Below are 114078 nucleotides of genomic sequence, written 5' to 3'. Positions count from 1 at the left end.
ATCTGACGGGTCGCCATCGCTATTCCGAGGTGAAGGTCCGTGGCCAGTCGAGCGATGGCGTCGGCAAGCAACAACTCCGCGCAGAGGCGAGGGTGAAGGACAAAGGTGTCTCACGGCGCCGCGTCCTGATCCTGCGCCACGAAGGTGAAACAACCACGGATCGCATGAAGAAGCGCGCAGGGTGGCATTCGAAGCGTGGTGCCGGGAACGGAACGACTGCTTCGATTACAGTAACCGGGTGGCGCGATGCGGCAGGAAAGATCTGGTCGCCGAACTGGCTGGTACAGGTTTCTGATCCATGGATAGGAATTGACGGGTTAATGCTCATCAAGGGTGTGACCCTGCATCAGGGCGACGACGGCACAACGTCAGTTCTCGAACTTTGCGACCCTCGAGCGCTGGGTGGCGAGAACCCTCGCGGAAAGTCGGCGAAAGTCTATTCGGCGCCGCTCGCCAACGATGTGGACTTCGAAGAACAATGACAATTGATCGTATCCAGCTGGATGGCTCTCTAACCGAGCGTCGTGGGCAGCAGTTTCTGAGTGGCCGCTCGCTGTATAACGATGCCTACACCAAGATCGCCCGCATCGAGCCGCACGGCTTCATGTCTAACCCGCCGGCCGGATCGATAGGCCTGTTGTTTTCAGCCAATGGCTCCGCAGACCAGGCATATATTCTGGGTGGAGAACACCCTCAACATCGGCCGACCGGCCTCCCGGTCGGCGCTTCCGCCATCTACGATATGTGGGGCGGTATCGTGAAGCTGATAACGCCTGGACTTGTCATCGATGTCGGCAGCCGGACGGCGACGCTGACAGCGAACGGTGGTTGGACCATCAACGGGCCAGTGACCATCAATGGTGATGTCACCCTCAACGGCAATCTCAGCGCGACCGGGTCGATCACCGACGGTGATGGCGACGGTGGAGCGTGATCGAGACATTTGAATGCGCGGGCGACTGCGCGGCGATCGTGTGCGGACGCGTGCAAGGATACCGCGTGACAGAGGCAGACTCGCCGAAGGGGAAACCGGGCGCTTCGACGGTCGCGCAACGGTCCCCAGAGTTTCGATGAATTGGGCGATCGCTCGCGCCCGATCACGGTAACGAATGAGCGACATCAAGGAGAAGACGCATGAGCGCACCCGTTGTAAGAGCCAAGTTCACTTGCACTGGAAAACAGGACAATACCGTTTTCCTCCACACGGTTTATTCCGAGGATATTCAGTCCGAGGATGGCCGCTTCACCAAGGCGACGCCATGGGGCGAATTGCGGATGCTGGTCGATAATCCCGACGCAGCAATCGTGTTTGTGCCGGGTCGGTCATACAATCTCGATTTCACGCCGGCTGACTGATCATGCTCAAAATCATCCCGGTCGAGGATGTCGACGATCCATATCGCGCGCCGGATCTCGGCTGGGATGGTGAAGTTGGCGACCTCATCATCAATTCCACAACGCATCCCGACGCGCCCGGAGATTTCCGGTCGGAGCAGGGGCTTGCGACGGCGGTCCTGATCTATCTGATGACGGATCGCCGGGTCGATGCGAGCGAGCTGCGCGATGGCGATGAAAATCGCGGCTGGATCGGCGACAGTTTCGACATGGGGCCGGGTGAGCAGCCGCTCGGCTCCCGGCTCTGGCTGCTTCGGCGATCGGCAATTTATGACGGGATCGAAGTCAAGTTAGAGGCTTACGTTCGCGAAGCCTTGCAGCCACTGCTCACGGTCCAGGTTGTCGCACATATCGATGTCGCCGTGACTGTCGACCGGCCCGGCAACCGGGTCTCCTATCAAGTTTCGCTCTATGGGCGGGACGGCGCGAAAATCTACGACAATAAATTCGAACTTCTCTGGGATCAGATCAATGGCGTGGAATATCCGCTCTCTGACTGAGGTTTCCGCGCGCATTCGCGGCGCATTCCGGCAATATCTGCCCGGGACCGACACCGCGCTTCCGAACAATTTCGTGACGATCATCGGCAAGGTGCTTGCCGGCCTGATGCACGAAGCCGAGCTGCGCATTGCTTATCTCGTCAGGCAGATGTTCATCACGTCGGCGACGGGCAAGTGGCTGGAGCTGCTGTGTTCTGATGTCGGTATCTTTCGAAAGCCGGCAGCTGCCGCCTCCGGGATTATTGGCGGCGCTGGAGCGGCGCTCGTCACTTATCCGGCTGGTGTGAGGTTCATCTCCGGCAATGTAACATACTTGTCGACCGCTCCTGCAACTGCTGCGGCTGATGGCACCCTGGTGCTCTCGATCACATCGGAGACGAAGGGATCAAACGCAAACCGCGAAGGCGACGGTCTGCTGTCGCTTGCCGATCCGGTGCTTTACCCTGATCTCGGTACGAGCTGGACGATCACATCAGCCGGGATCGGTGGGGGTGCGGATATCGAGCTGGATGATAGTCTTCGTGCACGAGGCCTGCAGAGAAAGCGCAATCCGCCAGGCGGCGGCACCTTGACGGACTATGAGCGTATCGTGCTTGCCGTTCCGGGTGTCAAGGCGGCCTGGGCTTTTCGAGGCACGCTGTCGCCGGGAACGCTGTTCGTCTTTTTCCTTTTCGAGGGGCGCCCGAACTACATTCCTCTGTCAGCAGACGTAGCTGCGGTACAGGACGAGGTCGATGCCAAGCGATTGATCCGTGTTGATGATAGCGTTGTTGTCGCTCCCACGGCAGCGCCGATCGACATCACCATCGATGGCCTGTCCGCTGACACGCCGGAGATCCGTGCCGGGATTGCCGCAGCGATTTCGGCCATGTTCCTCGCCAGGTGCCGCCCTGGCATTGTCGGCAACACGTTTACTGTTTCGCGGTCGTGGATCGATGAAGCGATTTCCGGGGTTTCGGGCGAAGATCGTCATGTATTGGCGGAGCCTTCAAGCGACCCTATCATGACCAACGGACAGTTTCCTACCTTGGGGACGATCACCTATGGCGCGTGATCCGGCTCTCAATACGGTCACGTCGCTCCCGTCAAATGCCGATGACGTGGTCGCTGTTACGGCACCCTTTGATGCGCTGGCTAACCCGACCAATGACGACCTGATCGGCGCGGCGTTAGCGATGCTACCGCAAGGGCCTGCATGGGGATCGCCGGACGGTCAGGCCGTATCGCTCGTCAGTAACACAGCCAGCCTGATGCGTGTGCTGCTCGACAGCTTTCAGTGGTTCTATCAGAGGATCTGGAAGCTGGCGCGTAACGCGAGCGTTCAGGGTGTCGACGAGCTTCTGCCAGAATGGGAGGCAGAATACGGCCTGCCCGACAATTGCGTGACGGGCGAGACCAGCGTGGCGGAGCGGCTTCGTGCGCTGGCGGCCAAGGTCAACAGCCAGGCCGTCATCACACCTGGCGACTTTATTCGTGTCGCAGCCGCTTATGGTTTTGAGATCACGATAGAAGAGCCCGCTATCTTTGAATGTGGTTTCTCGGAGTGCGGTGGCGAACACACAGTCGGCGACGCCAGACAGGAATGTTACTGGATCGTCCAGGTCAGCAATCTGGCGGTCGATTACTTTACTTGCGGAGAATCGGAATGCGGCCTCGATCCGCTCTTCGACCTCGGCGACGGCGAGCGCTTGCTCTGCATTCTGCGCCGCCTAGCGCCTGCCTGGACAGAGCCGGTTCTCGTTCTCATCGAGCATCTCACCGATAGCGCTGGAAACCGGCTCACGGACAGCGCTGGCAATCATCTCATTGTTAAAACCTATTGAGGGTGTCCCATGCTTTACTACCAGCCTTACGGGTCTGAAGATCCGGATGCCTCTTATGTCGACCGCAATTCACCAGGCGCTGTCAGCGGCTCGCGCGTGCCAGCCAAAGCCATCGAAATGCCGCAACGCGAGCTGGTCGATGTCATTCAGAAATCTGGCCTGGACCCGGCCGACCAAAGGCAGCTAGCGCAGGCAATCCAATCTCAGGGGATGAATGCTGCGATTGCTGGTGGTAGCGCCAATCAATTGAATGCTACCCTGACCCCGGCTCCCGCCGCGCTTTCGTTTGGGCTTCCGATCGTGCTGCTGATCGCCACTCCCAACGATGGGCCAGCGACACTCAACCTGAATGGCCTTGGAGCCAAGCCGATCGTCAACATTTACGGTTTTGCGTTAAGCGGCGGAGAGCTGAATGGCCTCGTTCGGTTTGTGTACGACGGGGCGGCGTGGTGGGCCGGTGTTGCCGAAGCGCGGTTGGCGGCAAATACGACTTACTATGTGAACGCCGCAGGCGGCAACGATGCCAACTCTGGTCTGAGCCCGGCCGCAGCGTTTGCAACGATCCAGCGTGCGATCGATGTTGTCAGCAGGATCAATTTGAACGGTTTCGCGGTCACAATCAGTGTCGCTGATGGCACTTATCCGGGTATCGTTTCGAAACCGCTGACAGGCTCTGGCACGGTTAGGATTACCGGCAACCTCGCTAGTCCTCAAAATGTCCAGGTAAATGGAATAGCCGGGAAGAATGGTATTTTTATTACCGACGCAGGCTACATGGTCGAAGGCATGTCGCCGCTTGGCAGCGGCGCAGGTGTTCACAATATTGCTGTCGGCAGTGCGACTTGTACAGTCGGAACGATGTATCATCGGGCGTCACCGACGGGAGCCGCGCACATGTTCTCTGGCGTTCGTGGTGGCATTAGCCTGACTGGCACTCATTATATTGCCGGAATTGCGCCAGCTGGCCACCTGTTTGCATCTGGTGGTGGATCGATTCAGAGCGCAGTCGCATCGCCGCCGACCATGAATTTCGTTGCTGTGGTCAATATGCCGGTTGGTCTCGTCATCGCAGGCGATTGCTCCTCAATTGCTGCGGTCTATTCCTCGTTTGTCAATCCCGGCAACGCGACGGGCGTGAAGTTTGCAGCCAAGGCCAACGGCGTCATCAACGTGAATGGCGCAGGCGACAATTATTATCCTGGCGCCATCGCCGGGACCAAGTCTGATGGCGGCGTCGTCGTCTGATCGCGGGCTTTCTGTCGGAGGAAAATCATCCACCCTAGCCCAGCAACCATCTTCTCAGAGAGTTTTCAATGGATCGCATCCTTGCTGAGTATCTGGGCGAGCCTGGCCCGGATAAGCCGCCGCTGAAAGCTGCCATCATCTCATTGGGCCTAGCATCATCAGATCAGGGTGAGCTTGCCGAAACGGCGATCCAGCCGGGAGATACCGTTGACGGCCTTGCGGATGGTGTCATCAAAAAACTGCTGACCGCCAGCGAGCGCTCCAAGCTTGCGGGCATTCAGGATGGGGCAACCGCCAATGCTACGGATGCGCAGTTGCGCGACCGATCGACGCATACCGGCTCGCAGGCGATATCCACGGTTACGGGCCTGCAAGGTGCGCTAGATGCCAAGGTGAACACAAGCCTGATTGGCGCGGCAAACGGTGTTGTTCCATTGGATGCGACGTCGAAGATCTCAGCGATCTTCCTGCCGTCCTATGTCGACGATGTTATCGAGGTGGCCAATTTTGCAGCCCTTCCGGCGACGGGCGAAACCGGCAAGATCTATGTCACTCTTGATGCCAATCTCGAATATCGATGGTCCGGCAGCACCTATGTGCAACTCGTAGCATCGCCAGGCTCTACGGATGCTGTCCCGGAGGGGTCTGTCAATCAGTATTTTACCGCGTCGCGTGTTCGAGCGGTAGTTTTGGCTGGTCTCAGCGTGGTCACGAATGCAGCGATCACGGCTGCGGATTCTATCCTGAGTGCTTTCGGAAAATTGCAGGCGCAGATTACCGCATTGTCTACCGGCAAGCTCGATGTCGGCGCGAATGCGGTATCCGCCACGAAACTTGCTACGGCGCGAACTATCAATGGCGTATCTTTCGACGGTACCGGCAACATCACGGTCGTCGATAGTACGAAAGAGCCGGCAATCGCAGCCGGAACGTCATCGCAATACTGGAATGGCGCAAAAGCCTTCACCGACTTTGGCGCATCGGTTCGCGCGGCTGTTCTGTCGGGCCTAGATCTCACGACTAGCACGGCAATCGTTGCTGCCGATAGCGTGTTGGTCGCGCTAGGCAAGCTGCAGGCGCAGATCAGTTTACGTGCGCCGTTAGCCTCGCCCCCTTTCACCGGGTCACCGACGGCGCCAACCGCTACCGCCGGCACAAGCAGCACGCAGATTGCCACCACCGAATTTGTCGCCACCGCCCTTGGGGGCTTTGGCATCATAGTCGCTGATAGGGCCGCTCTGAAGGCGTTGAGCACCGCGATCTATAAGGTCGCCCTCATCCGCGAGAACGGCCGGGAAGGTGTGTTTACGTGGGAGACCGGCAATTATACAGCTCTAGCCGCGGCTGATACGCTTGAGGGTGTTTGTGTCAAAGCAACGGGAGTGGCGATCACGGTCGGCGCGTGGGTACGTGTATTTGACGGTGATGTCGAGGTTCGGTGGTTCGGTGCCCTTGCAACGGGTGCGACAGGTGATGCCGCAGCCATCCAGTGTGCGATGCGCGTATCCGCCGCCTTGGGCGGCGGCGTGGTGCGCCTTATGCGTGGTGTCCACGGGCTGGAGGCTACCCTTACCCATATCGATGGCGTCTTCCTTATTGGGCAAGGCATGGGTGTTTCGGAGCTGCGTGGGCTCGGGAACTATGCCATTTACACCGCAAACGGTACGAGTTCATCGGTGTTCACGAAGGGTGGCCTTTCTCACGCTACGATCCGCGCCAATGGTCTTGGAAACAGCCTGAATGTCGGGTTGCAGATTGCATGGTGTAACCGCTTGCAGTTCCATCATCTCCGATATTTTGGCTGTTACATTTGCTTCGACTTCTCGAATGTTTGGCAGGTAGAAGCCTATTATCTCAATGGCGATGGAGCTGGCGCTGATCAGAACGCAATCGGCTTCTACGGTCGTGAAGTCGATCCCACCAACCAGAACAATGCAGTCATTGCGCATGGCTGCATGTTCCAGAATGTGTCGACGACCGGGTATCGGTTGATCAATTTCAATGGATCGAAATTTACGTCCTGCGAGGTTGCAGGCTCGGGCGGCAAGGGTTGGCATCTCGGCAATCCGACCAGCGGCACAGAAATGATCCGCTGGGGCCATTTCGCAAACTGCTTGGCTGATACCTGCTCCGATAGTTTGCTGGTCATAGAAAGAGCCACAGCTACCGCCGCGAAGCAGATCCAATTCAACGGCTTCTGGTGCGGTACCTCGACAGCCCAAAACGGCGTTCACATCAAGAACTCAAGTCTTGTGCAGATGGGCGGTCTCTTGATCACCTCGGTCAACAAGACTGCGATACTGCTCGAAGGCTGTTCGCGCGTCAGCATAAATAACGGATGCATCGATACCTACGATGCCGACAATTCAGGAGATGTCGGGATTATTCTTACCGACAGCACGCATTGCATCATCAATGGAATGCAGGTCTTTGGAAATGGCACATCAGCCAGGTCGATCGGGGAGGGTGGAACGTCGAACTACAACGTCATCACCAACAACGACATGGAGGGCGGCGGCACGTTCGTCGGCGCCAACACGGTCGTGAAGGGTAATTCCGGCATTATCACCCGCAACGCCGGGCTCGCCACGGTTCCGACGAGTGGGTCATCCGTAACCGTAACCCATAATCTGGCAAGAGCGCCGGTCAGCGGAGAGATCCAGGTGACGCCCGCCTTCAACAATACCCCGCAAGGCATTTCCGACTTTTGGGTCGACACGCTGACCGCGACGACATTCACCCTGCGGGTCAATACCAACCCGGCGAATGCGCTCGGCTTTCATTGGTCAGGCGACGTCTCCCGCGGATGACGATCATTATGGGCATGGCTTGCTGTTGAACTGCTGGCCATCGGATCGCCAGACGAGGCAGCGGAACCCGGTCCCGTCAGACCATTCTGTCAAAAGATCGGTCTTTCCATCTTCATCGCCATCAAAGGCAAAGAGCTTCTCAACGCCTCCAAAGCCGTTGATCCATGGCGTCGGGGCCGCAAGGCCATCCTTGCTACCAAGGGAAACCATGTACTGAAGGGTCTTCTTGTTGATCTGCATGCGATCCGGCCAGCCGTCGCCATTGAAGTCGCCCCATATTTCTGTTCCAGAGATATCGCCGATCTCTTGGTTGCAGTAGCCAGGAACAAAGCTCATCGTGCTAAGTCTCGTCTTCAGATGAAGGCATAAGCCATCGGGATTTCTGGCGATAAGGCCGATGGTCTTGCCTCCATCGTTCCATGGTTCTAACGTCTCAATCTTCCCGAGCCCGTTTATCCATGGCTGTTGGGTATCCTGAAGTCCAAGAGCAACGCGAAGGGAAACCCAAATCGTTCCCTTCGCATCCATGTCAATGATGTCTTTATAGCCGTCCCCGTTGAGATCGGTCGACACTGCATCGAGCAGTTCCCCATATGGCTCAAGTCCAGGATCGCCGATGATGAATGCCGCAAAATCAAAGACGATGGCTTTCGGTGTCGATAGTTTCGCGCGAACACTCAAGCGATCGTTGGGCTTTAAGGTAATGTCGTAAGGTACGATGAGCGGGATAGCCGGCGATGTCTTGCCAGGAGTGTGATCTGGCGTTTCGATCGTCTTTACAATTTTATCGTTGACGCTGACCTCGACCTGATGAGCAGATTTTTCCACGCTGGTCAGATTGCTCAGGAAAATTCCAGATCCGTAGATCTTCACATCCCCTCCAGATGTGTTGATGAATTCAGTGAACGGAGCATAGCGACGGTTCCCGTCGGCAACATAGGAGCGATCGCGATAGGGAGAGCGGTAGCTGACCGCCGCCGGAAGCTTTATTTGATCGGCCCGAACAAGCTCAACACGGTAGCGCAATGACATGAGCTTTCCATCGGCCAGTCTAGCATTATCAAGTTCCTTGACACCTCGCCCAGGCATAAAGAAACCGGACGTGGAGCCGACGTTCAAAACGTGACCTGCTTGCAACGCCAAGCCGCCTGCTGGGATATCGAGGCTCTTTTCTATGATCTGGCTTGGGCCGGCATCATACTGGTGTGTGATTAGGAGTTCTTCACCGCTCGTGAGTGAGTTTTTTGCGCCGATAGGGAAAACGGAAAAACCAATGTCTGTTTCAACGGTCTCGCCATTCTTAATTCCGGAAGTGTCAAGCGAATAATCGAACTTGACGATGCGATAGTCGGCCTTCGTGCTGTTGTTTAGAAACGAAGAAACCCCGAGAACCCGCGGATCTTGTGTTTTCTGTTTGCTTAGAACGCCCTCGAAAATCACACGCTCCGCTCCCTCTGGGATAGGGCAACCCGCATTGCGGCAATCTTGAGAGATCGTCACCCCGGCGGCTGAGGCATGCGCGGCGCCCCACCATAAAAGAAGGGTGACGGCGGCTATGAGTTTTGATCGCATCAGCTCAACGTTTACCATCAGTTTCAGACTTCAACCGGATGACGCTTCCGACTGACGGTTGTCAATAGCCACCTTCTTTCCTCAGGACACTTTTATGAAACCGAAACTCGTCCCAAACGCGGGCCGGGTGTTTCGCCGCGCGTGGAGCATCCGCCTGATCATCTTGGCCGGTATCCTATCCGGTTGCGAAGTCGCCCTTCCGATCATCGATCAGTTCATCACCATCCCGCGCGGCACCTTTGCTGCCCTCACGGGTCTCGTCACCTGTGGCGCGCTGATCTCTCGCCTTGTCGCCCAAGAAAATCTGAAAGGTAATTCTGATGCCGATCAATAAGATCGTCGCCACCAAGCGCGGCAAGGCGGCGATCGCCGCTGCCCTTGTCGCCGCCGCTGCTGCTGGCTGGCAGTCCACCAAAGACACCAATCCGGCAAAGCATGTTTATCCGCCGGCCGTCATCCTGGCGACGGACAATCTCATCAAGCCTTGGGAAGGGCTCGTGCTCAAGGCGCATTGGGATCCATATGCCAAGATCTATGACATCTGCTACGGCAAGACCAGGATCAACGGTAAACCCGTCACCGCGGGCATGAGCTTCACCAAGGCTCAATGCGATGACTTCCTCGAGCAGGAAGTCTACGAGGAATACTATCTGCCTCTCACGAGGCGGGTGCCTAATTTCACGAGCTTTCCAGTCAGCCTGCAAGCCTCACAGATCTCCGGCGGCTATAACTTCGGGATTGGCGCTCTAGTCGGTTCCAGCGCTATGCGGGAAGCCGGCAAGCGCAATTATCGTCTGGCCTGCGAAATGCAGGCCCGTTTCAACCGCGCGGGCGGTCAGGTCGTCAACGGTCTGGTGAAGCGCAGAGAGATGGGCGATGCCCAAAGGCTCGGCGAGGCTGAAACCTGTGTGAGTGGCCTCTGATGTTCGGGCTCCTCGATTATATCAAGCTCGCCGCCGGCGCCGTCGTTGGCGGCTTCCTCGTCTATGCCTTCGTGAGCCTGATCAGCATCCCGGCCGCAGAGCATCGCGCTCGGGCCGGATATGTCGAGCTCGCCGAGAAGACGACGGCAGAAGCCAAGGCCGCCGAGATGGAGCGCCAGCGCAACGCCGCTTCCCAAGCCCTCACCGAAGCCGCCAAGCGCCAGGCCGCGGACGAACTAGCACAGCAGGCAAAGGATGCCGAAACCGATGTTGCAATTTCCGACTATGAAAAGAAGCTCGCTGCTGCAAATCGTCAGTGCCTTGCTGATCCCGCTGACGTTCAGTTCCTGCAGTCTCACTGACCGGCTGGGAAAGGCATCATCGGCAAAGGGCGTTATCGCCGCCGGCACAAATCTGCCGCTGCTGCCCGATGACTGCCGAAAGAAAGAACCTCACGCCGCCGTCAGGGTCGGCGACGAGCTGCGTTCTGTTCTTGTGCGGGAGCGAGGCGCCCTTGATCGAGCAAACGCGCGCAATGGGCGTTGCGCGTCTTTCTATGACGACACGAAGGCCAGGTTCAGCGTTAGCCCCAAATGAGGGCAGCAGCAACATTCTCGGCTTCTTCATTATAGCTACCACGCTGGCGGCACTTTTGCTGCTGGCGTGGCATTCCATTAGCATTTCATAGGGCAGGGCGCGGAATAAATGGGCAACGGCAAAGAGGATACGGCTATGAACAGGCCTCGCATAATCTTTGACTTCAATCTTGGCACACTCATTCCGCTCCTCGCCTTGGCGCTGGCGGGATGGGATCGATACGCGGCCCTGGAGGCGAAAGTTCAGGTCATCGATACTCGTGGCCTCGCACGCATGCAGATTTCAGACACCTTTCAGGCTGAGACGAAGAAGGCACTTGCCGACGTCGCCAGTGCTCCGAAGGATATTGTCGAACTGAAGAAGGGGCAGGAGGTCGCCAATGCCCGAATGGACCGGCTGGCCGATCTGATGATCAGTGGGCAAGACGCGATGCGGCAGACGATGCAAACCGGCTTCGATCTTCTGCGCAAGGATATGTCTGCGATCTCGACAAAGGTGGAAGTCGTCGGGTCCAAGGTTGACATGATGACGGGAAAGCCGTCGCCCGGAGTTTATCGCCCGAGGTGATCGGTGAAGTGCTGTCAAGACAGATGACCGGTTCCGCTTCGAGGTTTTGGGCGCGACCGAACATGCGGCTCGCGACATCGCAGGGGAAACACATTCGCACCCCTGCCGTTCCATTCGCCGGACTTCGCGAAATCGCTGGGCAGCACGATACGGCCGCCCAGCAGCTGCTGTGCCTTGATCAGCGCGGCCTCAGTTCCGAAGCAAAGTACCTGATAAGAATCGCCGCGATAATGCGCGTGCTTCGTCTTATAGGTCGGCTCGATCCCGCGCGCCTTGTCGTGAAGAGGACCAAGCTGCCGGAAGGTCATATCTTCCGTCAGGATCATGAGGCGATAAGGCCAGCGCCTGTCGAGCTTAGCTCGGGTGAGCCGCATCCTCTGATCCATTTTCCATTCCTTATAATCTAATGTCTTTCCAGATCGGCTTGCGGACGACTTTGATCTCGACCAGTTTCCGCACCTTCATGCCCACCATTTCCTTGGCGGTTGGGCTAAACAGCTCGGCCGTGAGATAATCCTTCCGCTTGCAGAGCTGGCAGCGAAACTTCCCCGCAATACGCCTGACAGGAATATCGCCGCAGAGCGGTATAAGATCCGCTGGATCATAAACGTGCTTCACGGAACAGTGGGCGCAATCGATCTTGATGTAATAGGATCGCTCCGTGTAGGCCGACAGCGTCGGCGCGCCCAGGACCTGGTCGCGGCTTGGCGGTTTTTCGGGCATGTCTCATGCTTGTTGTTGGAAGTATTGAACCCATGCCGGATGCGTCTCAATGCCATCGACGATGAGCCCCAGTGTCTTCTCCAGATCGTCCCCGATAGCATACCAATTCGGCCCGAGGTTCAGCTCCGCGCCCGCGAAAGGGATGCTAATCAAGGTGCAAATCTTCCCTTCGGCTTCATCCATCGCAAATTGCAGGTCTGCGAAATAGGCCGATGGCAGCGCGGTATTCACTTGCACTCGCTTGAAACAAAGGCCCTGGCGGCCCTGTGTTTCACTGGCGAGCGCATCCTCGATTTCGTTGCCTGGTAGATCGAAGGGCCCTTCCCACCAAAAGGTATAGGGCGGCAGATCCCCGTCTTCCTCGTGGTCGAAATCATAGGCGCCGATTTGCTCCAGTGCACCGCGCGCCTCGTCGATCACTTTCAGGAATGCCGCTGACTTCGCGATCTCCCCATCATGCCGGCGTTCATCGAAAACGTCCTGGCTGACAAAGGCAACAAGATCCTTGAATGCCTTCGCGTCGCTATGCGTGATCTTATATTGGGTCTGATGCATGACGCACGTCTCCATCCCGCCGATCGATGGCGGATTTCTTCGTCAGATTCTTGGAAAACTCAGGCTTGGTCAGCCTTGTTTGTTCTCAAAATGTTCTCATTCTTCCGAAGAGTCAAGCTGCCTCAATCGAATGAGCTTTTGCTTCAGGCGCTCGATGTCCGAGAGGATATCTGAAAGCTCGATGTCGGGAGCTTCTAGCGTCGACGGCGGATTTGTAACGAATGATGTTTCAAGCCGCGCAAGGATCTCTGCCGTCATTGATCTGTCGTTGGCGCGGGATGCTGCGGCGATGCGCCGCTTCAGATCCTCCGGTATCCGGAGCTTGAAATGTAAGTCTTCTCTTGCCATGCCAGGCTATTCCCCCGGCTTATTCGTTTCTGTCACCCCCACGGCCAAAGCATAGCACGGAACAAAAGCAAAGTCTTAACCATCGGCGCAGCTCGCTGCACGCGCCGAGAAGGTGGGCCATCGGTGGGATATATCGCGAAGAGTGTATCTATGGCATTCCTTATGATCGTAAGGGCTTTATTTGGGGGCAATAACGAAATGAAATGTGATGAACAGCGTGCCGCGGTTGCCGCCGGCGCGATGGAAACTCCATGTCCGACGCGGCGGCGAATTCTGGGCGGACTTGCGACCTTCGCCGCGGCGGCCACCCTGCCGAAGATGGTCGCCGCTGCCGATCAATATGCCGCGGCACTCCGCTATCTTCATGCTGAATTTATGAGCGCGGCTTCCCGTATGGGGAAGGCGGACGGGAACCTGCAGGAAACCCTCTATCGGCGCATGATCGCGCTTGCGACGGCCCTGACAGTTATTCCCGCCTCGTCGCCTCATTCATGGGGGCTAAAGAAGGAAGTGGCTGGCTGGTCGCTGGAAGACGGCGGGAGCACGATGTTGTTGCCATACGACCTAGTGCTGGCGCTGACCAGAGATAGCCCGTTATAAGCGGGCTACTTGTCTTTCCGAAGCTTTGCGACCTTTGATTTCAGCTGTTCAAGCTCCTCGAGGATATCGATGATCTCGATGTCCTGTTGGTCAATTCCCAGCAGGCGATCAGCGTGGAATGATCCCTCCAGGCGCGCGAGGATTTCCGCATTGATTGAACGGTTATTCCTGGCGGCCGCACCCACGATGGCGGCCTTGATCTCGGGAGTCATCCTGATCCGAAACTGGAGCTTTGTCTGATCTTCTGCCATGGGACACGAATTGCACCAAAGGGGTCCTTGATGCAATTGGGCCATATTGGTACTAGTACCATTTTGGTCCATATATCGGAGCTTCGAAATGAACGGGAAAAATCTGGTCCAGGTGAAGATCAAGCTTCCTGTCGAAATCAAGAAGTGGGTAGAAGGTGAGGCGGAAAAGAACATGCGCTCCCAGAGCGCCGAGATTGCTTTCGCCTTGAAGGAAAAGATGGACCGGCAGAGAGCTAACAATGACCGTTAGATATCTTGTAGCCGCCTCGGCTGCCGTTGTTGTGACTGCCCTCTCTTGCCACAGCAGCCTGGCGCAAACCACGCCGAAGCAATTCACCATTTGCGAGGACGGCGTAGCGCGGACCGATTGCGTCGTTGACGGCGATACCTTCTGGATGGATGGCGTCAAGATTCGGATCGCCGACATCGACGCGCCGGAGACCCACCCAGCCCGATGCTCGAGCGAACAGGAGCTGGGTGATGCGGCCACGTATCGCCTTCAGGATCTGCTCAACGCAGGCCCCTTCGACCTCGTGTCCATCGATCGTGACGAAGATATATATGGCCGGAAGCTGCGGATCGTCGAACGCGATAATCAATCCATCGGTGCCGAGCTGGTGAGTGAGGGAGTGGCACGCGCATGGCGCGGCAAAAGAAGCCCATGGTGCAATTGACGCGCATCAATCTGTGAGCTTGTCGGCCACTGCATCTAGGTCGCCTTCAACGACATACCAAAACGGGGCGCTGTTGTTGCCGCCGGGCGCATCAACGACGATGCATGTGTCTTTTCCCATCAGATGGACAGCGATTACCTTTTCCGGGTTTATGAAAATTACTGGGCTGTCGGAGTACTTAGGTTCGAACGGAACGAGCTTCATGTATGTCTCCTTTGGTAGGTGTATGCCGGACCCTGAAATAGGGTCCGGCTGAGAGTATGGCGTAGCGGACTGCACAAGGCGATCAGCTTGTTCGGCTCTGCGGCCTGCTGGCGGATGGGCAGCACATTACCGAGAGATTGCGGAACATCAAGGCAACATCTGGTGGGACTTCTGTGGGACTTTCTGCACCGATCCATGCACCATCCCCCGGTCTGTTCCATTTTTATTCCCACAAGCCGATTTTTCCCCTTGCGTCCTAAAGCCCAAAAGTCTAGGGAAATCTTGCTTGTAGAGCAGGTCGGGGCGTAGCGCAGCCCGGTAGCGCACTTGACTGGGGGTCAAGGGGTCGCTGGTTCGAGTCCAGTCGCCCCGACCATTTATCTCCTTGAACTCCCAATCGAATTTCTGAAAGTCAGCTGCACCAGGACGACGCCTGGCCGGTCCAGCGGCGTGCGAGACCTTCCGACACCATCTGATCGCCGAGCGAGCGCCCCGCGCGCATGGCAATGCGCAGTTTGCCGCCATTCGGGTCGTCGCGACGGCTGCTGCCGGAAAGCACGAAGCTTCCGTCATTGAGAATGGCCTGCAGGCGCAGTTTCGCGGCTACGCCTCTCTGTCTTTCGCTCGGGCAACGCGCGGCACCGGCGTCCGGTACATCGATATCGGCCAACTGAATCCGGATGCCATCCTGCCAGAAGGTATTGCCATCGACGACGCAGTTCGTTCCAGAGCCAGCGCCGCATAGCACGAAACGACCGCCGGACTGCGCACGCAGGCTGGGTATCGGCCGTTCGACCGGTATCTTGTTAACCGGCATCGCCACAGGAATGGCGGCAGGCGGTACCGGCAGGGCGGATGTCGCGCGCGGCTCCGAAGTCACTGCTGCCGTCTTTATTTGCGGTTTTGCCGCTGGCACCGGTGCTTCCCGAGCCATATGCGGCATGCCTGCGACTGCGCCGGCATGCGCCAGCATCGACGGCATGTCCTTGCGATGCTGATAGGCGTAGATGCCGGCTATCGTTGCCAGGCCGACAACACCCCATAGCCACATCGAATTGCCCGCCTTGGATTGCGGCCTGCGCCGCGTGCGTCGTTTCGCTTTCGCCATGGTATCATCCCTCAATTGCGAGGGGGATTATCGCCGCCATTTCTTACCGATCCGTTGGCTTTGGCGGCGATCATGAACTGCGATGGGGCAGGGCTATTTCGTGGCCGCCGTCGGCGGCTTCAGTTTCACCGCCATCGTCACCTGTCCGTTGATGGAAAGTCTCGTGCCGCGATTGTCTGGATTGTTGACCGAAGTATTGCTCGACAGAGCACTGATCTCGCAGGCATCGGCAATCGTGTCGAGCAGGGTGGCGCAGCTGCTTGCGGCAATCTTATAGAAGGATTTCAACGCCTTCTCTTGCTGCTCCTCGCTGTCGCCATCTGTTATGGGATAGGAGATCGATATTCCCGATTGCACAGAAATATATCCTTCGGGCGGCTGGCGAGGGTTACGCAGCGGAAGATTCGAAAAATTCTGCGCGAGGGCGGGCAGGGCCGCCGCTGCAAGCGTCAAGCTGAGAGCAGCCCGGATCAGAAATCTGGTCATCATTATGCCTCCGTTTTTTCCGCTTATTGCAGATGCGGATAAAGGCTTGGTGATGCACTAACTTAAAATTGTACCTTCGATCGAATTTCCGTAAAATCTGCGAATCAGAAATGCGTCGGCCGAAATGCTTCCTTGCCAACCCCACGCGCAAGGCGCATAGTCTAATCCTATCGTCGGGAATAAAACGGGTGCCGGCGAAGTACTGCGTGCTTCTGCCCCACGGACAATGAGACGCGCAAATGCTGGACACACCTATCCATCCACGAGATCTGCCGCTGTTTTCAGACGATCTGGACCGACTCGAGAAGGTGCTTGATACGGTCTGCAAGGATCGTGGCATGAGCCCGCGAAGCCTCGAAGCAGAGCGCCTCGGCGCATTGATTATTCAGCTTTATCGCCAGGGCGTAAAGGACGACGCGAAGCTTCTCGCACTTGCACGGGCTTATTTCTGACGCAGCTGCGTTTTTTTGTGGCCGAAAATCTAATCGATTTAAGCTGATTTCACATAGCAGCAATGATGCTTTGTGCCTGTTCGAAGCGGGGCAGCCTCCCTATATTTGCTGCGTTGCACAAAGAGATTCGATTTCTCGATGTCACTGATTCTGGAAAGGAACAGTGCGCGTCAGCCCGCAGCGGAGGAAAAAACCGGCCGTGGCTGACGTGGATAGAAAGGTCCATGATGAATTTTAAAGTTCCGAGCCGGCTTCGCCGCTTGCTCGTCGATTCCGTCGAGCTGCCGCAGCTCAAATTTCCGATGATGCAGCCGCAATCGCAGCCGTCGCGCCGTCGCGTTTCCACGCGCCCGTCGCCGCAGCGGCTGACGGAAGTTTTGTGGTTTGGCCGCAATCCCGGCGATTTGCGCATGCTCGAATATGTACCCCCGGGGGTAAAAGGACCGATGCCGCTCGTCGTTGTCCTACACGGCTGTCATCAGAATGCCGAGGATTTCGATCGCGCGAGCGGATGGACCGCACTTGCGCGCCAGCACGGATTTGCCGTGCTTTATGCGGAGCAGAAGGCATCGAACAACCCAAATCTCTGTTTCAACTGGTTTCGCCCGAGCATGGTCACGCGCGATCGCGGTGAGCTCGGATCCATCAGAGAAATGATTGATTTCAGCCGCCGCCTGCATGCGATCGACGATAGCAGGATTTTCGTCATGGGCCTCTCGGCCGGTGGCGCTATCGCAGCTGCATTGCTCGCGACCTATCCGGAACTCTTTGCCGCAGGCGCCATCATCGGCGGCCTGCCTTTCGGCGCTGCCCGCGATGCCATATCGGCGCTTGACGTCATGAAGCGCGGCTCAAGCCGCCCGGCGGAAAAATGGGGCGAGCTCGTTCGCGAAGTTTCCCCCGAAGCTGCTCGCTATCCCGTCGTCTCCATCTGGCATGGCGATGCCGATAATGTGGTGTCTTTCGCCAATGCCGAGGCATCCGTGGCGCAATGGCTGACTGCTCGCGAGCGTCCGCGCACCAAGGGTCGGTTGCGTCTCTTCGAAGGTGGCGAGCGGCGCGAATGGCGCGACGACTATGGCCATATGATCCTGGAGCTCGTGACGCTGACCGATTTCGGGCATGGCCTGCCGGTTGGCTCCATTGTTGAAGGCTGGGAGCCGGCAAACAACACCGAGCGCTACATCCTGCCTGCAGCCCTCTCTGCGCCCGAAGAGCTTGTCAAAGGCTGGAAGCTCGCGGCCTGAGGCAGATCGCAAGACCTAAGGCCTGAAGGCGAAGCGGCGCTGGGAGATTTCAGGCACTGCGTCAGCCGTCAATCGTCATTGGTGGCATTCAGGTTCTCAGGCCGGATGCCATCATTTTCGGACCAATGCTTGAAGCGAATGCCAGGGCCACCCATACCGTCACTGCCGCCGGCGAGGAAAAGCACCCCGTGGCTCTCGAGGACGGAGCGAACTGTCGCAAGCGCCCTCATATCCGCCGGGCTTGTCCCTGTTTCCAGCGCTTCGATCGCCGAAACCGGGAGTTTGCTCTCGCTGGCAAGCGTCTCCACCGTCAGTTCGAGCATGGCGCGCGCGCCGCGCAATTGTGCTGAAGTAATCATGAGTTAAGTCTATCGCATCGGCTTGAAAAGCGGAACCGATTTCCGGCGAAAATCCTCTGCGAGTTTAAAGGGCAGCCGCGCTTTTCTCCCGGCCCTCGCGCTTATTGTCCAAACTGGAATTTGCTACCAATTCCAGCGGGGCAGGGGCGGGATAGCCGAGCAGGTCGTGATAGATCTTCTCGGTCGCATCCGCCATGCCGGCGAGCGTATATCCATCCTTGCGGCGACGGGCTTCGGCAGTAAAATTCGCCAGCAACGTCGGATCGCCAAGACGTGCCATCGCGGCCGCCAACGCTTCCGGATTATCGCTGTTCGGCACGATGTAGCCGTTCTTGCCGTGCTCCAGCACCGTGCGCGCGCCACCGACATCGGCGAGCAGCAGCGGCTTGCCCGCAGCTGCGGCCTCCAGCATCACATAGGACATCGCCTCATAGCGGCTTGGCATGACGACAACATCGAAGGCGTCGATGGCCGTCACCCCCGGTACGCTGCCATCAATGCGGGCGCGATCTTCAAGCCCGGCCGCCTTGATCATCTCCCTTGCAGTGTCGGCCAGCTCACCGATCCCGATCATCAGCAGATGGGCTTGCGGCAATTGGGCTGCTATCCGTGCAAAAGCCGCGACCAGGCGCTCAGGCGCCTTCTGTTGCGTCATTCTGCCAACGAAGCCGAAGAGCAAAGCTTCCTGAGGAATGCCGTATCGTCTGCGGATGGCTGCTCGCTGGCTGAGGGGAGGTGCGTTGACGCCGTTGACCACGACCCGCAGGCGTTTTTCCGGGATGCCGAGCGACAGGGCGTGATTATATTCATCTTGCGAAACGCAGACCAGGCGATCGGTCAGCCACGTCCCGAGAAAGCGCTCGATACCGCCATAGATCAGGCGGCCTTTCGCACCGAGCGTCGGGTCCATGGTGCGGAAGGCATGCGGCGTGTAGAGAACGGGGACATGGCGCCCCGGCAAACGCAAGCGCGTTAACGCGCCGGCTTTCGAGCTATGGCCATGGATAAGATCAAACGGCCCATGACTGGCCGCGATCTTGCGCAGTTGCCACCATGCAGTCAGATCCCAGGCGCCGGGCGCGCGCCGCATGCCAAGCGGAATGACATTGTCCAGGCCGATATTTTCCAGTTCTGTGACGAAAGCGGGCTCTGCGCGCACCGGGGAATAGACAGCGGTCACGGAATGGCCGCGATGCTGCATGGCCCGGCATAAGTCGAGAAAATGTCGCCCGGAGCCACCGCCGCTCGGCTCGAGAACCTGCAGCAACGACAGGCGTTTGACGTTGGTGCGAATGTTCACGGCGCAGCTTTCCTTTTGTTCAGGTCACGCTGATACTTTTGCTCCAGGGCGCCGCAGCCCCAGACGATGCCGATCAGCATGTAGAAATGGCGCCAGTGGTCGGTATCGATGACGTTGCCGATGCCGACATGGCCGAGAATGACGATCCAGGCGATCATCAGGTAGGGCTGCCAGGGACGCTCCCTCAGGAGGTTGCGGAAGCCGATATAGATGGTCCAGCAGATCATGCTGACCCAGGTGACGAAGCCGAGCCAGCCATAAGTGGTCAGTGTCTTTAGCCAGGTATTGTGTTCGTCCTCGCGGAAGATCTGACCGAAGACCAGCGGCCCGATGCCGAAAGGCCGTTCCATGGACATTTGGAAGCCGATGCTGTGGCGTTCGAAGCGGCCGAGATGTCCGCCGTCATAACTCTGAACCAGCTGCAAGCGCGTCGAAAACAGGTCGCTGACCTGGGGAAATTGCAGCGCAACGACGAGCAGAACGACCATGAGGATGATGGCCGCCAGCGACATCACCAGGATCCGCAGCCGGAAGGTATTGCTGCGGTGCTTCAGCAGCATGCAGAAGATCAGCATCACCGAGGCGAAGGCGAAGAGGGCCCAAGCGGCGCGGGAGAAAGACAGGAAAATACCGAAGGCGAGCACGAACAGGCATATGCCTTTGATCGGCGCTTTCTTCAGGTCACCGATGAGCAAGCCGTGCATGAGGTAAAGGCTTGGCGCCACGAGATAGGGGCCGAAGACGTTCGGATCCTGGAACGCACCCATGGCGCGATCATAGCGGGTGAAGATGTCGAAGCCCGGTACGGCGTGGAAGTAGCCGAGGATGCCGAGGCTCGCGGTGATCAGCGCCGCCACCACCCATGTATTGAAGATCAGCTTCAGCCGCTTTTCGTTGTCTTCGGTGATGGCGGCATAGAAGACGGAACTCAGCGCCAGGAAAGTGGAAACGGCGATATAGATCGGGCCGGCGAGATGATCGCTGGCGGCGAGATCATGCATCTGAGTGATCGACAGCATGCCGCCGATATTGAACAGCAGGAACAGCGCCAGCAGTGGTGCGACGCTGCGCGAGATTTTGAGCCCGAGAATGAACCAGGTACCGATCAGAAAAGCGAGCCACAGCTCATAGGGTGCCGGCTCGGCGATGACGAAGCCCGACAGAAACACGCCGACAGCAACGCTTGCCGTACCGACCAGCCGCATGGCGGCAAGCTGCGGCTGCGCGACGCGGGGCGATGGCAGGTCCAGCGTGGTCAATAGGCGTTTTCCGTATTGAGCAGACGGAACGGCGTCAAGAACAGGATCTTCAGATCGAAAAGCAGCGACCAGTTCTCGATGTAGTACAGATCGTAAGCCGTGCGGAACTTGATCTTGTCGTCGCTGTCAATCTCGCCGCGCCAGCCGTTGATCTGCGCCCAGCCAGTGACGCCGGGCTTGACGCGATGGCGCGCGAAATAGCCTTCGACGACGTCGGCATAGGTGCGGTTATGGCTGGCGGCCAGAACGGCGTGGGGGCGCGGTCCCACAAGCGAGAGGCTGCCGAGCAGCACGTTGAAGAGCTGCGGCAACTCGTCGATCGATGTCTTGCGGATGAAGCGGCCGACGGGGGTCACGCGCGGATCGTTCTTGGTCACGGCATTGCGCGCCGAGGGATCGCTCATATGGGTGTACATCGAGCGGAACTTGAACACGTTGATAATCTCGTTGTTGAAGCCGTGGCGCTTCTGCATGAAGAAGATCGGCCCTCTCGAGGTTGCCTTCACGGCAATTGCGGCGCCGAGCATGATCGGCCAGAGCAAAGCAAGTGCGACCAGGCTGAAGAAGATGTCGAAGATGCGCTTGGCAACGCCATCCCAGTCACGGATCGGCTTGTTGAAGATGTCGAGCATCGGTACGGCGCCGACATGCGAATAGGCGCGGGGGCGGAACCGCAGCTTGTTGGCATGGGCGGCAAGACGAATGTCGACGGGTAGCACCCAAAGCATTTTCAGCAATTGCAGAATGCGATCTTCGGCGCTGATCGGCAACGCGATGATCAGCATGTCTATGCGCACGAGCCGGGCGAATTCCACCAGTTCCGATACCGTGCCCAGCTTCGGGTAACCGGCGACCATGACTGGCGAGCGCTTTTCGCCGCGATCGTCGAAGATGCCGCAGATACGGATATCGTTGTCGGGCTGATGCTCGAGCGCGCGGATGAGCTCCTTTGCCGGTTCGCCGCCGCCAACGATGACGGCGCGTCTTTCCATGACGCCGTTACGGGCCCAGTGGCGGATACCGTAGGCGAAAAGCAGGCGGGCGACGAGGAGGAAGCCTGCACCCGCCGCAAACCAAAGGCTGAGAAGTGAGAGCGAATAGATATTGTTGATGTCGAAGGGGAAGAGGGCGATGACCATGACCGCGAAGGCGGCTGCCCAGGATCCCAGTATCCGGTGCAGGAAGTGATGCGGCGAGCGCAAGACCGGTATCTGATAGGCATCCGCAATCTGCAGGAAGACGATGGCAAGGCCGCAGAGGGCGATCGTCACCACGGCCTTCGACAGGAAGGGATGATTGTCCGACGTCCCGAAGAGGAGGATCGCAAGCCCGAATGCAAGCAGCGACAGAAATTCGAACAGCCGGTATTGTCCGACGATGATTGCCGGGGACTGGTTGGTTTCGCGAAGCTGTTCGGCGATTTGCCGCGCATAGGCATTCATGCTGTCTGGGCGATCGCTATGAGGCTCGCTGGCACCGCGAGTGCGGATTTCCGAAACCTGTTTGCGAAGATGGTCCAAGTTGAATTGCTCGGACTTTTCGGTAGTGTTCATGGCAACTTATCCAGTCGTTACCGGACAAGGCCTATCAGATATCAGCTAAAAAACACTTACAACACTTGCCTGTATTCTAACCGTCTTCGTTCAGGCCAAGTATATTTTGATACAAGTGCAAAGTATCCCGCGCCATGGCTGAAGCCGAAAAATTTGATCGTATCGTTCCGATATCGGGCATGTTGCGAGCGCCCCACAGCGGTTCTGTGATCGCTTCGGCCATGATGCGCGAGAGGTCATCGGCATCTTCCAGTTTGGCGAGTGCTGCGCTGTTTTCGCCAAGCGCTTCCGCAACGCCGCCGACGCGCGAGGCGATGACGGTCTTGCCGGCTGCGAGCGCTTCAAGAACGATATAGGGCATGGCCTCGGCGCGCGAGGGGACGACGATGTTCTGTGATACCGTGAAGGCTTCCTGCACGCGCATCGCGGGTAGCATGCCGATACGGTGACCGAGGCCCCGTTCGACCATCATTCGGTGATATTTGTCTCTATCCGGTCCGTCGCCGATCATCAGCGCTGACAGCGGCCTGCCGATCCGCCGCTCCGTTTTTGCAAAGGCGTCCACGAACAGATCGGGACCTTTGAGGTCCCGCAGCATGCCGATATAGACGAAATGCACGGAGTCCGATCGTGTCGGTATGGTGCGAAAATCTCTTTCGCTGATGCCGTTATAGATCATCACAGAGCGGGTGCGCGGCTTGCCGATCTTTCTTTCATAGGTGCGGCGTTCGAAGTCGCAAATGAAGATCAGGCCATCGGTGAGAAACTCGAGCATCCGTTCCAGGCTGTGCACCAGCATGCCCTGGAACGAGCCGCGCGAGAAATGCAGGCTTCCGCCATGCGCTGTATAGAGGCGGGCTACGCGACACCTGTTGACCCGCAGGATCGAGCCGAGAACGCGCGCAAGCAGGCCGCCCTTGGCGCCGTGCCCGTGCAGCACATCCGGCCGCAAACTCTTGATTTCTTTATAGCTGCTCCAAAGTGTCGCAGCATCCGAGAGGGTAATTTGCCGTCGGATCGGCAGACGGACGACGCCAAGAGCCAGGAACGGCGCGATATCGTCGAACAGACGATCCTCATGCTCGCCGCCCGTCAGGCTGTCGCAAAGGATGCCGACCTCATGGCCCGCTTTGCTTTGTTCCTCCGCCAGATCCCGGACATGGCGGAACACGCCGCCGACGGGCGATCTGAAGCAATGAAGGATTCGAAGCGGTCGGGCCATGAGCGGTCGCGGTTAGAACAACCGCTCTCTGACATAGATGGTGTCGCCTGCCAGCACCGGATCGGAGATGCCGACCCGTCCAGTCATGACATGACCGTTGATCTTGCGGGTGACATCCGCGTTGGATTGGTTGGCCCGGCTGGTGAAACCGCCTGCGACCGCGATGGCATTCTGGATGGTCATGCCCGGCACATAGGAATATTGGCCCGGCTGGCCGACTTCGCCCATAATATAGACCGAGCGATAGCGGTCGATGTCGATGGTGACGTCTGGATCGCGAATATATCCCTGGCGAAGCTTCTGCGCGATCTGGCCGGAGAGCTGTTGCAGCGTGCGGCCGCGGGCAGCAACCTGGCCGATCAGCGGGAAGGCGATATAGCCGGCCTGATCGACAGTATAGGTGTTGGTCAGCCCGGCTTGATCGAACACCGTGACGCGCAACCGGTCGCCGCTGTCGAGGGTATAGGGCTGGATCGTGGCCTCGTTGAAGGCCTTGGGTGCCGGTTGATAGGTGTTGCAGCCGGTGAGCGCGGCGCTCACGGCAGCCATGCCGAGTGCAAGGACAATCTTTGACTTTGCGAAGGGCATTTCGCGCTCATTAGAAAGGGAAGACACTGCCGTCGTTATCGATCCGTTAGGGTTAACGGTCGGTAAAGAGCAAATCAAATTCCAGGAAAAAATTAGAGATGCCAAAAATAATGCTGGCGAAATACTATTAACGCTTGGGTTACCATAGTCGTTTACGATTAATTTTGGCTTTCTATTACGGAGTTTTGCATATGTCCGGTGTCAACAACACCCAGCAGGATGTGGACATCGATCTCGCTCAGCTCTTTCGCGCTGTGTGGCAGCGGCGGGTGCGCGTCGTTGCCATCACGCTGGCAGGCGCCTGTGCGGCATTCGCGATCGCCAAGGTCATGTCGCCGGAATATCGCAGCGAAGCCCGCATCCTCATCGAGCAGCGTGCGCCTGCCTTTGCGGCGACGACATCGGGCAACGATGCCGGTGCCGGACCTCTATTGGACGAGCTGAACATTGCCAGCCAGGTGCAGATCCTGCAGTCGGCGGATCTGGTGAAGCAGGTCATTACCAATCTCAAGCTCTACGATCGTCCCGAATTCGCCGCCGGCAACAACGGTTCTGCTCTCTCTGATATTCTGATCAAGCTGCATCTGAAGCGGGCGGCGGCCGACAAGGCCCCGGAAGAGCGGATGCTGGACGCCTTCAACAGCCGCCTGCAGGTCTATCAAATCAACAGCTCACGCGTGATCGGCATCAGCTTCACGTCCCGCAATCCGGATCTCGCCGCCAGCGTGCCGAATGCCATGGCGCAGGTCTATCTATCCATGCAGAGCGGCGCCAAGCTCGATTCCAATAGCGAGGCGACGCGCTGGCTGGAGCCGGAGATCGCCAAGCTGCGCGATAAGGTCAGCGAGGCGGAAAAGAAGGTTGCGGATTATCGTTCCGCCAACGGTCTTCTCCAGACCAGTCAGAACAACAATTTCGCCACGCAGCAGCTCGCGGATATCTCGACGCAGCTGGCGCAGGTGCGTGGCGACAAGGCCAATGCCGAGGCGAGAGCGCAGGCGGTGCGCAGCGCATTGTCCAGCGGCCGTTCGACCGATACGCTTGCCGACGTCGCAGGCTCGCAAACTATTCAGCGGCTGAAGGCGACCCAATCTAATCTCGAGTCGCAGATATCGGATCTGTCCACGACGCTGATGGATGGGCATCCACGGCTGAAGAGCCTGCGGGCGCAGCTCGTTGATATCCGTCAGCAGATCGATCGCGAGACCCAGAGGATTCTGGCAAGCATCGAGAACGAGGCGAAGGTAGCGCAGCTGCGCGAACAGCAGCTCCTCGCCCAATCGAATACGCTGAAGGCCGATAGCGCCCGGGCAGGGGAGGACGAAGTGGGCCTCAATGCGCTGGAGCGTGAAGCTGCGGCAGAGCGACAATTGCTAGAGACCTATCTTGCCCGTTATCGCGAAGCGGCCTCTCGCGTCGACAAGAATTCCAGCCCTGCCGATGCGCGCATCGTTTCCACGGCGGTCGAACCGGTCGATCCCTCTTTCCCGAAAGTCGGCCCGATCGTCATCGTCGCTACCCTTGCCACCTTCATCCTCACGGCCATCGTTATCATGCTCGCGGAGCTGTTCAGCGGCCGTGCATTGCGGCCGGTCGGGCCTGCCCGCAGGGAAGATGCCGTCATGCTGGAGACGGCGAAGCGCACTCGACCCGTCGTCGAACCTGCTCCGGTTCGGGCAGTTGCGAGCGCGAGCGGTGCCGAGGCGCCGGCAAGCATGCTTTCGATCCCGCCAGAAGACATCGCGGTTCAGGTTGCAGACACTGCAATTGCGCCCGACGCCGCTGCCGCCCCGGGCACTGCAATCGCTCCGGACCATGAACCCAGGCAGGCTGCTCGCGCGACGGAGGAAGAGGAAGATTTCTCCATCCAATCCGTCGCGGATTATCTGATCGACAGCGGCTCGCGGCTGGCGATCGCCATATCTCCGACCGGTGATAATGGTTCGACCGCGACTGTCATGCTGGCGCGGACCATCGCCGATGCGGGGAGCCGTATCGTGCTGGTGGATATGACCGGCACCGGATGTCCCTCCAGGCTCATGGCAGAGCATGACGAACTTTCTGGCGTAACCGACCTGCTGTGCGGCGAAGCGGCCTTTGCCGATACGATCCATCCGGATCGCCTGTCGGATGCCCATCTCGTGCCGCAGGGCATGAGCGACCTTGCCCGTGCCATGCGCGGCGCCGATCGTCTGTCGCTGATCCTCGACGCACTCGGTTCGGCCTATGACATCGTTCTGGTGGAATGTGGCGCGGCTGAAGTCTCCGGCGTCGCACGGCTGACGCGCAGCAAGGAGACGGAAATCATCCTCTCCATGCCTGAGCCCGACGAAAGCCAGTTCATCGCTGCCATGACGGAATTCCAGAAGGCCGGCTACGAGCACATCATTCTGATGTCCGGCTGGCGCGAGGAGCATGATCCGGACACGCGCCGGGACGCAGCCTGATCAATCCGCGTCGCCGCCTCCATCATCCGATGCGGTGCCGGCTCCATGCCGTGCCCGCAGCCGCTGGATGAAGGAATAGAGCTTGCGATTGGATTTGATCGCGACCTTCGTACGCGTGATGACCCGGTTCGCCATCGCCGCGAGACGCCCCATGCCTGAGACGGGCAGGAAGAGATCATACTGCACCGTTTCCATCGGGCACCAGGAACGCTTGTAAATCTGGTCGCCGATACCGAAGTCGAAGAGCGCGACGCCTTCGCGATGCAGCCGCTCGATCATCAGCCAAAACAGCAATTCGCCGGGGCTCGCCTCCGCAACCAGAGCCTCATCGATAGAGGCAAACTGGCAGATGACATGATCTCCCTTGCGGGACAGGGCAGCGATGGCTGGAATATGACCCTCGTGTTCGCCTTTTAGGCGCAGCGCATGCATCTCCAGCGTCGCGCCGATGCCATCGCCTTGGCGTCGGCGCAACATGGCGTGCAGCGCAGCCTTGATCCGGCCATCCTTGAACGCATCGGGCAGGCCGGCATCCTCGAAGCGGATCGCCTTCTGCCGGAAGAACAGATCGAGCAATGCGTCCTGCTCGTCAGGACCGGCGATCACATATTCGTAGCCGCCCCTGGCATCGAGAAGCCGGCTCTGATGCTTGAACTTCTTGCGCCGGCGCTTGGCATTGACCTGCTTTAGGCTTGCTTCAAAACTGCCGAGGAAGGGCATCTGAAAGGCGTGGTTCTGATTTTCGATCGACGTCAGCAAAGCGAGCGGATTTTTGCGGCCGCGCCATTCGAGCGGGACGTTGCGCAGGATGACGACGTCCACCTTGCCGCGCAAAGCCGCCGAGATGGCGCTCGCCTGGGGAGCCGTCAAACCCCCATTCTCCAGGAACTCGGCTGAAAACAATCCGGTATTGATATTGTTGTGGTGGCCTCCGATGAACTCGGCTCGTCTTGTCCCGCGACTGCGAATGATTTCGAGCGGCAGGATGAAAGCAACCTGGTCTCCGATCGAGCCCCGGATGATGGCGAGAGGACGTTCGAGGTTCTCCACCCAAGCTGCGCACCAGTCATAGCTCTGGTGCAGCGAGTTGAGATCGTCCCGTTCCAGCGCGCGCCATTCGGCTTCGAGCGGTGCCATGCTGTCGAAGATGTCGACCCGCAACTGATCGGCGGCGGCGGGCTCCATCTCGATGGACGCAATCCGCTTATCCGCTGCTTCGGCGGCCATGCCAGCGATATCTCGCGTCTGGGTCTGCATCCGATCTTCTCCGCTCCGGCGGTATTCGGGCGCAGTCTGGCGGGCAACGGCTTATTTTTGGCTTAAGATGGACACTCGCGCCGGACAAGGTGCGGATCAGGGTTAGCCTAATGTAAATCCTGCCAGAACGCGCGTTACTGCGGGCGCGGCCCGGCCATCCACTTGATGATGCCCATTGCCGGCAGCACCCAGATGATGCCGCTGAAAAGGAAATAGAGGAAATGCACCCAGCCGGGTTGATCTGCAAGCGTTCGCACTGCAACGATCATGGCGACGATCGCATAGATTGCAACCAGCAGCACCAGCAGGATCATGCCAATGAATTTGCGCAGGCGAAGGGGCACGGGGTTTTCTCCTCATTATGGCAGCATGCCGCGACGGCATGCCGCAAACTCCCGGGACTTGTTTTGCACGCCCCTATCGGGCAAATCAACAGCCTGATCGAAGGGAGAAGCCATGGCTGCCACTAATTTTACGACCGAGCAGGCTATTTTGAAGGAAGTGGCTCGTCAGGACCGCAATCGCCGCGCCATACGCATCTGGCTCGCCTGCGTGCTTCTGGTTCTCTTCGGTCTCGTGCTGGTGGGAGGTGCCACGCGCCTCACCAATTCCGGCCTGTCGATCACACAATGGCAGCCGATCCATGGCGTCATCCCGCCGCTGAATGCGCAGGAATGGCAGGACGAATTCGATCTCTACAAGCGCATCCCGCAATTCCAGATCCTGAACAAGGATATGACGGTCGAAGAGTTCAAGGGCATCTTCTGGTGGGAGTGGGCTCATCGCCTGCTGGCCCGCACCATCGGTATCATCTTTGGCCTGCCGCTACTGTTCTTCGTGTTGACGGGCCGCGTCGAGCGCAAGCTCTGGCTGCCGCTTGCGGGCATTTTCCTCCTCGGCGGCCTTCAGGGCGCGATCGGTTGGTGGATGGTCTCCTCGGGGCTCGAAGCGCGCACCGACGTCAGCCAATATCGCCTTGCGACGCATCTCGTGACGGCCTGTCTGATCTTTGCCGCCTGCATGTGGTTCATGCGCGCCCTGTCGCCGCATTCGAACGAGCCGCCGCCTACACGTCATTCAGCAAAACTCGCCGGTTTGATTGCTTTTATGGCCTTGTTTCAGATCTATCTCGGCGCGCTCGTCGCCGGTCTCGATGCAGGCCTCAGCTACAATACCTGGCCACTGATGGATGGCGCCGTCGTACCGAGTGATCTTTTCATACAGTCGCCGGGCTGGATCAATTTCTTCGAGAACCCGAAGACGGTCCAGTTCGTTCACCGCCTCGGCGCCTATGCGCTCTTCGCCGTGGTCGCCGTCAACATGATCATCTCGCTGCGCGCGGCGGCGCAAACGACCCATGCGCGGCGATCCGTCGTTCTCTTCGTGCTTGTGCTGATCCAGGCGATCCTTGGCATTTCGACGCTGCTGCTGCACGTGCCGCTGCATTTGGCCTTGGCGCATCAGGCCGGCGCCCTGATCGTCTTCGGCTTCGCGATTGCCAATTGGCGCGGGTTCTATGGTGAACTGCCGCGCCAGACATCGATCGTCGTGAGAGATTGAGGCGCTTTGCGCCTCGAATCCTTTTACCGCGCAGAAGCGACGCTTGCCGCCGACGACATCCGCGAGACGACTTTCAACCGCTTGATTTCGCCGCGCCGGAAGGCAGCCAGGAAGCGATTGTAATCCTTGAAGACCACGCAGCCATTCGATTCGCCACGGCCGCCTCTGAGCATGTAGGTGTGAGCCAGCAGGCCATCGCGGCCATAGACGCGAGCGCCGTTTGCAGGTGTCAGGCGCAGCGCCTGCACGCCATGGAACAGGCTTTCCCTATAAGTCAGGTTATACGTTTCAGGCGGCGTCGGGCCGGTATTCTTGCGGTCGACATAGCGGGGATTGTCGCGCATGTGGCCGAGGCCGGAATGGGCCTCGAGGCGCTCGCCGCTCGGCAAATAAACGGTTTTCGCCTCGATGTCGTAGATCGCCGTGCCTGCGCCGGGGCTGATCGCCGCAAACGGATTGATGAACGGCTTCGTCTTGCGCACGGAACTGTCATCCGGATCGGCATACGCCGTGAGACGTGATGGTGGCTGAGCGGTTGCTTCGTCGCCCGTCGCTCTGGCGATCGCGCTCGTGGCATTGGCGCGCTGCATGGGTGTCGGTGTCTCGCGGGCAGGGCGGGCCACCGGAATGACGTTCAGAACGGCTTCGGCCACCGCAATGTCGGCGTCCTTGGCGGGCAAAGGCTTGGCTTCCGCAACGGCGGGCAAGCTTACCGCGGGGGCTGCCGAAGCAACCGCAGCCGGCTGTCCGGTCGTCTTTAGAGGACTTGCGGCAGGTATCAGCGCGGCTGCATACTTTGCTTGGCTCAGCGATTGCATTGCAGTCGCGAAGTTTATGGCGATGACCTTGCGCAAATGGTCGATCTTCTCGGGTGAAGCCGCGGCCACTTCGATACGACCGCTCTTGATGCTCGCCGCTACGTCCTGCGCCTGTTTCATTTCGGAGGTCTGCTGTGCAAGCGCATAGGCTAGTTGCAGTCGAACCGCGTCCGCACCGACACCTTTCGTTTGAACATCCGCGTCTGCGATGCTGCCGAAGCGGCTCTGTCCATGCAGCGAGGTCGTCTGGCTGGCGTAGCGGACGGGATGGGCCGCGCGGCTTGGCGGAACGATGAATGCCGATGCGCGGGGCGCCAGGAAATTATCGGTCGGCGCCGCTGCGCCGGGAAGCGATAGCACCATCGATTGCGTCGTCATCAGCGTCGCCGCGATCCAGGCGAAAGCAGCGACTGCGACGCCGGTGGCCAGGGTGCCGGGACGGATGCTGAAGGATTTTTTTGATCGCGAGGCGTAGCCGGAGCGCGAATTGAAGTTACCGAACGTTTCGGTCACGAACGCCATGATACTCGTTATCCAAACTACACAGACACCAAGCCGGCTCAAGAACGCACACGCGCCCTAACGCGAGTGTCGCGTTCGGTCGCCAACTTGCCGGCTGTCTGGAAGCATGCCGAATTATGGTAACCAATTCCTTTACGATGGCTCATTCTTGGATATTCATTGAAAAAAGGGATAGTTTTAAACGTCCCGCCCATTCGGACCAGCAAAGCCGTTAAAGAGGAAATCCGGCCGACAATTGGTCGCGGAGCCTCGCAGGCATTCACTTTTCCGTGTAGCTTCGGCTAATTTAGAGCGGCGGCAAAAATAAGGCCGCAAACAATGGCGAGCTCGAAATCGCGCAAAACCCCTTGCGGGCATGTAAAAAGCCCGGCCTGATCGATCCTCTACGGATGAACGGGCCGGGCCGAACAAGCTTCGATTTGCGTCGGGCTGAGTTAGGCGCTCAGCATCAGATCCATGTTCTGTACGGCTGCACCCGATGCGCCCTTGCCGAGATTGTCGAGCAGCGCCACCAGATTGACTTGCGCTCCGCCCGGCGTGCCAAAGACGAAGAGCTTCATCGTGTCCTTGCCGGCGAGCTCGACGGCGTTGATGCGGGGCAGGGCGCGGCTCTCATCGAGCGAAACGACTTGAACGATATTCTGACCGGCATAATGCTCGACGAGCGCGGCATGAATGCTCTCCAGCGTCGCGCCTTCCGCGAGATCGCCAAGATGCAGCGGCACCTGTACGATCATGCCCTGGGGGAAGCGGCCGACGGAGGGCGAGAAGATCGGCGCGCGCTCCAGCAGGCCGTGGGTCGTCATCTCGGGCACATGCTTGTGGGTCAGCGGCAGGCCATAGAGGAAGTGCGGCGCGGTGATCGCATCCGGATGATCCGGATTTTCCATCTGGGCGATCATTTGCTTGCCGCCGCCCGTGTAGCCCGACACGGCATTGACCGTCACGGGATAGTCCGTCGGAAGGATGCCGGCGGCGCGCAGCGGCCGAATGACACCGATCGCACCTGTCGGATAGCAGCCGGGATTGGCAACGAAACGTGCTGCCTTGATCTTGCTGCCCTGGTTGCTGTCCATTTCGGCAAAGCCATAGGCCCAGTCGGGATGGATGCGGAAAGCCGTCGAGGTGTCGATAACGCGGACGTTGTTGTTGCCCGCCACCATCTTCACCGCTTCCTTCGACGCGTCGTCGGGCAGGCAGAGGATGGCGATATCGGCGCTATTCAGCATGTCCTCGCGCATGGCGGCGTTGCGGCGTTCGGCTTCGGGAATGGACAGCAGCTCGACATCGCGGCGGTCGGCCATGCGCGTGCGGATCTGCAAGCCCGTGGTTCCGTGTTCGCCATCGATGAAGATTTTCGGTGCCATCTTATTCCTGCTCTTTCAATAGGTTCAGAGTGTTTCCGGACTCAGTTTGCCATGCAGTTGATTCAATTTCATAACGGCCGCTGTGGAAGCAGAAGGCGGCTTTCGAAAACCGTCCCACCTATCCCGAAATCATGTCTCAACGACCGCTCGCACGTCGTTCGGCGTGGAGACCGAGCGTATACATCGCCACGGTCGCCCCCGCAATGGCGGTGATGTCGGCGTGGTCGTAGGCGGGCGACACTTCGACGACATCGGCCCCCCGGATGTCAAGCTGATGCAGCCGCTGCAGCACCGACAGGATCTTGGCGCTGGAAGGGCCGCCCGCGACCGGCGTTCCCGTGCCCGGGGCATAGGCCGGATCGAGGCAATCTATATCGAAGGTCAGATAGGTTGGTGCGCCTTTGGTATGAGAAATGATCATCGAAGCGATATCGCCGGCGCTCATATCTTCAACCTGATTGCCATAGAGGATCTGGATACCAAAATCCTCCGGCGCATGCGTGCGGATGCCGATCTGGATGGAGCGATCGGGGTCGATCAGCCCGTCACGTACGGCGCGCGCGACGAAGGAGCCATGGTCGATACGCTTGCCGTCATCGAACCAGGTGTCCTGATGGGCGTCGAACTGCACCAGTGCCAGCGGCCCATGCTTGGCGGCATGCGCCTTCAACAACGGCCATGTGACGAAGTGATCGCCCCCTAGGGTCAGCATGAAGGCGCCGCTGTCCAGGATCGTGGCCGCCTGTCTTTCGATTGCAGCGGGTGTCTCCTGATGATTGCCGTAGTCGAGCAGGCAGTCGCCATAGTCGATGACGGCCATCTCGGCGAAAAGATCGCGATTGAACGGATATTGCGGATCATTGTCGAAGATGGCCGACGCACGGCGGATCGCCTGCGGTCCGAAACGCGTTCCCGGCCGGTTCGAGGTGGCGGCATCGAAGGGGATGCCCCAAACCACGGCATCGACACCATCAAGCGATTTCGTGAAGCGGCGGCGCATGAAGGAGAGCGCGCCGGCAAAGGTCGGGTCGCTCGCAGCCGAGGTCAGGCTTGCCGCGGTAAAGGCATGGTCAATCGATGTGCTCGGCAAGGGCCTCTCCTTTGCTCGCTTGAAAGTCGTAGGCCCATTCTATCCTACCTATGCGAACCTTGTATTCTTCGTACCAGCGCTCGCGCCCGAGTTTCTGCGCAGCCAGATGCGACACCACGTTCTTCCAGGCGAGGATGCTTTCCTCGTCCCGCCAGAAGGAGTTGGTGATGCCGAAACCATCGGCACTTCTCGCGCTTTCAAGCCCAAGAAAGCCATCCTGCGCCCTTGCCAGTTCTTCCATGCGCTCGCCCATCGAACCATAGCCGTTGTCGCCTTCGGTGCGGAGCGACGCGAATGTGACGATGTAATAGGGCGGCTCGGGAGTGGCCGCGAAACGCGATGAAGTACTCTTGCTCATGGTGTTTCTCCGGAGAGCGGTCAAATCTGGAAATTCAGGCTGGAATTATAAGCCAAGATCCGGTGATTATTTGCTCGATCTAGCGGTGCATTGATATGCCTTTTTCACACAGGCGATCTGCGGCGTGGAACACTCGGCCTGCCCATCGGTCACGACACAGTAGGAGCAGCTGTCGTTGAACTCGCGACAATCGGCATTTGCGTGGAGAAAATCCTTCATGCTCTGCATATCCGCCGTCGTTTCTGCAGGCGGAGCTGGCTGGGCATCGTCACACAGAACGGGTACGGCGCTGGCAATCAAAAACAGAAGCGAAAAGATGAATCCACGCATTGAACTCTCCCGGTGCTTGTATCGGGACTTTGCCACAAAATGTGCCGCTTGCCTTCGCGGATCTGCATCTTTTCTCATGATGTAAAAGAAAAAGGCCGGGAAAACCCGGCCTTTCCAAAAATCCGATCTCGGGTAAGCGATTAACGCTTGGAGAACTGGAACGAACGACGTGCCTTTGCGCGGCCGTACTTTTTGCGTTCGACAACGCGGCTGTCGCGCGTCAGGAAGCCACCCTTCTTCAGGACCGAGCGCAGGCCAGGCTCGAAGTAGGTGATCGCCTTGGACAGGCCGTGACGAACGGCACCAGCCTGGCCGGAGAGGCCGCCGCCGGCTACGGTTGCTACGATGTCGAACTGGCCGTCACGGGCAGCTGCGACGATCGGCTGACGCAGGATCATCTGCAGAACCGGACGGGCGAAGTAAGCCGTGTAGTCCTTGCCGTTGACGATGATCTTGCCGGAGCCGGCCTTGACCCATACGCGGGCGACGGCGTCCTTGCGCTTGCCGGTCGCGTAGGAGCGGCCGAGCGAGTCAACCTTGCGGACGTGAACCGGAGCAGCAGCTGCTTCAGACGTCGTGCCGAGGTCCTTCAGGGAGGAAAGGTCAGCCATTATCAGGCGCTCCTTACGTTCTTCTTGTTCAGCTTGGCGACGTCGAGGACGACCGGCTGCTGGGCTTCGTGGGGATGGTTGGAGCCGGCGTAGACGCGCAGGTTCTTCATCTGGCGACGGCCGAGCGGGCCGCGGGGAACCATGCGCTCGACGGCCTTCTCAACGACGCGCTCCGGGAAGCGACCTTCGATGATCTGGCGAGCCGTACGCTCCTTGATGCCGCCGGCATAACCGGTGTGCCAGTAGTAAACCTTGTCTTCGTACTTCTTGCCGGTGAAGACGACCTTGTCGGCATTGATGACGATGACGTTGTCGCCGTCGTCGACGTGCGGCGTGAAGGTAGCCTTATGCTTGCCGCGCAGACGCATTGCGATGATAGAAGCGAGACGGCCAACGACAAGCCCTTCGGCGTCGATGAGAACCCACTTCTTCTCCACCTCTGCAGGCTTCTGGGAGAAGGTTGCCATGTTGCATACTCTCTTTTAGGACCCTTGGCCCGAAGGCGTCTGGGCGTTTCTTGTTGCTTGGTTTGGCGCGTATGAATGCGTGCCAAAAAAGAAAGCAGCCGGGAGAGGCTGCAATCTGCGGCGGCTTATAGATCGATTAAGGGCCAGGGTCAATATCGCCTGATTGACAGGCCGCAAAAATTATAAAGTAAAATCAATATGTTGTTTATGTGGTAAAATAAGACCACATAATTTATCGTCAGCCAAGCCGCAAAACCAGCACTCCGCCAGCAATAATGGCGCCGGCAATATAGCGCCAGATGCTGGACCGCTCCTTCAAAACGACGACGGATATCACCAAAGCGAAGAGGATCGAAGTCTCGCGCAAGGCGGCGACCATGGCGACCGGCGCCTTGGTCATCGCCCACAAGGCCAGCCCGTAGGAAGCGATCGAACCGCCGCCGCCGATAAGCCCGCGCCACCAGTTGTAACGGACGTGGGCGGCGACGGCATTGATGCCGCGTTGCGATATCGCCCAGGCGAAAAGGAGAATGGGGGGAGGGAGTGCCATCCACAGAGTATAGGATACCGAATTGCCCGATATCCGCGCGCCGATGCCATCCACATAGGTATAGGTCGCGATGACAACGGCATTGGCGAGGGCGAGAACGATCGCCCGGCGGCTGCCCTTTCGGGCCTCGAAGGCAAGCGTCAATATGCCGGCACAAATGGCCATGGTGCCGATCAATGCGCCGCCCGAAAGCGTTTCCTTCAAAATGAAGCTGCTTGTCGAGACAATAATGAGCGGTGCGACACCACGCATCAGCGGATAGACGAGCCCGATATCCCCGGCGCGATAAGCGGCTGCCACCAGTTGGAAATAGGCGAATTGAAGGATGGCCGAGGCACCGATGAACGGCCATGCCGCTGAGGCGGGCAGGGGAAGGAACGGCAGAAGGGGCAATGCCGCGACCGCGCCGCCGGCCGAAACCAGCGCCGCATCGAGCGATTTGTCGGTTCCGGCCTTGATGATCGCATTCCACGTCGCGTGCAGCAGGGCGCCGAAAAGAACGAGCGCGATAACGTCGAGAGACACGGAAAACCTCGGAAATTGGCAGGCGTAATGGCAATGCTTGGTATTTTGTGGGAGTGCGGTCCCCATATGATCAGCAATACATCGAAAAGCAACGAAATATCGGTCATTCTGACGGCTTGCCATTTGCTCCGGTCATGTCGGGCGCTGAGAATGGTGTTTTTGTTATGTTCCAGATCGCTCTTTTCAGCATTATAAGTAACTAATTTATTGGAGTATGAAGCGCGAACAAATATCGCATGTCCTGTGAACGCGAGAGTAGCATTAGACACTTCTTACTTAAAAACGACAGAGGGCTGTGTCGCCTGCAACGCCGCGTGTTGTCGGGCGTGGGAAAATCGACGCGAAAACGCCGCGCGCAATCTCTCTTCCCCTCATGAATAGAGTGGATAATTCTACAAGAGGTGAAAAATATTACAGGTAGAGCGCGCGATGCTGCTGATGAAAATCATACTAAGAGATAAGTATAGAATCGTCGAACCAAAAATTGGCAGGGCAATATCATTGCGCGAACTCGAAAATTATTCTGTGGGAAAATAATCAAATAGCATATGTTCCGCGTTCGCATTCGGTTCTCGTTGGAATTGACTATCTATGCGAAGTTTCTAATTTATATGCGAATAAAAAGCGAACAAAGATTGCATTTCCTGAGAACGCAACCCCGCGGCTTCAGGAAAATTTATGAAAGCGCTTTGGAGGGGGGCTTGAACGCAGGCGTATAAATGCCCGCGCGCGGCCATAGGGCCCAAGATGCACCGTGCCTGGGACAATCAATGGTCGTATCGAACTCGTGAGCCGTCCGTCATATCCAGCCGTAGTCTATTGCGATCAGCGTCGGAAAATCAAATCATCGTCATCGAGGTCGGTCGTCGGCCTGCATATATAGACCGGACAGGAAGCGCGATCCTTCGTGGGGAGATAATCCTGATAGGCGTAAAAGCCCATATCGCATGCGCCGCTGTCCGCAACATAGCGATCATAGAGCGTCATGTTCGGTGTTCTTCTGGCCGGATAACGCATGATGACTGCACGCTCCCGATTGATGACCGCCCTGGCCTCGGCGCAGGTCATGGACATGGAATTATATCGCGAAATCGCCAATGCCGGCGTCGCGGCCGAAGTGACGAGCAGGCCCAGCAGGATGAAATTTTTCATCTGAGTAATCCTCCCTGAAGTTGTTATAATACAATATATATACGCGGAGACCGCCATTGCGGTTTCCATATTTGTGACAAAACGCAAGTGTGATCGAGGTGGGAGGCTTCGTGATGAACCACGATAGTTATGACGATTCCTATATAGCCGATATCCTCTTGTCCGTAAGGACCATCGCGCTCGTCGGCGCTTCGCCCAATCCCGCGCGCCCGAGCAACGGTGTGATGGCCTATCTCCTGAACAGGGGATATCGCGTCATCCCCATCAATCCCGGACAGGCAGGCAAGGAAATTCTGGGGCAATGGGTCTATGCACGCCTGGCCGACATTCCCGAGCCTGTGGATATGGTCGATGTTTTTCGGGCGCCGGAATATCTCCGATCGGTCGTGGAGGAGACGATCATGATCGAGCCGCGGCCCCCGGTCATCTGGGGCCAACTCGGCGTGCGTGACGATGCGGCTGCGGCGAGAGCGGAAGCTGCGGGGGTAAGGGTCGTCATGGACCGCTGCCCGGCTATCGAGTATCCGCGTCTGGTCGCTTGACCGAGATCATGCATGACGGCTGCATTCGGCCGTTTATCGCGCGATCTCACTGAAAGATGGCAAGTTTTTTCCGCGAGCCGAGAAGCACGGCAAAGTTCGCGGTTAACTTTCATATGCCAGGCGTTATGCTTTTCCCGTTACGAACAAGATCCGGCGGGAGGAAAAATATGCCAACCAGCAACCCAGGTTTCGACACGCTTGCGATCCACGCCGGCGCGCAGCCAGACCCGGCGACAGGCGCGCGCGCGACGCCGATCTACCAGACGACCTCCTTCGTCTTTCAGGACGCCGATCATGCCGCTGCACTGTTTGGATTGCAGCAGTTCGGCAATATCTACACGCGCATCATGAACCCGACGCAGGCGGTGTTGGAAGAGCGGGTGGCGGCTCTTGAAGGCGGAACCGCGGCTCTCGCGGTGGCCTCCGGTCATGCGGCACAGCTGCTCGTTTTCCATGCCATCATGCAGCCGGGCGACAATTTCGTTGCGGCCAAGCGGCTCTATGGTGGCTCGGTCAATCAGTTCGGGCAATCCTTCAAGAATTTCGACTGGCGAGTCCGCTGGGCCGATTCCGCCGATCCTGCGACCTTCGAGGCGCAGATCGATGGCCGCACCCGCGCCGTCTTCATCGAAAGTCTTGCCAATCCCGGCGGCACCTTCGTCGATATCGCCGCGATCGCGGCCATCGCGCACAAGCATGGCCTGCCGCTGATCGTCGACAACACCCTTGCAAGCCCCTATCTCATCCGGCCGCTGGAGCATGGAGCCGATATCGTCGTGCACTCGCTGACAAAATTCCTCGGTGGCCACGGCAATTCCATGGGCGGCATCATCGTCGACGGCGGCACTTTCGACTGGTCCGCCTCGGGCAATTATCCTATGCTGTCTTCACCGCGCCCGGAATATAACGGCGTCGTTCTGCATTCGACTTTCGGCAACTTCGCTTTCGCCATTGCTTGCCGGGTGCTAGGCCTGCGCGATCTCGGGCCAGCCATCTCGCCATTCAATGCCTTTCTGATCCTGACCGGCATTGAGACGCTGCCATTGCGCATGCAGCGCCATTCCGACAATGCGGCTGCCGTTGCGCGTTGGCTGAAAGCGCAGGAAAAGGTGGCATGGGTGAACTATTCCGGCCTGGAAGACGATCCGAACCATGCCCTCCAGCAGCGTTACTCACCGAAAGGCGCGGGCTCGGTCTTCACCTTCGGACTGAAGGGTGGTTATGAAGCGGGCAAGGGGCTGGTCGAAGGTCTGGAGCTCTTTTCGCATCTTGCCAATATCGGCGATACGCGTTCGCTCGTCATCCATCCCGCCTCGACGACCCACAAACAGTTGACTGACGAGCAGAAGGTTGCCGCCGGTGCCGGCCCGGATGTCGTGCGTTTGTCGATCGGCATCGAGGACGTCAAGGACATCATCGCCGACCTGGAACAGGCGCTCGCGAAAGTCTGATGAGGTTCCTCACATAGCTTTGGCAACACTTTTTTATTGGGTTGTATTGAGGCGACCGGCGAAAAAACGTGAAAAACGGGGCGCTCGCATATATGGCCTCTTCAAATCTGACCCTATAGGATGCCGGTTACGAAGCGATCCAGCCGGGTTTCTGGACGATAGAGCGTCTTGACCAGGATCGCCGCGAAAACGGCGGTAAGCACCCCACCCATGACGTCACCGACATAATGCGTGCCGACGTAGACTCGCGAGAAGGAGACAAGGATCGCGCCGAGTAGGAAGAAGAGGCTTCGCTCTGGCATGCGTTGAAGCGCAAATGCGGCAACGATCGCGAACGCGGCCGTCGCGTGGTCGGAGGGAAAGGACGGGTCATTGCTGCGATTTATAAGTAGCTTGGTGACTCCGACATCATACGGGCGAACGCGACTGACAAAAAACAGGATGACTTGGTTGATGCCGAGACCGATGACGAAGGTCAGGCCCGCGGCAACGAGTGCGTGTCGGGTTTCCGATCGACGTTCTCCGACCCACCATTGGACAGCGACGAGAGCGATCAACAAGGGAACGCCGTAAGCCGTGATTAGGATCATCAGGCTGTCGACTGTCGGGTTTCCGGCTATGCCATTGATCCACTCTGTTATAACGACATCTAGTCCATACATGCTGGCCCCTTCTGAACTACGATTGCGATTTCGGCCTGATTGAGATGGTCGAGCCAAATTAACGAAGCGCACTAGGGCATTGTTTTCTGACGTTTCCCTGAAAGGTGGGAGCCTGGTGTGGGGCGGCAGGTCAGGATGATATGCTTTTCGGGTTCGCGCTTTATTGGGTTCGCGGAGAGCCACATAAGGCAATCGACAGGAGACATTTGTGACGACTTATCTGGCAGTGGATATCAGCGACATCGAACCGGAAACGGGCGCGCCCGCAGCCGATCGCCTCGTTTCGGGAGCCCCAATCTTTCGCACATGGAATGTTGAAGAGGCCGATGGCGGCCTTTACGTCGGCATATGGGAGGCGACGCCTGGCAAATGGAAGGTCGTCTATGACGAGTGGGAATACTTCCATATCCTCTCCGGCTACTCCGTTGTAACGTCAGACGATGGCGAGGCCTTTCATCTGCGTGCGGGCGACCGCCTTATCTTGAAGCCGGGCTTCAAGGGGGCCTGGGAAGTGATTGAAACGACTCGCAAGGATTATGTGATCCGTCTTTGACGATGCTCTTGAATCAGAACATGAAGTTCGCGTTCATGCGCCCTTTGGCGCGCTTCATTTCCTGCCGTTCCGCGATGGCCGTGATGATTGCCGCAGGTTGTGTCACTGCCGCTTCATTAAACTGTCATCAAACTGAAACAATGCGTCTTTAGAGCCAAGTCTGTCGCCGGGAGATTTCAGGCGGGGAGGTTCGTTTACCATGGGGACCTCGCGCCGATCTTCTGCTCGCCATCCTTTCATTCACTTGAGGAAGTGAGTCTACTATGCTTAACCTGAAACTCCGTTCGCTTTGCCTGACTGCAGGCCTCATCGCGGCTATGTCCGCTTCGGCCTCCGCTGCCGACATCACGGGCGCCGGCTCGAGCTTCATCGCACCGGTTCTGTCCAAGTGGGCTGAAGGCTACAAGGCTGCGACGAACAATGTCGTCAACTATCAGTCGGTTGGTTCGGGCGCCGGCATCAAGCAGCTTCTCGACAAGACCATCGTATTCGGCGCTTCGGACAAGCCCATGAGCGACGCCGACCTCGAGAAGAACGGCATTGCCCAGTTCCCGATGATCTCCGGCGGCATCGTCGTTTCCTATAATGTCGAAGGCGTAAAGCCGGGCGAACTCGTTCTCGACGGCAAGACGCTGGCCGACATCTTCCTTGGCAAGATCGCCAAGTGGGACGATGCAGCCATCAAGGCTCTCAACCCCGATGTAAAGCTGCCGTCCACGCCGATCTCGGTCGTTTACCGCGCCGACAGCTCGGGCACGACCTTCAACTTCACCGACTACCTGTCGAAGGTTTCGCCGGAGTGGAAGGAAAAGGTTGGCTCGAACACGGCTGTTGAATGGCCGGTCGGTTTCGGCGCCAAGGGTTCGGAAGGCGTTTCCACGACCGTCAACCAGACGGCTGGTTCGATCTCCTACGTTGAATATTCCTACGTCGTCGCCAACCACATCGGTTTCGCGAAGATGAAGAATGCTGCCGGCAAGGTTATCGAGCCGAGCCTGGAAACCTTCAAGGCTGCCGCTTCCAACGCCGACTGGGCCAAGGCCAAGAACTTCAACCTGATCATCACCAATCAGCCGGGCGAAAAGAGCTGGCCGATTGCTGCCTCGACCTGGGTTCTGCTCTATAAGAAGCCGGCCGATGCTGCTAAGAACGAAGAGGCACTGAAGTTCTTCAAGTGGTCCTATGAGCATGGCCAGAAGGACGCGACCGCCCTGTCTTATCTCGCGGTCCCGGACAATGTTGTCGAGATCGTTGAGAAGTCTTGGAAGACGGACTTCGGCACGAAGTAATTTGTGCTAGGCGAGAAAGTTGCGGCGGGCAGGGTATTTCCCTGTCCGCCTTTCGTGACAGGACAAGGGGAAATCGATGGCTGACGCGACTCAAATGGCGGGCTTCCAGGCTGTGAATACCTCCGCCGCGACCAGAAAATTCCGAATCCAGGATCGGATTTTCTATTTGATGACGCTTGGCTCGGCTGTTCTTGTCGTGCTTCTGCTGCTGGCAATCCTCGTGGTTCTTGTCATCGATGCCTTGCCCACATTTCAGACCTTTGGCTTGTCGTTCCTCTGGGGCACCAAGTGGAGCGCGCCGGCTGATATTTATGGCGCCGTGCCCGCCGTGGTCGGTACGCTTGTAAGTTCGTTCATCGCCATGCTGATTGCCGTTCCCCTCGGCATCGGCATCGCCATATTCCTGACGGAACTTTGCCCCGGCAGCCTGCGCCGTCCAATCAGTACGGCCATCGAGCTTCTGGCAGGCGTTCCCTCCATTATCTACGGCATCGTCGGCCTGTTCATTCTCGTGCCGCTCATGCAGAACTATATATTGCCATTCCTTATCTCTACGGTCGGCCAGGTGCCGGTGATCGGTCTGCTGTTCCAGCCGCCGGCCCCGGGCGTCGGCCTGCTGACGGCAAGCCTCGTGCTCGCCGTCATGATCCTGCCGTTCATCACCGCAATCTCCCGCGACGTGTTCAGCACCGTGCCGCCGATGCTGCGCGAATCCGCCTACGGCATGGGCATGACGACATGGGAAGTGGCCCGCCACATCCTGATCCCTTATACACGCCGTGGCCTCGTCGGAGGCATCATGCTTGGCCTTGGCCGCGCGCTTGGCGAAACCATGGCTGTGACCTTCGTCGTCGGCTCGGTAAGCCGTCTGCAATCGTCGATCATTTCGCCGTCCACGACCATTTCCGCCCAGATCGCGAACAACTTCGGCGATGCCGACGGTCTGCAATTGTCGAGCCTGATCGCGCTCGGCCTGCTCCTGTTCGTCCTTTCCTTCTGCGTGCTTGCAGTGGCGAGATGGATGATCGGCCGCGGCGACTCGCTCTGAGGAAAAAACCATGGAAAATGCAGTTCGTCAGAATCTCGTGTCGAGGCGTTATACGAAGAACAAGGTGATGATGGCCCTGTCCTTCCTCGCGGCCATTCTCGGCATATTCTTTCTCAGCGTGATCCTTGTCAGCCTGGTTTATCGTGGCGTATCGGCGCTCAGCCTCGACGTGTTCACCATGTCGATCCCGGCCCAGGGCTCGCGCGGCGGTCTGATCAACGCGATCTACGGCACGGTGCTGGTCACCGGCTGCGCCATCCTGATCGCAGCGCCGATCGGCATTCTAGCCGGCACCTACCTGGTGGAATATGCCAACGGGACCAAGCTTGCCGAGGTCGCCAAATTCATCAACGACATTCTGCTGTCCGCACCCTCGATCATCGTCGGCGTGTTCGTCTACGGCGCCGTGGTCGTGCCCATGCACGGCAATTCTGCCATCGCGGGCATCCTAGCGCTGGCGCTGATCGCCCTTCCGGTTGTCAACCGAACGACGCAGGATATGCTGTTGCTGGTGCCGAATGCGCTTCGCGAGGCGACTGCCGCGCTCGGTGCGCCGCGCTGGAAGTCCATGATGATGGTGATCTACCGTTCCGCCTGGACCGGTATTCTCACCGGCATTCTGCTGGCCATCGCCCGCATCAGCGGCGAAACCGCACCGCTTCTCTTCACTGCCGGCTATAGCAAATTCATGAATACGGGCCTGACCGGTCCGATCGCCACGCTGCCGGTTGCCATCAACACGCTTGCCGCCGATGCTGGCGAGGATCTCAAACAACTGGCCTGGGCCGGTGCGCTGATCATCACCGTCGCCATCCTTGCCCTGAACATCCTTGCCCGTGTCTTGAGTGGGCGCCGTCAATGACGCAGCCGTCGAACGATAGGAATGAGACCATGAACATGAGCGACAGCAAATTCCAGAGCGTCAACGCACAACAGGGGAAGGACGCCGCTTCCCAGTCGGATCTCGGTGCGCTCGCGAAGCTCGAGGTGAAGAACCTCGATTTCACCTATCAGAACGGCCATCGCGTTCTGAAGAGTGTGAATATGAATATCCGCAAGAACGCGGTCACCGCCTTCATCGGCCCTTCGGGTTGCGGCAAGTCCACGCTGCTGCGCACCTTCAACCGCATGTATGATCTTTACCCCGGTCAGACCGTGGCTGGCGAGATTCTGCTGGATGGCCGCAACATCCTCACCAAGGACGTCGATCTCAACGATCTGCGCGCCAAGGTCGGCATGGTGTTCCAGAAGCCGACGCCGTTCCCGATGTCCATCTACGAGAACGTCGCTTTCGGCATCCGCCTCTATGAGAAGATCTCCAAGGCGGAAATGGACGCCCGCGTCGAGGCGGCGCTGACGGAAACGGCACTGTGGAGCGAAGTCAAGGACAAGCTGCACCAGAGCGGACTTGGCCTTTCCGGTGGCCAGCAGCAGCGCCTCTGTATCGCCCGCGCCATCGCCATTCGTCCCGAAGTCCTCCTGCTCGACGAGCCCACCTCGGCTCTTGACCCGATCTCGACCGCCAAGGTCGAGGAACTGGTGTCGCAGCTGAAGGGCGATTTCACCATCGTCATCGTCACGCACAATATGCAGCAGGCAAGCCGTATCTCCGACAGCACCGCCTTCATGTATCTGGGCGAGCTGATCGAATACGGCGCGACCGAACAGATCTTCCAGGCGCCGAAGGTCAAGCGCACGGAAGACTATATCACCGGTCGTTACGGCTGATACGGCTGGACATTGCCGCACAATTTGCGAAGGCGCGCCTTTCAGGCGCGTCTTTTCGTTATATCGATAATAAACCTCCACCTACGGTGGAGGACTGGACGAGTTCTACACGGTAGTTGAGAGACCTCCTGCTTGAACCGCTGGGGTGGCCCAGACTTCGAACAAGGAGGTTTTATGGATGAGCAGACGCTCTCGCATGCGACGTGGGACTGCAAGTATCACATTGTTTTTGGCAGCAAATACCGAACGAAAAGGCTGTACGGGGACGTACGGCGTGAGTTGGGAGAACTCTTACGTCGGCTGGCACAGCAGAAAGGCTGCCAGATCGAAGAGGGTCATTTGATGCCCGATCATGTGCATATGTTGATCTCGATCCCGCCCAAATATTCGGTTTCGCATATTGTCGGCTTTTTGAAGGGCAAGACAGCCCTTTATGTTGCCAACAAATATGCGCGCAAGCGCCGCTACAAGGGTTATCACTTTTGGGCGCGCGGCTATTTCGTATCGACGACGGGCTACAATGAGCAGGTCGTCAGACAATATATCCGTCATCAGGAAAAGGCCGACAAAGCTTCCGACTTTGCCGACCTCTTCAATCGTAGCTACTAAGCGCTAACAATACCGTTTCTAGCGGTTCAAGCGCAGCGTTTCAAACCTCCACCTCTGGTGGAGGTCATGACTGAGAATGGCGGCCTTGTTCGGCACTCGCACCATTTGGTCAAGAGAAAGCTTATAGGATGGGTGTGCCGAATGAGCCGATCACATCCTCGCGAGCGTGCCCATGCGCCGCAAGGCGTGGATCTGGTCGTCGAGCGTCGGCACGAGCTCGCCTTCATCCGCTGCGGTCGCCGCGTCGGGCTCCCTCGCAGTCTCCATTTCATTGAAGACGATGGTGCAGTTGCGGCCTGCGCGTTTGGCGGCGTAAAGCGCACGGTCTGCAAAGGAGACCAGCCGGTCCCAGCTGACGGTATCGTGGGGCATGATCGAGACGCCGATGCTGACGGTTGCCGGCACCAGCGAGCGACCAGCAAGCAGCGGCACGCGGCAGAAATCGGCGCGGATGGTTTCCGCCAGCGCTTCGGCCTGCGATTGCTCGTCTATCGGAACGAAGGCGACGAATTCCTCTCCGCCCATTCTGCCGAATGCGCCAATGCGAGGCACGAACTGACGCGCGATGCGGGCAAACTCGACCAGAACCGCATCGCCTGCCTGGTGGCCATGGCGGTCGTTGATCTTCTTGAAATGGTCGAGATCGAATAACAGGGCGGCAAGCTTTTGCGGTTGTTGCTGCCCCTTGCCGACGAGAATCTCGTAGCTTTCCTGAAGCCCGCGCCGGTTCAGAACTCCCGTCAAAGTATCGGTGATGGATATTGCCCGCCAACGGCGCTCGGCGCGTTCCATGAGAAGCTTGCCATTGAGAACGATGGCGATGATGATGAGCAGCCCGTAGCCAAGTGCCATGTAGCCACGATAGATCATGGCCTGTTCCAATGGCGGGGCCATCAATACCATCGAGAGGGCAGAGCCGAAGCAGAAACAGGCGAGTGTCACGAAGATGATGCCGAGCTGCCCGCGCGCCGGTTCGCGCCGGCCATCGGCCGGGTGGACGGCAAAGGCGAGCAGGGTCGCGCCGACGGCGCCTGCGAGGTCATAGACGATAATGCGACTAACGAAATTATCGGTGACCCAGGGCAGGCTGACGCCGATCAGCCAGAGCACGGGAGGCAGGAACGCCGACCATTCCAGCTTGCGCTTGTCCATGACGCGAAATCCGACGATCCACGCGCTCTCGCCGAGCAGGGCCACGGCATTGCCGATCTGGATCGACCAAATGTCGGGAATGAGGCCTCGGGCAGCCACCAAGGCGAATCCCACAGCACTGACCGTGAAGCCGAGTGCCCAGATCAAATAGGCTGGGGATTTGCGATCATGCCTCCAGGCAAGAAGGAGAACGGTCGCCAGGGTTATGGCTTCCGAGCACCAGATGGTGAGGCCTGTGGTCATATTCAGCACGATCGGACGTCTCCGCTTTTTTGAGCCGTCGGCGCAAGCGGCACGACGATCTCTGCGATCGTTTCATCCTTGCCCAATAAGATGGCAAGTTCCTTAAATGAGTTGGTAAATTTTGCCTGTGGTGGAGATCTCCGCCCGATGGGCACAGACCTTCATGCTTCCTTCACCTTGCGACCGCGAATTGTAGTGGGTAGCGGATGGTCCGTCGCTACGGCACCTTGGAATTCGAGGAGCCGTGGTTAGAAATGCTTTGTGAACGCTTCGTGGGGCATTCGTGCTTTTTGACGTTATGCTTACGGGCGTCTTGAAGTGCAGGGCAGGGACACTCTATGTAGGAGTAAAGGATTTTTACTTCGATTCCCGGCGTCTCCGTCGCCGGGGCAAGTTTGATAAAGGACGCACATGAGAAATCCAGTCGATACAGCTATGGCTCTGGTGCCGATGGTTGTCGAGCAGACCAACCGCGGGGAGCGGTCTTACGATATCTATTCCCGCCTGCTGAAGGAACGCATCATTTTCCTGACCGGACCGGTCGAAGACCATATGGCGACGCTGGTGTGCGCACAGCTTCTCTTCCTCGAGGCCGAAAACCCGAAGAAGGAAATCGCGCTCTATATTAATTCGCCGGGCGGCGTCGTGACCGCCGGCATGGCGATCTACGATACGATGCAGTTCATCAAGCCGGCCGTTTCGACGCTCTGCATCGGCCAGGCTGCCTCGATGGGATCGCTGCTTCTGGCCGCCGGCGACAAGGACATGCGTTTCGCAACGCCGAATTCCCGTATCATGGTTCATCAGCCCTCGGGCGGCTTCCAGGGCCAGGCTTCGGACATCGAGCGCCACGCGCGCGACATCATCAAGATGAAGCGCCGTCTCAATGAAGTTTACGTCAAGCATTGCGGCCGGACCTATGAAGAGGTCGAGCAGACGCTCGATCGTGACCATTTCATGTCTTCGGATGAGGCCAAGGAATGGGGTCTGATCGACAAGGTGCTGACGTCGCGTACTGAAATAGAAGGTGAAACCGCCTCGTGATTATCCACTAGGCGGTGACTTCTACGCCACAGTTCTATCCCATTTGTGATCGAATAGGGGTTTAATGTGGAGCGGAACGCGGTAATAGTACGCATTAATGCTATGTAGCGTTTTTGTGACATAGCATTCGGCATTCGAAGGGGGATTCGTTGCCACGCAGTTCCGGTTTGGTTGCCTGGCCTGCGTTCAGTACCCTGAAGGGCGCCGCGATCTGCAAACGAGGGGCAGGTCCGGCGGGCGCATAGAGTGGACCGCGATTTCAATTTGGAAATTTGCGGCGTGCTGGAAGGAAAGTGATATGAGCAAAGTCAGCGGCAGCAACGGCGGCGACTCAAAGAACACACTTTATTGTTCGTTCTGCGGTAAGAGCCAGCATGAAGTCCGGAAGTTGATTGCCGGACCGACCGTATTCATCTGCGACGAGTGCGTCGAGCTATGCATGGACATCATCCGCGAGGAAAACAAATCCTCGATGGTGAAGTCTCGTGACGGTGTTCCGACCCCGCAGGACATCATTAAGGTTCTTGACGAATACGTCATCGGCCAGCGGCAGGCGAAGAAGATCCTCTCCGTGGCTGTTCACAACCATTACAAGCGGCTCGCTCACGCATCGAAGAACGGTGACGTTGAGCTGGCGAAGTCGAACATCATGCTCGTCGGCCCGACCGGCTGCGGCAAGACCTATCTTGCCCAGACGCTCGCCCGCATCATCGACGTTCCCTTCACCATGGCCGATGCGACGACGCTGACGGAAGCTGGCTATGTCGGCGAAGATGTCGAAAACATCATCCTCAAGCTGCTGCAGGCCGCCGACTACAACGTCGAGCGCGCACAGCGCGGTATCGTCTACATCGACGAAGTCGACAAGATTTCCCGCAAGTCGGACAATCCGTCGATCACGCGCGACGTCTCGGGCGAGGGCGTGCAGCAGGCGCTTCTGAAGATCATGGAAGGCACGGTGGCTTCGGTTCCCCCGCAAGGCGGCCGCAAGCATCCCCAACAGGAATTCCTGCAGGTGGACACGACCAACATCCTCTTCATCTGCGGCGGCGCGTTTGCCGGCCTCGACAAGATCATCTCTGCCCGCGGCGAGAAGACCTCGATCGGCTTCGGTGCGACCGTCAAGGCGCCGGATGACCGCCGCGTCGGTGAAGTGCTGCGCGAGCTGGAGCCGGAAGATCTGGTGAAGTTTGGCCTCATCCCGGAATTCATCGGCCGTCTGCCCGTTCTGGCGACGCTGGAAGACCTCGACGAAGACGCGCTGATCCAGATCCTGTCCGAGCCGAAGAACGCGCTGGTGAAGCAGTATCAGCGCCTGTTCGAGATGGAAGACGTCGAACTGACCTTCCACGAGGATGCTCTGCGCGAAATCGCCCGTAAGGCGATCGTCCGCAAGACGGGCGCCCGCGGTCTGCGCTCCATCATGGAGAAGATCCTCCTCGACACCATGTTCGAGCTGCCGGCCCTGGAAGGCGTGCGCGAAGTGGTCATTTCCGAGGAAGTGGTTCGCGGCTCCGCCCGCCCGCTCTACATCTATGCCGACCGGCAGGAGGAAAAGGCCAACGCAACGGCCTGATCCATCATCCGTGATCACGAATCGGGGGCTCGTCATCGACGGGCCCCTTTCTGTTTGAAAAATCGCACGGTTTGCTGATAAAGTCTTGGATAAGCTTATGGGAATGCCGTCGAAACCGGTTGTGAAGAGCCCCTGCTGCGGCCATGATGGCATGATTCTGGAGCATGAGGCGGATGGGGCGCAGGCCCGGCGTTTTTTCTTCGGATCTTAGCGTCGCCGGCAGTGTTCGAGTTGTCGGGCTTTGGTGTTTTGTTGTTGCGTTCCTTCTTGCAGACATGCGGGATCGTTGCCTCGTGGCGGGCGTTTCCTGTGACTTGAAATAGGCAGTGTGAAGCTCCACTTGTTTACCAAGTGAGAGAGCCGGCTAATTCCCCCCAGCCGGCAGAGAGCCCGGGAACGGGACGACGGAAAGGAAATGACATGAGTAAGAAAACGTCTGCGACACACGACAGCATTGCCTATCCGGTATTGCCGTTGCGCGACATCGTGGTCTTCCCCCACATGATCGTGCCTCTGTTCGTCGGACGGGAGAAATCCATTCGCGCGCTGGAAGAGGTCATGGGTTCGGACAAGCAGATCATGCTCGTCACCCAGATCAATGCCAGCGATGATGATCCCGCGCCGGATGCCATCCACAAGGTCGGTACCGTTGCAAATGTTCTGCAGCTGCTGAAACTGCCCGACGGCACCGTCAAGGTGCTGGTGGAAGGCCGTGCGCGTGCTGAGATCGACGAATATACCGGCCGTGAAGACTTCTACGAAGCCCTTGGCCATGTCCTGCATGAGCCGGAAGAAGACCAGGTTGAGCTCGAAGCTTTGAGCCGCTCCGTCGTCTCCGAATTCGAGAGCTATGTGAAGCTCAACAAGAAGATTTCGCCGGAAGTGGTCGGCGCCGCCAGCCAGATCGACGATTATTCGAAGCTGGCCGACACCGTCGCATCGCATCTTTCGATCAAGATCACCGAAAAGCAGGAAATGCTGGAAACCACCAGCGTGAAGGCTCGCCTGGAAAAGGCGCTCGGCTTCATGGAAGGCGAGATTTCGGTTCTGCAGGTCGAGAAGCGCATCCGCTCGCGCGTCAAGCGCCAGATGGAGAAGACGCAGCGCGAATACTATCTGAACGAGCAGATGAAGGCGATCCAGAAGGAGCTCGGCGACGGCGAGGAAGGCCGCGACGAGATGGCCGAACTGGAAGAGCGCATCTCCAAGACCAAGCTGTCGAAGGAAGCCAAGGAAAAGGCCGATGCCGAGCTGAAGAAGCTCCGGCAGATGAGCCCGATGTCGGCTGAAGCGACCGTGGTGCGCAACTATCTCGACTGGCTGCTGGGCATCCCCTGGCACAAGAAATCGAAGATCAAGGCCGACCTGAACAACGCCGAAAAGATCCTCGAAGCGGATCACTTCGGCCTGGAAAAGGTCAAGGAGCGCATCGTCGAATATCTAGCGGTCCAGGCCCGCGCGACGAAGATCAAAGGCCCGATCCTGTGCCTCGTCGGCCCTCCGGGCGTCGGCAAGACCTCGCTCGCCCAGTCGATCGCCAAGGCGACCGGCCGTGAGTATGTCCGCATGGCGCTTGGCGGCGTTCGTGACGAAGCCGAGATCCGCGGTCACCGCCGCACCTATATCGGCTCGATGCCCGGCAAGGTCATCCAGTCGATGAAGAAGGCGAAGAAGTCCAACCCGCTCTTCTTGCTCGATGAGATCGACAAGCTCGGCCAGGACTATCGCGGCGATCCGTCTTCGGCACTGCTTGAGGTGCTGGACCCGGCGCAGAATTCGACCTTCATGGATCACTACCTGGAAGTCGAATACGACCTGTCGGACGTGATGTTCATCACGACAGCGAATACCTTGAATATCCCTGCGCCCCTGATGGACCGCATGGAGATCATCCGTATCGCCGGCTACACCGAAGACGAGAAGCGCGAAATCGCCAAGCGGCACCTGCTGCCGAAGGCCATCAAGGAACATGCGTTGCAACCGAACGAGTTTTCGGTCACCGACGGCGCCCTGATGGTCATCATCCAGCAGTACACCCGCGAAGCTGGCGTGCGTAACTTCGAGCGCGAATTGATGAAGCTCGCCCGCAAGGCGGTCACCGAGATCATCAAGGGCAAGGTGAAGTCGGTTGCCGTCACGGCTGAGAATGTCCCGGACTACCTCGGCGTGCCGCGCTTCCGCCATGGCGAAGCCGAGCGCGACGATCAGGTCGGTGTTGTCACCGGTCTCGCCTGGACCGAAGTCGGCGGTGAGCTGCTGACGATCGAAGGCGTGATGATGCCGGGCAAGGGCCGCATGACGGTCACTGGCAACCTGAAGGAAGTCATGAAGGAATCGATCTCGGCGGCGGCCTCTTACGTCCGCTCGCGCGCTGTCGATTTCGGAATCGAGCCGCCGCGCTTCGACAAGAGCGACATCCACGTGCACCTACCGGAAGGTGCGACGCCGAAGGATGGTCCGTCGGCCGGTGTCGCCATGGCAACCGCGATCGTCTCGATCATGACCGGCATTCCGGTCTCGAAGGACGTCGCCATGACGGGTGAAATCACGTTGCGCGGCCGTGTGCTGCCGATCGGCGGCCTGAAGGAAAAGCTGCTCGCGGCACTGCGTGGCGGCATCAAGAAGGTGCTGATCCCGGAAGAAAACGCCAAGGATCTGGCGGAGATTCCGGACAACGTGAAGAACAGCATGGAAATCATCCCCGTGTCGCGCATGGGCGAGGTGATCAAGCACGCGCTTATTCGTCGTCCCGAACCGATCGAGTGGGATGGCACCGTGGAAACGCCTGTGATCGCAACGGTCGAAGGCGTCGACGAAGTGGGTTCTGCCATCGCTCATTGAGCCCCTTCGCCTCAATTCTGTCGAATTGACGTAAATGGACGAAAAGACCGGCATTTTTGCCGGTCTTTTTTTGTGAAAAGCGTATGGCAACGCTTGCTTTTCCTTGATTTGCAGGGCTTTTGGGGTTGCGGCGGGTAAGAGCATTGCTATTTTGCGCCCCGCTTACTGATAAGTCGTTTCATACCAGAGAAAGGGGTGGAAACATGAACAAGAATGAGCTCGTGTCCGCAGTGGCCGAGAAGGCCGGTATCACGAAGGCTGACGCTGCTTCCGCTGTCGACGCTGTTTTCGATACTGTCCAGGCCGAACTGAAGAAGGGCGGCGACATTCGCCTTGCTGGTTTCGGCAGCTTCACCGTTTCCCACCGTGCAGCCACCAAGGGCCGTAACCCGTCCACCGGCGCCGAGGTCGATATTCCTGCCCGTAACGTACCGAAGTTCACGCCCGGCAAGGGCCTGAAGGACTCGGTCAACAGCTAATTCGTTTTCACCCGCTGCGAGGCTTTAGCCTTGCGGGTGGACAAGATTGGGGCCCGCAAAAGCGGGCCCTTTTTTATGGTCTCATGCCGCATTACGCCCTGAAAGTTCAATGCCGGGCCGTGCGAGCAGTTGACAGGAGATGCGAATATTCGCGGCGTCGTCAAAGCGGATGGCTCAGTGCGCGTAGATGACCAACGATATGATGGCCTCATTTCTTCAAGACGATGTGCGTGGCCTTCGCCGTCGCCTCGTGGGCGGAGACATGAAAGCCGAGCGAAGGCAGGTCGATGCCGGCAAACATTGCCTCGCCTTTCCCGAGCACGACTGGCGAAATGGCATAGTGTATCTCGTCGACCAAGCCCGCCTGGAGATATTGGCGCACCGTGCTGACACCGCCGCCGATCTTGATATCCTTGCCTCCTGCTGCGGCCTTGGCCTGCGTGAGCGCCTCCTCGATCCCGCCCGTGACGAAATAAAAGGTCGTACCACCTTCCATGACGATCGGCTCGCGCGGATAATGGGTCAGGATGTAGGTCGGTGCGTGATAGGGCGGATTGTCGCCCCACCAGCCTTTCCAGTTTTCATCGGGCCATTCGTCGCGAATGGGGCCGAACATATTGCGGCCGAGGATGAAGGCACCAAAACCGGTATTCGCCAATGCCGCGTATTTCGCATCGGCACCTTCGGTTTCACCCTCTTTGCCGAACATCGCCTGGAATGTCTGGGTCGGGAAAAACCACTCAAACAATTCCGGCCCGCGCTTGCCCAAGGGGTCATTCAGGCTTTGCTCCGGTCCAGCCCCGAAGCCATCGATCGAGAGCGAGAATCCTGCAACACGAACTTTCGACATGCCGTCCTCCATCTAATTGCAATTTGCAACTGGTTGTGTGATAGCATGGCTCGTCCTACATTGCAATCGATTCACCAAAGGAAGCGAATATGGATATCGAGCGGCGGTCGGGGTGCCCGATCAACCTGACAATGGAAGTGTTGGGGGATCGCTGGAGCCTGATCGTCATTCGGGACATCATGTTCGGCAATCGCCGGCATTTTCGCGAACTGCTCAATCGGTCCGAGGAGGGGATTGCCTCCAATATACTTGCCGCGCGCCTAAAGCGTCTCGTTTCACTCGGCTTGATCACCAAACTGGACGATCCCAGCCACAGTCAGAAGGCGATTTACAGTCTGACGGAACCGGCGATTCAGCTTGTGCCGATGATCGCCATGATCGGCGCCTGGGGTAGGAGGCATCTGCCCGTCAGCGAAGACCTAAGCATCCGCGCCGAACTTCTTGAAAAAGGCGGACCGGCCCTTTGGGACGACTTCATGAACGATCTTAGAAACATTCACATTGCGGACCCGATCGGCGGAGCAAATGGGAGTGTCACATCGCCCGTCTTGATAAGCCTTACAAACGCCTTTCTCGAGGTCCGCGCAAAAATGGAACGCAAAGAGTGAGATCGTTTTACGCCGCTAACGGCGGGAATGCTCCGGTTCGATGACTGTGCGCAGGAACCGGAGTGTCCGCCAGTCGCACCAAATAGCGGCAAGCACCGTTTCTTTGCCTGGCGGCGTCAGAGCAGCGTCCGGCCGCCGTTGACGGCAAGTTTCTGGCCCGTGATGAAATCCGCCTTGCTCGATGCGAGAAAGACGACGGCGTCGGCGATGTCTTCCGGCTTGCCGAAATGGGCCATCGGCGTCTGCGCGAGATAGCCTTCCTTTGCCTGCGGGGAAGCCTCGGCATGACGCTCGACCGGAATCCAGCCAGGCGCGATGAGATTGACGGTGATGCCTTCCGGCGCGAGCTCTCTCGCCCAGGAGCGCGTCATCGACAGCATAGCGCCCTTGGCGGCAGCATAATTGCCGAAATTCGGATTGCCGAGCTCCGCCACTTCGGAACCGATGTTGATGACGCGGCCCGACTTGCGCGCCCGCCAGTCCGGCAGCACGGCTTGCAGCAGTTCCAGCGGCGCCTTGACGAAGAATTCGAGCTGGTCGAGGTAAGTCCGCCAGGATTGCTCCATGAGCGGCATGTCCGGCTGAGGGCCTGTGGCGTTGTTGACTATGAGATCGACCGGTCCGAGCGATGCCCTGATCTTTTCCAAACCGTCCGTAAGCTGGTCCTTGTCGATCACGCTGAATTGCGCGGCACAAGCCTGCCCACCACGCTGCTTGATAGTGTCGACGATCTTCTCGGCCCCCTGAGTGTCGCTCGCATAGTTGATGGCAACGGCCCAGCCAGCCTCGGCAAGCTCCAAGGCGATCACCGCACCGAGACCGCGAGAGGCGCCCGTTACCAGCGCTACTTTCATGGTATTCCTCCTTGGGCCTGTCCGGCCCTTTTTCCTCAATGGCGTCAAGCTTGGGCAGCAGCATATTGATGCTGTCTCTGCACCCAGGGAAAAATATGCCCATGGTGGCCGAAAGCACGTTCCGGCCACCCATTTCAGATATGGATGTTACCAGCGATGATGAACATGCGGCGCGATCAGGCGATCGTAGATCTCGCGCGTCGCTGCCATGACATCGGCCGAAAGTGGAGCGAGATCGGCGGCGGCGGCATTGGCCTTGGCCTGCTCGGCATTGCGCGCACCCGGAATGACGACGGTGACGGCATCGTTCATCAGGATCCAGCGTAGCGCAAAAGCTGCCATGCTCGCACCGGCCGGAACCAGCCTGCGCACCTCTTCCACGGCCTGCAGACCGACTTCGAACGGCACGCCGGCAAAGGTTTCGCCGACATCGAAGGCCTCGCCATGACGGTTGAAATTGCGGTGGTCGTCGCTGGCAAATTGCGTATCGCGGGTGATCTTGCCGGAGAGCAGGCCGGAGGCGAGCGGCACGCGGGCGATGACGGCGACGTTCTTGCGCTTGGCCTCCTTGAAGAACAGATGGTCGGGACGCTGGCGGAAGATGTTGTAGATGATCTGGATGCTGAGCACGCCCGGATATTCGATCGCCTTCAGCGCTTCCTCGACCTTCTCGACGCTGACGCCGTATCCTTTGATCTTGCCCGCCTTCTGCAATTCGTCGAGCCCGGCAAAAACGTCCGGACGATAGAGAACTTCGGTCGGCGGGCAATGAAGCTGCACGAGATCAAGGCTCTCGACACCGAGATTCTTGAGGCTGCGATCGATGAAGCCTTCGAGATTGGCCTTGGTATAGCCGTCGGCCACATGCGGGCTCAGCCGGCGGCCGGCCTTCGTCGCCACCATCGGGCGCTCGCCGCCGCGCGCCTTTAGCACATCGGCAATGATCTTTTCCGAGCGGCCATCGCCATAAACGTCGGCGGTATCGATGAAGGTCATGCCGGCATCGAGGGCGGCGTTGAGCGCTGCGCGGCCGTCAGCCTCGCTGACATCGCCCCACGCGCCGCCAATCTGCCAGGCGCCGAAGCCGACATCGGTCACGATAAAGGGCGTCCGTCCGAAGGCATGATGTCTCATGAGTAGTCTCCTCTCTTTTATTCATAAGATGATAGCGCAGTAGCAGCCGCCCGACAGGGCCACAAGCGCACATTGGCGATCGAGGATCGCAATCGCGTGACTGAACACGGCAGGGCGAGCCGGCTTACGAAACCGTTGGATGAAGTTGCCGGCGCGGTATTCATTGCGCCTCTATTTCCTTAAAAGGAAAGACCGGATTTCTGACCGTTATCGGAGCCCATGCCCTCTTTCAGCTTCATCCACGCCGCCGATCTCCATCTTGGCAGCCCCTTCCAGGGTCTGGCCTTGAAGGATGCCACCGTCGCCGCCGTTTTCGTCGAAGCAAGCCGCAAGGCGTTCTCGACGCTGGTGGGCCTGGCGATCGAAAAGTGCGTCGATTTCTTCGTCATTGCCGGCGATGTCTATGATGGCGACTGGAAGGACAACAAGATCGGCCTGTTTTTCAATCGCGAAATGGCGCGGCTGGAGCGGGCGGGCATTCCGGTCTACCTGCTGCGCGGCAATCACGATGCGGCAAGCGTCATCACCAAGACCATCACATTGCCGCCGAACGTTCATGAGTTTCCGACCAGCAAGCCGGGCAGTGTCAGGCTGGAGGCGCTGAAGGTAGCGCTGCACGGCCAGGGCTTTGCCGAACGCTCCGCCAACGACAATCTGGCGATTGCCTATCCCGCGCCCGTTTCCGGCTGGTTCAATATTGGCATTCTCCATACCTCGCTGACCGGGCGCGAGCCGCACGCACCCTACGCGCCGTGTTCCGTGGATGACCTGCGTTCGCGCGGCTATGACTACTGGGCGCTCGGCCATGTGCACGATTTTGAAGTGGTGGCGCAGGACCCGCTCGTTATTTTTCCCGGCAATCTGCAGGGCCGCAATATCCGTGAACGCGGTGCCAAAGGCGCGGTGCTGGTGACCGTCGAAGACGGGCGGATCGATCACGAGCGGCTGATCGTCGATGAGGCGCGCTTTGCGCAAATTGATGTCGTGGTTGGATTGGAGGACGATCAGGCGGCGATCCTGCGTCATGTGGAGCAGGCGGTGCAGCCAGTAGCCGATGAGATGGCGAGTCGCATGACCGCGCTGCGTGTGCGGCTTTCCGGCGTAACGCCGCTGCAGGGTGCGATCGCTGCCAATCGCCAGCAATGGCGTGACGAAGTGGAAGCTGCCTGTCACCGCGTACATGAGGATATCTGGCTGGAAAAGCTCGAGCTGCGTCTTGAGCCGCCGCCGGAAAGATCGGCGGAGGCGGACGGTGCGCTCGATCTGCGCCAGTTACTGGCAGACCATGCCGGCGACACGGATATTGCAGCAGAGGCGGCCCGGTTGATCGATGAGATTGCGGTGCGGCTGCCGGGCGGCCTCGGTGCGACGGAACAGCCGCTGGACGACAGCATGGACACCCTCATAGAAGAGGCGCGGCAATTGCTGCTGGCGCGCGGGCAGGGGGCAAGCTGATGCGCTTCACCCGCCTCGATATTCTCCGCTATGGCGCGCTGACCGATCGAGCGATCGATTTTCGCCCCGATGCACAGCTGCATGTGATCTATGGTCCGAACGAGGCGGGCAAATCCTCGGCTTTGAGCGCGATCTCCGATCTTCTCTTCGGTTTCCCGACTGCTGCCGAGCAAAGCTTCCTGCATGAACCAAATACCTTGAGGATCGGCGCCGATATCAGCGCGCGTGATGGTGCAAAGCTGAGCTTCCGCCGCCGCCGTGGCCGCAAGGGGACGCTTCTCGCACCCGACGATAAGGAGACGGCGCTCGCCGAAGATGCGCTTTCGCCCTTCCTTGGCAATTTGAGCCGCGATGTCTTCGAGCGCGCCTTCGGGCTCGATTCGCAGCGACTGCGGCAGGGCGCGACTGCGATGCTGCGCAGCGGCGGCGAGATCGGCAGTCTGCTATTTTCGGCGGCGTCCGGTCTGACGGGCCTGTCACGTCTGCGCCAGTCGCTGGAAGCGGAGGCCGACGGCATCTATGCGGCCAGACGCTCGAAGGATCGCGGCTTCTACCAGGCTCTCGACCGCTATGAGGATGCCCGCAAGGCCGAGAAGGACAACGAGCTGAAATCCGGCGACTGGAAGAAGCTGCTTGCCGAAGCGGCCGAGCTGGAAACGGAGCTGGAGCGCCTGCAGGCGGAGCGCCGCAGCACGCGTGAGGCGCTGGATCGGCTCCAGCGGCTGAAGACCCTGCAGCCTCTGCTGTCAGAAATCGATGCGGAAACTCTTGCGCTCGATGGCCTTTCCGATCTTGCCGCCATACCGGACGGCTTTGCCGATAAGCTAGAACAGAGACTGCGGGATAAAGAGGCGAGCGAAGCGGAACTGCGACGCGCGCGGCAAGCCGTTCTGCGCGCGGAAGAGGATCTCTCGCGCATCCAGGTGGATGAAGCGTTACTGCAGATGTCGGGCGATATCACCCAGCTCTTTGCCGATACCGGCAACTACCGCGCCCAGCGTCACGACCTGCCGCGCGTCGATCAGGAACTTGCCGGCTACGATACGACGCTCTCGCAGCTTGCCCGTCGCCTCGGTCTTGCCGAAGCCGAGCTGGAACGGCAGCAGCCGAGCGATATCGATCGCGCGCGCCTGTCCGAATTGGTGGAGCAGGGCACGCAGCTTGCGCGGCAGATGCAGTCGCTTGCCGAACAATCCGACAGCGAGCGCAGGCAGTTGGCCACGCTCCAGAAGGACAGCCTTAACGGGCGGCTGATCGATCCGAGACCTTATATTGACCAGCTTGAGGCTTTGGGCAGCGATCTCTCAGCCTTGGCTCGCCTTGATGGGCTGGAAACCCAGATACGTCGCACCGATGCCGATCTCCACGAGGCCGCGGGACGATTGCAGCCACCGGTCGGTGACATTGATCTGCTCTTCTCGGTACCGCTTCCCGAAACGACGGAGATTATAGGACATCGCGATGCGATCGACGCGGCGCGATCGAAGGTGCGCGACGCTACCGGCAAGCTGCAGACCTATGATGAGCAGCTGGCTGAGATAGGGCGAATCCTCGCGGATGCCGAGCGCACCGGGCCAGTTGTCACGCGCGAGCAGATCGCCGCTGCACGCGAAAGCCGTGATGTGCAATGGGCCTCTATCCAGGAAAAGTGGAAGGACGGCGCGGCTCCGGAAGCGAAGACCCTTGCGGCACTGACTGTCAGCGTGGCCGAGGCGGACCGTCTGGCCGATGCCGCCCTGAGCGATGCGGATCGGGTCGCGCGCCACGCCGACTATCATTTGCGGCAGGCGCGTCTGCTGCAGGAGCGGGAGGAGGCTTCCGGTCGGCTCAAGGGCTTCGAGAAGGCGCTGAAGGATGCACAGGAAGCCTTCGCAGCCCTTTTTGAGCCTTGCGGTGTCGATGCCCTCGATCCATCGACGATGCTGGAATGGCGCCGCGGAGTGGAGCTGCTGCGACGTGAGCGCAAAGCGTTGCGGGATCTAATCGATCAACGGGATGAGAATGCGTTGGCGGAAAACCGCGTCTTGCCCGCTCTGCAGGATATCGTCGAGGCAAGCGGCTACAGGAGCGGCCGCCTTCCGCCGGCAGCGATTGCGGAAGGCCTGCGCAAGCATCTGCGCCTTCTGTCCGAACGCTGGAGCGAAAGCCGCACGCGGGAAGGGGAGATCGGCGCGGCGCGTGAAAGGCTGACCCGGTTCGACGACCAGCAAAAGAGCTTGGAACGACAATACACCGATTGGCGCGGCGCATTCGCCAAAGCCGTGGAACTGCTCGGTCTGCCATCCGACACGACCCTGGACATGGCCAATGCCGCCTTGAAGGCATGGCAGGAACTGCCCGATGTCCTGGCGGAGCGCGAAAACCGCCTGCGCCGGGTCAATGGCATGCGGCGCGACATGGCGGATTTCGAGCGGCGGCTGGCGACCCTTGGCGCCAATAGCGGCTATGAGCTGGATCATCTACCGCCAGATGCCGCTGCCGAGGCACTGCATACCCGCGTCAACGCCATGCGCGGCGAACTGAAGAAGCGCGACGCCCTGGAGGAGGAACGGCAGCGTGGGGAAGGGCTCGTCGTCCGCCAGGAGGCTGCGCTTGCCGCCATCGCCGCCGATCTGGACGGGCTGACCGCCGATCTCGGCGGTGTCGAAGATCTGCCTGCACTCCTCTCTCGACTGCGCGAACGCACGCGTTTGACTGCCCGGCTCGTCGAAAGCCGTGATCGCTTCCGGCAGCAAGCCGACGGCAAGACCGAAGACGATCTTCGCGCCGAGCTTGCCGGCTTCGAACGGGTTGCGGCCGATCTCGAAATCGAGCGATTGACGGAGGAAGATCAGCGGCAGTTCGCCGTGCATGGCGAACTTTCCGCACGGCTGGCGGAGAACCGCCGCCAGCGGCAGGCGCTGGAAACAGGCGTTAGCGCCGAATACGCGGTTTTCGAGAAGCTCTCGGCCGAGCAGGATGCAAAGGATCTCGCGCGACAATGGGTCGTGCTGAAGATTGCGGCCCGCATGCTTGCCGGCTCGATGGAGGCTTATCGCGAGAAGCAGGCCGATCCGGTCATCCGGCGTGCCGGTGAGCTGTTCTCGCAGCTGACGGGTGGCCGCTTCTCCCGTCTGGTCGAAGCCCACGATGAAAGCGATGCGCTGCAGTTGCTGGCGGAACGAGCGGCCGGCGAACGCGTGCCGCTCGACGGCTTGAGCGAAGGGACGGGCGACCAGCTTTATCTCGCGCTACGGCTGGCATTCCTCGAAGACTATTCCGCCCGCAACGAGCCTGCGCCGCTGATCGTCGACGACATCTTCCAGACCTTTGACGACGAGCGCGTTCGGGCGGGTCTACAGGTACTGGCCGCAACGGCCGATCGCTTCCAGACGATCCTCTTTACCCATGAGAGAAGTGTGGTCGACATTGCCAAAAGCGAAATCGGCAAGGATCTGGATCTGATCCAGCTCTGACCGGCTCGCAGATCGCGCTACGGCATCGACGGGATATGCAGTTGCGTCGGTATCACGATCCTCGGGTCCGACTTGTCCCGGCTGTAGGCTGGATTGAGCGCGCGGTCGATGAAACCCTGCGTGGCGTGGAGCCGGCGCAGGTTCTGCTTTTCCTGCTCGAAACGCTTTTTCCGCTCGCCGGATTTGTCCGAGCCGCGCGACAGCGATTCATGGTGATAAAGACAGGCGAAGGGCGTCCAGACGATGCGATAGCCGGCTTTGTGTGCCCGCAGACAATAGTCCACATCATTATAGGCGACCGCGAAATTCTCCTCGTCGAAAAGGCCGATTTTTCGTAGGCAGTCCCCCGAGATCAGCATCACCGCTCCGGTTACGCAGGTCATGGTGTTGCGCACATGCAGCCGGTTCATCGGTCCGCCGAACTCCTTGGGCTTGTTCAAATACCAGTGACCTGCAAGTCCGCCGAAACCGATGACTACACCGGCATGTTGCATCTTGTCGTTTGCGAAGAGCAGTTTCGCGCCGACGATGCCGGTCCTGTCATAGGCGAAGCAGGAGACCATCTCCTTCAACCAGCCCGCTTCGATGACCTCGATGTCATTATTCAGGATGAGATAGTGCTCCCCCGTCGCCGCGCTCAGGCCGCGATTGACCGAGCGCGAGAAGTTGAAGGCTTCCGGTGTGACAGTTGCCGAAAATCGCGGCTCGCGCTGGCGGTAGCGCTCGTAGAGATCGAGGACTGGTTGATCCGTGGAACCGTTATCGATGACCAGAACTTCGAAATTCGGATAATCCGTCTTTTCAAAGAGATCGCCGAGGATGCGTGAAATGAGATCGAAATTGTTTTTGCTCGGAATGACGATCGAGATTTTCGGCCACGCATGCGGGGCTTCAAAGATGATCCGGTGCAGTGTCGTGGTGAGAGCGCCCTCGACGGCGATCGGCTGCTTTAGCCGCTCAAATCGTTCGACCAGCGCTTTCCTGGCGTTCGTGGTAGCGGCCTCCATGAACTTGCGGGAAAAGGTCTTGCCATTGCGCCGCCACCAATATGCCGGGTAGGGCAGGTGGAGGACGCTCTCCTCGGGGACGCCCTCCAGATAACGCAGCAACAGATCGTAATCCTGCGAGCCGTCGTAGCCCATGCGGAGATAGCCGATCTCCCGGAGGCGGTCGTGGCGGTAGATAGAAAAATGATTGATGTAATTGACGCCCGTCAGCAGCACGGAATCATAAGCAGGCTTCAGCATGACGCCGGTCGGCTTCAAGATGTCGTCGACCACCAGTTCGTCTGTATAGAGGAAATTCGCGTCCGGATTTTGCTCCAGCGTATGCCGGATGAGCTTGAAGGCATGCGGTGCGATGACATCGTCATGATCGAGAAAGGCGATCCATTGCCCTCGTGCCTGGGACAGACCTGCATTGGTAGCGGCCGCGATGCCACCGTTGCGCTCATTCAGCACAAAACGGATATTGTCTTTCGATTGTTGGCTCCGATACCACTGCAGCGTTTCCGGCGACGTCGAGCCATCATCGCTCAGGATGAGCTCGGTGCCTGTTTCACCCTGTTCTTCAAAGGATTTGGCGAGGTCGTCCAGATAACGGGGCGGAGCATTATAGACGGGAACTACCACACTGAGCCAGGTTCCCACCGCCGGTACCGATGCTGTCTCCAGTTCTGCAGCAAGCCTATAGCTCGCCTCGGCATATTGTATCGTCAGGTTAGGCGCGCGGCGCCCCAAGCGCAGTCTGGGCAATTTCAGCCAATACTGGGGCAGCCTGCCGAGATCGACACGTTTGGTTCGTTCCTCGCTTCGAAGAAGGGTTGCAATATATCTTTCAGCCGATTTTTCGGACGCAAAGGCCCTGGCGGCGAACTGGAACGTCGTCGGGAAGCTGGCCGGATCGGCACGCAGGGCGCAGATGGAGCCGACCGAACCGATGTCCGCGGTGATGACGAAACGATGCCCTTCCGGAAGAGAGACCGTATCCTTCTCGCGGAAGCCGTAGCCGCGATTGATATAGAATTTGGGATCTAGCGGCTCGTCGGTTGCGACTACATGGATGACGATCAGCTTCTTTCGCACCGGCGAAAATCTGATCTCGAAAGCCGGATCATCCCCCATGGATTTCCATAGGCTGGGATCGGCGTCAACGGAGATTTCCCGTTCGAGATCGGCGTTCGGTATAATTTTGAGTGTCATCAAAATATTGATTTCTTCTAAATGCGAGCAGAGGCATTGCCTGAGAAATTCCTGGCCTAGCCCGCGCCGCTGAGAGGTTCAAAACGTATGCCTGGAAATGTCGGACTGGCATACAGCCGCATTTTCTCGATCGAATGTCGTGTGGCATCGCGAGCAGAAAGCCGTCGCGCGCGGTCGCCGATGAGCAGGTCGATAGCGGCAAGCCACTCGTCGGCGGTATTGCCGATGTGAAGTTCCCCGGCGACGACGCATCGTTCGAAAGTCGGGCATCGGGAAAATATGGCTGCTGCCTGCAGGCGGCTGATGTCGATCCGCTTGGTATCCGAGCGGCTCGCATTGGTCTTTCCGGACAGAAGAGGAGCCAGAGCGATATCGGCTTGATGATGTGCTGTCTTTGCGAGATAGGCCGGCCACGGGAGCGGCGGAATGATCGCCATTCTCGCCGGGTCGATCCCTTGCAAAGCCCAGCGTCGAGCGAGAGTGCCGGCGGCAAAAACCTCGAAATGCAGGTTGCCGTGTTTTTCCATCGCGGCTTTGACGATCGGCATGAGGAACTCGTGTTCGCGGCGATGGACGCCGGTGGCATGGTAGACCATCCTCAGCGGCGTGCCTCCGTCATCCCTGCCATTGACCACGATTTCTGCTGCATCCGCTGGAAGCGGCGGCAGGATATCTATCCGATGGCTTCTCATCGCGAGCGCGTTTGCCAGGGGTTCGGTCGAAGTCCAGACATGAGTAAGGAGCCTATTGACCCTCGGCATTGGGCGGACCGCCAATTTGATCAGCCTGAACTTATAGAGCCAACCGGCTTCGTTGCCGGTCACGACGGCGGGGATGTCGTCATCGACGAAATAGGCGACCCCGGCAAGCGTGCCTCGCCTTTCCTCCAGCCAGCGCAATTGCGGCTGCTTAATGTAGCGGCAAATGATGACGAAGAGTCCGTCGCTATCGATGGCGTCGAGGGGGTCGTCGAGGCCTTTCATGATGACCGGAATGTGGCCGAGTGTCTTGGCCCGCTCAGCAAGATAGTAGCTGAAGCTCGGATTGGGGTGGCGCGACAAGATGAGCAGACGCCTGGCAACGCGCTCACCATCTCCCGCCAACGCACTGGATGGCCGCGGTCTTGGAAGCAATTGATAGACGATGTCGCGCAAAACTTGCATGGGGCTTCCGCGCAAAATCACGCCAGGCGACTTCGGAGATTTGCGAGGATGCCGAAAACGGCACCCCAGGCAAGGAGCGTCACACCCAAGATCCCGCCGATCCAGAGTGCCCGCTGAGGATACTCCGCCTCGTCGGGCAGGCTGGGCGCCAGGAACGTATCGAGGTAGAGCAACTGCTGCTTGCTGACGAACTTGACCTGCTCCAGCGTCTTCATGCTCGAGGCAAATTGCTGCTCGGCAAGGCTCTGTTCCAGTTCGCGCTGCGACATATCCACGGAAACGTCCGCGAGATTCTGTTCGGATTTGTTCTGCCCGGCGACTTGGCTGTTGAGCTGATCGATCTGCTTCTGCCTGCTGTCGATCTCGCGTTTCAACACGCGCATCTGCGGTGCATCGGCGGAGACGGTCCCAAGCAGCGCGTCATATTTCTGTTGAAGCTCTATCCTCTCCTTCTGCACGGATGAGATCAGGTTCGTGATAACGGTCGACGATCCCTCGACGCTGAGGACGCCTGTCTGGTTGCGCGCAATCAAAAGCTGATCTCGCGCCTTCTGCAGCTGATCCCTAGCATTGTCGAGATTCGCCTGGGCGGTTGCGATGACGTCACGCCAGATGCGGGTGTTGACGTCGTTAACAACGACCTCGGACGCGGCGACAACCTCGCGCAATACCTTCTGAGCATCGGCCGCGGTGAAAGCCCGTGCCTTGACCGTCACGATGCCGCTGTTCGCATCGATTTTGACCGAAACCATGTCTTCCCAGTAATTGAGCAGCTTTTCCGAGCTCGCATCCTTCTTTAGGCGCGCAATCCGATCGATCGAGTCGTTGCCGTAGATCTTTTGAAAGTCGACCCTTTCCTCGAGGGCGGTAACCATGTCCTTGCTCTTGATGAAGTTGGTGACGATCAGGGTGTTCTGGACGATCTGTGCCGGCGGCAGGCCGGTCACCTTGGTAATCTGATTGCTGCCGAGTGCGGGCGTGGAGGTGCGGACCGTAAAGCGCGTTTCCGATTGATACTGATCGGACGCGACACAGGTAAAATAGTAGATCGAAGCAACATTGGGGACGACAATCAGCAGAAAGGTCGATGCCAGCATGACCTTGCCGATGATCTGCTGCATCGGCCGCGGCCGCAGGCCGACGGCCTTGAACAGCTGGCTGCGCCTCGATGTCGAGAAGCGCAGTTTCCGCGCGGTCACCGACAGATTCGTGGCCACGTTCCGGCTACGCTCCGTCGCGCTGAGCTGAAGCGTTTTTGGCGCGTTTTCGGTATCATGAGCCATATTGGGCCTTGCTGTCGATTCCTGATCTTCTATCGATTCAATCTATAATAGGCTTCGATAGCCTGCTCTACCTTATCGAAGACGATAAGTCTGCCATCGACAAGTACAATACCCCTGTCGCAATGTGTATTAATCATGCTCATGCTATGGGACACCATGATGATATCGGAATTCTTGCGCCTGTTCTCGAACGCGATGCGGCAGCGCTCCTGGAAGCGCGCATCGCCGACCGCCAGAACTTCGTCCACGAGATAGCATTCGAATTCGATTGCCATCGAAAGCCCGAATGCCAATCGAGCGCTCATGCCCGAGGAATAAGTGCGTACCGGCGCATCGAGATAGTCGCCCAATTCGGCGAACTCTTCGACGAAGCGGGAGACGCGCCTGACATCCTCGCCGTAAGCGCGCGCAACGAAATGAACATTGGCCCGCCCCGTCATGAAGGGATTGAAGCCGCTGCCGAGGCCCAGCGGCCAGGATACCCGAACATTTTTGCTGATCTTGCCCGAATTCGGCAGCATCGTGCCTGCAATCATGCGGATCGTTGTCGATTTTCCGGCACCATTCACGCCGAGCAGGCCGTAGGAATAGCCGGATTCGAACTCGCAATGCACCCGGTCGAGGATGATCTTCTTGCCGCTCTGTGTCTTGAAGAATTTCGAGACGTTCTTGAAGCTGATCATGGTGCTTTCCCACTCATATCCGGTGATCCTCGACGGATGCCCAGATGAGAGAAAGGGTCGCCCAAGTGACAACAAGCGCAAGCAATATGATCAGTGGTGTGCTGACGCGACGCGGAAATATCGATTCGTCTGGCAGCACCGGCTTGACGAAAACGGCGAGATAGAGCGTCTTGCGCAGAGCTTCGGCTAGCACGGCATCGTAGTTCTTCTGCGCGCTTTCGTAGAGCTTTTCCGCGATCATGCGATCGGTCTCCAGCCTGGAATAGTCCAGCAGGGCCTTTGCAAGGCTTGCATTCTCAGGACCTGTCAACTCCGATCTCATCTTTTCGATCTGTGCATCGAGACTGTCTTTAGCGAGATTGAGCTGCTGATAGGTCGGAGAATTCTGGGCATTGGATTGCCGCATGACGAAGAGGCGCGTTTCGAATTCCAGTTTCTGGGCCAGCAGCCCTGTCAGAAGCGTGCCGCTGTTCTTGGCTTGCATCTGCGGGCTGAGAAGGCCGGATGCATTTTGGAACTGGTTGAGGGCGATCAGCGTGTCGCCATAAGCCTTGCCGCTTTTCTGAACGTCGGCCTTCATGCTCTGCACGATGTCATTGCGCGCCCGTTCGGAGAGCTCGTTGATGAGCTTTTCGCTTTCCTCGATGATGGCGTCAGCGAGCTTGACGGAATCATCGGGCGTGAAAGCCCTGACCTTCAGTGTGATGATGCCGGAGGTGACGTCTATATAGGCGCTGACATGATCGTTCCAGTACTTCAGGAACTCTTCGTCGGATCGCGCCGAACTGAATCGCGACAGGAAATCCGCATCCTGCCGGGTAAACATGGCCCGATAATCGAGTTTCTTGCCGATCCGGTTCAGAATTTCCGTCGAGTGAATGAAGCTGGTGACGACATAGGCGTCCTGCGAAGCCGAGCGCATGTTCAGAGCGCTGGTGGCTCCGCCGGGGTCGCCGGCATCGCTGGTGTTGCCTGCTCCCGACACGGCACGAACGGCAAAACGTGCTTCCGCCACATATTGGTTCGAGGCAATGAAGGCGTAATACACCGAACTGGCCAGGAAAGGCAGAATAACGAGCAATACGAAGCCGATAAGTCTCAGCGGCGGCTTACCGCCCGACTGTGTTTCGGGCTCGTTGCTGTCATGCACCGGGATGTATTCGATGTCCTCGAGATCGGTGCGCGCACGCTGCGCCGGCAGCCTGCGCCGAAACAGCGAAGGCAGGATATGCCGGCTCGTTTTTACCCGCGGAGAGTCCTGAATTATCGCGTCTTCAATGACTGGCTTCGGCATGTCAGCTTGCAATCGTTTCCGGCAGTCCGGGCGCGGTTGGTTTCATCGCCTGACGCACATAGTGGTCGAAAATCAAATCCTCTTCGAGCATGAGCTCGGCAATATGCAATGAACGCAACCTTGTCGCAACGTCTTCAAGGGTGCTGTGTCTGGGTGGCAATGGAAAATCGTCAACCGAAATCCCGATGAGCTCGCTGAGCGCCTGTTGAAAATAAAGACTGTCCGTATCGAAACCGACAATTGCAAAGCGCGAGAGAAGATCGATGGCGCTGGCGACATCGGCACGTGTCACCGTCTGTTCCGGTATGGTCGTGGCCAATTGCCGGGTGACCGGCGATACGAGGACGTTTCTGACGCTCTGAGGCGCCTTCTTCAGGGCGGTCTTGAGAGAGGCTTCGTTTTCAAGGCTTACCTCGGCGAAATGCTCCGCAGCAGGCGCCAGGATGATCTTGTCGCGATCGCCGAAGAAGGAAATCTGAGTTTTCGCCATCCGTTTCAGAAGGAATATCCGCAGAGCAAGTTCGTAATAGGGATCGGTAAGCAGAACGATGGCCTTGAATCCCTTGTCGAGAAACTCTTCGTAATTGCGCATCAACAGCCGGCCGCTAAGATAGATTGACTGGATGGCGTTCAGATGAAAGGCCTGAAGGGTCGTTTCGTGACCGAAGCGCTCAACGGATGAAAGCTCGTATTGAAAATTGCGGCCGCAATAGTAGTCGAATTTGACCATTGGCAGCAGCTGTGTCTCGAGCCTTACAATCTTTAACGGAATCGTGTTCGATACCTGAGGCCGGCGGTAGATCAGTAGCCCCGACTTGGCGTCATGGATCATCAGCGACGTACGTTCCATGAGGTCCGGCATGATTGTTGTGTCGAGCCTGAATCCGACATAGCCATCTTCGTGCCGTCCCGAGTCGATGACCGCCTGTTTGAGCTGGTCGCACGGCAGGATCATCAGATCGCCGGCGGCGTCCGAGATTCTGATTTGCGGTTTGTCGGAAAAACCATCCGGGATCAGATAGCCCTCGATAACATTGCCATGATCATATTCGAGGTTAAAAAGCACGGAGTTGCTCCGGCGCTTCTAGCAGATCGGCACAGCGCCGAAATTGGTGATGGAATGACGTTATTACGCCCTGCATAGTATCACATCTATCAAGATGCCTATCGATATCGCAGATGTCGGGCCTTTGCATTCGAACCTCGTCAGGCCTCGCTGGGCGCTTTTCGTGCCAGCAGCGAGAAGCTTGGGCCGCCTGGATGGCTTAGATTTTCATCTCGGATGACAACGTCATTGAAGCCGAATGTACGCAGCAGCATCAAGATGTCATCCCTGTGCATCCAAAAGTGCCGGTCCTTCATGCCTCCGCAGAAAGACGCATTGGCATTGGCGTGGTGATAGCTACGTTCGTAATAACGCACCGCAATGCCATCTATCAGTTTCGTCTCCACTTTACCGCTGAAAGGCAGCCAACGCACATCGCCCTCGGGCATTGCGTCCTCAAGGACGAAGTGCGTCCAGATGAAAACCGTATGGGACCGCTTTGCGAGCAAACGAAGAAACTCGCCGGGGTCGGCCATATGATAGAGAACCCCCGATGCAAGCGTTAAGTCGTAGATTTCTTCGCCTTCCGTCAGCCACGCTTGAATGTCGCCGAGCATGAAAGAGGCGGTGTCGATGTTCAGAATCTGCTTGGTGACCAGACATCTTAGAAAACAGAGACGGTTCGCTTCGATCGCATCGATCCGCGCCGGGCGATGGCAATTCAGCATATGGGTATGCATCCCCTCAAGCGGCCCGACTTCGAGAACGGTCCTGCCTTCTATCGATCCGAATGTGTGCAACGCCCAATCGATGCGGTCGTCGGCGTAAAGGGGCAGATTGCCGGCGTTAAGACCGAATTCCGGCGGGAACGCACAGTTCCATCCTTGAAGCGCATCGATGGCATTTTGGTGCGCTGGCCTGCCTTGCTCGTACTGATCGAATATCTCCAGAGGACTTTTCGATGCTTTCTTCTGGGAGCGCTTTGAAAAACCAAGCATTAATACATAACCTTCATTTCAATCGGCATCCCGCCGATCCGGAGAAGTTCTCGCTTTGGCGTATCGCAGCCCCCAAAAACCGCTTTTTGCCTCGCAGCAAGTTGGCGGAATTTATAAGTGCCGATGGACAATCGAGGATTGCCGAGGCTGATTCGAGGAGCCATTGGTGCTATCTCGCTGGAGGCAGAAATTCGGCAAGTACCGATTGTTGTGGTCTGTCATCTCTGCATGGGTTGCGGGTCAGGACTCAACTCTTTTACAGGCAATAGCAATCTTATGAAAAGCGGCACAAGTGCGATCTGTGGAACTTTATGTCGCTGTTCGGGCGTTTTTTTTACTATCGCCGTTACTTAACGGCTCCCTTTTATTTTTCAGAAAATTTTAATTTTAAACCGCAAATAATACTCGTCCAAATTGCTTTAACCGCCTTTACCCCTTATAAACTCGATCCGATGGGGCGCTTCTTTAAACCCGGGTGTGGTCAGATGATCGCACCTGATATTTTTGATTGTATTCCCGGCGTTTGGGCTTGTTGACGCGCGCCCGTTATGCTTTTCAAGGCGTCGATAGATTTGATGCATTCTATGTCGATGTATGCCATCAGGTAATCACGGCAGCTAATTGGTTTGAGGGTTTCAATTGTTTCGTATTGGCGCCGTGATTTGTTGCGTGGTTCTTGCGGGGTGCAATTCCGTTTCGAGCGAAGGTCCGCTGGCTGGCGCTATTGTAAAAGATGCCGGTCAATCCAGTGTCGAATTGGGTCGCAGGAATGCCGCAGTTTTCGACATTGTCGACATCGACAGCCGCAGTGCGCGCCTGGTTTCCGACTATGTTTCCTCCACCCTCAATCGCCGTTTTGGCATGGGCGGTGGCGTCGGTCCGGTCGTTATCGGTGTCGGCGACGCATTGAAGGTCACGATTTTCGAAGCTGGTGCCGATGGCCTGTTTTCGACGGCGCAATCGAAGCAGGTATCGCTCGATATCGTCGTGCAGCCGGACGGCACGGCGGCAATCCCGTATGCCGGCTCGGTTCGATTCGCAGGCAAGACGCTTGACCAGGCTCGCAAGGCGATCCTGGCGGCGCTGGCTACAAAGGCCGTCGAGCCGGATGTCATCGTAACGAGCATGGGCACGCCGTCGCGCACCGTTACGGTTTCGGGCGCCGTTGGCCGTCCTTCCATGGTGCCGCTGGATCTGACCAGGGAAAAGATCACCGAAGTCATCGCCAAGGCCGGTGGCCCCTCGACGCAACCCTATGAAACCTATGTTACGCTGGTTCGCGGCAGCAAGACCGGCACGGTTCTGCTGAAGTCGATCATCGAGCATCCTTCGGAAGATATCTATGTACAGCCGGGCGACCAGATTTTCCTCGTCCGCGATCCGCGAACCTTCACCTTGCTCGGCTCTGTTCGTGGAGACGGCCGTATCGAGTTCGGGGCGAACGATCTGAATCTGCTCGAGGCTGTTGCCCTCGGTCATGGCGCGATCGACGATTCGAGCAATGCCAAGGGCTTCTTCCTGTTCCGCTACGAAGAGCCTGAAATCGCGAAGATTCTGCTCGGCCCCGCCCGTTTCCAGGAGCTGCTGCGCAAGGGAATGGTGCCGGATGCCAAGGGACGCTATCCGATCGTTTATCGGTTCGATATGTCCAATCCCGACAGCCTGATCGTAGGGCAGACCTTCCCGGTCAAGAGCCGCGACGTCATCTACGTGTCGCGCCATCCTTCCGTCGACATCAGGAAGTTCTTGAATCTTATCGGTACGCCGCTAGGCATCGCGTCCCAGGGAGCAGCAACAGCGGTGAATCTGGGGCAGTAATCCTGGAAAAATGAAGGAGCGGCGGTGCCATCTGGTCTCCCTGTGTTCCTATTCGTCGGCGGATGCCGACATCTGTATGATTGTGACGGATCGTGCCTTGTCGGCAACGGAAATTCATCGCGAACTGACTTGTCGAAAACGCGACAATCGTCGCAAGCAATAGCTGCGATCTTCGACTTGGATTGAAGGGTGTAAGAGATCGCATATTGCATCGGTTGTTGCGCTGCCGCATATTGGTTGCACACGCAAATTTTTTGTCGATAACAACCACAGATAATAACGTGCGCAGCTAATATTGAATTTAGCAGTTTGGTGCACTTCTTCGAGTATTGCTGAGAGAACATGACAGTTGAAATTATCGGACGCGCAAGCGTTGCCCCAGGGGCGAGTTCGATTGAAGAACTGCAGCTTGTCCTCAAGGAGGGGCGTTGTACCGTAAGCCGCATACCAGAGGAGCGCTGGGATCTTGCGCGCTTTTGGCATCCGGCTGTTGGTATTCAAGGGAAGACTTACAGTTTTGCAGCTGGCGTCTTCGAGAATGTCTACGCCTTTGATCCAGCGGTTTTCGGCCTTTCCCAGCGCGAAGCGATGCAGATGGATCCGCAGCAGCGCGTTCTTCTGAATATAGTCTGGCGCGCTTTGGAAGATGCAAACTTGCCGCTCGATGGATTCGAGGGGCAGCGCGTCGGCGTCTATGTCGGGGCATCCTCCCTTGAATATGGCAATCTGACGCTGGAAGACCCCGCCTCGGGCAGCCCGTATTTCATGACGGGCAACACGCTTTCCATCGTTTCCAACCGCATCTCGCACATATTCGGATTGCGCGGACCGAGCATGACGATCGACACGGCCTGTTCGTCGTCGCTGGTCGCCCTCGATCAGGCGGTGAAGGCGCTGGAGAGCGGCGAGATCGATACGGCAATCGTCGGCGGCATCAATATCCTGCTCAACCCCATGTCCTTCGTGGGGTTTGCGCAGGCACGCATGCTCTCCCCAGAAGGCCTCTGCCGCGCGTATGACGATAATGGCCGCGGTTATGTCCGCGCAGAGGGCGGTGCGGCGATCGTACTGCGCCGGACGGACGTTGCGCTTCGCGAGAAGGACCGCAGCTATGCCAGGATCCATGCCGTAGGGGTCAATTCTTCGGGACGCACCAACGGCATTTCCATGCCGTCCCGTGAGGCGCAGGCCGCCTTACTTCAGTCGATCTATGAGGGGCACAATATCGACGTCAACCGCATCGCTTTCATCGAGGGCCATGGAACGGGAACGAAGGTCGGCGACCCCGCCGAAATCTGGGCGATCGGCGAAGTCATAGGGCGCAATCGCCGGGCGCCTGTACCGATCGGCTCCATAAAGACGAATATCGGCCATACCGAACCCGCATCCGGCCTTTTCGGGCTGTTGAAGGCCGTGATTGCGCTTGAGAATAATTTCCTTCCGGCGTCGCTGCATTTCGACCATCCGAACGAGTCCATCGACTTCGAGGGATTGAACGTTCGGGTCAACACATCAACGATCGAGCTTCTTCCGGCCAAGCAGGCACGCTTTGCCGGGATCAATTCCTTCGGCTTCGGCGGAACGAACGCTCACGTTGTCATCAGCGATCCCGATCCGATCGCGCCACCGGAGCCGCCAATGCGAGGTGAGGGGATCGTTTTTGCCGTCAGCGCTCATACGGCGTCCGCTCTTTCGACGCTGCTCGAAGACTATAGGACCCGTCTTGAAACTGCCGAACCCAAGGAGGCTCGTCAGATCGTTGCTTCCGCTGCTGCCAATCGCGAACCCATGCGTCATCGTTTTGCTGCCCGCGCTAAGGACAGCGCGGCCGTGCTTGCCGCGATCGATGCGCATCTTGCAGGCAGAAATTCAGTCGGCGAGGCAGGTGAAGCTCCGGCGCAGGCTGCCAAGATCGCCTTCGTCTTTTCCGGCAACGGCTCGCAATGGGCGGGAATGGGTGTTGGTGCCTATCAGGAAAACCGCCATTTCCGGCAATGCTTCCAATCCTTCAGCGCGCTCTTTGAATATTATCTCGGCGAGAAGCTGACCGATGTGCTCGTCGCTTCCGATCTTGCCGCACGCCTGGCCGATACCAAGATCGCGCAGCCGCTGTTGTTTGCAATCCAGGCTTCTCTTTCGGATTGTCTATGGTCCATGGGGGTCAAGCCCGATGCGGTCTTCGGCCATTCGGTCGGCGAAATCGCAGCCGCTTATGCCGCCAAGGCGCTGACGGCAGCCGAAGCGGTTGCAATCGTCGCCAAGCGCTCGCTGCATCAGGATCTCCTCGCCGGCGAGGGCAAGATGGCTGCCGTGGTGCTTGGCGAGGATGCCGCGCTGGCCTTTGCGAAATCCAAAGGTCTCGACAATATATGTATCGCTGCGATCAATGCTCCGAATTCGGTAACGATCTCCGGTCCGGCCGATGAGATAGAGGCCTACAGGGACGCTGCGCGGAAATCCCAGATCGTCGCGCATGTTCTCGATATCAATTATCCGTTCCACCATCCGATCATCGACCGCGCCAAAGAGGCTTTTTTCGCGGACCTGCCCGATCTCGCACCGGATAGCGGCACGGGGATCTTCATCTCGACGGTAACAGGCGAACTGCGCGACGGGCGCCTGCTGGACACGCAATATTGGTGGCGCAATGTTCGCGATCCTGTGCTTTTCAAGGCTGGTTGTCAGGCCGCGATGGCAATGGGATGCAACCTCTTCATCGAGATTTCGCCGCGCCCGATTCTGTCGAACTACGTGGCGGAGATCGCCAAACAGGCATCCGTTCAGGTCATTGCGATACCGACCTTGCTACGGGAAGCGCCTGTTGCCGACCATGATCCGGTTTCGCAATCATTTGCGCGGGCAGTCGCCAATGGAGCGCCTGCGCTGCGTGCCCGCGGCAGTGCCACCCGCAACGCCTTCGTCAAACTTCCGTCTCTGCCTTTCGAGCCACTGGAGCTTCGCACCCCTCCGACGACGGACGAGATCGATATCTTCGGTCGGGATCGCAAGAGCCCATATACGCTGCTCGGTTGGCGCGCCGATCTTAATGGTTCGAATTGGAAGAACCATCTCGATGCCCGTCTCTTCCCGGACCTTGCTGAACATGTGGTCGACGGCAAGGCTATCATGCCAGGTAGTGGTTTCGTCGAGATCGCAGTAACGGCGGCGCAACGCTATTACGGGACGGATGAGGTTGAAATCGGCAATCTCGAAATCATCCGGCCGCTGGAATTGTCCCAAGATCGAATGGTCGAGCTGTCGACCGTCCTGTCGCCTGAGACCGGAGATATCGAGATCCGGTCGCGCGAACGCCTGAGCCATGACGAATGGACGGTTCACGTGGTTGGACGTTGCCGCAAGCCGCTGGCCGGCGAGGGATACAGCGGATCCCTCGAGCGATCGGGCACAGAGCGCAAATCGACGCTGACCTCCGATGTGACCTACGAAACGGCGGATCGTTTCGGATTGCATTATGGCCCGCATTTCCAGCTTCTGTCGAAAGCCGTGGCATTCGGTCATCATGTGATCGAAGTGGATCTGAAGCCGGCTGCCCCGCCGTCTCATCCCTTCGCCAACTATAATCTCAACCCCATGTCGGTCGATGCGGCGTTTCACGGACTCGTCGCATTGTTCGATCAATTCTCCGGCGACGAAACCGGTGCTCCCTATATTCCCGTTCATTTCGGCACTGTGAGAGCTTTCGGGAAGGGAAGGCCGATCGTCAAAGCCGTTATCGAGATCGAGCGGTTCAGCGCGAATTCGATCAAGGCCCGTTTCACCCTGTTCGATGCAGATGCCATGCCGGTCGTCGTTCTTGACGATAGCCGTTTCCGCCGCACACAGCTGCGCCGCAGGGCAACGCTCGAATCCGTCGCTTTTCATTACGAGGGCGTGCCTTCGGCTCTTTTCGCCGGCGAAGACAGAACCGGCGCCGGCAGACGACGAATTTCATCATACGGCAGCTCAGATGGGAACCATGCACTCAACAATGCAAGTCTTCTTCTTGATGCCGCGATCTATCGGGCCTGCCATGATATCGCGCTGAAGGTTGCGGACCGCAACGGTACCGTCACATTCTCCGGCCTTCCCGGCGATCCTGAGTTCAGGTCTTTCCTCGTCAATTGCCTCTACATTTTGGAGGACGCCGGCATCGCGGAGACGGGAGACGGCAGGTGGCATGTTCCCCTGGAGCCGACGCTGCCGCCGGTGGCGGAACTGTTGCAGGAAATCTATCGCGAGGACGCCGGGCGCGTGGCCGAGAGTATCCTCGTTGGCGATGCCTATCGCGAGACGCTCGAGCATCTGGCGATGATACGTCCGCATGTGCTGGGGCGTGAGCCTGCGGCCCAGGGCGCAAATATGCCGGGTGGGGCGACGCTGGAGCATGTGCTTGTACATTCTCCGTTGAGCCAGAGACGGCTTTCGATGCTGGCAGAGGCATTGGCTTCCTCCATCGAGGCCAATGACGGGCCGATCGGGCACGTTCTTGAGGTCGGCTCGATATCGGTTGCGTTCAGTCGAAAGCTGGCAACGATCGCCGCAGCCTCAGGTGCATGTCTCGTGATCGCTGAGCCGCGCGAGCAAGCCCGTCGAGCATTGGAGATCGCCTTTGAGCGTGACGCGCATGTTATCGTTGCCGATCCTGTCAGGCTGACGGATCACCGTGTCGCCGACATCGTGGTCGTCTCCGGCGATCAGAGCCAGCATCTGATGCGCCACAATGACGAGATCAAGCGGATGGTCCGGTCGGTCGCCGCCAGCGGCGCGCAGCTGCTGCTCGTCGATCGCGCACCGAGCGCCTTCAATGATTTCGTCTTCGGTCTTTCCGAAAGCTGGTTTGCCGATAGCCAGTCGCCGGAATTCCCGGTCGGACGGCTCGGTACGCCCCAGCAGATTGCCGATCTCCTCGGAACTCTGGGCTTTGCCAAGCCTCTGATCCAGGAACAGACTTTCCCCGAAGGCGCGCTGATTACGGTGTCGGCTGTCTCCGAGCGGCAGCCGGCAGAGGATATTGTTGCGGAAGCCGTCGATCCGATCCTGATCTTATCGGAGCAAGGCCGGAAGGGTCTCGGCAAGCTGGGCAAGAATATAACGATCATCGATCTCGACGCATCGTCTCCGGATATTGTCGACGCTCTCGATGCCATTGACCCGGCTACGCGCCGCGTCGTTTATCTTGCGGATATGAAGCGCGGCGATGCAGCGGAACTCTCGTTGTCACGTCTCTCCGCCTTCACGCAATTGGCGAACCTGCTGTCCCAGCACGCCGATGGAGCACGGCCTCGAATGGTCATCGTGGCGCCTGGCGGCTCTCCGCTGTCGGCTGGCTCTCTCGATGGTGCCAATGCGGGCCTGTGGGCTTTCGGACGCGTCCTGCAGAATGAATATGATGCCTTTGACGTGCACCTGCTGGATGCCGATATGGCTGGCAGTCGAGCGCTATTGGTGGTCGATACCCTGATGGTCGCGGAAACGGACAATAGGGAATGGTTCCTGGATCGCGCGACCGGAGGGGTCCGGGAAGTCCGAGCTGTGGCTGGTCCCTTCGATGCCATCGAAGCGAGCCGCAGTGATTTCACAGCAGCAACGATCCGCCAGCATGTGAGCGGGCGTCTGGACAGCGTAGCCTGGGAAGAGGCGAGTCTTCCCGTGGCCGACGGGCGCGAAGTTGTCGTCTCCGTCGAAGCCACCGGCCTCAATTTCCGGGATGTCATGTGGGCTATGGGCGTTCTGCCTGAGGAAGCCTTGGAAGATGGCTTTGCCGGTGCCACGATCGGCATGGAATTCGCCGGACGAATTCTTGCCGTGGGCGATGCGGTCGATGATCTCAAGCCGGGCGATAGGGTGATGGGGATCGGGCCTGCAGCATTCTCGACTCATGTGCGTGTCCATCGCGATGGCGTGACAAAGCTGCCGGAGCAGATGGAAACCGTTGCTGCCGCCACTGTGCCGGTTGCCTTTCTGACCGCCTATTACGCGATGGTCGAGCTTGGACGCATTCAGCCTGACGAGACCATCCTGATCCATGGAGCTGCCGGCGGCGTCGGTCTGGCTGCACTCCAGATCGCCAAGCACAGGGGAGCGAAGGTGATCGCCACGGCCGGCACAGTCGAGAAGCGCGGCTTCCTTGAAATGCTCGGCGCCGATCACGTGCTTGATTCCCGCTCTCTGGATTTCGTTTCCGGCGTGCGGCGGCTTACGGGCGGCGAGGGTGTCGATCTCGTTCTGAATTCGCTCTTTTCGGAAGCGATGGAACGGAGCATCGAGCTGGTCAAGCCTTTTGGCCGTTTCCTGGAGCTTGGCAAGCGTGATTATTACGCCGATCGCAAGATTGGCCTGCGTCCATTCCGGCGCAATGTCAGCTATTTCGGTATCGATGCCGATCAGCTTCTGGTCAATGTACCCGACCTGACACGGCGCATATTCAGGGAGATCGGTCAGCTTTTCGCCGAAGAAAAGCTGACGCCGCTGCCGTATCGCGCCTTCGCTTTTGACGAGATCGGCAACGCTTTCCGGTTGATGCAGAATGCCGGCCATATCGGCAAGATCGTGGTGCGCCCGCCTGTTGCGCGTGTCGACGGCGTCTTGCGAGCGCCTGCGAAATCTCTGCGCTTCGATGCCGGAGGCGTTTTTCTCGTTGCGGGCGGCATTGGCGGCTTCGGCCTATCCGCCGCCGATTGGCTTGTTTCCAGAGGTGCGCGCCGCATAGCTCTGTGCTCGCGCCGAGGCATTGCCGATGCGGAAACGAAAAAGGCGATAGCCGATTGGACCAGGCGAGATGTCGTGACGACGCTGCATGCCTGCGATATCACCGATGCTGCAGCGGTTGAGACGCTGCTTGCCTCGCTTCGCTCCGAAGGAGCGCTGAAGGGTGTCGTTCATGCCGCCATGGTTCTGGACGACGCACTGCTCGCCAACTTGACGCCGGAGCGCAATCGTCCCGTTCTCGAGGTCAAGATCCGTGGCGCCGAAAACCTGGATCGCTCGACGCGAGACGACAAGTTGGAGCTTTTCCTGCTGTTCTCCTCGGCAACGACCATGCTCGGCAATCCCGGCCAGGCGAATTATGTGATGGCAAACGGCTACTTGGAGGGCCTGGCGCGTGCGCGCCGCGCTGCCGGCAAGCCCGCGCTCGCCGTCGGTTTCGGCGCCATCGCCGACAAGGGCTTCCTTGCCCGCAATATCGAGGTCAATGATCTCCTTTCCAAGCGCATCGGCAAGGCTGCGCTGAAGGCACGCGATGCTCTGGAGCAGGTGGAGCGTTATATGCTGGCGGATAGAGGCGCGATCGATGCAGCGGCGGTCATGATCGCCGAGATCGATTGGAATGCCGTGCGCCTGCTGCCGATCTCAGGCCGGTCGCTGTTCGAGCCACTGATGCGCCATGCAGGCAGTCATCAGGTCTTCAACGAGGGAGACAACGTCGATCTCAGGGAGCTGATCAGGGGGAAATCGGAAGGGGAGGCTCAGGCCGCACTGCATGCGCTCATCGCTGCGGAGATTGCCGCCATCTTGCGCGTGACGGAAGACACGGTGACGCCTGACAAGGTGTTGAAGGATATCGGGCTCGATAGCCTGATGGCCATGGAGCTGGGCATGAGCTTCCAACAGAAGACCGGCTTCGATATTCCTCTGAGCGGCGTAGGCGAGGGTACCACCGTGGGCGATGTCGTCAGCCGCTTGCGTGATCGTGTCATGAATCGCAATGGTGATGATGGTAATGGCGACGTAGCGGGTGATGACGGCGTGGTCGAGCGTCTGGCGCGCAGCCATGCCTCAGACCAGGAAAAAAGGGTCGTCCAGTGACCACGTATGATGCCGATGATGGCAATCCGGCGGAGCGGAAGAAGAGCAAGCTGCTCGAACAGATGCGCCGAGTTGGCGAATCCTCCGGCCGCAATCGGACCGAACGGCTGAACCGGCAACCGCAGGCACAGCCGCGCCAGGTGACGCGCTTCGAGGATCTGCCGGAATACAAGCGCGTCGCAACGCAGCGCATTGCGGGGGAGTTGCTTGGCGTTGCCAATCCCTTCTACCGATCGCATGATGCCGCTGCGGGCGCGACGACGCGCATCGGCGGGCGCGAGTTCGTCAATTTTGCTTCTTATGACTATCTGGCGACCAATACCGATCCGCATGTCGCCGCACGTGCGAAAGAAGCGATCGACCGCTTCGGAATTTCGGCGTCGGCAAGTCGCCTCGTGGCAGGAGAGCGACCTGGTCACGTCGAGCTCGAGCGCAGGCTCGCCGCAGTCTATGGCGTCGATGCCGCCGTCTGCTTCGTCAGCGGCTACCTGACCAATGTTGCCGCAATCGGCTGCCTGATGGGGCCGCAGGATCTCGTGATCCACGACGAATTCATTCATAACAGTGCGCTTGCCGGCATCAAGCTTTCCGGCGCGGCACGCCGGCTGTTTCAGCATAATGATGTCGAGAATCTCGAAAATATCCTGAAGACGCTCTCATCGGATTTTCGGCGCATCCTCGTTATCGTCGAAGGCATCTATTCGATGGATGGCGATATCGCCGATCTCCCGGCCCTGCTGGAATTGAGGGCGCGCTACGGTTTTTGGCTGATGGTCGACGAAGCGCATGCGCTTGGCATTCTTGGCAAGACGGGCCGCGGCACGTTCGAGCATTTCGATCTCGATCCGCGTGATGTCGATATCTGGATGGGCACGCTGTCGAAGACGACCTCCAGCTGTGGCGGCTATATTGCCGGCAGCAGCGCACTTGCCGATATTCTAAAAGCGGAAGCCGGCGGTTTCGTTTACAGCGTCGGTCTCTCACCGGTTCTCGCCGCCGCCGCCATTGCTGGCCTCGATATCCTCAAATCCGAACCGGAGCGAACCGAACGCCTCAGGCGTAACGGCCATCTTTTTCTCGAAGAAGCAGAGGCGGCGGGTCTCGATACCGGCCTCAGCATGGGCCATTCGGTGGTGCCCGTGATCGTCGGCGATTCGCTTCGTGCGGCGCAGCTTTCGAATGACCTGCTCGCCGAAGGCATCAATGTGCTGCCTATCATTCATCCGGCGGTGCCGGAAGGCATGGCGCGGCTGCGCTTCTTTATCACCTGCAATCACACCGAGGAACAGATCCGGCGGGCGGTCGCGCTCACGGCCGAAAAACTCAAGAGTTTGGAGGACCGCAATTTCGGTCTTGCCTCGCTGGATATGGACAAGATGATGCAGCTGCTGCCCCTGGCTCAGGCTCCAGGCGGCTCATAAGTTCGGGGCGGTCGTCTCATGCACGTTATCGTCACGGGAGGTTCAAGCGGAATTGGTCTGGCGGTAGCGAAGCTTTATGCGGCCAGGGGCGCTCGAGTTTCGCTTCTTGCCCGCGATGTGGGGCGGCTCGAAGCGGCGCGCGCCGAAATCGCAGCGCTTCCCGGCGTCGACGGCGCCTTCATCCGGGCGGCTTCCGCTGATGTGGCCTCGGCCGAACAGACTGCGGAGGCGGTAAAGCTTTGCGAGGCGTCCCTTGGTCCGTGTGATATCCTCATAACTTCTGCGGGCATCGTCGAGCCTCGCGCCTTCGATGCAATGCCGGCATCGGTTTTCGATGAGCAGATATCCATCAATGTCGTCGGGACGGCCAATGCGGTTCGCGCTGTTTATAAAGGCATGAAGAGCCGGCGCGGCGGCCGGATCATGATGATCTCTTCGGGCGCTGCCTTGATCGGTATCTTCGGCTACACCGCCTATTGCGCATCCAAATCTGCGTTGGAGGGTTTTGCCGAAGCTTTGAGTGCCGAGGCTGGTGCTTCGGGCGTAAAGATTTCGATCTGCTTTCCGCCCGATACGATGACGCCGCAATATCGCCGGGAAATCTCGCTCAGGCCTCGCGAGGCGGAGGTGGTGATGGGGGCCGTCAAACCGTGGAGCGCGGAGGCGGTCGCGGCAAAAATCGTCCACGGGCTGGATCGTGGCAAGCAGAGAATCCATTTCGGATTTTCGCTGACGGCGCTTGCATTTTTCGGACCATTGATAAAACCGCCGCTGCTATGGTGGTTTTCGCGCACGACGCGAAAAATATTTGGTGGGGAGGGGGCGCGCGGTCTTGCCGATACCGCCGAGCAACGCTTTGATAGTGATAAGTAATACGAAACAACTACCGGTGTTGCGCTGTCGGTGAAACACGTGCAAGAGAAGGTAAGTCAGGGAATTGGCGGCCCGTTCCTCGCGGATATGAGAATGTCATAGAGGCGGCGGGCATTTGGATGGCGCAATCTTGAAGCTTCATGATTTTCCAGTTCTTTTGACGCTCGCCTGCTTCGCGTTTTCCTGCGTCATCGTCCTGCTGACTGATCCTTTCGCAATGCCGGCTGCCGTCACCGCCGAGAATCGCCCGAAAAGAAGCTGGCGGCGGGTAGCCTGCGACTGGGCGGCGAGGATTCCGGTTATCATATTGATCTATGTCGCCTTCTTCGCCATTTCGTGGCGCCCGCTCTACAGCACGCAGGCTGTCATCAGCTTCTTCGTCATCTTCACGGGCATATCGAGGGCGAAGTTCGAGTTTATCCGTGAGCCTCTGGTTTTTTCGGACATCGCGCTCGTCGTAGATGTCTTCAAATACAAGGAGATCTTCTACGCGACTTCGCTGAACATCGTCTTCTGGATCATCGCCTTCGCTTATGTTTTCGGCCTCAGCGGCCTCTACATGTATCTCGAGCCGTCGGTTTTGCCTTCGTCGAACCAATTGCTGTGGGTCCTGTTGATGTTGGTGGTCGCCTTCGCGCCATGGCTCGCGCTGTTCAGCAGGGTCGTCAGCGAACCGGTCTGCCGTTTCACACAGAAGTTTCTCGGCAGGGTTGATGTGAAGATCGATACAGTGCGGTTTGGCACATTCGCTTCCGTCGTCTTTCATTTCGTCATCTGGGTTGGTGTCCGGCGCGAGGCGATCGTCTCGGAATTGTCCGGGCGCTTCATGTCGGCGCTTCAGGAGCTTTGGGACCATGGTGAAGACGAACCGCTCATCGTCGTCTGGCAATCCGAATCCTTCATCGACCTCAGACATTTTGGCGTCGACAATATCAAGCTTCCCAATCTCGACCGCCTGCGTGAGCAGGCCGCGCAATGGGGCCGCATGACCAGCGTCTTCGAGGGTGGTTATACGCTGCGAACCGAATTTGCCGTCCTGAGCGGGCTACTGCCCGAAAATGTGCATATCGATGCCAGCTACCCCTATCTGCGCGCCAGCCACTATAAGGATGTGGTCTGGCCGGCGCGGCTGAAGAAGGCGGGCTGGAAGACGCAGTTCATCCATCCCTACGACAAGACATTCTTCCTTCGCCACAAGGCATTGCCGCAGCTCGGCTTCGACCGGATGATGATGCTGGACGAGTTTGATCACAATCCGGAACGCGATGGACCCTATGTCAGCGATCTCTCGCTGACCAAGAGTGTGATTCGGACGATCGACGACGATGGCGTGGGCAAGAATTTCCTCTTTGTCGCATCCATGGCGAACCATGGCCCCTGGGAGCCGGGCCGCTGCGGCGACCTCGTCAATCCGGTGGATATCTATGGCGAGCTCCTGATGCGCGCCGATCATGCACTCGGCAATCTCGCCCATCACCTCGACAGGCTGGATCGCCCGGTCTGGCTGCTCTTCTATGGTGATCATGCGCCCTTGCTGAAAGCCTTTGCCGATCCTTTCCCCGATCCGCGCACCGATTACGTCATCGTTCCGTTAGGCCGCGCGCGCGCCCATTCGCAAAGGCCGCAGCCATCGCAGGAAGAGGCGCCCTGGAATCTGATCGGCACATTGCTGCACTATGCCGGACTTGCCACCGAGGTCGCGGAATGATGCCCAGTGGGGAAGGGGTCACGCGCCCGCGCGTCTTCCTCTTCCTGCAGGGCCCATCCTCGCCTTTGTTCGTCGAGACTGCCAGGATATTGGAAAAGGCTGGCGGCCGCTGCATCCGCATCAACTTGAATGCCGGGGATTGGATTTCTTGGCGCTGCCGCGGCGCTTCCAATTATCGCGGCGATTTTGCCGGATGGCGCGCCTATGTCAGGCAGCGATTCGAGGCCGAGAACGTCACCGACCTGATCCTGCACGGCGAGGAGCGCCCCTACCATAAGGTTGCCATCGAGGAGGCGCGGCGTGCCGGCGTCACCGTCAATGTCGTCGAGATGGGATATTTGCGGCCTGACTGGGTGACGCTCGAGCGAGATGGCCTCTCCTCCAATTCGCACTTTCCGGCCGATCCTGCCCATATATTGAAAGCAGCGTCCAAGCTGCCGGAGCCGGATTGGAAACGCCGCTACAATCAAACTTTCCTGGCGGAAGCCCTTTACGATCTCGCCTATTATCTCCCGACCGTCTTTCTGTGGTTCCTCTATCCAGGCTATCGGCGGCACGGGCTCTACCATCCTCTAATGGAATACGCCGGCTGGCTGAGGAAACTTTCTTTCAGGGGCAGGAGGGCGCGAGAGGCAGAGGGTGTGATCAAGGATCTGATTGCCGCCGGCAAGCGCTTCTTCGTCTATCCGCTGCAGCTTCAGACCGATTTTCAGTTGCGAGCGCACTCGCCCTTCCATCAGCAGCAGGATGCTATCCGGTTGATTCTTCGTTCCTTCGCGAAGAATGCGGCATCCGACGCGCATCTCGTCCTCAAGCTGCATCCGCTCGATCACGGGCTGGTGGATTGGCGCGCCTATGTCGACCGCATCGGCGCCTCATGCGGATTGTCGGCGCGCATTCATCTGATCGATGGTGGCAATCTCGATCGGTTGATTGCCGCCAGCCAGGGCATGGTGACGGTCAACTCGACGGCGGCGCTTTCCGCGCTGCAGGTTGGGAAGCCGGTCAAAGCGCTGGGAGCGGCGATCTACGATATCGATGGTTTGAGCGATCAAGGTAGCCTGGATCGATTCTGGTGGGAGCCGATCCCGCCGTCGCCGGAGCTATGCAGCGCATTTTTTCGCCTGCTGGCCGCGACGGTACAGGTACGCGGCAACTTTTGCTCGCGCGAGGGCGCGCGCGCCGCCGCCGCGCAGATCGCGGGGAGACTGCTGTCGCGGACGGTCAACCTGCCGGATGCCTACATCGAGCCGCCGCCAAGGCAGCGGCCGATAAAATTTCATGTGCCGTAATGAAGGTGCAATGGGATGGAAGAGGAATAGTTGCCCCTGCGAGGGTCTTCAGGCTGAAATTGACAACGAGGCCACTTACATGTGGACTGATATAGAACTCAGCGCAGCGATTCGACACTGGGAATGAATGTGGATAACGGTTTGCCGGGAGCAAACGCCATGGATGACAGCAAGATGGAACGATTCATGTTGAAGGAGCTGCTTGTTATCATAGCAGCCCTTGTGCTTGTTTCCGTCGTGCTTCTGGCCGTCATCATTCTCGGCAACTACTGAGCCACAGGTGTCGGGCGGACAAAGGCGCTCATCGTGATTGCTGCCTACAACCGCCGATCATTCAAACTAACAATCAAATATGTGGAGAATGGTGGGCGATGAGAGACTCGAACTCCCGACATCCTCGGTGTAAACGAGGCGCTCTACCAACTGAGCTAATCGCCCTTCTGCGAAGCGGGTCGTTGGCCCGCCGCGTTCGGTGGCCGTGATCTATGCGGAACGGCGACAAACCGCAAGAGTGTTTGTGAAGATTTTTTGATTTTTTTGAATTTTACACTCTCCGGCCGTCGTCATCCACATGAGCAGATGTGAGGCTTGCTGGATTGCTCCTGTGCATATCAGGCGCGAATGAAATGCGTGGGGCGGGAACCTGCCATGTTAAATCGCCGGAACGGAAAGTTGCGGGCGAGCTTGTCCAAAACAATTCGCACTCTGTCATCGATTTGTATTCAAACCTGCTTGACACCCAAACACGAACCCCGTAGTTAGCCGCTCATCGAACGGCGAGGGCCGCTTTGATGGGTGCGGAAGCATCTGGAATGCTTGAAATGAAATGCGGGTGTAGCTCAGTCGGTTAGAGTGCCGGCCTGTCACGCCGGAGGTCGCGGGTTCGAGCCCCGTCACTCGCGCCATTTCAAGGCAAATTTCGGATCTGCACCGGCTGAAAGGCCAAACAATGCGCGGGTGTAGCTCAGTCGGTTAGAGTGCCGGCCTGTCACGCCGGAGGTCGCGGGTTCGAGCCCCGTCACTCGCGCCATTCTCTCCAAGCCATTACAATCAAACATCAATTTATTGCGATTGCGAAGAAGCCTTTTCGCGCCAGCGCTGATTTGTCGCGTTGCCGTCGCAACACATTGATATCTACCGCTCGATAGTACCCTAACAGACAGATTCAAAAGGCTTGCGCGCGCGCTCCGCCTGCGCTAACCACGGCTCTGTTGCAACGCTCTTTCGCTTGCTGGGCATTTGCTCAGATGCGCCGCCCCGGCGCTGATCGCAAGCAGGGATGGACATGATGACTGGACTGCTCAGTTCCTATATTCCGATAGCGATTTTCATTGGTATTGCCGTGGTAATCGGCCTGGCGCTGTTGATCACGCCGTTCGCCGTCGCCTTCAAGGCGCCCGACTCGGAAAAGCTGTCGGCTTACGAATGCGGCTTCAATGCATTCGATGACGCCCGCATGAAGTTCGATATCCGCTTCTATCTCGTATCGATTCTCTTCATCATCTTCGATCTGGAAGTCGCCTTCCTTTTCCCGTGGGCCGTATCCTTCGGCGCCATCGGCTGGTTCGGGTTCTGGTCGATGATGGTGTTCCTCGCGGTGCTGACCATCGGCTTTATCTATGAATGGAAGAAGGGAGCCCTGGAATGGGAGTAGCCCCAAGCAACACGACGCTCGTGGCGCCACAGCCGAAGGGGATCATCGATCCCGCAACCGGCCGGCCGGTCGGCAGCAACGATCCGTTCTTCGGCGAAATCAACAACGAGCTCGCCGACAAGGGTTTTCTGGTCACCTCCACCGATGAGCTGATCAACTGGGCCCGTACCGGTTCCTTGATGTGGATGACTTTCGGACTTGCCTGCTGCGCTGTCGAGATGATGCAGGTTTCCATGCCGCGTTATGACGTGGAGCGCTTCGGTTTTGCGCCGCGCGCGTCGCCGCGCCAGTCCGACGTCATGATCGTCGCCGGCACGCTCACCAACAAGATGGCGCCCGCGCTTCGCAAGGTTTATGACCAGATGCCTGAGCCGCGTTACGTCATTTCGATGGGTTCCTGCGCCAACGGCGGCGGCTACTATCACTATTCCTATTCCGTCGTTCGCGGATGCGACCGTGTCGTTCCGATCGACATCTATATTCCGGGCTGTCCTCCCACGGCGGAGGCACTGCTTTACGGCGTGCTTCTGCTGCAGAAGAAGATCCGGCGCACTGGCACGATCGAACGGTAAGGCAGGGGACAAGGTACTATGAGTGAAGCCCTGAACGAACTCGCCGCCTACCTCACGGAAGTTCGCAGCGCCCTGATTTCCTCGAGCGAGATCAAGTACGGCGAGCTGAACGTGACGACGACGACCGAAAACGTTATCGCCCTGCTGACCTTTCTGCGTGACGACGCCAAGTGCGGTTTCGTCAACATGACGGATATTTGCGGCGTCGACTGGCCGCAGCGCGCCGAGCGTTTTGACGTGGTATACCATCTGCTGTCGCCCAAGAAGAACCTGCGCATTCGCGTCAAGGTTCCCGTCGGCGAAGATCAGCCCGTTCCCTCCGCTTGCGGCGTCTATCCCGGTGCCGATTGGTTCGAGCGTGAAACCTGGGACATGTACGGCGTTCTCTTCACCGGCCACCCGGATCTGCGCCGCCTGCTGACGGATTATGGTTTCGAAGGCCATCCGCTGCGCAAGGACTTCCCGACGACCGGTTTCGTCGAGGTTCGTTATGACGACGCCGCCAAGCGCGTTGTCTACGAGCCGGTAGAGCTGAAGCAGGAATTCCGCAACTTCGACTTTTTGTCTCCATGGGAGGGCACCGATTATGTGCTGCCCGGCGACGAGAAGGCGAAGGCATAATTTGATGGCGTGTGGCGGGCTTTCCAGCCTGCCATCCTCTGACATTCTGAAAACGCGAGCATCGCCGCCATGACAGAACATAACGTTCGCAACTTCAACATCAATTTCGGCCCGCAGCACCCGGCTGCGCACGGCGTTTTGCGTCTTGTCCTCGAACTGGACGGCGAAATTGTGGAACGCGTCGATCCGCATATCGGCCTGCTGCATCGCGGCACTGAAAAGCTGATCGAATCGAAGACCTATCTTCAGGCTGTTCCTTATTTCGACCGCCTCGACTACGTGGCGCCGATGAACCAGGAACACGCCTATGCGCTGGCCGTCGAAAAGCTGCTCGGCATCGATATTCCGATCCGCGGTCAGCTGATCCGCGTGCTCTATTCGGAAATCGGCCGTATCCTGTCGCATCTCCTCAACGTCACGACGCAAGCCATGGACGTCGGCGCGCTGACGCCGCCGCTCTGGGGCTTCGAAGAGCGCGAAAAGCTGATGGTGTTCTATGAGCGTGCCTCCGGCTCGCGCATGCACGCAGCGTACGTCCGTCCGGGTGGCGTTCACCAGGATCTTCCCGAAAAGCTCGTGCAGGATATTGGCGACTGGTGCGATCCCTTCCTGAAGGCGCTCGACGATATCGACGATCTCCTGACCGGTAACCGTATCTTCAAGCAGCGTAACGTCGATATCGGCGTAGTCTCGCTGGAAGACTGTTGGGCCTGGGGCTTCTCCGGCGTCATGGTCCGCGGCTCGGGTGCTGCTTGGGACTTGCGCAAGGCACAGCCTTACGAATGCTACGCCGATCTCGAATTCGACATTCCGATCGGCAAGAACGGCGACTGCTACGACCGTTACCTCATCCGCATGATCGAAATGCGCGAAGCCGTCCGCATCATGAAGCAGTGTGTCAATCGCCTGCTGGGTGATGCCAAGACCGGACCGGTTTCGTCGCTCGATGGTAAGGTCGTTCCGCCGAAGCGCGGCGAGATGAAGCGCTCGATGGAAGCGCTGATCCACCACTTCAAGCTTTACACCGAAGGCTATCACGTGCCCGCCGGCGAGGTTTATGCGGCTGTCGAAGCGCCGAAGGGCGAATTCGGCGTCTATCTCGTCTCGGACGGTTCCAACAAGCCGTATCGCTGCAAGATCCGTGCGCCGGGCTATGCGCATCTGCAGGCCATGGACTTCATGTGCCGCGGCCACCAGCTCGCCGACGTCGCGGCCGTGCTCGGCTCGCTCGATATCGTATTCGGTGAGGTGGATCGTTGATGCGAGCCTGGCAGGTCTTCATTCCAGCGCTTCTCGTCGCCTGCGGTGCTTCGGCACAGCAGACCGGCAAGACGCAGGGCCTGCCGAGCATCAACCTGCAGAATTCGAATTCGATCAATTCGAATTCTGCGAAAAGTGGAAGCGAGGTTACGTCGAGCGGAGATTCGACCATGGGTGACCTCCTTTCCCGCGGTTACGAGATCAAGGCCGCTGTGCCGAATGGCGGTAAGTTTGTTGTGTTTATGCAGAAAGACCAGTCGGCCTATGCCTGCGAATTCTCGTCTCTGACGAATACGCGGTGTGGGTCCTTAAACTGAGATAAGGCGTGAAAGATGTCCGTTCGTCGACTAGCCGAAGATCAATTCCAGCCTGCCGCCTTCGCTTTCAATGCGGAGAATGCGGTCTGGGCTGAAAAGACGATTCAGAAATATCCTGATGGTCGTCAGCAATCCGCGATCATCCCGCTGATGATGCGTGCGCAGGAGCAGGAAGGCTGGGTCACCAAGGCGGCTATCGAAACGATCGCCGACATGCTCGACATGGCCTATATCCGCGCGCTCGAAGTCGCGACTTTTTATACGCAGTTCCAGCTGCACCCGGTCGGTACGCGCGCCCACGTTCAGGTCTGCGGCACCACGCCCTGCATGCTGCGCGGCGCCGAGGGGCTGATCAAGGTCTGCAAGAGCCGGATCAACGATCACGCTTTCGAGCGCAATGCCGACGGCACGCTCTCGTGGGAAGAGGTCGAATGTCAGGGCGCCTGCGTCAACGCACCGATGGTGGTGATCGGCAAGGATACCTATGAGGATCTGACGCCGGCACGTCTCGAAGAAATCATCGATGCATTCGCCGCAGGCAAGGGCCATGAGATTCAGACCGGCCCGCAGATCGATCGCGTTTTCTCCGCTCCGGAAGGCGGCTTGACGTCGCTGCTTTCGGATGAGGCGAAGGCAAAGAGTGTCGCAAGCAAGACGGCCAAGGCCACTGCTGACGCCGTATCGATCCCGCCGTCGGAAGCCGGCCGTGCAAAAAGCACGGATGCCGAAACCAATCCCAGCCTGAAGACGCCGGCGACGGCGCCGAAGGAAGCAGCCAAGAATGCCAAAGCGGCCGAAACGCAGCCGCTTTCGGGCACTGCAGCCGCGGAACCCGCTGCCGGAAAGCCGTCGCTCGACGACAAAAATCGTCCCGCCGGTGTCGAAAGACCCGCGCAGCCGGACAATCTGCAGCTCATTTCAGGCGTTGGCCCGAAGATCGAAGGGACCTTGCATGAGCTCGGTATCTTCACCTTCACGCAGATTGCCAGTTGGAATGAGGCCGAGCGTCATTGGGTCGACGGCTATCTGAATTTCAAGGGCCGGATCGAGCGCGACGACTGGGTCAGGCAGGCTGAGGCACTCGCTAAGGGTGGCGAAGCGGAATATATCAAGGTCTTCGGCAAGAAGCCGCGGTAAGAGGTGAAGCATGTTACAGGATCAGGATCGCATCTTTACCAATATCTACGGCCTTAAGGACAAATCCCTGAAGGGCGCGATGTCGCGCGGCCATTGGGACGGCACGAAGCAAATCCTCGAAAAAGGCCGTGACTGGATCATCAACGAGATGAAGGCTTCCGGCCTTCGCGGCCGCGGGGGTGCAGGCTTCCCGACAGGTCTCAAGTGGTCCTTCATGCCGAAGGAAAGCGACGGGCGCCCGCATTATCTCGTCGTTAACGCCGACGAGTCCGAACCTGGCACCTGCAAGGACCGTGACATCATGCGCCACGATCCGCATACGCTGATCGAAGGCTGCGTCATCGCCGGCTTCGCCATGGGCGCGAATACTGCCTATATCTATGTGCGCGGCGAATACATGCGCGAGCGCGAAGCTCTGCAGGCTGCCATCGACGAGTGCTACGATGCCGGATTGCTGGGCAAAAACAACAAGCTCGGCTGGGATTTTGATGTTTTCGTTCATCACGGCGCCGGCGCTTACATCTGTGGCGAGGAAACCGCGCTGCTGGAAAGCCTGGAAGGCAAGAAGGGCCAGCCGCGCCTGAAGCCGCCATTCCCGGCCAATATGGGTCTCTACGGTTGCCCCACGACGGTCAACAATGTCGAGTCGATCGCCGTAGCACCGACGATCCTGCGCCGCGGCGCCGGCTGGTTCTCCTCCTTCGGCCGCCCCAACAATGTCGGCACGAAGCTTTTCATGATCTCGGGCCACGTCAACCGTCCCTGCACGGTCGAAGAAACCATGGGCATCACCTTCCGCGAGCTGGTAGACAAGCATGCAGGCGGCGTCCGTGGCGGCTGGGACAACCTGCTTGCCGTCATCCCCGGCGGCGCATCGTGCCCGGTCGTTCCGGCTGCCGATATTATCGACTGCCCGATGGATTTCGACGGCCTGCGCGAAGTTAAGTCGTCCTTTGGCACGGCCGCGGCGATTGTCATGGACAAGTCGACCGACATCATCAAGGCGATTGCCCGCATCTCGGCCTTCTTCAAGCATGAAAGCTGCGGCCAGTGCACGCCGTGCCGCGAAGGTACGGGCTGGATGTGGCGCGTTCTTGAGCGTATGGCTCGCGGCAACGCCCAGAAGCGTGAGATCGACATGCTGTTCCAGGTGACGAAACAGATCGAAGGTCATACCATCTGTGCGCTCGGTGACGCAGCCGCATGGCCGGTTCAGGGCCTGATCCGCAATTTTCGTCCCGAGATCGAAAAGCGCATCGACCAGTACACCGCCAACGCGACGAGCCACGGCGCGGTTCTGGAAGCAGCCGAATAAGGATCGAAGATGGCGAAGACCAACGATATCAGGCAGGACAGCGGAGCGACCGATCGTGCATCGGCCGATCTCGGCCGCGCCGCTGCCGATATATTTGGGAATGAGCCGATCATGCCGATCCATCCGCTGATGGCCCATCCGGCCGCGGCCATTGCCGCTGCGACCGCAATCGGTTTCGGCTTTACCTCGCAACTGGCCGGCGCATTTCTTGGCGCTTTCCAGGGTGCCGTTGAAGCGACCACCAAATTGGCCGAAGCCCTGGAAGACGAAAAGCACCAGGCTGAAGCCGCTGCGAAGCCGACTGCTGCGAATGGCGGGGCAGGGGACGCAAAGCCTGTAAAGGCAGCGCCCGTTGTCAAGACGGCTGCGCCGAAGCCAGTCGCACCGAAGCCGGCTGCTGCCAGGCAGAAGGCGGTTGGCTTAAAGAAGGCTGAGCCGAAGCCTGTAGTTCCCGCGCCCAAGGCCGCGACGACAACTGCAAAGAAGACGGCGAAGGCTGAAGCCGCTTCACCGGTTGCCGCAAAGGCGGCTCCCGCGCGCGGCCGCAAGGCAGCCGAGAAAGCTGACGACCTGAAGCGGATTTCCGGTGTCGGTCCGAAGCTGGAGCAGGTGCTGAACGGACGTGGCATCAAGCGATTTGCCGATATTGCCGCCTGGAGCGATGCAGATATCGAGCGGATCGACACGGAGCTTGGCTTCGACGGCCGCATCCGGCGCGACGACTGGGTTGGCCAGGCGAAGGCGCTGCTGCCGAAGGGCCGGAGCTGAGATTTTTCCTCGGCTGGATCGCCGCCGGGGAGGGTGAATGAACGCGGGTGAGATCATTGCGGAGATGTCTGCAATGTTTCGGTCGCAAAGCTGGTCTTGCGGGGACAAGATTCAGCAAAGCTTATTGTGAGCAAGCCGGTGCTATCAGGCGTTTCAGCCGCCCCGATGGCAACCCGGTTTGCGATCATGAAATTGTCTGCGGCCAGGTTGGGCTGGAGACGTGACATAGGACTGAGTGGACGATGGCTAAACTGAAGATTGACGGTAAAGAGATCGAAGTTCCGGATCACTACACGCTTATCCAGGCGTGCGAGGAAGCCGGCGCCGAAGTCCCGCGCTTCTGCTTCCATGAACGACTGTCGGTGGCCGGCAATTGCCGCATGTGCCTCGTCGAGGTGAAGGGTGGCCCGCCGAAGCCGCAGGCATCCTGCGCCATGGGCGTGCGCGATATTCGCGGTGGCCCGAACGGCGAGCTTCCGGAAGTCTTCACCAACACGCCGATGGTCAAGAAGGCCCGCGAAGGCGTGATGGAATTCCTGCTGATCAACCACCCACTGGATTGCCCGATCTGCGACCAGGGCGGCGAATGCGACCTGCAGGACCAGGCCATGGCCTTCGGTATCGACTCCTCGCGCTATCAGGAAGACAAGCGCGCGGTCGAAGACAAGTATATCGGCCCGCTCGTCAAGACCGTGATGAACCGCTGCATTCACTGCACGCGTTGCGTCCGCTTCACGACGGAAGTTGCCGGTATCTCCGAGCTTGGTCTGATCGGCCGCGGTGAAGATGCTGAAATCACCACCTATCTCGAGCAGGCGATGACCTCCGAGCTGCAGGGCAACGTCGTTGACCTTTGCCCGGTCGGCGCTCTGACCTCCAAGCCTTTCGCATTCACGGCTCGTCCGTGGGAACTGAACAAGACCGAATCGATCGACGTCATGGACGCTCTCGGCTCGGCGATCCGCGTCGATACCCGCGGCCGTGAAGTCATGCGCGTTCTGCCGAGGGTCAACGAGCAGATCAACGAAGAGTGGATCTCCGACAAGACCCGCTTCATCTGGGACGGCCTGAAGACGCAGCGCCTCGACAAGCCCTATGTCCGCAAGGACGGCCGCCTGCAGCCGGCGACCTGGAGCGACGCTTTCGCCGCCATCAAGTCGGCGGTTTCCGCTACCAGCGGCGACAAGATCGGTGCAATCGCCGGCGATCTCGCTTCGGTCGAGGAAATGTACGCTCTCGGCGAGCTGCTGAAGTCGCTGGGATCGGAAAATCTCGACTGTCGCCAGGACGGGACGGCGCTAGATCCGTCGCTTGGCCGTGCAAGCTACATCTTCAACCCGAGCATCCAGGGTATCGAAGCCGCTGACGCGCTGCTGATCGTGGGCGCCAATCCGCGCTTCGAAGCGGCCGTGCTGAATTCGCGCATCCGCAAGCGCTGGCGCCGCGGCAAGTTCCCGATCGGCGTGATCGGTGAAGCTGCAGATCTTCGCTACTCCTATGATTATCTCGGCGCAGGCCCGGACACGCTGGCCGATCTCGTCAGTGGCTCGCACAGCTTCGCCGACGTCCTGAAGAACGCTCAGAAGCCGATGATCATCATCGGCCAGGGCGCTCTCATCCGTGAAGATGGTGCCGAGGTTCTGGCAAATGCCGCCAAACTCGCTGCCGCCGTTGGCGTCGTCAAGGAAGACTGGAACGGTTTTGCCGTGCTGCACACGGCAGCTGCGCGCGTCGGCGGCCTTGATCTCGGCTTCGTGCCGGGCGCAAAGGGCGTCAATGCCGCCACCATGCTGTCGTCGATGGACGTCCTCTTCCTGCTGGGCGCCGATGAACTCGACTTCAGCCGCAAGGGCGCGAAGTTCACGGTCTATATCGGCTCGCATGGTGATAACGGCGCTCAGAACGCCGATATCATCCTTCCGGCGGCCGCCTATACCGAAAAGTCGGGTACCTGGGTCAACACCGAAGGCCGCGTCCAGATGGGCAACCGTGCCGGTTTCGCACCGGGCGACGCCCGCGAGGACTGGGCGATCATCCGTGCTCTTTCCGACGTGCTCGGCAAGAAGCTTCCCTTTGATTCGCTGAGGGAATTGCGCGCCAAGCTCTATGCAGCCTTCCCGCATTTCGCCGGGATTGACGAGATTGCCGAAGGCGATAGCGCCCAAATTGCCGCACTTGCGAAAAAAGCCGACACGATGGGCAAATCGGCATTTGCTTCGCCGATCAAAGACTTCTATTTGACGAACCCGATAACGCGCGCGTCGGCTGTCATGGCCGAATGCTCGGCATTGGCCCGCAACAATTTCCGCGTTGCGGCAGAGTAAGGGCAGAGGACTATGGATTCATTCGTTTCGACCTATCTCTGGCCGGCGCTGATCATGATCGGCCAGTCCCTGCTGCTCCTGGTCTGCCTGCTGATCTTCATCGCCTACATTCTGCTTGCCGACCGCAAGATCTGGGCAGCCGTCCAGCTGCGCCGCGGCCCGAACGTCGTCGGCCCCTTCGGCCTGTTCCAGTCCTTCGCTGACTTGCTGAAGTTCATGTTCAAGGAGCCGATCATCCCCGCCGGCGCCAACAAGACCGTGTTCCTGCTGGCTCCGCTGGTTTCCGTGGTGCTGGCGCTGTCGACCTGGGCCGTCGTGCCTGTTGCGCAGAACTGGGTCGTCGCCGATATCAACGTCGGCATCCTCTACATTCTGGCGATCTCGTCGCTTGAAGTTTACGGCATCATCATGGGCGGCTGGGCTTCGAACTCGAAGTATCCGTTCCTCGGCGCGCTCCGTTCGGCGGCGCAGATGGTGTCCTATGAAGTCTCGATCGGTCTCGTCATCGTCACCGTTCTGCTCTGCGTCGGTTCGCTGAACCTGACGGATATCGTGCTGTCGCAGCAGACCGGCCTCGGCACCAAGCTCGGCCTGCCGGCCTCGTTCCTCGACTGGCACTGGCTGTCGCTCTTCCCGATGTTCATCGTGTTCTTCATTTCGGCGCTCGCTGAAACGAACCGTCCGCCTTTCGACCTTCCGGAAGCGGAATCGGAGCTGGTTGCCGGCTTCATGGTCGAATACGGCTCTTCGCCCTACATGATGTTCATGCTCGGCGAATATGCCGCCGTCGTCCTGATGTGCTCGCTGACGACGATCCTATTCCTCGGCGGTTGGCTGCCCCCGGTCGATATCTGGATCCTGAACTGGGTTCCGGGCATCATCTGGTTCCTGCTGAAGTCGTGCTTTGTGTTCTTCATGTTCGCGATGGTGAAGGCCTTCGTGCCGCGCTACCGCTATGACCAGCTCATGCGCCTTGGCTGGAAGGTTTTCCTGCCGCTGTCGCTCGCCATGGTCGTTATCGTTGCATTCGTGCTGAAGCTGACGGGATGGGCATGATGATGTCGATCCTCGCTTCAAGCAGATTTGGAGGTTGAAGATGGCCGGAATTTCCAACGCCGTCAGCTCGCTGTTCCTCAAGGAATTTGTCGGCGCATTCTTTTTGTCGATGCGTTACTTCTTCAAGCAGAAGGCAACGATCAACTACCCCTTCGAAAAGGGGCCGGTCAGCCCGCGCTTCCGCGGCGAACATGCGCTGCGCCGCTATCCCAACGGCGAAGAGCGCTGCATCGCCTGCAAGCTCTGCGAAGCCATCTGTCCTGCCCAGGCCATCACCATCGAGGCCGGGCCGCGCCGCAACGACGGCACCCGCCGCACGGTGCGTTACGACATCGACATGGTGAAGTGCATCTATTGCGGCTTCTGCCAGGAAGCCTGCCCGGTCGACGCCATCGTCGAAGGGCCGAACTTCGAATTCGCCACCGAGACCCGCGAAGAGCTCTATTTCGACAAGGCGCGGCTTTTGGACAATGGCGACCGCTGGGAACGCGAAATCGCGCGCAACATCGCGATGGATTCGCCATACCGCTGAGCGGAATTCTGAATATGTCGCGACGGGCGGCCGATTGTCGCCGTCGCGGTTGAATCTAGACCGGAGTTTTGTCGGACCTGTCGTCCGGCCGAGCTCCATCGGGCAGGGAAACTCCCGGCTGCCCGGGGGAAGACGAAAAAGGCACCAACATGGGTCTGCAGGCTCTTTTTTTCTATATCTTCGCCTTTGTCGCTGTGGCGTCGGCGTTCATGGTCATCTCGGCGCGGAATCCGGTCCATTCGGTCCTGTTCCTCATCCTGGTTTTCTTCAACGCGGCCGGCCTCTTCCTCTTGATGGGGGCTGAGTTCCTGGCGATGATCCTGCTGGTCGTTTATGTCGGCGCCGTGGCGGTTCTCTTCCTCTTCGTCGTCATGATGCTCGATATCGACTTCTCCGAGCTCAGGGCCGGCATTCTGGAATACGCACCGATCGGCGCGCTGATCGGCGTTATCCTGGCGGCCGAACTGATCGTCGTCATCGGCGGCAGCGTCATCTCGCCGACCGTTGCCAAGACCGTCGCCATGCCGATCCCGGCTCTGACGCAGCGGACGAACACCGCCGCCCTCGGCGACGTGCTCTATACCAATTACGTTTATTTCTTCGAGATCGCTGGCCTCGTTCTGCTGGTCGCGATGATCGGCGCAATCGTGCTGACGCTGAAGCATCGCACGCACATCAAGCGCCAGAACATTTCCCAACAGGTCGCCCGCACGCCCGCGACCGCCGTCGAGGTGGTCAAGGTCAAGCCGGGGCAGGGCGTCTGAGGCGAGGCACGAGGATCAAAGGAACAAGAACATGGTCATCGGACTTTCCCATTACCTCACGGTCAGCGCCATCCTCTTCGTGCTCGGCGTCTTCGGTATCTTTCTGAACCGCAAGAATGTCATCATCATCCTGATGTCGGTCGAACTCATATTGCTCGCCGTCAACATCAACATGGTCGCCTTCTCGTCGTTCCTCAACGACATCGTCGGCCAGGTTTTCGCTCTATTCATTTTGACCGTCGCTGCGGCTGAAGCTGCAATCGGTCTTGCAATTCTCGTCGTCTTCTACCGTAACCGCGGCTCGATCGCGGTCGAAGACGTCAACGTGATGAAGGGCTGATAAAGCTATGTTCTTATATAAGGCTATCGTCTTTCTTCCCCTGATTGGTGCTGTTATCGCCGGCCTTTTCGGCCGCGCGATCGGCGCCAAGGCTTCGGAATATGTTACCACCGGCTTGATGATCATCGCGGCCGTCCTTTCATGGATCGTCTTCTTTACGGTGGCGCTTGGCCATACTGATGGCCCGATCAAGGTCGAAATCCTGCGCTGGATCCAGTCCGGCGGCATCGACGTTTCCTGGGCGCTGCGCGTCGACACATTGACCTCGGTGATGCTGATCGTCGTGAACTCGGTTTCGACCCTGGTTCACGTCTATTCGATCGGATACATGCATCACGATCCGCATCGTCCGCGCTTCTTCGCCTATCTCTCGCTCTTCACCTTCGCCATGCTGATGCTGGTGACATCCGACAACCTCGCCCAGATGTTCTTCGGCTGGGAAGGCGTCGGTCTCGCCTCCTATCTGCTGATCGGCTTCTGGTTCAAGAAGCCGTCCGCTTCGGCCGCTGCGATGAAGGCCTTCATCGTCAACCGCGTTGGCGACTTCGGCTTCGTTCTCGGCATCGCAGGCGTCTTCGTCCTCTTCGGCTCGATCAATTTCGATGTGATTTTCGGCAATGCCCAGAGCTTCGCTTCCGGGCAGGGCGGCCAGCCGACCGATATCGTGCTCAATTTTCTCGGCATGCATCTCGATCGCGGCCACGCACTGACAGCCGTCTGCCTGCTGCTCTTCATGGGCGCAATGGGTAAATCGGCGCAGTTCCTGCTGCACACCTGGCTGCCGGACGCCATGGAAGGCCCGACGCCGGTTTCGGCGCTCATCCATGCGGCAACCATGGTCACCGCAGGCGTCTTCCTCGTCGCCCGCATGTCGCCGATCTTCGAACTGTCGCCGGATGCGCTGACCTTCGTTACCGTCATCGGCGCGATCACGGCCTTCTTCGCCGCGACCGTCGGCCTCGTGCAGAACGACATCAAGCGTGTCATCGCTTACTCGACCTGTTCGCAGCTCGGCTACATGTTCGTAGCCCTCGGCGTCGGCGCTTACGGTGCTGCGATCTTCCATCTCTTCACCCACGCCTTCTTCAAGGCTCTGCTCTTCCTCTGCGCCGGTTCGGTCATTCACGCCGTTGACGGTGAGCAGGACATGCGCCATATGGGTGGCCTGCGCCCGCATATTCAGAAGACCTTCTGGATGATGATCATCGGCACGCTGGCGATCACCGGCGTCGGCATTCCGCTGACCCATATCGGTTTCGCCGGCTTCCTGTCGAAGGATGCGATCATCCTGGCAGCCTTCGCCTCGCACAACGCAGCCGCCGGCTTCGCCTTCACGCTGCTGGTCATCGCCGCGATGTTTACCAGCTTCTATTCCTGGCGCCTGATCTTCATGACCTTCTTCGGCAAGCCGCGCGCTTCGCACGAGGTCATGCACCACGTGCATGAATCGCCGAATGTCATGCTGATCCCGCTTTACCTGCTGGCGATCGGCGCCGTTGCTGCGGGCATGTATTTCAACGCCGATTTCGTCGGCCACGCCTACGAGGAGTTCTGGAAGCATGCGCTGTTCACGCTCCCGGACAACAAGATCCTCGAGGAAATGGAACATGCGCCTGTCTGGGTTGAGCTCAGCCCCTTCATCGCCATGCTCCTCGGCCTCGTCACCGCCTGGTACTTCTACATCCGGTCGCCGGAAACGCCGCGCCGCCTCGCTCAGCAGCAGCGCGTCCTCTACGAGTTCCTGCTGAACAAGTGGTACTTCGACGAACTCTATGACTTCCTCTTCGTCCGCTCCGCCAAGGCGCTTGGCCGCTTCCTCTGGAAGAAGGGCGACATCGGGGTCATCGACACCATCGGCCCGAACGGCATTGCCGCCCGCGTCGTCGATGTTACCAACCGCGTCGTGCGCCTGCAGACCGGCTACCTCTATCACTATGCCTTCGCGATGCTGCTCGGTATCGCGGCCCTCGTTACCTGGATGATGCTCGGGAGTTCCCTCTGATGACCGATTGGCCCATTCTTTCAACGGTCACCTTCCTGCCGCTGGTCGGCGTTCTCCTTCTGCTGTTCACGCAGGAGAACGGCGCCAACGGCCGCCGGAATGTCCTGAACATTTCGCTGGCGACGACTATCGTCACTTTCATCGTGTCGCTCTTCATCTGGATTTGGTTCGACAACGCCAATCCTGGCTTCCAGCTCGTCGAAAAGCATGAATGGCTGACGAGTGGCATCAGCTATCACATGGGCGTCGACGGCATCTCCATGCTGTTCGTCATTCTGTCGACCTTCCTGATGCCCTTCTGCGTGCTGGCAAGCTGGCTCTCGGTCGAAAAGCGCCTGAAGGACTACATGATCGCCTTCCTCGTCCTCGAGACGATGATGGTCGGCGTGTTCGTGTCGCTTGACATCGTGCTGTTCTACGTCTTCTTCGAAGCCGGCCTCATCCCGATGTTCCTGATCATCGGCGTCTGGGGCGGCAAGGACCGCGTCTACGCCAGCTACAAGTTCTTCCTCTACACGCTGCTCGGCTCCGTGCTGATGCTGCTCGCCATCATGGCGATGTACTGGCAGGCTGGTACGACCGACATCCCGACGCTGCTCGCTTACAAGTTCCCGCCGCAGCTGCAGACCTGGCTATGGCTCGCCTTCTTCGCCTCCTTCGCCGTGAAGATGCCGATGTGGCCGGTTCACACCTGGCTTCCGGATGCACACGTTCAGGCGCCGACGGCAGGCTCGGTCATCCTGGCAGGCGTTCTCCTGAAGCTCGGCGGCTACGGCCTCATCCGCTTCTCGCTCGGCATGTTCCCGAACGCCTCGGAATATTTCGCTCCGCTCGTCTTCGCACTCTCGGTCATCGCCATCATCTACACCTCGCTGGTGGCGATGATGCAGGACGACATCAAGAAACTGATCGCCTATTCGTCGGTCGCCCACATGGGCTACGTGACGATGGGTATCTTCGCGGCCAACCAGCAGGGCGTCCAGGGTGCGATCTTCCAGATGCTGTCGCACGGCATCGTCTCGGGGGCGCTCTTCCTCTGCGTCGGCGTGATCTATGACCGCACCCACACCCGCGAGATCGCGGCTTACGGCGGCTTGGTCAACAACATGCCGAAATATGCCGTCGCCATGATGGTCTTCACCATGGCCAATGTCGGTCTGCCCGGCACCTCCGGCTTCATCGGCGAATTCCTGACCCTGATCGGCGTCTTCCGCGCCAATACGTGGGTTGCGCTCTTTGCCGCGACCGGTGTGATCCTGTCGGCGGCTTACGCGCTCTGGCTCTACCGCCGCGTGATTTTCGGCGCGCTGGATAAGGAAAACCTGAAGAAGCTTTTGGATTTGTCGCCGCGTGAACAGCTGATCCTCTATCCGCTGATCGCTTTGACGATCCTCTTCGGCGTCTATCCGGCTCCGATCTTCGATGCCACGGCGGCATCGGTGGATCTGCTGGTGAACAATTATACCGCTGCCCTGCACGCTGCGCAGAATGTTGCGCTGTCGATGAATTGATGACGGGACCTATTCGATATGACTGCTGACACAATTCTTGCAAGCCTGCATCTTTCCATTCCGGAGCTCATCCTCGCGGTCGGTGCGCTTGCGTTGCTCATGATCGGCGTCTTCTCGGGCGAGCGGTCGGGACCCACGGTCACCGGTCTTGCCATCGCGGTCCTCGCGGTGGCAGGTCTCTGGATCATCTTCGTGCCGGGGGAGGGGCTTGCCTATGGCGGCGCCTATCTCGCCGATGGCTTCTCCCGCTTCATGAAGATCGTCGCGCTGGTCGGCTCGATCGTCGCCATGTTCCTCAGCATGGGCCAGGCGCGAGAGCAGCAGCTCGATCGCTTCGAGTTCCCGGTCTTGCTTGTGCTCGCGACCCTCGGCATTCTGCTGATGATCTCCGCGCATGACCTGATCTCGCTCTACCTGTCGCTGGAACTGCAGTCGCTGGCCCTTTACGTCGTGGCCGCCATCAATCGCGACAGCATCAAGTCGACCGAAGCTGGCCTGAAGTACTTCGTGCTCGGCGCGTTGTCCTCCGGTATGCTGCTCTATGGCATGTCGCTGGTTTACGGCTTCACCGGCCACACGACCTTCGATGCGATCGCGACCGCACTCAGCGCCGAGACCCGTTCGCTCGGCCTCGTCTTCGGTCTGGTCTTCGTGCTTGCGGGCCTCGCCTTCAAGATCTCCGCCGTGCCGTTTCACATGTGGACGCCGGACGTTTACGAAGGTGCGCCGACGCCGGTTACCGCTTTCTTTGCGGCTGCCCCGAAGGTTGCCGCCATGGCGATCCTGACCCGCATCGTCGTCACCGCCTTCCATCCGGTGCTCGCCGACTGGCAGCAGATTATCGTGTTCATCTCGATCGCCTCGATGCTGCTCGGCTCCTTCGCTGCGATCGGTCAGCGCAATTTCAAGCGACTGATGGCCTATTCGTCGATCGGTCACATGGGCTATGCGCTCGTCGGCCTCGCCGCCGGTACCAAGACCGGCGTATCCGGCGTCATGCTCTATATGGTCATCTATATGGTCATGACGCTCGGCTCCTTCGCCATCATCATGGCGATGCGTCGCAAGGATGGCCGTCAGGTCGAAAGCATCGACGATCTCGCCGGCCTCTCCACGACGAATCCGTTCATGGCGGTCGTTCTGACGGCGCTGATGTTCTCGCTGGCTGGTATTCCGCCACTCGCAGGCTTCTTCGGAAAGTATTTCGTCTTCGTCGCCGCCATCCAGGCGCATCTCTATGCGCTCGCCATCATCGGCGTTCTGGCCTCGGTCGTCGGCGCTTACTACTATCTGCGCGTCATCAAGGTAATGTGGTTCGATGAAGCCAAGGACGAATTCACGCGCACGGCCGGTTCGCTGCGCCTCGTCTTCGGTCTCTCCGGCCTGTTCGTCATCACCTATGTCTTCTTCGGCGGTGCAATCGGCGGAGCGGCCGATCTCGCTGCTGCGACACTGTTTTGATGGCGTCTGACATGAACAGCCGGAAGTCGCTCGCCGACTTCCGGCATGATGCCCTTCAGGAAACCTCGTCTACGAATAGCGTGTGCCTCGAGCGTGCACGTGCCGGCGATCCCGGGAACCTTTGGGTGACCGCCGAGCGTCAGACGGGTGGACGCGGCCGCCGCGGTCGTCCTTGGGTATCGGAAGCCGGCAATCTCTACGCATCTCTCCTTCTGATCGATCCCGCTCCGATGGACCGCCTCGGCTCGCTGCCGCTCGCGGTCGCGGTCGCCGTGCATCAGGCGGTGCGCGGCGTGCTGCCGCTAGCCGCAGAACCTGCAGAGATCAAATGGCCGAACGATATCCTGATCGGCCGCAAGAAGACCTGCGGCATTCTGATCGAAGGCGAGGCTTTGCCGGATGGGCGTTATGCGCTGGTCATCGGCATCGGCATCAACATTGCAGTCATGCCTGACAATCCGATGTATCCAGTCACCTGCCTCAGGCAGCAGGGCTCGATGGTGTCGCCGGATGAGCTGTTTGCCCATCTTTACGCCGATATGGCCGAGGCGCTTGGTGTCTGGAACCGCGGCAAGGGTGTTCGCGAGATCACCGCGCGTTGGCGCGAATTTGCATGCGGCATCGGGGAAAAGATCACGGTAAATTTGCCGGATCGCTCGATTTCGGGCCATTTCTCGGGAATCGATGATAATGGCTTGTTGATGCTCGAAACCGAGGACGGCAGGATCATGCCGATCGCGGCGGGCGACGTTTTCTTTGGATAATGGTTGGGGATCACATGGCGAAGCAAGACGAACTGGTGTTTCTGCCCCTCGGCGGCGTCGGCGAAATCGGCATGAATCTCGCGCTCTACGGCTACGGCCCGGCGGAACAGCGCCAATGGATCATGGTCGATTGCGGCGTCACCTTCCCGGGGCCGGATCTGCCTGGCGTCGATCTCGTCTTGCCGGATATCCGTTTCCTCGCCAAGGAGCGCAAGAACCTCAAGGGTATCATCATCACCCATGCCCATGAGGATCACTATGGCGCATTGAATGATCTTTGGCCGGGCCTGAATGTTCCAATCTATGCCTCTGCCTTCACCGCCGGCCTTCTTGAAGCCAAGCGCGATTACGAGAAGTCGATGGGCGAAATCCCGGTGACGCTCTTCAAGGCTGGTGATCGCATCAATGTCGGCCCTTTCGAGATCGAGGGCGTGGCCGTCAATCATTCGATCCCCGAGCCGATGTCGCTGATGATCCGCACGCCGCTCGGTAATGTCGTCCATACGGGCGACTGGAAGATCGATCACGAACCCTCGCTTGGGCCGCTGACCGATGAGACCCGCTTCCGGCAGCTCGGGGACGAAGGCGTGCTGGCATTGATGTGCGATTCCACCAACGCCTTGCGTGATGGCGTTTCGCCTTCGGAAAAGGACGTCTCGGAAAGCCTGCGCAAGATTATCGAGGATGCAGAGGGCAGGGTAGCGATCACCACTTTCTCCTCGAATGTCGGCCGCATCCGCACCATCGCCGAGGCCGCCGAAGCCGCCGGCCGCGAAGTGCTGCTGCTCGGCAGCTCGCTGAAGCGCGTCGTCGATGTTGCCCGCGATATCGGCCTCATGGAAGGCATTAAGCCCTTCATCGCGGAAGACGAGTATGGCTATATCCCGCGCGACAAGGTCGTGGTCATCCTGACCGGCAGCCAGGGCGAGCCGCGCGCAGCGCTTGCCAAGCTCTCCCGGGATGAGATGCGCAATGTCGCACTGGCCGCTGGCGATATCGTCGTCTTTTCTTCGCGCGCCATTCCGGGCAATGAAAAGGCGATTCAGGACATCAAGAACGGCCTGATCGAGCAGGGGGTGCATGTGGTGACGGATGCCGAAGCGCTTGTGCACGTCTCCGGCCATCCTCGCCGCAACGAACTGCAGAAGATGTACGAGTGGACGCGCCCGAAGGTCGTTATCCCCGTGCATGGCGAGGCGACGCATTTGACCGCCCATAAGGAGCTGGCCGAACAGAGCGGCATTGCCACCGTGCCGCGGGTGCGCAACGGCGATGTCGTGCGCCTTGCGCCCGGTCCCGTCGAGGTCATCGGCGAGGCGCCGCATGGGCGCATCTTCAAGGATGGTATTCTGATCGGCGATTTTGACGAGATGGGCATCGGCGAGCGCAAGAAGCTCTCCTATGTCGGCCACGTCGCCGTCAATGTCGTGCTCGATGCTCGTTATGACATCGTCGGTGATCCCGACCTCGTACCGATCGGCCTGCCGGCCTATGACGACGAGGGCGAGGAGATGGAGGATACGCTCTTCGACGCCATTGTCAGTGCCATCGAGAGCATTCCGCGCGCGCGCCGCAAGGATCTGGACATGCTGCAGGAGGCTGTACGCCGCGCGGTGCGTGCCGCCGCCAACCAGGGCTGGGGCAAGAAGCCGGTCGTGACCGTATTCGTCACGCGCACTGGCGGCTGAGGTCTGAGCGGGGAGGAGAGGGTCATGTTGGGACGCATCAATCACATTGCGATCGCCGTTCCCGATATCGCCATGGCTTCCCGAGCCTATCGCGAGACGCTCGGCGCCACTGTATCCGCGCCACAATCCTTGCCGGAGCATGGCGTAACCGTCGTTTTCGTCGAGCTGCCGAACAGCAAGGTGGAGCTGCTCGAGCCCCTGGGCGAGGCTTCGCCCATCGCCTCCTTCCTCGCCAAGAACCCGGATGGCGGCATGCACCATATCTGTTACGAAGTTGCGGATATCCTGGCGGCACGCGATCAGCTGGTTTCCAGCGGTGCACGCGTGCTTGGTAATGGCGATCCGAAGATCGGTGCGCATGGCAAGCCTGTACTCTTCCTGCATCCGAAGGATTTCTTCGGCACGCTCATCGAGCTTGAGCAGGTGTGACATCAGAGCTGGATGATTTTTGGCGGAACTGGCGTAAAATCTGAATCTGCTTTAAGTGCGCTGATCGGCGCTTTGAAAGACAACTGCTTTGCCCCTATAAGCAGTTTGGAAGAGGAGGAGGCGAGCAGGCTCGTCTCGAAGGGAGCACAATGGCACAGCAGATTGCCGCCGGTTTCGCCGTCTATTTCGTCATCTGGTGGATTACGCTTTTCGCCGTCCTGCCCTTTGGCTTGCGTACTCAGGCCGAGGATGAGCATGTCATTCTGGGTACGGTCGAAAGTGCGCCGACGAAATTTCGTGCTTGGCGGGTCGTGCTTGCTACAACGCTGGTATCGGCCCTTATTTATGGCGCGTGGTATATCGCCTCGCGTTATTTCGGGCTGAGTATAGATTCCATTCCGCAGATCGTTCCAAGCTACAAGTGATCTGTGACAGCTGTAGATTAAAGGTGCCCGGAATGCGGGTGCCTTGCGATCGCCATCAATTCGTCACACGCTTGTCATGAGCGTGGAGCAAAGAATTTACAGTCTATGTATATTATTTCAGCAGAAGCACGAGCCGAGTATTTCGGGCAAATCCGTGGACCGTCGAGGCTGAGCTGAGAAAGCAAAAAAAAACAAGGCTAAAAGCCTTGTTTTAAAGTATCGCGTGATCCTTATCCGTTACCGGGGCAGCGAACGAGCGCGCCTAAGATCTGATCCTCCCAAGACTTGACCGCGAAACGGCAAGAATTTAGCCTTCCTGCCTCTTTTGTGAGCTAAAATTAGCTCAAACATTGAGCTTTGTCATCCTTTTTTTTGCTTTTTTGCTACAGCCGCGCAGAATTTTTCTGTTGACGAATTTCCGTCGTAAATCCTTATAAACGTGCGCTTTTTCGAAACATCGAAAATGGGCTCTATCCCCTGTATTCTCAGGCTTTTGTCAAATTCTTCTATTGAAGAATGCGGGTTTCCTTCCTGCGCCGAAGCAGTTATGAACTGCCTCCAGTACATAATTTGCTAACGATTCCGCCGCCAGCGGAACGTCAAACCATCTGGAACAAGCGTCATGCGTCTGTCTCGTTACTTCATGCCCATCCTGAAGGAAAATCCCAAGGAGGCTGAAATCGTTTCCCATCGGCTCATGCTGCGCACCGGCATGATCCGGCAGCAGTCGCAGGGTATCTATTCGTGGCTGCCATTGGGCAAACGCGTGCTGGACAAGGTCAACAAGATCATCCGCGAGGAGCAGAACCGCTCCGGCGCCATCGAGCTGTCGATGCCGACGCTGCAGTCGGCTGAGCTCTGGCAGGAAAGCGGCCGTTATGACGCCTACGGCAAGGAGATGCTGCGCATCAAGGACCGGCAGGATCGGCCTATGCTCTATGGCCCGACCAATGAGGAAATGGTCACCGATATCTTCCGGTCCTACATCAAGTCTTACAAGGACTTGCCGCTGAACCTCTATCATATCCAGCTGAAATTCCGAGACGAAATCCGTCCGCGTTTCGGCACGATGCGCTCGCGCGAATTCATGATGAAGGATGCCTATTCCTTCGATCTGACGCAGGAAGGAGCAGTGCATTCTTATAACAAGATGTTCGCCGCCTATCTGCGCACCTTCAATCGTCTCGGCCTGAGAGCCATCCCGATGCGGGCAGATACCGGCCCGATCGGCGGCAATCTTAGCCACGAATTCATCATTCTCGCCGACACCGGCGAGTCGGAAGTTTTCTGCCACAAGGATTTCGTCAATTTCGACATTCCCGGCGAAGACACCAATTTTGATGATGTTGCTGGCCTGAAAGGGATTTTCGACAAGTGGACCTCGGTCTATGCCGCCACCTCGGAAATGCATGACGAAGCCGCCTTCAATGCCATTCCCGAAGGCGATCGCCTGTCGGCGCGCGGCATTGAGGTCGGCCACATCTTCTATTTCGGCACGAAATATTCCGAGCCGATGGGCGCCAAGGTCCAGGGTCCTGACGGCAAGGAACATGCTGTCCACATGGGATCTTACGGTATCGGCCCGACACGCCTTGTTCCCGCCATCATCGAAGCATCGCATGACGAAAACGGAATCATCTGGCCGGCTTCGGTCGCGCCTTTTGACGTCGTGGTGATCAATATGAAGGCTGGAGACCAGGCCTGCGACGAAGCTTGCGAAACTGTCTACGCCGCGTTGTCGAAGGCCGGCAAGGACGTGCTTTACGACGATCGCGACGATCGCGCCGGAACGAAGTTCGCAACGGCCGATCTGATCGGCGTACCCGTGCAGATCATCGTCGGACCGCGTTCGATCGCGAACGGCGAAGTGGAAGTGAAGGACCGCAAGACCGGCGCTCGCGAAACGATGACGGTCGAGGCAGCGATCAATCGGCTGGCAGGCTGATTGACGATACAAAGGATGAAAGGCGAATGGCGGTGAGCGCGGCAGTGGAACAGCAGGAAAATTCGTTCAAGGCCGGCCCGTCGTCTCGCCCGTTTTCCGGTTTCGAACGGCTTGTGGCCTGGCGCTATCTGCGCTCCCGGCGCAAGGAGGCCTCGATTTCGGTCATCGCCGGCTTCTCTCTGGTCGGCATCATGCTCGGCGTCGCGGCGCTGATCATCGTCATGGCCGTAATGAACGGTTTCCGTGCCGAGTTATTCAAACAGATTCTTGGCTTCAACGGTCATGTCGTCGTTCAGCCGATTGATTCGCCGCTAAATGACTATGCCGATCTGGCCAAGAAGTTTTCTGCCGTTCCGGGCGTCACCATGGCCCTGCCGCTCGTCGAGGGCGAAACGCTCGCCTCCGGCCGCGGCGGCTCCGGCACCGGCGCGCTGGTGCGCGGCATCCGCCCGGAAGATCTGACCAAGCTCAAATCAGTCTCCGATCACATCGTGTCCGGCGACATGGTTGGTTTCGCCTCCGGACAGGGCGTTCTGGTCGGCAGCCGATTGGCCCGGCAATTGGGCCTGACGGTCGGCGATCAGATCACCCTTACGGCACCGGATGGCGATGTGACACCTTTTGGTGTTAACCCGCGCGTCAAAGCCTATACGATCTCCGGCATCTTCGAGGTCGGCATGTCGGAGTATGATTCCTCCGTCGTCTTCATGCCGCTCGAAGAAGCGCAGGTCTTCTTCAATGCCGAGGGCATTGTCGAGAAGATAGAGCTCTTCATCACCAATCCCGATGACGTCGATCAGCTGCGGCCGAAAATCGAAGAGGCGGCCGGGCGGCAGATCTTCCTGACGGACTGGCGGCAGGTCAACGCTACCTTCTTCTCGGCCCTGCAGGTCGAGCGCAACACGATGTTCATGATCCTGACGCTGATCGTTCTGGTCGCCGCGCTGAATATCATCTCCGGCTTGATCATGCTGGTGAAGGACAAGGGCAGCGACATCGCCATCCTGCGCACCATGGGGGCGACATCGGGCGCGATCATGCGCATCTTCTTCATGACGGGTGCGGCGATCGGCGTCGTCGGAACGTTCGCCGGCGTCATACTCGGTGTTCTGGTTTGCCTCAACATCGAATCCATCCGCCAGTTCTTCTCCTGGATTTCAGGCACGGTGATCTTCAATCCGGAGGTCTATTTCCTCAGCAAATTGCCGGCCGAGATGAACCTCGGCGAGACCATCTCCGTCATCGTGATGGCGCTCACTCTGTCCTTCCTTGCCACCATCTTTCCGGCTTGGCGCGCATCGCGGCTCGATCCGGTGCAAGCGCTGCGCTACGAATAAGGATATTCCATTTGATGAAACGCAACGTCGTTCTCCAGCTCTCTGGCGTGGAGCGTCACTACGGGCAGGGCGAGACGCGGCTGTCGATCCTGAAAGGCGCTGATTTCACTTTGCATAGCGGTGAGATCGTCGCGCTTGTCGCGCCATCAGGCACGGGCAAGTCGACGCTTCTGCATGTGGCCGGGCTGCTTGAGCATCCGGATGGCGGCGAGGTGCTCGTCAATGGTCAGGCCTGCGAAGGCTTGTCCGACGATAGGCGGACCGCCGTGCGCCGCAGCGAAATAGGCTTCGTCTATCAGTTCCATCACCTGCTGCCCGAGTTCTCGGCTCTCGAGAATATCATGATGCCGCAGCTTATTTCCGGGCTCTCGCGTAAAGATGCGAGCGAGCGGGCCTCCCAGCTTCTCGACTATATGCGCATTGGCCATCGCGGCGATCACCGCCCCGCCGAGCTCTCCGGCGGCGAGCAGCAGCGTGTCGCGATCGCCCGTGCTGTCGCCAATGCACCGCTGGTGCTGCTGGCGGATGAGCCCACAGGTAATCTCGACCCGGCCACGGCGCATTACGTCTTCGATGCGCTGGAAGCACTGGTGCGTCAGTCGGGTCTCGCGGCGTTGATTGCCACCCACAATCACGAGCTTGCGGCCCGGATGGATCGCCGTGTCACGTTGAGTGAAGGCAAGGTGGTCGAAGTCTGATTGGCCGTTACGGGACGATCAGGCCACCGCGATAATCCAGCTCATAGGCCTTGTGCTCATTCACCATGATGGCTTCGTGCCCGATAAAGTGGTCGCACGATCCGGTGCTGCGGTCGATATAGCGGCCATAGATATGTTCGAATTCGAAGCCGCCTAGAAAACGTTTTTCATCCTGATAGAGGCGCAGAAGTGCCGCCTTGATAACAATGCCGGCTCGCGTTCCGTCGATCAGATCGGGCTCGACGATATGGCCGAAATAGTTCATGGCCCATACCGGCTTGTCGTCATGCCAGACGAGTTCCTGTCCCGCGAAATCCGTGCCGCCGAAATAGCTGTCGAGATAGCGCCAGCGGCCGCTCGCATAACCGATGTCATGCGAGCCGCTTCGGCAGGACGGCAGCCGCTCGCCGTCACCAACATAGGTCTCGGCTTTGGCGGCGACAATAAAATCGTTCAGCTCGGCAAGATCCGGCATGACCCTCTCCAATTTTGGTGAGTGGCCAAGATGCCATGGATCCGAAGAGGTGTAAAGAACAAAAAGTGAACATGCGTTGTTAATGGCCGAGCCCGCAGGCCTTCTCCCCGATCTCATCCTGCCAATCCTGAATGTTGATGGTCTTGGCGTCGGTCTTCAGCGTCTTGCTGCCTTTCGTCACCTTACCGGTCAATACATTGTAGTCGCAGGTCTGGCTATTATCCGGTTCGAGCGTATCGCGGGCATCGTAAGTGTAGCCGGCCACCACGAAACCGTTGTTGCGATAGGCAAGTGTTAGCGTTTGATGCCAACGATCGCGGCCGATTGCATCGTTCTGTGAGGTGATTGCGATCGAACCGTTCGGCAGCGCGGCGATCGAAGGTTCCTGGCCGTAAACACCGCTGGCTCTACCCCAGATCTTGTCAGGAGCGCTTGCTGCCAATTGCAATAGGGAATGCTCGTTGTCACGCAGATAGATGTAGATGCCGATGGAGGTTTCGGCCTGCTTGTCCGCCGGGGGAGCTACCAGAATGGCAAGGTCCGGTTTCCCGTCCTTGTTCCAGTCGCCGATTGCAGCGTCGACGATGCGCTCGGGTGCAGATGTATTTTCTGCTTGAGCCGCAGTTGCGGTCAAAAGAATGGCGAGAGCGCAGGCAAGTGATTTCATCGTGATCTCCCTGTTTGCCCTTGCATAACGCTCGGTTGTGCCGGCGTCCATCTGAGGGCAGAAAACCGTCCAATGAAATTTCCTGATGTGTCTATTGACTCTCGAACAAAAATGGAACAAAAAAGAAACATAACGAGTAAGGAGCGCCTAAATGACCGACATTATTCGAGACGTTGCAGCATTCACTTCCATCGTCATGTTCGTTGCCAGCTTTTCCCTCATCATGATGGCGATGTAAGTTTTGTCCCCCATTTGCACATGCTGTTCCCATATTTGATGGGAGCAAACTTCTGGACTTTACGGTCCGCAATGCCGAAAATGCCGCTGATTCATTCAGGTGTGCGGAAGGGTATGAAATGGCGGATGCAGGTGGCAGCGGCGCGGCAGCGCCGGTCGGCGAAATGCCGGAATTCGTGCACCTCAGGGTTCATTCCGCCTATTCTCTGCTAGAGGGCGCATTGCCGCTCAAGAAGATATTGGCCAAGGCTGCCGGGGACAGTCAGCCGGCTATTGCCATCACCGATACCAACAATCTGTTCGTTGCCCTGGAATTCTCGCAAAAGGCGATGGATGAGGGGCTGCAGCCGATCATCGGCTGTCAGCTGTCGATCGATATGGAGGATGGCGGCGAGGGCGAGAAGCGCGGGCCGCAGCAGGCTCTGGCGAAGCTGCCATCCATCGTTCTGCTTGCCGCAACCGAGCGGGGATATGAGCGCCTCGTTGATCTCGTCAGCCGCGCTTATCTCGGCGGCGAGGGCAACAGCGCCGTTCACATTGCAGCATCATGGCTGGATGAAATCGGCACGGAAGGAATGATTGCACTCACCGGTTCGCTCACCGGTCCCGTCGATATGGCGTTGAAAGAAGGGCACGCCGCCCAGGCGCTCTCTCGGTTGTTGAGGCTGAAGCAGCTGTTCGGCGACAGGCTTTATGTCGAATTGCAGCGCCATGGCACCTATGATCGTCGTCACGAGCAGAAGATGATCAAGCTTGCTTATGAGCATGACATCCCGCTCGTTGCCACCAACGAAGCATTTTTCCCGACGCGGGATGATTATGATGCGCATGACGCTTTGATGGCGGTGGCCCACAATGCCATTGTCTCGGACGATACGCGGTTCCGCCTGACGCCGGATCATTATCTCAAGAGCCGTGCCGACATGGCGAAACTCTTCGCCAATCTGCCCGAAGCGCTGGAGAACACGGTCGAGATCGCTCGCCGCTGCTCCTTCATCCTGAAGACCCGCAAGCCGATCCTGCCGCGCTTCACCGGCGCCACGGACGATGCGGAGGAGGCGGAACGCGCCGAGGCCGCCGAGCTGCGCGCTCAGGCGATTGAGGGGCTCGACCAGCGTCTCGCCTCGCTCGGCATGGCGCCGGGCTATGCGGAAAAGGATTATCGCGAGCGGCTGGAATTCGAACTGAGCGTTATCGAGCGCATGAAGTTTCCCGGCTACTTCCTGATCGTCGCGGACTTCATCAAGTGGGCCAAGCGTCACGATATCCCTGTCGGCCCAGGCCGCGGTTCCGGTGCGGGTTCGCTGGTCGCTTACGCTCTGACCATCACCGACGTCGATCCGCTGCGCTTCTCGCTGCTGTTCGAGCGCTTCCTCAATCCGGAACGCGTCTCCATGCCGGACTTCGATATCGACTTCTGCCAGGACCGGCGCGAAGAGGTGATCCGTTACGTGCAGGCCAAATACGGCCGCGAGCAGGTGGCGCAGATCATCACCTTCGGTTCGCTGCAGGCGCGCGCAGCCTTGCGCGACGTCGGTCGCGTGCTCGAAATGCCTTATGGCCAGGTCGATAAGATCTGCAAGCTGGTGCCGAACAATCCCGCCAATCCGACCCCGCTCAGCAAGGCGATCGAGGAGGAGCCGCGCCTGCAGGAGGAGGCGGACAAGGAGCCGGTCGTCGCCCGACTTCTCGACATCGCCCAGAAGATCGAAGGCCTCTATCGTCACGCGTCGACGCACGCCGCCGGTATCGTCATCGGCGACCGTCCGCTGTCGAAGCTCGTGCCGATGTATCGCGATCCGCGCTCCGACATGCCGGTCACCCAGTTCAACATGAAATGGGTGGAGCAGGCCGGGCTGGTGAAGTTCGACTTCCTCGGCTTGAAGACGCTGACTGTCCTCAAGACGGCCGTCGATTTCGTTGCCAAGCGCGGCATCTCGATCGATCTTGCCAGCATACCGCTCGACGACAAACCGAGCTATGAGATGCTCTCGCGCGGCGAGACGGTCGGCGTGTTCCAGGTGGAAAGTGCGGGCATGCGCAAGGCGCTGATCGGCATGCGTCCCGACTGCATCGAGGATATCATCGCGCTCGTAGCGCTCTATCGTCCCGGCCCGATGGAGAATATCCCGGTCTATAATGCCCGCAAGCATGGCGAGGAAGAGATCGAATCGATCCATCCGAAGATCGACTATCTTCTTAAGGAAACCCAGGGCGTTATCGTCTACCAGGAACAGGTGATGCAGGTCGCCCAGGTGCTTTCCGGCTATTCGCTCGGCGAAGCGGATCTTCTGCGCCGCGCCATGGGTAAGAAGATCAAGGCGGAGATGGACCAGCAGCGCGAGCGCTTCGTCGACGGAGCCATCAAGAACGGCGTTTCGAAGGGCCAGGCCGACGTCATCTTCGATCTGCTCGCGAAATTCGCCAATTACGGCTTCAACAAGTCGCATGCCGCTGCCTACGCCATCGTCTCCTACCAGACCGCCTATATGAAGGCGCACTATCCGGTGGAGTTCCTGGCAGCGTCGATGACGCTCGATATGTCCAACACCGAAAAGGTCAACGACTTCCGTCAGGATGCCAAGCGGCTGGGCATCGAGGTCATCGCACCTTCCGTGCAGACCTCGTTCCGTCATTTCGAGACGGGTGATAACCGAATCTATTATGCTCTGGCCGCCATCAAAGGTGTTGGCGAATCCGCCGTCGACCATATCGTCGAGGTGCGCGGCGACAAACCCTTCGCCGGCATCGAGGATTTCTGCCTGCGCATCGATCCCAAGCAGATCAACCGCCGCGTTCTGGAAAGCCTGATCTGTGCCGGCGCTTTCGATTGCTTCGAAATCGATCGCGCCCAGCTGATCGCCGGCCTCGACCGCATCATGGGCTATGCCCAGGTGGCGCAGGAAAACAAGCGCAGCGGCCAGCATGACATGTTCGGAAGTGCAGCCTCCGGTCCGGAAAAGATTGTGTTTCCGCCCTATACGCCATGGCTCGCCTCGGAGCGTTTGCTGCGCGAATTCCAGGTGCTCGGCTTCTATCTGACGGCACATCCGCTCGATACTTATAAGAGCGTGCTCGACAAGATGCGGGTGCAGCCGTTTGCCGAGTTCTCCGCCGCCGTAAAGCAGGGCGCCAGCAACGGCCGTCTCGCCGGCACGGTGATCTCCAAGCAGGAGCGCAAGACGCGCACCGGCAACAAGATGGGC

At 58.7% G+C, this 114078-nt stretch carries 104 protein-coding genes and 4 tRNA genes (2 of these 108 only partly in view); 67 read left to right on the top strand and 41 right to left on the bottom strand.

What is annotated here, in order from left to right; genetic code table 11:
* From AC13QY_RS25640 to AC13QY_RS25605, 8 genes are all read left to right on the top strand, one after another.
* Positions 1-482: the 3' portion of a phage baseplate assembly protein gene (locus AC13QY_RS25640; protein ID WP_488494157.1), read on the top strand. Its footprint begins 559 nt before the window's first position; the window shows 482 of its 1041 coding nt (coding positions 560-1041); its start codon lies off the left edge, out of view; its stop codon occupies positions 480-482.
* On the top strand, positions 479-934 hold the full coding sequence (locus AC13QY_RS25635; protein WP_488494156.1) for a phage baseplate assembly protein domain-containing protein: 456 nt from the start codon (positions 479-481) through the stop codon (positions 932-934). The genes AC13QY_RS25640 and AC13QY_RS25635 overlap by 4 nt, the downstream gene beginning before the upstream one ends.
* Positions 935-1134: 200 nt before the next feature.
* Positions 1135-1356: a hypothetical protein gene (locus tag AC13QY_RS25630; protein ID WP_488494155.1), complete on the top strand. Its 222-nt coding sequence runs from the start codon at positions 1135-1137 to the stop codon at positions 1354-1356.
* A gap of 2 nt (positions 1357-1358) precedes the next feature.
* Positions 1359-1895 carry a phage GP46 family protein gene (locus AC13QY_RS25625; RefSeq protein ID WP_488494154.1) on the top strand — a complete coding sequence of 179 codons (537 nt, stop codon included), beginning with the start codon at positions 1359-1361 and terminating at the stop codon, positions 1893-1895.
* Positions 1867-2949, top strand: a complete 1083-nt coding sequence (locus AC13QY_RS25620; RefSeq protein ID WP_488494153.1) for a baseplate J/gp47 family protein — start codon at positions 1867-1869, stop codon at positions 2947-2949. Before AC13QY_RS25625 ends, AC13QY_RS25620 begins: the two co-directional genes overlap by 29 nt.
* Positions 2939-3718 (top strand): putative phage tail protein, encoded by a 780-nt coding sequence (locus AC13QY_RS25615; protein WP_488494152.1) that lies wholly within the window; start codon positions 2939-2941, stop codon positions 3716-3718. The genes AC13QY_RS25620 and AC13QY_RS25615 overlap by 11 nt, the downstream gene beginning before the upstream one ends.
* Positions 3719-3727: 9 nt before the next feature.
* On the top strand, positions 3728-4963 hold the full coding sequence (locus AC13QY_RS25610) for a hypothetical protein (RefSeq protein WP_488494151.1): 1236 nt from the start codon (positions 3728-3730) through the stop codon (positions 4961-4963).
* Positions 4964-5031: 68 nt separating this feature from the next.
* Complete coding sequence (locus AC13QY_RS25605) at positions 5032-7773, top strand: right-handed parallel beta-helix repeat-containing protein (RefSeq protein ID WP_488494150.1); 2742 nt, start codon at positions 5032-5034, stop codon at positions 7771-7773.
* Between the two features lie 6 nt (positions 7774-7779).
* Here the strand turns inward: AC13QY_RS25605 and AC13QY_RS25600 are convergent, their stop codons facing one another.
* Positions 7780-9363, bottom strand: coding sequence for an FG-GAP repeat domain-containing protein (locus AC13QY_RS25600; RefSeq protein WP_488494149.1), 1584 nt, complete (start codon positions 9361-9363; stop codon positions 7780-7782).
* Between the two features lie 76 nt (positions 9364-9439).
* On the opposite strand from AC13QY_RS25600, the gene AC13QY_RS25595 reads away from it, so the two are divergent.
* The 4 genes from AC13QY_RS25595 (at position 9440) to AC13QY_RS25580 (ending at position 11432) form a co-directional block, all read left to right on the top strand.
* Positions 9440-9679, top strand: a complete 240-nt coding sequence (locus AC13QY_RS25595; protein ID WP_488494148.1) for a DUF7940 domain-containing protein — start codon at positions 9440-9442, stop codon at positions 9677-9679.
* On the top strand, positions 9666-10268 hold the full coding sequence (locus AC13QY_RS25590; protein WP_488494147.1) for a lysozyme: 603 nt from the start codon (positions 9666-9668) through the stop codon (positions 10266-10268). Before AC13QY_RS25595 ends, AC13QY_RS25590 begins: the two co-directional genes overlap by 14 nt.
* Positions 10268-10630, top strand: coding sequence for a hypothetical protein (locus AC13QY_RS25585; RefSeq protein ID WP_488494146.1), 363 nt, complete (start codon positions 10268-10270; stop codon positions 10628-10630). Before AC13QY_RS25590 ends, AC13QY_RS25585 begins: the two co-directional genes overlap by 1 nt.
* 370 nt (positions 10631-11000) lie before the next feature.
* Complete coding sequence (locus AC13QY_RS25580; RefSeq protein WP_488494145.1) at positions 11001-11432, top strand: hypothetical protein; 432 nt, start codon at positions 11001-11003, stop codon at positions 11430-11432.
* A 14-nt stretch (positions 11433-11446) separates the two neighbouring features.
* On the opposite strand, the gene AC13QY_RS25575 is transcribed toward AC13QY_RS25580, so the two are convergent.
* From AC13QY_RS25575 to AC13QY_RS25560, 4 genes are all read right to left on the bottom strand, one after another.
* A complete protein-coding gene (locus tag AC13QY_RS25575) occupies positions 11447-11818 on the bottom strand; it encodes a hypothetical protein (protein WP_488494144.1) in 372 nt (123 codons plus the stop codon).
* A gap of 10 nt (positions 11819-11828) precedes the next feature.
* A complete protein-coding gene (locus AC13QY_RS25570; RefSeq protein WP_488494143.1) occupies positions 11829-12155 on the bottom strand; it encodes a hypothetical protein in 327 nt (108 codons plus the stop codon).
* 3 nt (positions 12156-12158) lie between these two features.
* Positions 12159-12710, bottom strand: coding sequence for a hypothetical protein (locus tag AC13QY_RS25565; protein WP_488494142.1), 552 nt, complete (start codon positions 12708-12710; stop codon positions 12159-12161).
* Between the two features lie 96 nt (positions 12711-12806).
* A complete protein-coding gene (locus AC13QY_RS25560; protein WP_488494141.1) occupies positions 12807-13058 on the bottom strand; it encodes an Arc family DNA-binding protein in 252 nt (83 codons plus the stop codon).
* 150 nt (positions 13059-13208) lie between these two features.
* On the opposite strand from AC13QY_RS25560, the gene AC13QY_RS25555 reads away from it, so the two are divergent.
* A complete protein-coding gene (locus AC13QY_RS25555; protein ID WP_488494140.1) occupies positions 13209-13658 on the top strand; it encodes a hypothetical protein in 450 nt (149 codons plus the stop codon).
* 5 nt (positions 13659-13663) lie between these two features.
* Here AC13QY_RS25555 and AC13QY_RS25550 read toward each other — a convergent pair whose 3' ends face one another.
* Positions 13664-13909: an Arc family DNA-binding protein gene (locus tag AC13QY_RS25550; RefSeq protein WP_488494139.1), complete on the bottom strand. Its 246-nt coding sequence runs from the start codon at positions 13907-13909 to the stop codon at positions 13664-13666.
* Between the two features lie 88 nt (positions 13910-13997).
* Between AC13QY_RS25550 and AC13QY_RS25545 the strand changes: the two genes are divergently transcribed.
* Both AC13QY_RS25545 and AC13QY_RS25540 read left to right on the top strand, forming a co-directional pair.
* Positions 13998-14159 carry a hypothetical protein gene (locus AC13QY_RS25545; RefSeq protein ID WP_488494138.1) on the top strand — a complete coding sequence of 54 codons (162 nt, stop codon included), beginning with the start codon at positions 13998-14000 and terminating at the stop codon, positions 14157-14159.
* Positions 14149-14583, top strand: a complete 435-nt coding sequence (locus AC13QY_RS25540; RefSeq protein ID WP_488494137.1) for a thermonuclease family protein — start codon at positions 14149-14151, stop codon at positions 14581-14583. The genes AC13QY_RS25545 and AC13QY_RS25540 overlap by 11 nt, the downstream gene beginning before the upstream one ends.
* Positions 14584-14589: 6 nt before the next feature.
* On the opposite strand, the gene AC13QY_RS25535 is transcribed toward AC13QY_RS25540, so the two are convergent.
* On the bottom strand, positions 14590-14787 hold the full coding sequence (locus tag AC13QY_RS25535) for a hypothetical protein (RefSeq protein WP_488494136.1): 198 nt from the start codon (positions 14785-14787) through the stop codon (positions 14590-14592).
* 299 nt (positions 14788-15086) lie between these two features.
* On the opposite strand from AC13QY_RS25535, the gene AC13QY_RS25530 reads away from it, so the two are divergent.
* A tRNA-Pro gene (locus AC13QY_RS25530) sits at positions 15087-15163 on the top strand.
* Between the two features lie 36 nt (positions 15164-15199).
* On the opposite strand, the gene AC13QY_RS25525 is transcribed toward AC13QY_RS25530, so the two are convergent.
* Positions 15200-15895: a thermonuclease family protein gene (locus AC13QY_RS25525; protein WP_113329024.1), complete on the bottom strand. Its 696-nt coding sequence runs from the start codon at positions 15893-15895 to the stop codon at positions 15200-15202.
* A gap of 93 nt (positions 15896-15988) precedes the next feature.
* Positions 15989-16384, bottom strand: coding sequence for a hypothetical protein (locus AC13QY_RS25520; protein WP_113354716.1), 396 nt, complete (start codon positions 16382-16384; stop codon positions 15989-15991).
* A 236-nt stretch (positions 16385-16620) separates the two neighbouring features.
* On the opposite strand from AC13QY_RS25520, the gene AC13QY_RS25515 reads away from it, so the two are divergent.
* Entirely contained in the window at positions 16621-16833 is a 213-nt protein-coding gene (locus AC13QY_RS25515; protein WP_069616263.1) for a hypothetical protein, read from the top strand.
* A 224-nt stretch (positions 16834-17057) separates the two neighbouring features.
* Positions 17058-18080 carry an extracellular catalytic domain type 1 short-chain-length polyhydroxyalkanoate depolymerase gene (locus AC13QY_RS25510; RefSeq protein ID WP_246661063.1) on the top strand — a complete coding sequence of 341 codons (1023 nt, stop codon included), beginning with the start codon at positions 17058-17060 and terminating at the stop codon, positions 18078-18080.
* A gap of 68 nt (positions 18081-18148) precedes the next feature.
* Here AC13QY_RS25510 and AC13QY_RS25505 read toward each other — a convergent pair whose 3' ends face one another.
* The 6 genes from AC13QY_RS25505 to AC13QY_RS25480 form a co-directional block, all read right to left on the bottom strand.
* Entirely contained in the window at positions 18149-18439 is a 291-nt protein-coding gene (locus tag AC13QY_RS25505; protein ID WP_069616264.1) for a RodZ family helix-turn-helix domain-containing protein, read from the bottom strand.
* A gap of 64 nt (positions 18440-18503) precedes the next feature.
* Positions 18504-19739 carry a glycosyltransferase family 4 protein gene (locus AC13QY_RS25500; RefSeq protein ID WP_113354717.1) on the bottom strand — a complete coding sequence of 412 codons (1236 nt, stop codon included), beginning with the start codon at positions 19737-19739 and terminating at the stop codon, positions 18504-18506.
* Positions 19736-20998 carry an O-antigen ligase family protein gene (locus tag AC13QY_RS25495; protein ID WP_113354718.1) on the bottom strand — a complete coding sequence of 421 codons (1263 nt, stop codon included), beginning with the start codon at positions 20996-20998 and terminating at the stop codon, positions 19736-19738. Before AC13QY_RS25495 ends, AC13QY_RS25500 begins: the two co-directional genes overlap by 4 nt.
* Positions 20995-22551, bottom strand: coding sequence for an undecaprenyl-phosphate glucose phosphotransferase (locus AC13QY_RS25490; RefSeq protein ID WP_113354719.1), 1557 nt, complete (start codon positions 22549-22551; stop codon positions 20995-20997). Before AC13QY_RS25490 ends, AC13QY_RS25495 begins: the two co-directional genes overlap by 4 nt.
* Before the next feature lie 76 nt (positions 22552-22627).
* On the bottom strand, positions 22628-23773 hold the full coding sequence (locus AC13QY_RS25485) for a glycosyltransferase family 4 protein (protein ID WP_488494135.1): 1146 nt from the start codon (positions 23771-23773) through the stop codon (positions 22628-22630).
* A 12-nt stretch (positions 23774-23785) separates the two neighbouring features.
* On the bottom strand, positions 23786-24361 hold the full coding sequence (locus AC13QY_RS25480; RefSeq protein WP_069616269.1) for a polysaccharide biosynthesis/export family protein: 576 nt from the start codon (positions 24359-24361) through the stop codon (positions 23786-23788).
* Between the two features lie 191 nt (positions 24362-24552).
* Here AC13QY_RS25480 and AC13QY_RS25475 point away from each other — a divergent pair, with 191 nt between their 5' ends.
* Positions 24553-26808: an exopolysaccharide transport family protein gene (locus AC13QY_RS25475; protein ID WP_113354721.1), complete on the top strand. Its 2256-nt coding sequence runs from the start codon at positions 24553-24555 to the stop codon at positions 26806-26808.
* On the opposite strand, the gene AC13QY_RS25470 is transcribed toward AC13QY_RS25475, so the two are convergent.
* Complete coding sequence (locus AC13QY_RS25470) at positions 26809-28065, bottom strand: GNAT family N-acetyltransferase (protein ID WP_113354722.1); 1257 nt, start codon at positions 28063-28065, stop codon at positions 26809-26811.
* Between the two features lie 134 nt (positions 28066-28199).
* Positions 28200-28409, bottom strand: coding sequence for a DUF2842 domain-containing protein (locus AC13QY_RS25465; RefSeq protein ID WP_069616272.1), 210 nt, complete (start codon positions 28407-28409; stop codon positions 28200-28202).
* 112 nt (positions 28410-28521) lie between these two features.
* Here AC13QY_RS25465 and AC13QY_RS25460 point away from each other — a divergent pair, with 112 nt between their 5' ends.
* Positions 28522-29625 (top strand): COX15/CtaA family protein, encoded by a 1104-nt coding sequence (locus AC13QY_RS25460; RefSeq protein ID WP_113354723.1) that lies wholly within the window; start codon positions 28522-28524, stop codon positions 29623-29625.
* Between the two features lie 23 nt (positions 29626-29648).
* Here the strand turns inward: AC13QY_RS25460 and AC13QY_RS25455 are convergent, their stop codons facing one another.
* From AC13QY_RS25455 to AC13QY_RS25415, 9 genes are all read right to left on the bottom strand, one after another.
* The gene (locus AC13QY_RS25455) at positions 29649-30965 is read right to left on the bottom strand and encodes a DUF2778 domain-containing protein (protein ID WP_113390104.1); all 1317 of its coding nucleotides are present in this window, start codon (positions 30963-30965) and stop codon (positions 29649-29651) included.
* 434 nt (positions 30966-31399) lie between these two features.
* Complete coding sequence (argC, locus tag AC13QY_RS25450) at positions 31400-32332, bottom strand: N-acetyl-gamma-glutamyl-phosphate reductase (RefSeq protein ID WP_113354725.1); 933 nt, start codon at positions 32330-32332, stop codon at positions 31400-31402.
* Positions 32333-32468: 136 nt separating this feature from the next.
* Positions 32469-33422, bottom strand: a complete 954-nt coding sequence (gene speB, locus AC13QY_RS25445; RefSeq protein WP_113354726.1) for an agmatinase — start codon at positions 33420-33422, stop codon at positions 32469-32471.
* Positions 33403-33780, bottom strand: coding sequence for an antibiotic biosynthesis monooxygenase family protein (locus AC13QY_RS25440; protein ID WP_269245516.1), 378 nt, complete (start codon positions 33778-33780; stop codon positions 33403-33405). Before AC13QY_RS25440 ends, speB begins: the two co-directional genes overlap by 20 nt.
* Before the next feature lie 66 nt (positions 33781-33846).
* Positions 33847-34110, bottom strand: a complete 264-nt coding sequence (locus tag AC13QY_RS25435; protein ID WP_113354727.1) for a hypothetical protein — start codon at positions 34108-34110, stop codon at positions 33847-33849.
* A 140-nt stretch (positions 34111-34250) separates the two neighbouring features.
* On the bottom strand, positions 34251-34721 hold the full coding sequence (gene rpsI, locus AC13QY_RS25430) for a 30S ribosomal protein S9 (RefSeq protein WP_069616279.1): 471 nt from the start codon (positions 34719-34721) through the stop codon (positions 34251-34253).
* 2 nt (positions 34722-34723) lie between these two features.
* A complete protein-coding gene (gene rplM, locus AC13QY_RS25425; RefSeq protein ID WP_004122374.1) occupies positions 34724-35188 on the bottom strand; it encodes a 50S ribosomal protein L13 in 465 nt (154 codons plus the stop codon).
* A gap of 238 nt (positions 35189-35426) precedes the next feature.
* Positions 35427-36263 carry an EamA family transporter gene (locus AC13QY_RS25420; protein WP_113390105.1) on the bottom strand — a complete coding sequence of 279 codons (837 nt, stop codon included), beginning with the start codon at positions 36261-36263 and terminating at the stop codon, positions 35427-35429.
* An 825-nt stretch (positions 36264-37088) separates the two neighbouring features.
* The gene (locus AC13QY_RS25415) at positions 37089-37415 is read right to left on the bottom strand and encodes a hypothetical protein (protein WP_113329005.1); all 327 of its coding nucleotides are present in this window, start codon (positions 37413-37415) and stop codon (positions 37089-37091) included.
* 113 nt (positions 37416-37528) lie between these two features.
* On the opposite strand from AC13QY_RS25415, the gene AC13QY_RS25410 reads away from it, so the two are divergent.
* Positions 37529-37957: a CoA-binding protein gene (locus tag AC13QY_RS25410; RefSeq protein WP_015339469.1), complete on the top strand. Its 429-nt coding sequence runs from the start codon at positions 37529-37531 to the stop codon at positions 37955-37957.
* A 167-nt stretch (positions 37958-38124) separates the two neighbouring features.
* Positions 38125-39408: an O-acetylhomoserine aminocarboxypropyltransferase gene (locus AC13QY_RS25405; RefSeq protein WP_113354729.1), complete on the top strand. Its 1284-nt coding sequence runs from the start codon at positions 38125-38127 to the stop codon at positions 39406-39408.
* 113 nt (positions 39409-39521) lie between these two features.
* Here the strand turns inward: AC13QY_RS25405 and AC13QY_RS25400 are convergent, their stop codons facing one another.
* A complete protein-coding gene (locus AC13QY_RS25400) occupies positions 39522-40070 on the bottom strand; it encodes a phosphatase PAP2 family protein (RefSeq protein WP_113354730.1) in 549 nt (182 codons plus the stop codon).
* 208 nt (positions 40071-40278) lie between these two features.
* Here AC13QY_RS25400 and AC13QY_RS25395 point away from each other — a divergent pair, with 208 nt between their 5' ends.
* The 6 genes from AC13QY_RS25395 (at position 40279) to tnpA (ending at position 45297) form a co-directional block, all read left to right on the top strand.
* Complete coding sequence (locus tag AC13QY_RS25395) at positions 40279-40623, top strand: cupin domain-containing protein (RefSeq protein ID WP_113354731.1); 345 nt, start codon at positions 40279-40281, stop codon at positions 40621-40623.
* A gap of 263 nt (positions 40624-40886) precedes the next feature.
* Complete coding sequence (pstS, locus tag AC13QY_RS25390; protein ID WP_113329001.1) at positions 40887-41912, top strand: phosphate ABC transporter substrate-binding protein PstS; 1026 nt, start codon at positions 40887-40889, stop codon at positions 41910-41912.
* Positions 41913-41988: 76 nt separating this feature from the next.
* Positions 41989-42960: a phosphate ABC transporter permease subunit PstC gene (gene pstC, locus AC13QY_RS25385; protein WP_113354732.1), complete on the top strand. Its 972-nt coding sequence runs from the start codon at positions 41989-41991 to the stop codon at positions 42958-42960.
* A 10-nt stretch (positions 42961-42970) separates the two neighbouring features.
* Positions 42971-43822 (top strand): phosphate ABC transporter permease PstA, encoded by an 852-nt coding sequence (gene pstA / locus AC13QY_RS25380; protein WP_113328999.1) that lies wholly within the window; start codon positions 42971-42973, stop codon positions 43820-43822.
* Positions 43823-43851: 29 nt separating this feature from the next.
* Entirely contained in the window at positions 43852-44688 is an 837-nt protein-coding gene (gene pstB / locus AC13QY_RS25375) for a phosphate ABC transporter ATP-binding protein PstB (protein ID WP_095434490.1), read from the top strand.
* A gap of 174 nt (positions 44689-44862) precedes the next feature.
* Positions 44863-45297, top strand: coding sequence for an IS200/IS605 family transposase (gene tnpA, locus AC13QY_RS25370; protein ID WP_488494134.1), 435 nt, complete (start codon positions 44863-44865; stop codon positions 45295-45297).
* 150 nt (positions 45298-45447) lie between these two features.
* Here tnpA and AC13QY_RS25365 read toward each other — a convergent pair whose 3' ends face one another.
* Positions 45448-46692 carry a GGDEF domain-containing protein gene (locus AC13QY_RS25365; protein WP_488487300.1) on the bottom strand — a complete coding sequence of 415 codons (1245 nt, stop codon included), beginning with the start codon at positions 46690-46692 and terminating at the stop codon, positions 45448-45450.
* A 411-nt stretch (positions 46693-47103) separates the two neighbouring features.
* Between AC13QY_RS25365 and clpP the strand changes: the two genes are divergently transcribed.
* The 4 genes from clpP (at position 47104) to hupB (ending at position 52632) form a co-directional block, all read left to right on the top strand.
* Positions 47104-47736 (top strand): ATP-dependent Clp endopeptidase proteolytic subunit ClpP, encoded by a 633-nt coding sequence (clpP, locus tag AC13QY_RS25360; protein ID WP_015339477.1) that lies wholly within the window; start codon positions 47104-47106, stop codon positions 47734-47736.
* A 298-nt stretch (positions 47737-48034) separates the two neighbouring features.
* Positions 48035-49312 carry an ATP-dependent Clp protease ATP-binding subunit ClpX gene (gene clpX, locus AC13QY_RS25355; RefSeq protein WP_047627083.1) on the top strand — a complete coding sequence of 426 codons (1278 nt, stop codon included), beginning with the start codon at positions 48035-48037 and terminating at the stop codon, positions 49310-49312.
* Positions 49313-49732: 420 nt separating this feature from the next.
* Positions 49733-52153 (top strand): endopeptidase La, encoded by a 2421-nt coding sequence (gene lon / locus AC13QY_RS25350; protein WP_113351589.1) that lies wholly within the window; start codon positions 49733-49735, stop codon positions 52151-52153.
* A 203-nt stretch (positions 52154-52356) separates the two neighbouring features.
* A complete protein-coding gene (gene hupB / locus AC13QY_RS25345) occupies positions 52357-52632 on the top strand; it encodes a DNA-binding protein HupB (RefSeq protein ID WP_015339480.1) in 276 nt (91 codons plus the stop codon).
* A gap of 208 nt (positions 52633-52840) precedes the next feature.
* Here the strand turns inward: hupB and AC13QY_RS25340 are convergent, their stop codons facing one another.
* Positions 52841-53482, bottom strand: coding sequence for a dihydrofolate reductase family protein (locus AC13QY_RS25340; RefSeq protein ID WP_269245514.1), 642 nt, complete (start codon positions 53480-53482; stop codon positions 52841-52843).
* Between the two features lie 89 nt (positions 53483-53571).
* Between AC13QY_RS25340 and AC13QY_RS25335 the strand changes: the two genes are divergently transcribed.
* On the top strand, positions 53572-54090 hold the full coding sequence (locus AC13QY_RS25335; RefSeq protein WP_092710850.1) for a winged helix-turn-helix transcriptional regulator: 519 nt from the start codon (positions 53572-53574) through the stop codon (positions 54088-54090).
* Positions 54091-54206: 116 nt separating this feature from the next.
* Here the strand turns inward: AC13QY_RS25335 and AC13QY_RS25330 are convergent, their stop codons facing one another.
* Positions 54207-54944 carry an SDR family oxidoreductase gene (locus AC13QY_RS25330; protein ID WP_269245513.1) on the bottom strand — a complete coding sequence of 246 codons (738 nt, stop codon included), beginning with the start codon at positions 54942-54944 and terminating at the stop codon, positions 54207-54209.
* Between the two features lie 147 nt (positions 54945-55091).
* A complete protein-coding gene (locus AC13QY_RS25325; RefSeq protein ID WP_488487298.1) occupies positions 55092-56078 on the bottom strand; it encodes an aldo/keto reductase in 987 nt (328 codons plus the stop codon).
* A 219-nt stretch (positions 56079-56297) separates the two neighbouring features.
* Here AC13QY_RS25325 and AC13QY_RS25320 point away from each other — a divergent pair, with 219 nt between their 5' ends.
* Together AC13QY_RS25320 and AC13QY_RS25315 are read left to right on the top strand one after the other, a co-directional pair.
* A complete protein-coding gene (locus AC13QY_RS25320) occupies positions 56298-57533 on the top strand; it encodes a metallophosphoesterase family protein (protein ID WP_488487297.1) in 1236 nt (411 codons plus the stop codon).
* Positions 57533-60988, top strand: a complete 3456-nt coding sequence (locus AC13QY_RS25315; RefSeq protein WP_488494133.1) for an ATP-binding protein — start codon at positions 57533-57535, stop codon at positions 60986-60988. The genes AC13QY_RS25320 and AC13QY_RS25315 overlap by 1 nt, the downstream gene beginning before the upstream one ends.
* A gap of 17 nt (positions 60989-61005) precedes the next feature.
* Here AC13QY_RS25315 and AC13QY_RS25310 read toward each other — a convergent pair whose 3' ends face one another.
* The 7 genes from AC13QY_RS25310 to AC13QY_RS25280 form a co-directional block, all read right to left on the bottom strand.
* Positions 61006-63189: a glycosyltransferase family 2 protein gene (locus AC13QY_RS25310; protein ID WP_488494132.1), complete on the bottom strand. Its 2184-nt coding sequence runs from the start codon at positions 63187-63189 to the stop codon at positions 61006-61008.
* A 56-nt stretch (positions 63190-63245) separates the two neighbouring features.
* On the bottom strand, positions 63246-64352 hold the full coding sequence (locus AC13QY_RS25305) for a hypothetical protein (RefSeq protein WP_113328990.1): 1107 nt from the start codon (positions 64350-64352) through the stop codon (positions 63246-63248).
* 17 nt (positions 64353-64369) lie between these two features.
* Complete coding sequence (locus tag AC13QY_RS25300; RefSeq protein WP_233788738.1) at positions 64370-65569, bottom strand: KpsE/RkpR family capsule polysaccharide export protein; 1200 nt, start codon at positions 65567-65569, stop codon at positions 64370-64372.
* A gap of 95 nt (positions 65570-65664) precedes the next feature.
* Positions 65665-66318 (bottom strand): ABC transporter ATP-binding protein, encoded by a 654-nt coding sequence (locus AC13QY_RS25295; protein WP_069616299.1) that lies wholly within the window; start codon positions 66316-66318, stop codon positions 65665-65667.
* Between the two features lie 13 nt (positions 66319-66331).
* On the bottom strand, positions 66332-67612 hold the full coding sequence (locus AC13QY_RS25290; RefSeq protein ID WP_113390759.1) for a KpsE/RkpR family capsule polysaccharide export protein: 1281 nt from the start codon (positions 67610-67612) through the stop codon (positions 66332-66334).
* A gap of 1 nt (position 67613) precedes the next feature.
* The gene (locus AC13QY_RS25285; RefSeq protein ID WP_069616301.1) at positions 67614-68678 is read right to left on the bottom strand and encodes a hypothetical protein; all 1065 of its coding nucleotides are present in this window, start codon (positions 68676-68678) and stop codon (positions 67614-67616) included.
* A 140-nt stretch (positions 68679-68818) separates the two neighbouring features.
* On the bottom strand, positions 68819-69655 hold the full coding sequence (locus AC13QY_RS25280) for a class I SAM-dependent methyltransferase (RefSeq protein ID WP_113351580.1): 837 nt from the start codon (positions 69653-69655) through the stop codon (positions 68819-68821).
* Positions 69656-70294: 639 nt separating this feature from the next.
* Here AC13QY_RS25280 and AC13QY_RS25275 point away from each other — a divergent pair.
* The 6 genes from AC13QY_RS25275 (at position 70295) to AC13QY_RS25250 (ending at position 84573) form a co-directional block, all read left to right on the top strand.
* Entirely contained in the window at positions 70295-71473 is a 1179-nt protein-coding gene (locus tag AC13QY_RS25275; protein ID WP_113351579.1) for a polysaccharide biosynthesis/export family protein, read from the top strand.
* Positions 71474-71815: 342 nt separating this feature from the next.
* Positions 71816-79279: a beta-ketoacyl synthase N-terminal-like domain-containing protein gene (locus AC13QY_RS25270; protein WP_488494131.1), complete on the top strand. Its 7464-nt coding sequence runs from the start codon at positions 71816-71818 to the stop codon at positions 79277-79279.
* A gap of 62 nt (positions 79280-79341) precedes the next feature.
* On the top strand, positions 79342-80700 hold the full coding sequence (locus AC13QY_RS25265) for an aminotransferase class I/II-fold pyridoxal phosphate-dependent enzyme (RefSeq protein WP_246661783.1): 1359 nt from the start codon (positions 79342-79344) through the stop codon (positions 80698-80700).
* A gap of 18 nt (positions 80701-80718) precedes the next feature.
* A complete protein-coding gene (locus tag AC13QY_RS25260; protein ID WP_113390762.1) occupies positions 80719-81573 on the top strand; it encodes an SDR family oxidoreductase in 855 nt (284 codons plus the stop codon).
* Between the two features lie 130 nt (positions 81574-81703).
* A complete protein-coding gene (locus tag AC13QY_RS25255) occupies positions 81704-83281 on the top strand; it encodes an LTA synthase family protein (RefSeq protein WP_113390770.1) in 1578 nt (525 codons plus the stop codon).
* Positions 83278-84573 carry a capsule polysaccharide biogenesis protein gene (locus AC13QY_RS25250; protein WP_113390763.1) on the top strand — a complete coding sequence of 432 codons (1296 nt, stop codon included), beginning with the start codon at positions 83278-83280 and terminating at the stop codon, positions 84571-84573. The genes AC13QY_RS25255 and AC13QY_RS25250 overlap by 4 nt, the downstream gene beginning before the upstream one ends.
* A 362-nt stretch (positions 84574-84935) precedes the next feature.
* Here AC13QY_RS25250 and AC13QY_RS25245 read toward each other — a convergent pair.
* Positions 84936-85011: transfer RNA gene (locus tag AC13QY_RS25245), tRNA-Val, on the bottom strand.
* Positions 85012-85401: 390 nt separating this feature from the next.
* Here AC13QY_RS25245 and AC13QY_RS25240 point away from each other — a divergent pair.
* The 25 genes from AC13QY_RS25240 (at position 85402) to AC13QY_RS25120 (ending at position 109493) form a co-directional block, all read left to right on the top strand.
* Positions 85402-85478, top strand: a tRNA-Asp gene (locus AC13QY_RS25240).
* Positions 85479-85526: 48 nt separating this feature from the next.
* A tRNA-Asp gene (locus tag AC13QY_RS25235) sits at positions 85527-85603 on the top strand.
* 258 nt (positions 85604-85861) lie between these two features.
* Complete coding sequence (locus AC13QY_RS25230) at positions 85862-86227, top strand: NADH-quinone oxidoreductase subunit A (protein WP_028754004.1); 366 nt, start codon at positions 85862-85864, stop codon at positions 86225-86227.
* A complete protein-coding gene (locus AC13QY_RS25225; RefSeq protein WP_015339504.1) occupies positions 86218-86799 on the top strand; it encodes a NuoB/complex I 20 kDa subunit family protein in 582 nt (193 codons plus the stop codon). Before AC13QY_RS25230 ends, AC13QY_RS25225 begins: the two co-directional genes overlap by 10 nt.
* Before the next feature lie 18 nt (positions 86800-86817).
* Positions 86818-87420: an NADH-quinone oxidoreductase subunit C gene (locus tag AC13QY_RS25220; protein WP_069614978.1), complete on the top strand. Its 603-nt coding sequence runs from the start codon at positions 86818-86820 to the stop codon at positions 87418-87420.
* Between the two features lie 69 nt (positions 87421-87489).
* Positions 87490-88680: an NADH-quinone oxidoreductase subunit D gene (locus AC13QY_RS25215; protein ID WP_113328981.1), complete on the top strand. Its 1191-nt coding sequence runs from the start codon at positions 87490-87492 to the stop codon at positions 88678-88680.
* Positions 88680-88997, top strand: coding sequence for a hypothetical protein (locus AC13QY_RS25210; protein ID WP_152096412.1), 318 nt, complete (start codon positions 88680-88682; stop codon positions 88995-88997). Before AC13QY_RS25215 ends, AC13QY_RS25210 begins: the two co-directional genes overlap by 1 nt.
* Positions 88998-89012: 15 nt before the next feature.
* Positions 89013-90134, top strand: coding sequence for an NADH-quinone oxidoreductase subunit E (locus tag AC13QY_RS25205; RefSeq protein ID WP_113328979.1), 1122 nt, complete (start codon positions 89013-89015; stop codon positions 90132-90134).
* A gap of 10 nt (positions 90135-90144) precedes the next feature.
* Positions 90145-91449, top strand: coding sequence for an NADH-quinone oxidoreductase subunit NuoF (gene nuoF / locus AC13QY_RS25200; protein ID WP_069614974.1), 1305 nt, complete (start codon positions 90145-90147; stop codon positions 91447-91449).
* A 9-nt stretch (positions 91450-91458) separates the two neighbouring features.
* Positions 91459-92217, top strand: coding sequence for an NADH-quinone oxidoreductase subunit E (locus AC13QY_RS25195; RefSeq protein ID WP_113351574.1), 759 nt, complete (start codon positions 91459-91461; stop codon positions 92215-92217).
* Positions 92218-92459: 242 nt separating this feature from the next.
* Positions 92460-94541, top strand: a complete 2082-nt coding sequence (gene nuoG, locus AC13QY_RS25190; protein WP_113351573.1) for an NADH-quinone oxidoreductase subunit NuoG — start codon at positions 92460-92462, stop codon at positions 94539-94541.
* A 12-nt stretch (positions 94542-94553) separates the two neighbouring features.
* Positions 94554-95597, top strand: a complete 1044-nt coding sequence (nuoH, locus tag AC13QY_RS25185) for an NADH-quinone oxidoreductase subunit NuoH (RefSeq protein ID WP_047627053.1) — start codon at positions 94554-94556, stop codon at positions 95595-95597.
* 40 nt (positions 95598-95637) lie between these two features.
* Positions 95638-96129, top strand: a complete 492-nt coding sequence (gene nuoI, locus AC13QY_RS25180) for an NADH-quinone oxidoreductase subunit NuoI (protein WP_112511122.1) — start codon at positions 95638-95640, stop codon at positions 96127-96129.
* A 149-nt stretch (positions 96130-96278) separates the two neighbouring features.
* Positions 96279-96893: an NADH-quinone oxidoreductase subunit J gene (locus AC13QY_RS25175; protein ID WP_069614970.1), complete on the top strand. Its 615-nt coding sequence runs from the start codon at positions 96279-96281 to the stop codon at positions 96891-96893.
* A gap of 31 nt (positions 96894-96924) precedes the next feature.
* Positions 96925-97233: an NADH-quinone oxidoreductase subunit NuoK gene (gene nuoK / locus AC13QY_RS25170; RefSeq protein ID WP_007689961.1), complete on the top strand. Its 309-nt coding sequence runs from the start codon at positions 96925-96927 to the stop codon at positions 97231-97233.
* Between the two features lie 7 nt (positions 97234-97240).
* Positions 97241-99235, top strand: coding sequence for an NADH-quinone oxidoreductase subunit L (gene nuoL / locus AC13QY_RS25165; RefSeq protein WP_488487292.1), 1995 nt, complete (start codon positions 97241-97243; stop codon positions 99233-99235).
* On the top strand, positions 99235-100746 hold the full coding sequence (locus tag AC13QY_RS25160) for an NADH-quinone oxidoreductase subunit M (RefSeq protein ID WP_488487291.1): 1512 nt from the start codon (positions 99235-99237) through the stop codon (positions 100744-100746). The genes nuoL and AC13QY_RS25160 overlap by 1 nt, the downstream gene beginning before the upstream one ends.
* An 18-nt stretch (positions 100747-100764) precedes the next feature.
* Complete coding sequence (gene nuoN, locus AC13QY_RS25155; RefSeq protein ID WP_113328973.1) at positions 100765-102207, top strand: NADH-quinone oxidoreductase subunit NuoN; 1443 nt, start codon at positions 100765-100767, stop codon at positions 102205-102207.
* Positions 102207-102971 (top strand): biotin--[acetyl-CoA-carboxylase] ligase, encoded by a 765-nt coding sequence (locus AC13QY_RS25150; RefSeq protein WP_488487290.1) that lies wholly within the window; start codon positions 102207-102209, stop codon positions 102969-102971. Before nuoN ends, AC13QY_RS25150 begins: the two co-directional genes overlap by 1 nt.
* Before the next feature lie 14 nt (positions 102972-102985).
* Positions 102986-104659, top strand: a complete 1674-nt coding sequence (locus AC13QY_RS25145; RefSeq protein WP_112723119.1) for a ribonuclease J — start codon at positions 102986-102988, stop codon at positions 104657-104659.
* A 24-nt stretch (positions 104660-104683) separates the two neighbouring features.
* Positions 104684-105088: a methylmalonyl-CoA epimerase gene (mce, locus tag AC13QY_RS25140; RefSeq protein WP_152096420.1), complete on the top strand. Its 405-nt coding sequence runs from the start codon at positions 104684-104686 to the stop codon at positions 105086-105088.
* A gap of 149 nt (positions 105089-105237) precedes the next feature.
* Positions 105238-105513, top strand: coding sequence for a DUF1467 family protein (locus AC13QY_RS25135; protein WP_069614963.1), 276 nt, complete (start codon positions 105238-105240; stop codon positions 105511-105513).
* A gap of 622 nt (positions 105514-106135) precedes the next feature.
* Positions 106136-107458, top strand: coding sequence for a proline--tRNA ligase (gene proS / locus AC13QY_RS25130; RefSeq protein ID WP_113328969.1), 1323 nt, complete (start codon positions 106136-106138; stop codon positions 107456-107458).
* A 26-nt stretch (positions 107459-107484) separates the two neighbouring features.
* Positions 107485-108795 carry a lipoprotein-releasing ABC transporter permease subunit gene (locus tag AC13QY_RS25125; RefSeq protein WP_113328968.1) on the top strand — a complete coding sequence of 437 codons (1311 nt, stop codon included), beginning with the start codon at positions 107485-107487 and terminating at the stop codon, positions 108793-108795.
* A 14-nt stretch (positions 108796-108809) separates the two neighbouring features.
* The gene (locus tag AC13QY_RS25120) at positions 108810-109493 is read left to right on the top strand and encodes an ABC transporter ATP-binding protein (protein WP_145631385.1); all 684 of its coding nucleotides are present in this window, start codon (positions 108810-108812) and stop codon (positions 109491-109493) included.
* A 7-nt stretch (positions 109494-109500) separates the two neighbouring features.
* Here AC13QY_RS25120 and AC13QY_RS25115 read toward each other — a convergent pair whose 3' ends face one another.
* Both AC13QY_RS25115 and AC13QY_RS25110 read right to left on the bottom strand, forming a co-directional pair.
* Positions 109501-109968 (bottom strand): DUF5680 domain-containing protein, encoded by a 468-nt coding sequence (locus AC13QY_RS25115; protein ID WP_488494130.1) that lies wholly within the window; start codon positions 109966-109968, stop codon positions 109501-109503.
* A 79-nt stretch (positions 109969-110047) separates the two neighbouring features.
* Complete coding sequence (locus AC13QY_RS25110) at positions 110048-110635, bottom strand: hypothetical protein (protein ID WP_145631379.1); 588 nt, start codon at positions 110633-110635, stop codon at positions 110048-110050.
* Between the two features lie 356 nt (positions 110636-110991).
* On the opposite strand from AC13QY_RS25110, the gene dnaE reads away from it, so the two are divergent.
* On the top strand, positions 110992-114078 hold the 5' portion of the coding sequence (gene dnaE, locus AC13QY_RS25105) for a DNA polymerase III subunit alpha (protein ID WP_113328965.1). Its footprint extends 408 nt past the window's final position; the window shows 3087 of its 3495 coding nt (coding positions 1-3087); it begins with the start codon at positions 110992-110994; the stop codon falls past the right edge of the window.

It is taken from the genome of Martinezella sp. CNPSo 3795 (assembly GCF_057784475.1).
This window is presented reverse-complemented; position numbering and strand designations above follow the sequence as displayed.

Excerpts from the sequence above, each read along its gene's own strand:
- AC13QY_RS25600 (WP_488494149.1), bottom strand. The coding sequence starts at position 9,363 with ATGGTAAACGTTGAGCTGATGCGATCAAAACTCATAGCCGCCGTCACC.
- AC13QY_RS25575 (WP_488494144.1), bottom strand. The coding sequence starts at position 11,818 with ATGGATCAGAGGATGCGGCTCACCCGAGCTAAGCTCGACAGGCGCTGG.
- AC13QY_RS25280 (WP_113351580.1), bottom strand. The coding sequence starts at position 69,655 with ATGCTTGGTTTTTCAAAGCGCTCCCAGAAGAAAGCATCGAAAAGTCCT.
- AC13QY_RS25410 (WP_015339469.1), top strand. The coding sequence starts at position 37,529 with ATGAACCACGATAGTTATGACGATTCCTATATAGCCGATATCCTCTTG.
- AC13QY_RS25565 (WP_488494142.1), bottom strand. The coding sequence starts at position 12,710 with ATGCATCAGACCCAATATAAGATCACGCATAGCGACGCGAAGGCATTC.
- rplM (WP_004122374.1), bottom strand. The coding sequence starts at position 35,188 with ATGGCAACCTTCTCCCAGAAGCCTGCAGAGGTGGAGAAGAAGTGGGTT.
- AC13QY_RS25400 (WP_113354730.1), bottom strand. The coding sequence starts at position 40,070 with ATGTATGGACTAGATGTCGTTATAACAGAGTGGATCAATGGCATAGCC.
- pstA (WP_113328999.1), top strand. The coding sequence starts at position 42,971 with ATGGAAAATGCAGTTCGTCAGAATCTCGTGTCGAGGCGTTATACGAAG.
- AC13QY_RS25560 (WP_488494141.1), bottom strand. The coding sequence starts at position 13,058 with ATGGCAAGAGAAGACTTACATTTCAAGCTCCGGATACCGGAGGATCTG.
- AC13QY_RS25210 (WP_152096412.1), top strand. The coding sequence starts at position 88,680 with ATGCGAGCCTGGCAGGTCTTCATTCCAGCGCTTCTCGTCGCCTGCGGT.
- AC13QY_RS25265 (WP_246661783.1), top strand. The coding sequence starts at position 79,342 with ATGCGCCGAGTTGGCGAATCCTCCGGCCGCAATCGGACCGAACGGCTG.
- AC13QY_RS25520 (WP_113354716.1), bottom strand. The coding sequence starts at position 16,384 with ATGATGACCAGATTTCTGATCCGGGCTGCTCTCAGCTTGACGCTTGCA.
- AC13QY_RS25250 (WP_113390763.1), top strand. The coding sequence starts at position 83,278 with ATGATGCCCAGTGGGGAAGGGGTCACGCGCCCGCGCGTCTTCCTCTTC.
- AC13QY_RS25625 (WP_488494154.1), top strand. The coding sequence starts at position 1,359 with ATGCTCAAAATCATCCCGGTCGAGGATGTCGACGATCCATATCGCGCG.
- AC13QY_RS25260 (WP_113390762.1), top strand. The coding sequence starts at position 80,719 with ATGCACGTTATCGTCACGGGAGGTTCAAGCGGAATTGGTCTGGCGGTA.
- AC13QY_RS25340 (WP_269245514.1), bottom strand. The coding sequence starts at position 53,482 with ATGTCGAAAGTTCGTGTTGCAGGATTCTCGCTCTCGATCGATGGCTTC.
- AC13QY_RS25125 (WP_113328968.1), top strand. The coding sequence starts at position 107,485 with ATGGCGGTGAGCGCGGCAGTGGAACAGCAGGAAAATTCGTTCAAGGCC.
- AC13QY_RS25490 (WP_113354719.1), bottom strand. The coding sequence starts at position 22,551 with ATGAACACTACCGAAAAGTCCGAGCAATTCAACTTGGACCATCTTCGC.
- AC13QY_RS25550 (WP_488494139.1), bottom strand. The coding sequence starts at position 13,909 with ATGGCAGAAGATCAGACAAAGCTCCAGTTTCGGATCAGGATGACTCCC.
- AC13QY_RS25205 (WP_113328979.1), top strand. The coding sequence starts at position 89,013 with ATGTCCGTTCGTCGACTAGCCGAAGATCAATTCCAGCCTGCCGCCTTC.
- AC13QY_RS25365 (WP_488487300.1), bottom strand. The coding sequence starts at position 46,692 with ATGACCACAGGCCTCACCATCTGGTGCTCGGAAGCCATAACCCTGGCG.
- AC13QY_RS25320 (WP_488487297.1), top strand. The coding sequence starts at position 56,298 with ATGCCCTCTTTCAGCTTCATCCACGCCGCCGATCTCCATCTTGGCAGC.
- AC13QY_RS25330 (WP_269245513.1), bottom strand. The coding sequence starts at position 54,944 with ATGAAAGTAGCGCTGGTAACGGGCGCCTCTCGCGGTCTCGGTGCGGTG.
- AC13QY_RS25580 (WP_488494145.1), top strand. The coding sequence starts at position 11,001 with ATGAACAGGCCTCGCATAATCTTTGACTTCAATCTTGGCACACTCATT.
- nuoK (WP_007689961.1), top strand. The coding sequence starts at position 96,925 with ATGGTCATCGGACTTTCCCATTACCTCACGGTCAGCGCCATCCTCTTC.
- AC13QY_RS25135 (WP_069614963.1), top strand. The coding sequence starts at position 105,238 with ATGGCACAGCAGATTGCCGCCGGTTTCGCCGTCTATTTCGTCATCTGG.
- AC13QY_RS25145 (WP_112723119.1), top strand. The coding sequence starts at position 102,986 with ATGGCGAAGCAAGACGAACTGGTGTTTCTGCCCCTCGGCGGCGTCGGC.
- hupB (WP_015339480.1), top strand. The coding sequence starts at position 52,357 with ATGAACAAGAATGAGCTCGTGTCCGCAGTGGCCGAGAAGGCCGGTATC.
- AC13QY_RS25310 (WP_488494132.1), bottom strand. The coding sequence starts at position 63,189 with ATGACACTCAAAATTATACCGAACGCCGATCTCGAACGGGAAATCTCC.
- AC13QY_RS25515 (WP_069616263.1), top strand. The coding sequence starts at position 16,621 with ATGCTGGACACACCTATCCATCCACGAGATCTGCCGCTGTTTTCAGAC.
- AC13QY_RS25270 (WP_488494131.1), top strand. The coding sequence starts at position 71,816 with ATGACAGTTGAAATTATCGGACGCGCAAGCGTTGCCCCAGGGGCGAGT.
- AC13QY_RS25630 (WP_488494155.1), top strand. The coding sequence starts at position 1,135 with ATGAGCGCACCCGTTGTAAGAGCCAAGTTCACTTGCACTGGAAAACAG.
- AC13QY_RS25540 (WP_488494137.1), top strand. The coding sequence starts at position 14,149 with ATGACCGTTAGATATCTTGTAGCCGCCTCGGCTGCCGTTGTTGTGACT.
- lon (WP_113351589.1), top strand. The coding sequence starts at position 49,733 with ATGAGTAAGAAAACGTCTGCGACACACGACAGCATTGCCTATCCGGTA.
- AC13QY_RS25295 (WP_069616299.1), bottom strand. The coding sequence starts at position 66,318 with ATGATCAGCTTCAAGAACGTCTCGAAATTCTTCAAGACACAGAGCGGC.
- AC13QY_RS25525 (WP_113329024.1), bottom strand. The coding sequence starts at position 15,895 with ATGGCGAAAGCGAAACGACGCACGCGGCGCAGGCCGCAATCCAAGGCG.
- AC13QY_RS25220 (WP_069614978.1), top strand. The coding sequence starts at position 86,818 with ATGAGTGAAGCCCTGAACGAACTCGCCGCCTACCTCACGGAAGTTCGC.
- AC13QY_RS25480 (WP_069616269.1), bottom strand. The coding sequence starts at position 24,361 with ATGCCCTTCGCAAAGTCAAAGATTGTCCTTGCACTCGGCATGGCTGCC.
- AC13QY_RS25160 (WP_488487291.1), top strand. The coding sequence starts at position 99,235 with ATGACCGATTGGCCCATTCTTTCAACGGTCACCTTCCTGCCGCTGGTC.
- AC13QY_RS25115 (WP_488494130.1), bottom strand. The coding sequence starts at position 109,968 with ATGCCGGATCTTGCCGAGCTGAACGATTTTATTGTCGCCGCCAAAGCC.
- AC13QY_RS25325 (WP_488487298.1), bottom strand. The coding sequence starts at position 56,078 with ATGAGACATCATGCCTTCGGACGGACGCCCTTTATCGTGACCGATGTC.
- AC13QY_RS25225 (WP_015339504.1), top strand. The coding sequence starts at position 86,218 with ATGGGAGTAGCCCCAAGCAACACGACGCTCGTGGCGCCACAGCCGAAG.
- AC13QY_RS25290 (WP_113390759.1), bottom strand. The coding sequence starts at position 67,612 with ATGCCGAAGCCAGTCATTGAAGACGCGATAATTCAGGACTCTCCGCGG.
- AC13QY_RS25405 (WP_113354729.1), top strand. The coding sequence starts at position 38,125 with ATGCCAACCAGCAACCCAGGTTTCGACACGCTTGCGATCCACGCCGGC.
- AC13QY_RS25610 (WP_488494151.1), top strand. The coding sequence starts at position 3,728 with ATGCTTTACTACCAGCCTTACGGGTCTGAAGATCCGGATGCCTCTTAT.
- clpX (WP_047627083.1), top strand. The coding sequence starts at position 48,035 with ATGAGCAAAGTCAGCGGCAGCAACGGCGGCGACTCAAAGAACACACTT.
- nuoI (WP_112511122.1), top strand. The coding sequence starts at position 95,638 with ATGGCCGGAATTTCCAACGCCGTCAGCTCGCTGTTCCTCAAGGAATTT.
- AC13QY_RS25435 (WP_113354727.1), bottom strand. The coding sequence starts at position 34,110 with ATGCGTGGATTCATCTTTTCGCTTCTGTTTTTGATTGCCAGCGCCGTA.
- rpsI (WP_069616279.1), bottom strand. The coding sequence starts at position 34,721 with ATGGCTGACCTTTCCTCCCTGAAGGACCTCGGCACGACGTCTGAAGCA.
- proS (WP_113328969.1), top strand. The coding sequence starts at position 106,136 with ATGCGTCTGTCTCGTTACTTCATGCCCATCCTGAAGGAAAATCCCAAG.
- AC13QY_RS25470 (WP_113354722.1), bottom strand. The coding sequence starts at position 28,065 with ATGCAGACCCAGACGCGAGATATCGCTGGCATGGCCGCCGAAGCAGCG.
- AC13QY_RS25110 (WP_145631379.1), bottom strand. The coding sequence starts at position 110,635 with ATGAAATCACTTGCCTGCGCTCTCGCCATTCTTTTGACCGCAACTGCG.
- AC13QY_RS25335 (WP_092710850.1), top strand. The coding sequence starts at position 53,572 with ATGGATATCGAGCGGCGGTCGGGGTGCCCGATCAACCTGACAATGGAA.
- nuoG (WP_113351573.1), top strand. The coding sequence starts at position 92,460 with ATGGCTAAACTGAAGATTGACGGTAAAGAGATCGAAGTTCCGGATCAC.
- nuoF (WP_069614974.1), top strand. The coding sequence starts at position 90,145 with ATGTTACAGGATCAGGATCGCATCTTTACCAATATCTACGGCCTTAAG.
- argC (WP_113354725.1), bottom strand. The coding sequence starts at position 32,332 with ATGGCACCGAAAATCTTCATCGATGGCGAACACGGAACCACGGGCTTG.
- AC13QY_RS25620 (WP_488494153.1), top strand. The coding sequence starts at position 1,867 with ATGGCGTGGAATATCCGCTCTCTGACTGAGGTTTCCGCGCGCATTCGC.
- nuoN (WP_113328973.1), top strand. The coding sequence starts at position 100,765 with ATGACTGCTGACACAATTCTTGCAAGCCTGCATCTTTCCATTCCGGAG.
- AC13QY_RS25605 (WP_488494150.1), top strand. The coding sequence starts at position 5,032 with ATGGATCGCATCCTTGCTGAGTATCTGGGCGAGCCTGGCCCGGATAAG.
- AC13QY_RS25215 (WP_113328981.1), top strand. The coding sequence starts at position 87,490 with ATGACAGAACATAACGTTCGCAACTTCAACATCAATTTCGGCCCGCAG.
- AC13QY_RS25415 (WP_113329005.1), bottom strand. The coding sequence starts at position 37,415 with ATGAAAAATTTCATCCTGCTGGGCCTGCTCGTCACTTCGGCCGCGACG.
- AC13QY_RS25460 (WP_113354723.1), top strand. The coding sequence starts at position 28,522 with ATGGCTGCCACTAATTTTACGACCGAGCAGGCTATTTTGAAGGAAGTG.
- mce (WP_152096420.1), top strand. The coding sequence starts at position 104,684 with ATGTTGGGACGCATCAATCACATTGCGATCGCCGTTCCCGATATCGCC.
- AC13QY_RS25305 (WP_113328990.1), bottom strand. The coding sequence starts at position 64,352 with ATGCAAGTTTTGCGCGACATCGTCTATCAATTGCTTCCAAGACCGCGG.
- AC13QY_RS25315 (WP_488494133.1), top strand. The coding sequence starts at position 57,533 with ATGCGCTTCACCCGCCTCGATATTCTCCGCTATGGCGCGCTGACCGAT.
- AC13QY_RS25195 (WP_113351574.1), top strand. The coding sequence starts at position 91,459 with ATGGCGAAGACCAACGATATCAGGCAGGACAGCGGAGCGACCGATCGT.
- AC13QY_RS25440 (WP_269245516.1), bottom strand. The coding sequence starts at position 33,780 with ATGAGCAAGAGTACTTCATCGCGTTTCGCGGCCACTCCCGAGCCGCCC.
- AC13QY_RS25230 (WP_028754004.1), top strand. The coding sequence starts at position 85,862 with ATGACTGGACTGCTCAGTTCCTATATTCCGATAGCGATTTTCATTGGT.
- AC13QY_RS25595 (WP_488494148.1), top strand. The coding sequence starts at position 9,440 with ATGAAACCGAAACTCGTCCCAAACGCGGGCCGGGTGTTTCGCCGCGCG.
- pstB (WP_095434490.1), top strand. The coding sequence starts at position 43,852 with ATGAACATGAGCGACAGCAAATTCCAGAGCGTCAACGCACAACAGGGG.
- AC13QY_RS25555 (WP_488494140.1), top strand. The coding sequence starts at position 13,209 with ATGGCATTCCTTATGATCGTAAGGGCTTTATTTGGGGGCAATAACGAA.
- AC13QY_RS25585 (WP_488494146.1), top strand. The coding sequence starts at position 10,268 with ATGTTCGGGCTCCTCGATTATATCAAGCTCGCCGCCGGCGCCGTCGTT.
- AC13QY_RS25535 (WP_488494136.1), bottom strand. The coding sequence starts at position 14,787 with ATGAAGCTCGTTCCGTTCGAACCTAAGTACTCCGACAGCCCAGTAATT.
- AC13QY_RS25635 (WP_488494156.1), top strand. The coding sequence starts at position 479 with ATGACAATTGATCGTATCCAGCTGGATGGCTCTCTAACCGAGCGTCGT.
- AC13QY_RS25590 (WP_488494147.1), top strand. The coding sequence starts at position 9,666 with ATGCCGATCAATAAGATCGTCGCCACCAAGCGCGGCAAGGCGGCGATC.
- nuoL (WP_488487292.1), top strand. The coding sequence starts at position 97,241 with ATGTTCTTATATAAGGCTATCGTCTTTCTTCCCCTGATTGGTGCTGTT.
- tnpA (WP_488494134.1), top strand. The coding sequence starts at position 44,863 with ATGGATGAGCAGACGCTCTCGCATGCGACGTGGGACTGCAAGTATCAC.
- AC13QY_RS25505 (WP_069616264.1), bottom strand. The coding sequence starts at position 18,439 with ATGATTACTTCAGCACAATTGCGCGGCGCGCGCGCCATGCTCGAACTG.
- AC13QY_RS25475 (WP_113354721.1), top strand. The coding sequence starts at position 24,553 with ATGTCCGGTGTCAACAACACCCAGCAGGATGTGGACATCGATCTCGCT.
- AC13QY_RS25615 (WP_488494152.1), top strand. The coding sequence starts at position 2,939 with ATGGCGCGTGATCCGGCTCTCAATACGGTCACGTCGCTCCCGTCAAAT.
- pstC (WP_113354732.1), top strand. The coding sequence starts at position 41,989 with ATGGCTGACGCGACTCAAATGGCGGGCTTCCAGGCTGTGAATACCTCC.
- AC13QY_RS25150 (WP_488487290.1), top strand. The coding sequence starts at position 102,207 with ATGGCGTCTGACATGAACAGCCGGAAGTCGCTCGCCGACTTCCGGCAT.
- AC13QY_RS25120 (WP_145631385.1), top strand. The coding sequence starts at position 108,810 with ATGAAACGCAACGTCGTTCTCCAGCTCTCTGGCGTGGAGCGTCACTAC.
- nuoH (WP_047627053.1), top strand. The coding sequence starts at position 94,554 with ATGGATTCATTCGTTTCGACCTATCTCTGGCCGGCGCTGATCATGATC.
- AC13QY_RS25455 (WP_113390104.1), bottom strand. The coding sequence starts at position 30,965 with ATGGCGTTCGTGACCGAAACGTTCGGTAACTTCAATTCGCGCTCCGGC.
- AC13QY_RS25570 (WP_488494143.1), bottom strand. The coding sequence starts at position 12,155 with ATGCCCGAAAAACCGCCAAGCCGCGACCAGGTCCTGGGCGCGCCGACG.
- AC13QY_RS25485 (WP_488494135.1), bottom strand. The coding sequence starts at position 23,773 with ATGGCCCGACCGCTTCGAATCCTTCATTGCTTCAGATCGCCCGTCGGC.
- clpP (WP_015339477.1), top strand. The coding sequence starts at position 47,104 with ATGAGAAATCCAGTCGATACAGCTATGGCTCTGGTGCCGATGGTTGTC.
- AC13QY_RS25510 (WP_246661063.1), top strand. The coding sequence starts at position 17,058 with ATGATGAATTTTAAAGTTCCGAGCCGGCTTCGCCGCTTGCTCGTCGAT.
- AC13QY_RS25545 (WP_488494138.1), top strand. The coding sequence starts at position 13,998 with ATGAACGGGAAAAATCTGGTCCAGGTGAAGATCAAGCTTCCTGTCGAA.
- pstS (WP_113329001.1), top strand. The coding sequence starts at position 40,887 with ATGCTTAACCTGAAACTCCGTTCGCTTTGCCTGACTGCAGGCCTCATC.
- AC13QY_RS25175 (WP_069614970.1), top strand. The coding sequence starts at position 96,279 with ATGGGTCTGCAGGCTCTTTTTTTCTATATCTTCGCCTTTGTCGCTGTG.